We start from the raw sequence: 109,827 nt of genomic DNA on the forward strand, positions 1-109,827 counted from the left end.
CGTCTCGTTGAACCACTTGACCTGGCCGGTGGGCATCTCGAACAGTCCTCGAATGGGTGTGAGGGATCCCGGACCTGGCCGGGGATCACTGGATGGGGTGGAAGAAGGACGGCCGACCTCGACTCGGCGCCCGCGGGCGCTCACGGTCGGCGCGTTGCCAGAAGCAGACTAACGGCCCGTCACTGCCTCATCCGCGTTCCGCGATGAGGGTTCCGCGTTCCGAGGCCCGCCAGGGGTGACGGGAGCGCGGGGATCTCGCCGCCGCGGGCGACCCGGCACTGGCACGGCCGGGGCGCGGTTCTGCGCTGTCCATCGGCTCACACCCCCGGGTCTGAGGACACGGGACGCACCTGTAGCGCCCCTCGGCACCCCGTGCATACCCCCGCCCAGCAGGGATCAAAACGCATCGCTGCCGGGAAACTGCGCAACGTGACCGAGCCGCTCCGGTGGGCCGCCGCGCCGGGCGTTCTGCCAGACTGGACGGCGCAGACCGGGGCCCGCGGCGGGCGGCCCGGCGCAGCCCGAGGGAGTGAGCGGACGTGAGCAGCCAGAGCGCCGATCCCGGCGACGTGTACGTCAAGGCCGGAGCGGTCGTCTTCGCCCTGGGCGCGCTCGCCACCCTGGTCACCTTCGTCCCGCTGTTCCTGCACCTGACACCGCTGCCGACGGCCATGTACTGGCTGAGCATGCTGATGCCGGCCGGTTTCCTGGCCGCGCTGACCGGGTTGTTCCTGAACGCCCGGGCGCAGCGCCGCCGGCTGGAGCCCCAGCAGCCCGCCCGGGCCTAACCGGCGAGGTGCCGGTCGAGCCACTCGGGGAAACGGGTGAGGTCGGCCAGCACCACGTCCGCCCCGGCCGCGCGCAGTTCGTCCGCGCCGTACGGGCCGGTGGCCACGGCGACCGCGACGGCCTCCGCGTGCCGGGCGCCCACGATGTCGCCGAGGTGATCGCCGACGTAGATGCTCGCGCCGTTCGCCCGCAGCGCCTCGCCCTTGGTCTCCGCCCACAGGTCGCCGATCACGGTGTCGGCCTCCAGCCCGGCGTGCTCCAGGTGGAGGCGGGCGTTCGGCTCGTACTTGCCGGTGATCACCGCGACCCGGCCGCCGTGGGCGCGGACCGCCTCGACGGCGGCGCGGGCGCCGGGCAGCGGCACGGTCGGGGCGAAGGCGTGGTCCCGGTAGAGCTCGCGGTAGCGGTTCACGGCCCGCTCCACCTCGGCCTCCGGGAACCAGTTGCGGATCTCGTCCAGCAGCGGCGGGCCGAGCCGGGTGACCACCAGGTCCGCGTCGATGTGGGTGCCGGTCTCGGCGGAGAGCGCCCGGTAGGTGGCGTGGATGCCCGGCCGGGTGTCCAGCAGCGTCATGTCGAGGTCGAAGCCGACGGTGAGCGGGGCGGGCGAGGTCGCAGGCATGCCGTCAGGCTACCGAAGGGTCACCGGCCACGACGAGGCGATTTGCCCCGCCTCGGAGGGGGAACTTAGGTTTACCTGAGTTCCCGCGGAGAGGCCTCATGACCGACACCACCGCACCACCGGGCAAGCGGCGGACACCCCGTCACCGAATCCTGTGGCTCGCCGCCGCGCTGGCCGTCCTGGCCGTCGCGGTGCTGCTGAGCCTGGCGGTGGGCAGCCGCAACGTGCCGCTCTCCGGGACCGTCGGCGCGCTGCTGCACGGCGGGGACTCCGCCGACGCGGTGGTGATCCGCGAGCTGCGGGTGCCGCGCACGGTCGTCGGGCTGGCCGTCGGTGCGGCGCTCGGTCTGGCAGGAGCCGTGATGCAGGGCCTGACCCGCAATCCGATCGCCGACCCGGGCATCCTCGGCGTCTCGCAGGGCGCGGCGGCGGGCGTGGTGGTCGCCGTCTCCGGCTTCGGGGTCTCCACCCTCACCGGGTACGTCTGGTTCGGCTTCGCGGGCGCCGTGGTCGCCACCGTGCTGGTGTACGGCCTGGCCGGGCGCGGCCGGGGCGGGGCCACGCCGATCAAACTGGCGCTGGCCGGCTCGGCGATGTCCGCCTTCATCGCCTCGCTCAACACCCTGGTGCTCACCACCGACGCGGCCACCATGGACCAGTTCCGGTTCTGGCACGTCGGCTCGCTCTCCGGCCGGACGGCGGACGTGGCCTGGCAGCTGCTGCCCTTCCTGGCCGTCGGCACCCTGCTGGTGGTGGCGGTGGCCCGGGGGCTGGACGCGCTGGCGCTGGGCGAGGACACCGCCAGGGGCCTGGGGGCGAGGACCGGCGCGGTCCGGGCGGTCGGCGCGCTCGGCGCCACCGTGCTGACCGGATCGGCGGTCGCGGCGGCCGGCCCGATCGCCTTCATCGGCCTCGCCGTCCCGCACGCCGCCCGGGCCGTGGCCGGCGCCGACCACCGCTGGGTCCTCGCCTTCTCCGCCGTCCTCGGCCCGGCCCTGCTGCTGCTCGCCGACACCCTCGGTCGGGTGCTGTTCCCGCCCTCGGAGGTCCCGGCCGGCGTGATGACGGCCCTGGTGGGCGTGCCGGTGCTGGTCACCCTGGTCCGGCGCCGCAAGGTGGTGGCGGCATGACCACCGTCGCCCTGCGCGGGTACTCCGTCGTCCGGGCGGGGCGCGCCTCCTTCCTGCTCCACCGGCGCTCGGCGCTCGCCGCCGTCGGGCTGCTGCTCGCGCTCACCGTGACCGTGGTCGCCTCGCTGTGCCTGGGCGAGTCGACCGTCTCGCCGGGCGAGGTGGTCAAGGTGGTGCTCGGGCAGCCGAGTCCGGACGAACTGGTGGTCGGGGAGTTCCGGCTGCCGCGGGTGGTGGTCGGGCTGCTGGTCGGCGCGGCGCTCGGGCTGGCCGGGGCGCTGGTCCAGACCGTCGCCCGCAACCCGCTGGCCAGCCCCGACGTGGTGGGCGTGACCTGGGGCGCGACCGCGACGGTGGTCGGGCTGATGGCGTACGGCGTGGTCGGCTCGACCGGGCAGGCGCCGTACGCGGCGGTCGGCGGCGGGCTGGTGGCCGGGCTGCTGGTGTACGCGCTGGCCTGGCGGCGCGGGCTGCACGCGCAGCGCTTCGTGCTGATCGGGATCGGGATCAGCGTGGCGCTGTCCTCGCTGACCTCGGTGTTCCTCACCAAGGGAGACGGCTTCCAGGCGCAGGCCGCGAAGGTCTGGATGACCGGCAGCCTGAACGGCTCCGGCTACGACCAGGCGGGCCGGCTGGCCTGGGTGCTGCTGGCGGCCCTGCCGGTGGCGCTGTGGGCGGCACGCGCCCAGCGGTCGATCTCCTTCGGCGACGCGACCGCCGTCGGCCTCGGGCTGCGGCTGGACCGGATCCGCCTCGGCATGGCGCTGCTGGGCGTCGTGCTGGCCTCCTGCGCGGCGGGCGCCGCCGGTCCGGTGGACTTCGTGGCGCTGATGGCCCCGCAGATCGCCCTGCGGCTGGCCCGGTCGGCGCAGGTCCCGCTGTTCTGCTCGGCGCTGACCGGCGCGCTGGTCGTGGTCGTGGCCGACCTGATCGCCCGGCGCCTGCTCGCCCCGACCGAGCTGCCGGTGGGCGTGGTGACCGGCATGGTCGGCGCGCCGTACCTGATGTGGCTGTTGATCCGATCCCGCCGTGGAGGCTCCTGATGACCGCACACCGCCTGGAGGCCCGGGGCCTCACCCTGGCCTACGAGGCGCGCACGGTCGTCGAGGGGCTGGACGTCAGCATCCCGGACGGGCGGGTGACGGTGATCGTCGGCCCGAACGCCTGCGGCAAGTCGACGCTGCTGCGGGCCCTCGGGCGGTTGCTGAAGCCCGTACGGGGCGCGGTGCTGCTCGACGGCCAGGAGCTGGCGCGGATCCCGACCAAGCGGATCGCCCAGCGGCTGGGCCTGCTGCCGCAGTCGCCGACCGCGCCGGAGGGCATCTCGGTGGCGGACCTGGTCTCGCGCGGGCGCCAGCCGCACCAGAGCTGGTGGCAGCAGTGGTCGCCGGAGGACGAGGCGGCCGTCGCCGAGGCGCTGGAGCGCACCTCCACGGCGGAGCTGGCCGAGCGCAGCATGGACGAGCTGTCCGGCGGCCAGCGCCAGCGCGCCTGGATCGCGATGACGCTCGCCCAGGGCACCGACATCCTGCTGCTGGACGAGCCGACCACCTACCTGGACATCGCCCACCAGGTGGAGGTGCTGGACCTGGTCCGGCGGCTGAACGTGGAGCGCGGCCGGACGGTCGTGGCCGTGCTGCACGACCTCAACCAGGCCGCCCGGTACGCCGACCACCTGGTGGCGATGCGGGACGGCCGGGTGGTCGCCGAGGGCGCGCCCGGGGAGGTGGTGACGGCGGAGCTGGTGCGGGAGGTGTTCGGGCTGGACTCCGTGGTGGTCCCGGATCCGGTGACGGGCACCCCGCTGGTCGTTCCGGGCGCGCCGTGGGCGGCGCGAGCGGATGCAGCGGACGCCGTGGACGCCGTGGACGCCGCGGAGGCGTAGCGGCACTTTAGGTCTGATTTCGGACATAATCGACGCGCCCCTGTCCTGTTGCCGCGTCACCCGAGGACCCGCCGATGCCCCGGATCGCCCGCCGTACGTTCCTCGCCGGCCTCGGCGGGGCCGCGCTCACGGCGTGCACGTCCTCCTCCGGGGGTTCGCAGCCGCCCACCCCCGACGGCTTCGAGGCGAGCGGGTCCCCCTCCCCCACGCCGCTGCCGCCCGTGACGGTGAACGCCGCGAACGGGCCGGTGCTGGTGCCCGGCGAGCCGCAGCGGGTGGTCGTCCTGGACACCGACGTGCTCGACTCCGCGCTGACCCTGGGCGTCACCCCGGTCGGCGCCGCGCTCCCGGCCGCCGACACCCGCTTCCCCGACTACTGGCCGGCCTCCCGCACCGCGGGCATCCGGCTGGTCGGCCCGGCCGGCGCACCCGACCTCGACGCCGTACGGGCGCTGCGGCCGGACCTCATCCTCTCCAACCAGGGCCGCGACGGGGACCGGTACGAGCAGCTGCGCGGGATCGCGCCGACCGTGCTCACCCAGACCACCGGGGCGCCGTGGAAGGCGAACTTCCAGCTGCAGGCCCAGGCGTTGGGCCGGGTGGCCGCCGCGGGGGCCTTCGTCGCCGCGTACCAGAAGCACGCCGGTCAGGTGGTGCAGGCGCTGTCGGCGGCGAAGCTGTCGGGGCACCGGGTGAGCCTGGTGCGGTTCGTCGAGGGCGGCGGGATCCGGCTCTTCGGGCGGCAGAGCTTCCCGGGGATCGTGCTCACCGACGCCGAGGTGGGGCGGCCGGACGCGCAGAACGTCGACCAGTCGGACTTCGAGGTCCCGCTGGACCAGATCGCCAAGGCCGACGGCGACCTTCTGCTGTACGCGACGTACGGCGACCCGGCGAAGGCGGGCACCGACGCGGCGCTGGCGAGCCCGGGGTGGCAGGCGCTCGGCGCGGTCAAGGCGCACCGGGCGTTCCCGGTGGACGACCAGCTGTGGTTCCAGGGGATCGGGTACACCGCCGCCAACTTCATGCTGGACGAGCTGCAGCGCTTCCTCGGGGCGTAGTCGGCCTACTGACGACTTGTCGACTCGCCGGGAGTTGTGCAGTGGAGCGTCGATTCCGCCACAATGAGCCGCCAATCACAACAATCGTCCCGGGGGACAACACCATGTCAACTGCGGTAGCTCCGACCGCTCCCGCCCGCAAGGGGAAGGCCGCCGCGCTCGGCTGGCTGATCAGCATCGCGTTCAACGTGGTCGCGCCGATCATGATCTACAACCAGCTGCACGACCACGGCTACAGCGAGTCCACCGCCATCCTGGCCTCCGGCCTCGGGCCGCTGGTCGACACCGTGATCTATCTGGCCTGGCACCGCCGGATCGACGAGTTCGCCGTCGTCTCGCTGGTCTTCGTGGCGCTGAGTCTGGTCGTCGCGCTGGTCGGCCCGACCGACCCGAAGATGCTGCTGGCCAAGGACTCCTTCGTCTCCGGCCTGCTCGGCGTGCTCTACCTGGCCTCGCTGGCCGCGCCGAAGCCCATCATGTTCTACTTCGGCCGCAAGTTCGCCACCGACGGCACCCCGGAGATGATCTCCTGGTGGAACTCGATGTGGCAGTACGAGGGCTTCCGCAAGGTCCAGCGCAACCTGACCCTCGTGTGGGGCGTCGCGTTCGTGCTGGAGGCCGCGCTGCGGATCGTGTTCGTCTACACGCTTTCGCACGGCACGGTGGTGACGATCAACAACATCCTCCCGTACGTGGTGATCGGCGGGCTGGTGTACTGGACGATGACCTACGCCAAGCGGGCCAGTGCCCGGGGCCGGGCCGCCGCCGAAGCGGCGGCTGCGGCGGCGGCTTGATTCACGTCGAACCCGCGTAGCGGGCCGGGGATACGCCGACCGCTGCGGTGAAGTCCCGGGTGAGGTGGGCCTGGTCGGCGTAGCCGAGTTCCACGGCGAGCGCGGCCAGGTCCAGCTTTCCCTCGTTCGCGGCGCGTTCGGCGGCCTCGTGCAGCCGGGCGCGCCGCAGCACCCACTTGGGCGAGGCGCCGACGTACTCGGCGAACAGCCGCTGGAGGCTGCGGACGGACACGCCCAGCTCGCGGGCCAGCTCGTCCACCCGGCACAGGTCCGGGGAGCCGGTGATCCGCTCCACCATGGCGGCGACCTCCTCGGCCACCGGGTCGGGCGCGGGGAGACGGGGGCGGAGGAATTCGTCGACCCGTTCGGCCGTCGGCTCGTCGAGGATCCGGGCGTTGATCCGGTCCACCTCGGGCCCGAAGTAGTCGGCGGCGGGGACGGACCGGTCGGCGAGGTCGCCCACCGGGTGCCCGGCGAAGGGCCGGAAGGCGCCGGGGCGGAACTTCACCCCGAGCACGTGCCCGGTGCCCTCCAGCCGGCGGACGAACAGCGCACGGTCCACCCCGTAGACGCGCGCCCGAGGGGCCTCGAAGACGAGGTGGACGTTCGGGTGGGCCAACACCTTCTGCTCGTACGGCGGGTGGCCGGTCAGGTCCCAGCGGACGAGCCAGTAGAACTCCACGAACCGCGCGACCTCGGCTGCGGGGACGAGCCGTTCGACGCTGATCAGTTCGGCGGCGTGGGCCGGGTGGAGCACACCACGGCAGCGGTCGGGTTCGGGAGAGTCCATGGCGGCCAGGCTAATCGCGCCGGCCCGGACGGCTCCTGTCGCGTTTGTTCAAGACCTCGTGGCAGGGCCCCGGGCAGGATCCGGGCATGAACGTTCACCCGATGCACCCGTTCCTCGCCCGTGCCGCCGCCGCTGCCTCCGGTGTCGCCGCCGCAGTCCCGGCCGGGCAGCCGCTGGACGCTCCGACGCCCTGCGGGGAGTTCGACACCCGGGCGCTGATCAACCACTGGGTGCTCTACACCTCGCACGGCCTGGAGCACCGAGCCCGGCGCACCGAGCTGCCCGGGGAACTGGTCGCGAGGGACTTCACGGCGGACGCCGACTGGCGCTCCGCGTACGCGGCCCAGCTGGAGCGCGCGGTGGCGGCCTGGGGCGAGCCGGCCGCCTGGGAGGGGGACGTCGACCTCGGCGGGTCACCCGTCCCGGCGGTGGGGATCGCCCGGATGCTGATCATCGAACTGGTGCTGCACGGCTGGGACGTGGCCCGGGCGGTCGGCGCGGAGATCGAGGTCGACGACGAACTCGCCCTGCTGGTCAGGGAGATCGTCGAGGAGAACGCCGAACTGTACCGGCAGTACGCGGGGTTCGCGGAGACGGTTTCCGTGCCGGACGACGCCTCGGCGTGGGAGCGGGCGCTGGCCGCCTCCGGGCGCGACCCGCGGTGGAAGGCCTGAGAGGTGCCGCGGTCGGGGCGCCGTCGCGGGCCCGAGTAGTGCCCCACGCGCTCGACCGAGAGTTGACGTGTCGTCATTCGCTGCTACCGGGTTCTCTGGCACGTCTGGCCGAAACGGTCAAAACCCGACGGGGCGCACCTGCCTCACGCCTCCGAGTTTGCGTTAGAACGCACTTCAACTCCTAGGTTCGGAAGCATGCGATACGTCAAACTCGGAACGACCGGGCTGGAAGTCTCCGCCATCACCCTCGGCTGCATGAGCTTCGGCGAGCCGGACCGGGGCGGCGAGCCCTGGTCGCTGGGCGCGGACGCCAGCCGGGAGATCATCAAGCAGGCCCTCGAGGGCGGCGTCAACTTCCTCGACACGGCCAACGGGTACAGCGCCGGAAGCAGCGAGGAGATCGTCGGCCAGGCGGTCAAGGACTTCACCCGGCGCGAGGAGGTCGTTCTCTCCACCAAGGTCTGGATGCGGATGCGCCCCGGCCCGAACGGCGCCGGGCTGTCCCGCAAGGCGATCTTCGCCGAGCTCGACGCCTCCCTGAAGCGACTGGGGACCGACTACATCGACCTCTACCAGATCCACCGCTGGGACTACGACACCCCGATCGAGGAAACCCTCGAAGCACTGCACGACGCGGTCAGGTCCGGGAAGGTCCGCTACATCGGGGCCTCTTCCATGCACGCCTGGCAGTTCACCAAGGCCCTGTACCTGGCTGACCTGAACGGCTGGACCCGGTTCGTGTCGATGCAGGACCACTACAACCTCATCCACCGGGAAGCGGAGCGGGAGATGCTCCCGCTCTGCGCCGACCAGGGCATCGGCGTGATCCCGTGGAGCCCGCTGGCGCGGGGCAGGCTGACGCGGGCCCGGGACACCGCCACGGCCCGTGCCGAGACCGACGAGGGCGGCAGGATCCTCTACCGCGACGAGGACCAGGCAGTGGCCGATCGCGTCCACGAGATCGCGGGCAAGCGGGGTCTGTCCCCGGCCCAGGTCGCCCTGGCCTGGGTCATGCGCAACCCGACGGTGACCTCGCCCATCGTCGGGGTCACCAAGCCGGCCCAGTTGGCCGACGCGCTCGGCGCGGTGGACGTCGAACTCGACGAAGACGAGGCCGCCTACCTGGAGGAGCCCTACCAGCCGCACGAGGCCGCCTACCTGGAGGAGTCCTTCTACAAGTCGCGCCCCGGGGCGGGCTCCCGGTAGTCCGGGCTACCGCGGGGCCTTCGGCGGGTCCTCGGCCCCGGCCTTCGCTGACGTCCACCGACTGCTCCTGAGTTCGGTCAACTGGCAGAACCACCCATCGCCGCAGAGAGCTTGGCCCGTAGCAGCCGTACTGCCGGGGAGTGCTGGTCGCGCCGGGCAACCAGGCCGAGTTTGGCGTAGGTCGCCGCATCGGCGATCGGAACGGCTCGCAGGCCGGCGCCGTCCACGGAGGATTCGCTGAGCACGGCGACCCCGGCGCCGCGCTCCGCGAGGCGGAGCAGGGCGAGCGGGGAGCTGGCGTCGATGTCCACGCGCGGTTCGAGGCCGAGCCGGCGGCAGGAGTCCTCGTAGGCGGCCCTGAGGCCGGTGCCCGGGGAGAGGCAGAGGACCTTCTCGGAACGGAGGTCGGCGAGCTTCAGCTCCGCGCGGTCGAGCGGGTGCCCGACCGGGACGGCCGCGACGATCCGCTCGTCCACGACGAGGTCGACGTCCAGGCCCGGGTCGGCCTCGCCCGCGAAGCCGATCAGGGCCAGGTCGAGGGAACCGGAGAGAACCTGTGCCTGGAGGAGGTCGGAATGCCCCTCGTGCAGGCTCAGGTCGATCCCGGGGTGGGTACGGCCGAGGTCCGCCACGGTGTCCAGGAACGGCGGGATCGAGCAGCCCATGATCATGCCGAGCCGGACACGCCCGCGCACCGCGTCGGCGAACTCGGCGGCGGTGTGCTCGATGGCGTCCAGCGTGGCCAGGGCGCTCTTCGCCAGCGGGAGGACGGCCTCGCCGGCCGGGGTCAGCCGGACGCGGCGGCCGGAGCGCTCCAGCAGCATCTGGCCCAACTCCCGCTCCAACTTGGCCACCTGGGTGCTGATGCCGGACTGGCTGACGTGCAGCCGGGCCGCGGCGGCGGTAAAGGAACCCTCGTCGACCACGGCGGCGAAGTAGCGCAGCTGGTGCATCTCCATGACTCGTGACGATATGCGACGGCCGCGGATCAGCCCGTCGGACGCGGCGGACGGCTCCGAGAGGCCGGGCCGTCGCCGCCGCGGGCGGTGACGGCCCGGCAGGGCACGGTCACCGACGACGGTCCTCGCCCCGGATGCCCTTGCCCCTCATCTGCTGTTCCGTCTCGGAGGGCAGGTTGGCCTCGATGCGCTCCTTGCACACCCGGCCCGAGACGGTCTCCTGCTCGACCTGCTCCTCGGTCACCAGCCGCACCCGTTCCACCGGGACGGCTTCGGTGTGCACGACCGGCCGTTCGACGTGCAGTGTGACCTCGTATTCGGCCTCCGAGATCGTTTCGCCGGACATCGCGGCACCCCGGTTGGCCTCGGTGATCGGCTCGCGCTCGATGCGCGCCTCCTCGTGCCGCATGGGCACGGTCTGCTGTTCCTCCTCCGTGACGCGGTTCGGCGATAGCCGCCACACTGCGCCACTTCCATCATTGGTGGTGATATCAAGCATCAGATCTATGTGTTGGACGGATGGATTGGTCGAGGCGGAGGATTGAGGCATGACGACGACGAAGACTGCGCGTGAGCTTGCCGAGACCTACTTCTCCGCCTGGGAGGCGGGCGACTTCGACACCCTCCGGGGCCTGCTGGCCGAGGACGTCGACTTCGTCGGGACCCTGGGAACGGCGTCCGGGATCGAGGAGGCGCTCGGCGGGCTGAAGGGGCTCGGCCAGGTGCTGGAGAAGATCGACGTGAAGGTGCGGGTCGCGGAGGGGGACGAGGTGATCACCTGGTTCGAGCTGTGCACCACGGTTGCGCCGCCGGCACCAACGGCGAACTGGATGCACGTGGAGAACGGGAAGATCGCCCGGATCCGGGTGACCTTCGACCCGCGCGGACTGCTGGCGGGATTCGAGAAGAAGAGCTGAGCGGGGCGGGCAGAACAGCGGGGAGCGGGGAGCGGGGAGCGGGGGCCGTGATCGCCGGGGGCGGTGACGGCCCTCTTCGGCTGTTCGCGCTCAGGCGTCCTCGTCGGGCGGGGTGGCCCTGAGGGCGGTGACGACGCCCAGCGCGACCGTGGCGAACGCGAGGGCGAGGAGGAAGGCGAAGGCCGCCCCGATCAGGAATCGCACGGGCGCTCGCGGTCGGCGTCGAGGAGGAGGGTGAGGAGGTTGAGGAGGGTCGAGGCCGGGGCGGTGTTGAAGCGGACGAGGACGCGGCCGTCGAGGGTGTGGTCGATGTCCGCGGAGGGGAAGAGGAGACCGAACTTTCGTCCGCGCTCGTGGAGTTCGGCGAGGAGCGTGCGGATGTGGTCGTCGGTGTAGGCGCGGATGCGGGGGTCGGTGGGCTTCATGGGGTACCGGTTCACGCGGCACCGTCCAGCTCGCACTCGAACCAGATGGTCTTGCCGCGCTCCTGGGGGTCGACACCCCAGCGACTGGTGAGGGCCGCGACGAGCTGGAGGCCCCGGCCGGACTCTGCGAGGAGGTTCAGGGGCTGCATCTCGGGCAGCACCGGGCTCTCGTCGGAGACGCCCACCCGGACGGTACGGGCGGTGACGGCGAGGATCTGGACGACCGGCGCGGGGGTGTTCGCGTGGCGCCAGGCGTTCACGATCAGTTCGCCGAGGGCGAGTTCGGCGTCGAAGGTGGAGGAGGACGGCCAGCCGAGGCGGGTCATGGCGTCCTGGAGGGACTGGCGAGCGAGGGTGAGGGTGGGCGTGTTGCACTGACGCATGGGAAATCTCCCGGCGTGAGGTGGGGTGGAACGCCTGACAGCAGGCGTTGCTGACGATCCGTCGGATCGATGCGACACTGAACGTAGCGCATTGCGCCTGCGTTTTGAGGGGCACACCTAAAAATTAGCTCTATCGTGGGACGATCCAGATGGACCTGCGCACCGCCAGCGCGGCAGACTGGCCCCAGCCCCGGCAGAGAGGACGCCATGCCCCTTCGCTCGAACCCGACTCTCCGTCAGCGTCGGCTCGGCACCGAGCTACGGAGGATGCGGGAGCAGGCTGGCCTCGGCGGCAGCGAGCTGGCCCGCACTCTCGGAATCAGTCCTGGCCAGATGACGCAGATGGAGAAAGCGAAGATCGGGGTCAGCCCCGAGCGCCTGCGGACCGTGGCTTCTGCATGCAACTGCGCCAATCAGCCACTGATCAACGCCCTTGTCGACATGGCCTCGGAGCGCGAGAAAGGGTGGTGGGAGAAATATCGCGGCACCCTGACCACCGACTTCCTGGAGGTCGCAGAGCTCGAAAGCCGCGCAACCCGGCTGACGATCTGCACAACCACCTTCGTGCCGGGACTGCTTCAGACCAGCGACTACGCGTCGGCCGTGTTCGACCGGATCTTTCCTCCGCTGCCGCCGCAGGACATCGCCACCAGGACAGCCTTTCGGATCAAGCGCCAGGAGACCGTCCGCTCCAGCGCGATTCCCTCCCAAGCGTTCATCCACGAGGCTGCGTTGCGGATGCAGTTCGGCGGCCCCAAGGTCCTCGCCGGTCAGCTCGGCTCACTCCTCGATGCCTCTCAACAACCTGGCATCTCAATCCGCGTCGTACCCTTCGCCGTCGACACCTTTCCCGGGTCCGGTGAGAACCTCACCTTCGCCGAAGGGCCCGTCCCCGAGCTGGACACCATCCAGATGGACGTAACCCAAGGCGCACTCTTCTTCGACGCTCCAGCGGACTTGGCCAAGCACCGTGTGATCTTCTCTCGTCTGGACTCCAAGGCGCTCTCCGAAGAAGGATCACGTGAGTTCATTCGATCGGTCATGGGAGATGTGAAGAAGACGTATGAGTAGGTCACAGTGGCAGAAGTCCAGCTTCAGCGCCGCGAACAATGAGTGCGTGGAAGTTCGTACCGTGGACGGCGCGATCGAGCTCCGCGAGTCCGACGAAGGCCACACCATCCTCCGCACCATCCCCGCCGCCCTCGCCGACCTCCTCCACGGCATCAAGGCCGGCGAATTCGACCACCACGCTTGAGACACCCCGGAGTGGGAAGTCGGCCCCGCCGACTTCCCACTCCCACCCATGCCATCCTGGCCGCCATGAAGATCGCTGCCGCTCAGCTCTCCTGCGTCCCCGCCGACATCCCCGCCAACGTCCGGCAACTCGTGGCCCTCGCCGACCAGGCCCGCTCGCAGGGTGCCGAGCTGATCGTCTTCCCCGAACTCGCTCTCACCGGGTACGAACTCGACGCCCTGGCCGCCGCCCCCACCCTCTGGACCACCCCGGACGACCCCCGCCTGGACGCCCTCCGCTCCACCGGCATCGCCACCGTCGTCAACTGCGCCGTCCCCACCGACGGCCCCCTGCCCGCCATCGGCACGTACGTCTACGACGCCAACGGCGACCTCCTCACCACCTACCTCAAGCAGCACCTCTACGAGAACGAGCAGGGCATCTTCACCCCCGGCGACCAGGACGGCCGCTTCGAGTTCAACGGCCTCCGCTTCGCCCTCGCCACCTGCTTCGACAACCACTTCCCTGACCTCACCGCCCGCGGCGCCGCCGACGGCTGCGACGTCCACCTCGCCAGCTCCCTCTACGGCACCGGCAACGGGATCCAGGAACGCGCCGCGCTCTACCCGTCCATCGCCAAGGACACGAACCTGCACGTCGTCCTCGCCAACCACGTCGGCCCCTCCGGCCCCTGGACCGGCTGCGGCGGCGGCGCCCTCTGGGCCCCCGACGGCACCCTCCTCACCGAGGCCGACGACCACTCCACCACGGTCGCCATCGCCGACATCCCCTAGCCATCCATCCCTCTGAGTAGGAAGTCGGCCCCGCCGACTTCCTACTCAGCTGCGACCTGCGGCCTCCTCCGACACCCGTGCCCTGAACTCCGAGTAGCGGGTCGCGTAGTGCCACGTGGCGTCACGGGCCTGGCAAGCCCGGAGAACCTCTACCGGCTCGGTGATCAGCTCCATGCCAACCGTGCGCTCCCCGTCGAAGTGGAATCGCGCGACCGTGCGGGAGTCGAAGAGCCAGAAGTCCGACAGCCCACCCAAACCGACTGCTTCGGCTTCCGAACGCCACATGTACCTGATGTCCTCGCCAGCCGCCATGTTGGTGCGGGCACACGCCAGCAGGTACTGCTGCCCCTCCGTCGGCGGGCTGTCGACCAACCGCACCCGCTCGAACCTCTTTCCCTTGCCGACCATGCGGCGCACGGTCTCGAACCACGGGTGCCCGACCTCGCCTGCTGTGTCCCCCGTCCGCAGGAACTCGGCGTAGGAGGGCATCTGCTTGTCGGAGAGGTAACCGGTCCTGGTCTCCAAGCGCCAAGCGGTGTGCTCGAAGCCATCGTTGACGAACTCGGTGATCTTCTGCTGCGGCACGAACTCCGGCACTGATGTGACTCCTTCGGCGCGAACCGGCACGACCTCGGAGCCCCATCCAAGTACGTCCGCGCCCACCAGGCCACACAACTAAAGCCTCATGGGCGAATATTCGAGAATCATGGCCCGCTCCGAAGGAGTTCGAGGGCATCCTGACTCCGCCTGACCGACAGCGAAGGGAGCGGCCATGAGCCGACGACTGCGGTACATCGGAAGCAACTCGGGGCACAACGGGTGCCCGACCCTCTACGAAGACGTGGAAACCGGGCAGGTTCTCGTACAGGGGGAAGTCGCAACCGACCCCGACGACCTCGCCCAGCTCCGCAACGTCAAGCCCGGCGAGGGGGCAGTCATCGTGCCCCGTGTGCTGCTCGCCGAATTCGTTCCGCGTGACGTAGACCGAGAGCCCGTGCTGATCGGCCTCGACGAGTTCGACGACATGTTCACGAGCTTTCAGCACACCGCCTTCCGCTTGGAGACCCGCCGCCGGTACCGCTCCGACGAGCAGAGCGAGACCTACCGCCGGTTCGCCGCCGGACTGGACCCCGAATGGGACCTGGACCACCCCTGGTGCCGATCGCGTCGCGAACAGTCCGCCCTGGGCAAGCGGTTCGAGCGCGTGCGGATCATGGACAACCCGCCCACGCCGGGGCAGCGCTACCTGCTCAACAACTCCGAGCGGAACGGCAAGGTCGGTGAGGACATCCGCTACCTCTGGCGCGCCGACGCCGAGCGGCTGGGTCTCGCGGAGGAGGACGCCTGGCTGTTCGACTCGCGCGTCATCGCCTTGCTGCACTTCGACTCCGACGACGACCTGACCCACGTCGAGCTGATCACCGATCCGGTGCGGGTGGCCCGCGCCTGCCAGGAGCGGGACGCCGCCTGGCACTACGCCGTCCCGCACCGCGAGTTCGGGGCTCAGGTACCGTCCGACATGTGAGCACCGACTTCCAGCAGGCCAGAATCGCCCTCGGCCAGCGGCTCCGTGAGCTGCGCGCCGAGGGTGGTCTCACTGGTCGGCAACTGGCCGACCGGCTCGACTGGACGCAGTCCAAGGTCAGCAAACTGGAAACCGGCCGACAGACTGCCACCCATGACGACCTCAAGGCCTGGGCCACTGGCGTCGGACAACCCGAGGCGGCAGCCGAGCTGTCTGCCAGGCTTCGATCGTTCGAATCGGGAACCCGTTCCTGGCGGCGGCAGTTGGCTGCCGGGCACCGGCCCGTGCAGGACACGCTGACCGCCGAGCACGACCGTTCGACGATCATGCGCGCCTGGGAAAGCGCGATGGTCGTCGGCATACTTCAGACGGCTGACTACGCCCGGCATGTTTTCAATGCCTACGTCGATCTCCATCAGTCTCCTCGCGATGTCGAGGACGCCGTGCGAGCACGCATCCAGCGTCAGGAGAGCCTGTACCGCCCCGGCAGGAAGTACCACGTCATCATGGGGGAAGCCGCACTGCGCGCGCTGATCTGCCCGCCCGCCGTGATGGCCGCGCAGCTCGATCGGCTCAGTGGCGTGATCGGCTTGGACACCGTCTCCCTCGGTATCGTCCCGTTCGAGGCGCCCCTCAAGCTTCCGCCCGCCAACGGCTTCTGGATCCATGACGAACGACTCGTCGTCGTCGAGGACTGGCACGCCGAACTGTGGCTCGACCAACCCGAAAACGTCGCCCTGTACCTGCGCGTGTGGGAGACCCTCGCCGGCGCGGCCGTCTACGGTGCGGACGCCCACAGGGTCATCACGCGGTGCCGAAGAGCGCTCGGGACTATCTGAAGAATCCCTGCGAACCGCCCACGCCGCCTGCCGGAATATTCGAGAATCAGCCGCCCCTCCGCCCCGCCCGCCCCCCCCTACCGTGCTGGTCGAGGGCGGCGGTCGGCGCCGCCTCCGAAAGGGGAAACACATGCCCGCGTTCAGCGACGGCAAGCACGGTGGCGGATCCGGCTCCGGCAGCGGCGGCGGCCAGCAGGACGACTCCAGCAGCGGCAACAAGCACGGTGGCGGCGGCAGCGACGAGGGCGGCAACACCTCGGACGGCAGCGGCCCGGCGTCGGGTCGCTGACAGGTGATCGAGCAGCACGAAGCGGAGGCCGGTCGGGCCCGGCTGGCCTCCGCGCTCATCGCGAACGGGTCCCTCACCCCGGACTGGCTGACCGCCTACCACGCCGTTCCCCGACACTGGTTCGTCCCGGCCCTCGTCTGGCCCGGCCAGGCGGACGGCGTGCGCCAGGGCGAGGCCGTGAACCGGCACGCCGACCCGGCCGCCTGGTGGAAGGCCGTCTACTCCGACGTCCCCCTCACCACCCAGTGGGACGACGGCGACCACACCGGCTTCGGCCGGGGCACGATGCCCACCTCCTCCAACTCCATGCCCACCATGGTGTTCTCGATGCTCGCCGCCCTGGACGTCGGCGACGGCCACCGAGTGCTGGAGATCGGCACCGGCACGGGCTGGAACGCCGCCCTGCTCTCCCGGCGCGTGGGCTCCGACGAGGTCTTCACCATCGAGGTGGACGAGGACACCGCCGCCGAAGCCCGGCACCGGCTCGCACGCGCCGGGTACTCGCCGACGCTCGTGGTCGGCGAGGGCGCGGACGGCCACCCCGACGGCGCGCCCTTCGACCGGGTGATCGCGACCTGTTCGGTGCAACGGATCCCGTACGCCTGGGTGGCGCAGTCCCGGCCCGGCGCCGTGATCGTCGCCCCGTGGGGGCCCGAGTACGGCGGGGAGGCCGTGGCCCGTCTCGTCGTCGGCGACGACGGCACGGCCGGCGGCCGGTTCGTCGGATCCTCCGCCTTCATGCGGCTGCGCCAACAGCGCACCGCCCGCCCCGGCAGCCTGGAGTACCTGTCCGGGCCCTGGCCGGCCGACGGGACGAAGTCGTCGACTCCCCTCTCCCCCGAGTCCCTGGCCGACTGGTTGGCCATGTTCGCCGTCGGGGTGCAGGTGCCCGAGGCCTTCCCGTTGACCGAGCGCTACGCCGACGGCGCGTACACCCTGTGGCTGCACGACACGGCCGTCACCTCCTGGGCCACCGCCGACTGGGAGCCCGGCCGCACCGCCTACGAGGTCGTCCAGTCCGGCCCCCGCAGCCTCTGGAACGAAGTCAAATCCGCCTGGAACTGGTGGGACGACCGGGGCCGCCCCGGCTTCGACCGCTTCGGCCTCACCGTCACGCCCGACGGCCACACCGTGTGGCTGGACGGCCCCGACAACCCGGTGCCGGTCCGGACCGGCACCGTTGCCCCGAACTGACCGACCCCGAGCAGTCCCGCCCGTCGGGGCGGGACTGCTCGGGGTGCGGGGAACGGCGGTGCGGGTCAGGCCGGGCGGGCGGCCGGGCCGGCGTGCAGTTCTGGCCCTGGCCACACAGCCCACCTTCGGCCCAGCGGGCAGAGGCGAGTCGGCGGGGAGCGCCCCTCAGCCCCCGGAGCGGATCGGCTCGCCCGTCCGGTGCAGGTGGGTGAGGATCTCCCGGTACGAGCGGAGCAGGCCGGTCTCGTAGTACGGGATGCCCTTCTCGGCGCAGAACTCCCGGGTGATCCGGGCGGCCCGCCCGAGTGCGGGGGTCGGCATGCTGGGGAAGAGGTGGTGCTCCACCTGGTAGTTGAGGCCGCCCATCACCGAGTCCAGCACCGCGTTGCCGCGCACGTTGCGCGAGGTGAGCACCTGGCGGCGCAGGAAGTCGAGCCGCATCTCCGGCGTCACCATCAGCATGCCCTTGTGGTTCGGGGCGAAGACGCAGCCCAGGTAGACCCCGAGCAGGGCCTGGTGCACGGCGAGGAAGGCGACCGCCTTGCCGAGCGGCAGCGCGGCGAGGACCAGGCCGAAGTAGGCCGCGAAGTGGACCACCAGCAGGGCGCCCTCCAGCAGCGGGCGCTTCACCGCCGGGCCGCGCAGCGCACGGAAGCTGTTGAAGCTGAGGTTCAGGCCCTCCAGCAGGAGCAACGGGAAGAACAGGTAGGCCTGGCGGCGGCCGATGAACCGGGCCAGGCCGCTCGCCTGCCGGGCCTGCCGCTGCGACCACACGACGAGGTCCGGGGCGACGTCCGGGTCCCGCTCCTCGTGGTTGGGGTTGGCGTGGTGGCGGGTGTGCTTGTTCATCCACCAGCCGTAGCTCATGCCCATCATCAGGTTGGCGGCGATCCGGCCGCCGATCTCGCTCGGCAGCCGTCTGCTGAACACCTGGCGGTGCGCCAGGTCGTGTGACAGCAGGCCGACCTGGGCGAAGACGGCGGACATCGCGGCCGCCAGGCCGAGCTGCCACCAGGTGTCGCCCAGCGCGAACAGGGCGTAGAAGCCGCCGAGGAACGCGGCGAGCACCAGGCCCGCGCGGACGGTGTAGTAGCCGGGGCGCCGGTCGAGCAGACCCTCAGCGGCTATCCGGCGGCTCAGCTGGGCGAAGTCGCTGCCGCCGGCCCCCGGCTGCGGGGCGGTGGCCCGCAGGACCTCGGGAGCGGCCTTGGTCATCGTCACGGACTGTGTGGGCATGCCCCGAGTCTGGTCCGCCGGGAGGGCCCGAAGAACGGGGAAAGCACCCGTCCCGTAGGGGTGTTAGCCCCCTGGTGGCGACGGGGGCCGCCCCCCGGCCCCGTCGCCAGCAGGGGGACGAGCGGCCGGGAGCAGGAAGTCGGCGGGTCCGACTTCCCGGTCCCGGCGCCGACGGGAAGACATCACGGGCGGAACAGTTCGTCGAGGTGGTGGCTGAGGACCGCCAATGCCTGCTCGCCGGTGCGCTGGCCGCCGAGGACGCTGGAGCCGAGCCCGTTGACCATCGCCAGCAGCCCGGCGGCCGCCATCTCGACGTCCCGCTCCGGCGCGATCCCGCCGGCCTCCTGGGCGGCGCGCAACTGCTTGACCAGGAAGCCCTCCAGCACGACCGGAGGCTGCGCGGCCTGCTTCTCCAGCACTTCGGGGTCGCTGAGCACCAGCGCGTAGTACGCCGCGTAGGTGCGCGTGATCCGGCGGCTCTCGGCATCGGTCGGCAGGATGCAGGACAGGACCGCCGTCACCACCTCCCGGGGGGCGCGCGCCTCGCCGATCCAGCGTTCCATCCGGGCCTGGAGCTGGGCACCGAGCCGGGCCAGGGCGTCCAGCAGCAGGCCCTGCTTGGTCGTGAAGTAGTACTGCACGAGGCGCAGCGAGACGCCCGCCTCGGTCGCGACCGCCCGCATGCTGGCCGACTGCAGGCCCTCGGTGTCCGCGATGCGCAGCAGGGCCTCGGCGATCTGCCGCCGGCGCTCCTCATGGTCGACCTTCTCGGCCACGGCCCGTCCTCTCCCTCTCCCGAGGTCCCAGTCTCTTGGTACACACGTATCATGCATGTGATACATCTGTACCATGCGAATCAGCGAGTTCAGGAACGGCAAGGCCGAAGCCCGCTTCCGCGCCGCGTACGAGCACGCCTTCACCCAGCTCTGGCCCGGGCAGCGCACCCCGCTCGACGTGCCGACCCGCTTCGGCACCACCCGCGTCCACCGCACCGGCCCCGCGCACGGGCAGCCGATCGTGCTGCTCCCCGGCTCCGGCGGCAACGCCCTGATGTGGCACGCGTACGTCGAGCCCCTGGCCGAGCACCACCCCGTCCTCGCCGTGGACACCCTCGGCGAACCCGGCGCCAGCGTGCAGAGCGCCCCCATCGAGGGCGGCCACGACGCCGCCGACTGGCTGGAGGACCTGCTCGCCGCCCTCGACGTCCCGGCCGCCCACGTGGTCGGCTGCTCCTACGGCGGCTGGATCGCCCTCCACCACCAGATCCGCCACCCCGGACGGACCGCCGCCCTCACCCTGGTCGACCCGGCGGGCCTCGCCGACGCCGGACGGCGCTTCTACACCTGGCTCGTCCTCGGCGGCCTCGCCGCCCTCGCCCCGCGCCCGCTCCGGCCCCGACTGGCCAGGGCGGTCGGCAACAGCGCCGTCCTGGAGACCGAGCTGATGACCCTGATGCGCGCATCCATGGGCTTCCGCCGCCGCCTGCCCCTGGCCGACACCCTCGGCGACGAACAACTGAGCCGCCTGAGCGCCCCCGCGCTCTTCCTGCTCGGCGAGCGCAGCGCCCTGAACGACCCCCGGACCGTCTCCGAGCGGCTGCACCGGCTCGCCCCGGCCGCCCGGGTCGAGGTCGTCCCCGGCGCCGGGCACGCGCTGCCCACCGACGACCCGGCCGCCGTCCTCGCCGGCATCCTCAGCATGTCGGCGACACACGGACGTTGAGCGTCGGAAGCCTCAGCCCTGCTGCGGCGGGCGGCGGCGCAGGCCGAGCAGCAGCAGGACCACCGCCGTCGCCACGGCGGCCGTACGCAGCACGCCCGGCGCCATCGACCAGCTGAACTGACCCAGCGGGGAGCCGGGTTGGACGGCGCCCCCGCCCGCGCCGCCGGCCTGCTTGGCGTGGTTCATCGCGAACAGGGTGGTCGCGCTCATCGTGATCAGCGGGATTCCCAGGATCACGAACTTGCGCATCAGGTCCGAGAGCTGCCGGGTCAGGTAGCCGAGGCCCCAGCCCGCCAGCATGGCCGGGAAGAACCCGGACACCGCGCCGCCGACCAGCAGACCGCAGGACAGCAGGATCAGCGGGGACGGCTTGCGCGCGCCCTTGGCCGAACCCGTTCCGGCGGCGGGCGCGGCCTTGGCACCGGCCCTGGCCTTCGCCTTCGCCTTCCGCTGCCGCTTCGGGCTCGACGGCTGTGCACCGGCCGGCGCGGCCGCCTGCTGCTGCGCCGCCTCCTCGGCCGCGCGCTGGTCCGGAATCGGCCCGGGCGCGGGCTGCGGCGCGTCAGAGAAGTCGAGCATCGTCATCGTCCACGGGCTCGAACTCTGCACCGTCGGCGGCGGGATCACCTCCGAGCCGCCCCCGGGACCGGCGACGCCCGGCAGGTCCAGCGACACGTTCGGGATGCCGCCCGTCGCGCCGGACGCGGCCGGGGGGCCGTACACGCTGTCCTCGGCCGGTCCGCCCGCTGACGCCTCAGCCGAAGAAGCGGGAGAAGAAGCGGACTCGCCGGGCGACCCCGACGCCCCCGCCCGCTCGCTCCACGGCCCGCTCTTGCGCCACCACTCGCCGTCCGTCATCACCGACACCCCGCCTCGCCCGGCCCGCCCATGGAGAGCGCGGCCGCCCACCGAACCGCCCTCGGCCGTGACGGTACCCACCGTGCCCCGCCCGCGCGAGTCCATCGCGGCCACCGTGACCGCCACCGTCGTCCGCGGGTGCGGCCCCGCGTACGAGCGCACCCCCTCGTCCGCGCTCCCGACTAACCTAGGTCGAATGACCACACAGCAGGGCCCCCAACGCCAAGGCAGGACGTCCGCCGGCCCGCGCACCCTCGCCGAGGAGCTGCGCGCCCGCCCCGACGACGCGATCACCGCCCTGCTCCGGTCCCGCCCCGACCTGCTGAACCCCGTCCCCGGCGACCTCACCCAGCTGTCCGCCCGGCTCTCCTCCCGCGCCTCCGCGCTGCGCGCCCTGGAACGGCTCGACCGGTTCACCCTCCAGGTCGCCGAGGCACTGGCGACCTGCCCCGACGGCACCGGCCTGGCCACCGTACGCACCCTGCTGACCGGCCCGTCCAAGGTCAAGCCGCACCCCGGCGCCACCCCGCTCACCCCGGCCGACCGGTCCGCCGTCGCCGCCGCCCTGCCCCGCGCCGTCGCCACCCTGCGCGACCGGGCACTGCTCTGGGGCCCGGACAACGGCCTGCGGCTGGTCCTCGCCGTCCGCGAGGCGCTCGCCCCGACCGCCGCCAACCCCGGCCGCACCGGCCTCGGCCCCACCCTCGCCGAGGCCACCACCGGCATGTCCCCGGCCCGGCTGCAGCAGCTACTCGCCTCCGCCGGACAGCCCGCCACCCCGGACCCGGTCACCGCCGTCGCCGCCCTGACCGCCCTGCTCAGCGACCGCGCCCGCTGCGCCGCGCTGCTCGACACCGCCCCCGAGCCCGCGCTGCGACTGCTGGACCGGCTGGTCTGGGGCCCGCCCACCGGCACCGTCCCGGACGCCACCCGCCCGGTCACCGCCGAGGACGCGCAGAGCCCGGTCGAATGGCTGCTCGCCCGCGGGCTGCTGCTGCCGACCAGCCCGGGCAGCGTCGTGCTGCCGCGCGAACTGGCCCTCCACCTGCGCGGCGGCCGCACCCACCGCACCGTCGAACCGCTCCAGCCCGAGCCCGCACCCGCCGCTCCCCCGCGCGATCCACAGGCTGTGGACAGCGCCGCGGCCGGGCAGGCGCACACCGCCGTCAAGACCGTCGAAGAACTGCTGGAGGCCTGGGGCCTCACCCCGCCGCCCACCCTGCGGGCCGGCGGCCTCGGCGTACGGGACCTCAAGCGCGCCGCCCAGACCCTGGAGACCACCGAGCAGCAGGCCGCCTTCTGGCTCGAACTCGCCTACACCGCGGGCCTGCTGGCCCCCGACGGCGAAGCCGACGAGTGCTGGGCGCCGACCCCGGGGTACGACAGCTGGCTGCAGCTGGACACCGCCGAGCGCTGGTCCGTCCTGGCCCGCGCCTGGCTCGCCGCCACCCGCGTCCCCGCCCTCACCGGCACCCCGGACGGCAAGGGCAAGCCGCGCGCCGCGCTCGGCCCCGAACTGGACCGCACCCTCGCCCCGTCCGTGCGCCGCGCCGCCCTCGCCCTGCTCGCCGAACTCCCGCCCGGCACCCCGGCCACCGCCGAGGAACTGCTGCCCACCCTGCGCTGGCAGCGCCCGCTGCGCGGCGGCCCCACCGGCCCGGACGGCCGCGAACTGCGCGACGACCTCACCACCTGGACCCTCGCCGAGGCCGAACTCCTCGGCATCACCGGCCGCGGCGCCCTCGCCGCCCCCGCCCGAGCCATGCTCACCGCCGAGTCCGACCCGGCCGAGGTACTCGCCCCGCTGCTGCCGCAGCCGCTGGACCACGTGATCCTCCAGCCGGACCTCACCGCGATCGCCCCCGGCCCGCTGCTCACCCCGCTCGCCCAGGCGCTCGCCCTGTGCGCCGACATCGAGTCCAAGGGCGGCGCCACCGTCTACCGGTTCACCCCCACCTCCGTCCGCCGCGCCCTGGACGCCGGGCGCACCGCCGCCGACCTGCAGACCTTCCTGGACCGGCACAGCCGCACGCCCGTGCCCCAGCCACTCTCCTACCTGATCGACGACGTCGCCCGCCGGCACGGCATCCTGCGGGTCGGCGCCGCCTCCTCCTACCTGCGCTGCGACGACCCCGCACTGCTCAACGAGGTGCTCGCCGACCGCCGCGCCGCCGACCTGCGGCTGCGGCTGCTCGCCCCCACCGTCCTCGCCTCCCAGGCCGCGCCGGACGTCCTGCTCGCCGCGCTGCGCACCATGGGCTACGCCCCGGCCGCCGAATCCGCCGAGGGCGACGTCCTGATCACCCGGCCGGACAGCCACCGCACCCCGCCCCGCACCGCCCCCACGCCCGTCCCCGACGGCCCGCCCGTCCCCGACGACACCCTCCTCGCCGCCGCCGTCAAAGCCATCCGAGCCGGCGACCGCGCCGCCACCGCCTCCCGCCGCGAGCCCACCCCGGACCCGCGCCAGCTCCCCCGCACGGCCGCCGCCGAGACCCTCGCCGCCCTCCAGACGGCCGTCCTCCTCGGCGAGCGGATGTGGATCGGCTACCTCAACGCCGAGGGCATCGCCAGCCAGCGCATCATCGACCCGGTCAAGGTCGAAGGCGGCTTCGTCACCGCCTTCGACCACCACGCCGACGAACTCCGCACGTTCGCCCTCCACCGCATCACCGGCGTCGCGGAACTCGACGAATAACGGCAGGGCGACCGGGCGTCAGTGGCCCTTGGCCTCCTTCATCCTGTCCTTGACCGCCTGGTCCGCCAGGCTGCCGATCTGGCTCTGCCCGACCGGCAGCGAACCCCCGGTGACGGTGTCCGCGAACAGGAATCCGGGCGCCGCCAGCAGACCGCCCGGCCCCTCCCCGATGCCCGCGAGGGCGTAGGCAGAACCGGCCGAGGAGGCGGTGGCGGCGAAGGCCGTGCCCATCAGAGCGAGGGCGGTGAGAACGCGCTTCGAGGTCTTCATGACCAGCTCAACGAGCGAGCACGCACCGTGGTCACTTCGGGCGATCCCTCGTTCGGCCCCTGCGGGGGCGCGCCGCACTGACGAACCGTCAATGACACGTATCCATCGTTTGTTCCTGTTTTTCACAGTTCACGGTCCTGCCGAGCCCACGCCATCGCAGTTCGCGGGGGGACGCGGGGCCGTGGCGCCGGGTGTGAGGAGAGAGCGATGCGTCTGGCCCGTCGTCCACACGATTCCGCGGGTGAGCCCGCACGTTCCGGCCCGGAGGCCGAAAGCAGTGGGCCACGGCCCAGGCGGTGGGCGCGGATGCGGGCCACGGTGGCAGGGCTGGCCCTGACGGCCGGGCTGGCCCTGCCGGTGCTGGACTCACCGCCACCAGCATCACCGGCAGGGGATGGCGCTGCGTCCAGAGGACCCTGACCTGCACCCGCAGCAACGTCCTCAACCCCGGGAACACCTACCCGCCCATCACACTGCGGGTCCGCGTCGCCCGCACCGCCACCGGCACCCTCACCAACACCGCCACCGTCAGCGGAGGCGGCGACGGCACCGCCACCGCCACCGACCCCACCGTCATCGACCCCCGCGACGACCACCACCAGTGGTGACCGCAACGCTCCGACCACCCGGCCCACGGGACCGGCACATCTGAACAGTCGAACGCTTCGCCGACATCCACGCTCGACCCGACGAGCGTGGATGTCGGCGTACCGGGGCCGCTCGCCGCGGCCGGTTGACCAACGGCAGTCCGAAGGAGCCCGCCCACGTTGCACGCGGAATGCGCGACACTGGAGGGTCTGCGTCAATCCAGCCTGTCAGCCAGTGGAGGGCTCCCCCGCGTGAACGACGGACCGCTCATCGTCCAGAGCGACAAAACTCTTCTCCTGGAGATCGACCACCCCAAGGCCGCCGACTGCCGTCGCGCCATCGCGCCGTTCGCCGAGTTGGAGCGGGCACCCGAGCACGTGCACACGTACCGGGTGACGCCGCTCGGGCTGTGGAACGCTCGGGCCGCCGGGCACGACGCCGAGCAGGTGGTGGACGCCCTGGTGACGTACTCGCGCTACCCGGTGCCGCACGCACTGCTGGTGGACGTGGCGGACACCATGGGCCGGTACGGGCGGCTCCAGCTGTCCAAGCACCCCACCCACGGGCTGGTGCTGACCACCACCGACCGCCCGGTGCTGGAGGAGGTGCTGCGCTCCAAGAAGATCGTCCCGCTGGTCGGCGCCCGGGTGGACCCGGACACCGTGGTGGTGCACCCCTCCGAGCGCGGGCAGATCAAGCAGGTGCTGCTCAAACTCGGCTGGCCCGCCGAGGACTTCGCCGGCTACGTGGACGGCGAGGCGCACCCGATCGACCTGGACGAGAACGGCTGGCAGCTGCGCCCCTACCAGGCGCAGGCCGTCGAGGGCTTCTGGCACGGCGGCTCGGGCGTGGTCGTGCTGCCCTGCGGCGCCGGCAAGACGCTGGTCGGCGCCGCCGCGATGGCGCACGCCAAGTCGACCACGCTGATCCTGGTCACCAACACCGTCTCGGCCCGCCAGTGGAAGCACGAACTGGTCAAGCGCACCTCGCTCACCGAGGACGAGATCGGCGAGTACAGCGGGACGAAGAAGGAGATCCGCCCGGTCACCATCGCCACCTACCAGGTGATGACCACCAAGCGGAAGGGCGTGTACGCGCACCTGGAGCTGTTCGACGCCCGCAACTGGGGCCTGGTGGTCTACGACGAGGTGCACCTGCTGCCCGCGCCGGTGTTCAAGTTCACCGCCGACCTCCAGGCCCGCCGCCGGCTCGGCCTGACCGCCACGCTGGTGCGCGAGGACGGCCGCGAGGGCGACGTGTTCAGCCTGATCGGCCCCAAGCGCTTCGACGCCCCGTGGAAGGAGATCGAGGCACAGGGCTACATCGCGCCCGCCGACTGCTGCGAGGTGCGGGTCACCCTGACCGACTCCGAGCGGCTCGCCTACGCCACCGCCGAGCCCGAGGAGCGCTACCGCTTCTGCGCCACCACGGCGACCAAGCGGCGGGTGGTGGAGGCGCTGGTCAGGAAGCACGAGAAGGACCAGACGCTGATCATCGGCCAGTACATCGACCAGCTCGACGAGCTCGGCGAGGTCCTGGACGCCCCGGTGATCAAGGGCGAGACCAGCAATGCCCAGCGCGAGAAGCTCTTCGACGCGTTCCGGAACAAGGAGATCAGCGTCCTGGTGGTCTCCAAGGTCGCGAACTTCTCCATCGACCTGCCCGAGGCGACGGTGGCCATCCAGGTCTCCGGGACCTTCGGCTCCCGCCAGGAGGAGGCCCAGCGCCTCGGCCGCGTCCTGCGCCCCAAGGCGGACGGGCACGCGGCGCACTTCTACTCGGTCGTCGCCCGGGACACCGTGGACCAGGACTTCGCCGCCCACCGGCAGCGCTTCCTGGCCGAACAGGGCTACGCGTACCGCATCATCGACGCGGACGACGTGCTGTAACGGGACTCAGAGCCAAACACCGTCGCGCCCGAGGAAGATCACGCGCGCGGCGGTGTCCAGGGCGATGCCGACATTGCGGACGGCACTCCTCAGCGGGTTGCGGTGACGGCCCTGGGCGGCGGTCGCGCCGGCCGGGGCGGTGCGGGATTCGTTTCGACTGCTCATGTTTCAACGGTAGGCACCCGACCGGCCCACGGCATCACTCCAAAGGCCGCATCCGGCGAGACGGCCATCCGCCTCCGGGGGTACGCGAGCCCCGAGACCTGCGGGGCTGGAACCCTGAGACGGACGGGTCTAAGATCGTCCGCCTGCCCCCTCCCGAACCGTGGTACCTGGCGGTGTCCCGCAGGCAGCCGGGGGAGGCGCCGACCGCACGGCAACCGGTCGGCCCGTACACCACCGTGAGCTCCATCGATCCGCTGCGCCCGTCACCGGGGCAGCCGGGAAGGTTCGCTGTGCCCGCCACCCCCACCACCGACCCCCTCCAGCGCGAACGCGACCACCTGGCCGCGTCCCGGTCCGCGCTGCGGGCGATGCGCGAGGACGTCGAGTCGCTCGACCTGCGCGACGTGACCGGCACCTGGGTGTCCGCCGTCATCCTCCAGAACCAGATCGAGGCCAGGATCGCCGCCCTGGCCGACCTCTCCGACACCCCGCTGTTCTTCGGCCGCCTCGACTACCTGCACGCGGTCAGCGATGAGCTGAGCGAGGGCGGCGGCGGGGAGAGCTTCTACATCGGCCGCCGCCACGTCCACGACGCCGACGGCGACCCGATGGTGATCGACTGGCGTGCGCCGGTCTCCCAGCCGTTCTACCGGGCCAGCCGCGCCGAGCCGATGGACGTCGAGCGCCGCCGCCGCTTCGGCTACACAGGCGGCGAGCTCACCGCCTACGAGGACGAGCACCTCACCGACCCGTCCGAGGCTGACACCGCCTCCGCCCTGCTCGCCGCCGAGATCGAGAAGCCGCGCGTCGGCCCGATGCGCGACATCGTCGCCACCATCCAGCCCGAACAGGACGAGATCGTCCGCTCCGACATCACGGGCACCATCTGCGTCCAGGGGGCGCCCGGCACCGGGAAGACCGCCGTCGGCCTGCACCGCGTCGCCTACCTGCTGTACGCGCACCGCGAGCGCCTGGCCCGGACCGGCACCCTGGTGATCGGGCCGAACAACGCCTTCCTCTCGTACATCGAGCAGGTACTGCCCGCCCTCGGCGAGCTGGAGGTCGCCCAGGCCACCGTGCAGCAGCTGGTCGCCCACGTCGAGGTGAGGGGCGAGGACGACCCGGAGGCGGCCCGGCTGAAGGGTGACGCCCGGATGGCCGAGGTGCTGCGCCGCGCGGTACGGGCGGGCATCACGCTGCCCACCGAGCCGTGCGTGGTGGTCCGCGGCTCCCGCCGCTGGCGCGTCCCGGCGTACGAACTGGCCGAGATCATCGAGGAGTTGAAGGGCCGCGACATCCGCTACGGCGCCGCCCGGGACGCCCTGCCGCAGCGCATCGCGCACGCCGTGCTGCTGAAGATGGAGCAGGGCGGCGAGGCCCCGGACGACCGGGTGCAGGACGCGGTGGCCCGCAACAGCGCGGTCAAGGCCGTGGTCAAGGAGTGCTGGCCGGCCGTCGACCCGGCCAAGCTGGTGCTGCGGCTGCTCTCCGAGCCGGAGTTCCTGGCCGAGTGCGCCGAGGGCGTGCTGACCGCCGAGGAGCAGCAGGCGGTGCTGTGGCCCAAGCCCGGCCGCTCGGTGAAGACCGCCCGCTGGACCCCGGCCGACGCCGTCCTGGTGGACGAGGCGACGGACCTGGTGCAGCGCACCCCCTCGCTCGGACACGTGGTGCTGGACGAGGCCCAGGACCTCTCCCCGATGCAGTACCGCGCCGTCGGCCGCCGCTGCACCACCGGCTCGGCGACCGTCCTCGGCGACCTCGCCCAGGGCACCACCCCCTGGGCGACGGCGAGTTGGCCGGACGCCCTGCACCACCTGGGCAAGCCGGACGCGCACGTGGAGGAGCTGACCAAGGGCTTCCGGGTGCCCGAGGAGGTCATCGCGTACGCCTCCCGGCTGCTGCCCGCGATCGCCCCCGGCCTGGCCCCGGCGACCTCGGTCCGCGACGCCCCCGGCTCGCTGGTGATCCGCCCGGTCACCGCGTGGGAGGACGCCGTCCTGGACGCCTGCCGGGAGGCCCTGAAAAACGAGGGCTCGACCGGCCTGATCGCCGCCGACGCCCGGATCCCCCAGCTCGCCGAGCTGCTCAGGGCGGCCGGGCTGCCGTTCCTCTCCCCCGGCACCGAGACCAGCACCGAGGCCCGGCTGACGCTCGTCCCGGCCTCGCTGGCCAAGGGCCTTGAGTACGACTACGTGGTGCTGGACGAGCCGGCCGCGGTGATCGCCGGCGAACCGGACGAGCGAACCGGCCTGCGCCGGCTCTACGTGGCGCTCACCCGCGCCGTCTCCGGCCTGACGGTGCTGCACGGCGAGCCGCTGCCCGAGCAGCTCCGGTAGCGCGGAAAGGGGCCGGCGGGAACCGGCCCCTCTTCCGTGGCTTCAGGCGTCGATCAGTGCCCGCCACTCGGCGACCCTGGCCGCGTCGACCGGCGTGTGCCAGCCGTCGACCCGCACCGCGCCGCCGACGTGGAAGGCGTCGAAGCCGTCCGCCCGCAGTTCCTTGAGGTGCTCGGCCCGCAGGCCGCCGCCGATGAGGATCCGCTGGGTGTAGCCGGGCTCGCCCGTACGGGCCAGTTCGGCGGCCAGCACCTCGCGCCCGGCGTCCACCCCGGCGGCCGCGCCGGAGGTGAGGAAGGTGTCCAGTCCGGGCAGCGCGCCGACGGCGGCGCGCAGGGCGGCGCGGTCGGCGCCGTGGTCGATCGCCCGGTGGAAGGTCCAGCAGCAACCGGCGATCGCCTCGGCCACGGTCGTGGTCGCGGCCAGGTCGACGGCGCCCTCGGCGTCGAGGAAGCCGAGGACGAACTCCTCGGCCCCTTCGGCCCGCAGCGCGGCGGCCCGGGCGCACAGTTCGTCCAGGTCGCCGGGGGCGAAGCCGTCCCGGATCCGGAGCATGACGCGCAGCGGGATGCCGACGGCGGCCCGGATCCGGGCGAAGTCCTCGACGGACGGGGTGAGCCCGTCGGCGGCCATGTCGGTGACCAGTTCGAGCCGGTCGGCGCCGCCCGACTCGGCAGCCTGGGCGTCCTGGGGCGTCAGCGCGATGACTTCGAAAATTGGTCTAGACATATGAGACAGCCTGCCACATGCGACCGGCCCCGGCGAGACCACACCCCGGCTTTCGGCCCCCTCAGGCCAGCTGCCGCCCACCCGGCCCGGCCGCACCCCGCCGGCGCCCCACCAGCACCAGCGCCACCGCCGCCACGACCGTCAGCCCGGCCATCGGCAGCAGCTTCCAGGCCCCGCCCTCCTGCTGCCAGAGCGCGTGCAGGTTGACGCTGAACGTCCACGGCAGCGCCGCGAGCCCCGGAACCGCCACCAGGTACCAGCCGCGCACCACTGCCAGGGCCATCAGCAGCGGGACGACGATCATCAGCGCCCGCCACTGCCGGTCCAGGTGGTACCAGCTCGTGTAGACGTTGTCCGCGAACGCCACCACCGGGGTCAGCGCCGCCGCAGCCAGCAGCAGGCCGCGCTCCCGCCAGCTCGGCACCGGCAGCCCCTCCTTGGGCGCGGCCAGCAGCACCAGGGCCCAGAGCACGAACGGCCCGTCCCACTGGAAGGATTCCAGGAACACCCACAGCGGCTGGGTGACCTCCGGACGGGTCGCCACCCAAACGAGTTCCACCACCGCGGCCAGCGCCGACACCCCGGCCAGCACCTTCGCCACCGTCCACCGTCCGAGCAGCGCCGCGACGGCGGAGAGCATCGCCGCCCCCAGCAGCGCCCAGTAGGGCAGGAAGTGCAGCAGCCCCCACCCCCCGTGCGGCACGCCGGACTCCAGGTAGCCCAGCAGCGCCTGGCCCGCCGCCAGACCTCCGGCAGCCCCGGCCACCAGCGGAGCGGCCAGCGCCGCCAGCCGCCCGCCCGCGGAGGTGGAGGTCAGCCCGGTCCGCATCCGCAGGCCGTACGCGCCCAGGTCGAAGAGCTCCTGGATCTTGGCCATCGGCCCGGCCCCGGCGGTCGTGTCGGCGAAGACCACGGCCAGCTCGTCCCCACGTTCGCGGCGGTAGCGCCCCGGGTAGAGCGCCAGCGCCGTCCGAACGGCGAAAACGGTCGCATCACTCATGCGAAGGCCCCCCTGACCCTCGGACTGACAACGGCGACGGACAGCCGCCGCTCGGCCTCGGTGGCCACGGCCCGCAGCCGCTCGGCCTCGGTGGCCAGCGCGCCCCGACCGGCGTCGGTCAGCGCGTAGGTGCGCCGGGCGCGGCCGTCCACCACCTCCTCGGCGGCGACCTCGATCAGGCCCTGGCCCAGCAGCCGGTCGAGCGCGCCGTACAGCGTGCCGGTACGCATCTTGACCCGGCCGTCCGAGATCGCGGCGATCTCCTGGATGAGCGCGTAGCCGTGTCTCGGGGCATCGGCCAGCGCGGTGAGCAGAAGCAGCGTCGGCTCCTGCATGGAGCGTTCTGTCATACGACTACATATATCGCCGACCGGCACATCCCGTCCACCCGAACCAGCCGACAGAATGTGCCCATGCCGACCGAGGACCTGCTCACCGCCTGGACCGCCCTGCTCAACCGCTGCGGCGCCGCCGACGACCCCGAACCGTACGGACGGGAGCTGCTGCGCCGCTGGTCCGAGCCGCAGCGCCGCTACCACACCCCCGAGCACCTGCGCGCGGTCCTGCGCCACGTCGACGACCTCGCCGGGCACGCCGTCGACCCGGACGCCGTCCGGCTCGCCGCCTGGTTCCACGACGCCGTCTACCGCCCCGACCGCACCGAGAACGAGGAGCGCAGCGCCGCCCTGGCCGTACGCACGCTCACCGCCGCCGGACTGCCCGCCGAGCGCGTCGCCGAGGCCGAACGGCTCGTCCTGCTCACCGTCACCCACGACCCGGCCCCGGGCGACCGCGACGGCGAGGTGCTCTGCGACGCGGACCTCGCCGTCCTCGGCGGCACCCCGGAGGCGTACGCGGCCTACGCGGCCGCCGTCCGCGAGGAGTACGCCTTCGTCCCGGAGCCGGACTTCCGCGCGGGCCGCGCGGCCGTCCTGCGTCAACTCCTGGCGCTCCCGGCCCTCTACCGCACCCCCGCCGCCCGCGAGCGCTTCACGGCGGCCGCCCGCGCCAACCTGGCCGCCGAACTCGAAACCCTCTAACCGAGCTCCCCCACCGGCGCCACCACGACACCCTGCTTGCCGCACACCCAGTGCGGCTCCGGCCCCAACTCGGGCTCCACGCCCAGCGCGTGCGGGTCCCCGTCGGCCGCGCAGGCGGTGCACAGCGGCCACCGGCCGTACGCCTCCAGCAGCGCGTCCTGGACGTCCTGGGCGACCAGCCCGAGGACGTACTCGGTGCCGTCCGGCCACTGCTCCAGCCACCAGCGGCGGTGGGTGACGGCGTCCTCGACCAGCGAGACGACGGCGGCGTCCGCCACGTCCCGCGCGGTGAGGTCGGCCAGGATCAGTGCCCGCGCGTTGTGCAGGGCGGTCTCGATGTCGTCGGAAGCCATCCGCCCATCCTCTCGCGAAACGCCCGCGGCCCGGAAACGCCGCGTGGGCGGCCCCCGAAGGGGACCGCCCACGCGGACGAGGAGTCAACCGACCCGATCGGAGCGATCAGGATCAGAAGTCCATGTCACCGCCCGGCATGCCGCCACCGGCGGCCGCGGCGGCCTTCTCCGGCTTGTCGGCGATGACGGCCTCGGTGGTGAGGAACAGCGCCGCGATGGAGGCGGCGTTCTGCAGCGCCGAACGGGTGACCTTGGCCGGGTCGATGATGCCCTCGGCGACCAGGTCGACGTACTCGTTGGTGGCGGCGTTCAGGCCGTGACCGGCGGGGAGGTTGCGCACCTTCTCCACCACGACGCCACCCTCCAGGCCGGCGTTGGTCGCGATCTGCTTGATCGGGGCCTCGAGCGCGACCTTGACGATGTTGGCACCGGTGGCCTCGTCGCCGTCCAGCTCCAGCTTGTCGAAGGCGACACCGGCCTGCAGCAGGGCGACGCCACCACCGGCGACGATGCCCTCCTCGACGGCGGCCTTCGCGTTGCGGACGGCGTCCTCGATGCGGTGCTTGCGCTCCTTGAGCTCCACCTCGGTGGCCGCGCCGGCCTTGATGACGGCCACGCCGCCGGCCAGCTTGGCGAGGCGCTCCTGGAGCTTCTCGCGGTCGTAGTCCGAGTCGCTGTTCTCGATCTCGGCGCGGATCTGGTTCACGCGGCCGGCGACCTGCTCGCTGTCGCCGCCACCGTCGACGATGGTGGTCTCGTCCTTGGTGATGACCACCTTGCGGGCGGTGCCCAGCAGGTCGATGCCGGCGTTCTCCAGCTTGAGGCCGACCTCCTCGGAGATCACGGTGCCACCGGTGAGGATGGCGATGTCGCCGAGCATGGCCTTGCGGCGGTCGCCGAAGCCCGGGGCCTTGACGGCGACGGACTTGAAGGTGCCGCGGATCTTGTTCACGACCAGGGTCGACAGGGCCTCGCCCTCGACGTCCTCGGCGATGATGACGAGCGGCTTGCCGCTCTGCATGACCTTCTCCAGCAGCGGGAGCAGGTCCTTGACCGCGCCGATCTTGGAGTTGGCGATGAGGATGTACGGGTCCTCGAAGGTCGCCTCCATGCGCTCCAGGTCGGTGGCGAAGTAGGCGGAGATGTAGCCCTTGTCGAAGCGCATGCCCTCGGTGAGCTCGAGCTCCAGGCCGAAGGTGTTGCTCTCCTCGACGGTGATGACGCCTTCCTTGCCGACCTTGTCCATGGCCTCGGCGATCAGCTCGCCGATCTGGGTGTCGGCGGCGGAGATGGAGGCGGTGGAGGCGATCTGCTCCTTGGTCTCCACGTCCTTGGCCTGGGCCAGCAGCTGGTCCGAGACGGCGGCGACGGCCTTCTCGATGCCGCGCTTCAGGGCCATCGGGTTGGCGCCGGCGGCGACGTTGCGCAGACCCTCGCGAACCAGGGCCTGGGCGAGCACGGTGGCGGTGGTGGTGCCGTCACCCGCGACGTCGTCGGTCTTCTTGGCGACCTCCTTGACGAGCTCCGCGCCGATCTTCTCGTACGGGTCCTCGAGCTCGATCTCCTTGGCGATGGAGACACCGTCGTTGGTGATCGTGGGGGCGCCCCACTTCTTCTCCAGCACGACGTTGCGACCCTTGGGGCCGAGCGTGACCTTCACTGCGTCGGCGAGCTGGTTCATGCCACGCTCAAGGCCGCGGCGAGCTTCCTCATCAAAGGCGATGATCTTGGCCATCAGAAGTGGTCCTCCGGGACACGGTCGACTGCTCGGACCAAGGGGTGCCCGCGACGGACGGCCCTGGTGTGCGGAGGTCCATTCCCCTGCCGCTCCCGGGGGCCTCACCGACCCGGTCCGCTGTCACTCTCACACTGTGAGTGCTAACGCAATGATTAGCACTCCGGGTGGTCGAGTGCAAGCCCAATCGACGACCCGCGAGCCGTCGTCCGGGCCCGCACCGACTCCCGCCCGAGGCCGTGCGGGAACGCGAACGGGCCCGTACGACGCGTGTCGTACGGGCCCGTCGAGAAGCGAGTGGTCACCAGCCGTGGGCCGCGCCGAGCTCCTGGATTCGAAAGGGGTCAGACCGCCGCGCGGACCATGTCCGCCTGCGGGCCCTTCTGTCCCTGGGAGATCTCGAACTCGACCCGCTGGCCCTCCTCGAGGGTGCGGTAGCCGTCCATCTGGATCGCGCTGTAGTGGACGAAGACGTCCGCACCACCGTCGACCGCGATGAAGCCGTAGCCCTTCTCCGCGTTGAACCACTTGACGGTGCCCTGAGCCATTCCGAACTCCCCTAGTGCTGTGCTGGCCCTTCACGGTCCCGCAGGTCGCGGGCCCGGGTCTGGTTTCTAGGCCGGCCCGGGGAACCCCCCCTGGGCGCAGCCGTGCACGCCGCAATCCTCCGCACGGGAACACCGGACGGCTTCCGTGAGCGGTTGATTACGTCGACCGCCGCTGAATGTATCCGGATCGACGCCCTCTGCAACAGGGTCAACCGCTGGGAATTCCGCAGCCCGTCAAGAGACAACACCGAACAAATCGGGAGGAACTCGGCATTCCGCGCCGGACATAGCGGACGAATTACTCAAATGCCTGCAGGAATTCTGACATCTGCCTGACATGTTTCCCGGGCCGGTCCCACTCCACGGACACCCTCGGGCGAAGCGCCCCACGGCGGGAGGACGCACCCTGTTCCCAGCCGAGCCACACTCTACTCCGACTCGACCCGGAATATTCCCGCCGAAATGCAAGCGGCCGCCCGCGCGCACGGAGAGTGGAATTCCGTACGCGCGGGCGGCCGCGCAGCGGGCCCGGAGGCGGTGCGAGCGGCTCAGCAGCCGCCGGCCACCGCCGGAATGATCGAGACGCTCGCGCCGTCCTTGATCTCGGTCGCCAGACCGTCGGCGAACCGCACGTCGTCGTCGTTCACGTACACGTTCACGAAGCGGCGCAGCTTGCCGGTGTCGTCCAGGATGCGGGCGGAGATGCCCGCGTGGTTCTTCTCCAGGTCGGCGATGACCTCGGCCAGGGTGGCGCCCCCGGCGGGCACCTCGGCGGCGCCCCCGGTGTAGGTGCGCAGGATGGTGGGGATGCGGACGTTGGCGCTCATGGCTCTCCTAGCGGGGGTGGGGCGGTTCAGGCGGACGCGAGGCCGGCGGCGCGGAAGGAGTCCAGCGTCGGGCGGATGACGGTGGTCATCCCGGCCTCGGAGACGGCGTCCAGCGTCTTCAGGCCGTCGCCGGTGTTGATCGCGACGGTCTCCTTGGCCGGGTCCAGCTGACCGGTCTCGACCAGCTTCTTCAGCACGCCGACGGTCACCCCGCCCGCGGTCTCGGCGAAGATGCCCTCGGTCCGGGCCAGCAGCCGGATCGCCGCCACGACCTCCGCGTCCGTCACGTCCTCGACCGCGCCGCCCGTCCGGCGGGCGATGTCCAGCACGTACGGGCCGTCCGCCGGGTTGCCGATCGCCAGGGACTTGGCGATGGTGTCCGGCTTCACCGGCCTGATCACGTCCCGGCCGGCCTTGAACGCGGCCGACACCGGCGAGCAGCCCTCCGCCTGGGCGCCGAAGATCCGGTACGGCCGGTCCTCCACCAGACCCAGCTCGATCAGCTCCCGCAGCCCCTTGTCGATCTTCGTCAGTTGCGAGCCCGAGGCGATCGGGATGACGATCTGCTCCGGCAGCCGCCAGCCCAGCTGCTCGCAGATCTCGTACGCCAGCGTCTTGGAACCCTCGCCGTAGTACGGCCGCAGGTTGACGTTGACGAAGCCCCAGCCCTCGCCGGCCGGGTCCCCGATCAGCTCCGAGCAGAACCGGTTCACGTCGTCGTAGTTGCCTTCGATGCCCACCAGCTCGCCGCCGTACACCCCGGCCATCACGACCTTGCCCTGCTCCAGGTCGTGCGGGATGAAGACGCACGAACGGAACCCGGCCCGGGCCGCCGCCGCACCCACCGCACCGGCCAGGTTGCCGGTCGAGGAGCAGGACAGCGTGGTGTAGCCGAACGCCCGGGCCGCCTCGATCGCACAGGCCACCACCCGGTCCTTGAACGAGTGGGTCGGGTTGCCGGAGTCGTCCTTCACGTGCAGCTGCGCGGTGAACCCCAGCTCCCGGCCCAGGTTGTCCGCCTTTACCAGCGGGGTCCAGCCGGGGTTCAGGTTGGGCTTCGAAGCCACGTCGGCCGGCACCGGCAGCAGCGGCGCGTAGCGCCAGATGGACGCGGGGCCGGACTCGATCCGCTTGCGCAGCTCCTCGGCGCCCTCGCTGCCGAACTCGTACGCGATCTCCAGCGGCCCGAAGCACTCCAGGCAGGCGAAGCTGGGGCCGAGCGGGAAGCGGGTGCCGCACTCCCGACAGGACAGCGCGGCGGCGGGGCCGAGGTCGACGGGCGGGAGTCCCCCCGGCCGAAGGCCGGCGGAGGGTGCGGCGCCAGAAGCAGTCGACACAGTGATAGCCATGATGGCGAGGCCTCTCTCCTCATCTTCCCCGTGGCGCGGTCGCGCCACGGGCCGGAATTGGCACCTGTCCCGCCGGGGCCTGTCGACGACAGCCGGGCGAGAAGGTTGCCGGGACGTCAACGGGCCGTTCCCTCAGTCCCTCTGGATGAGCATGTGAAGTTGTGGTTCAGCGGCGACCCCGGCGTGCAAAGGTCCAACCGCTGTACGAAGACTGTATCCGAAGGCGTCCGTCCCGAAAGGGTCCGTCCGCCAAGCGAGATGGCCCGTTCCACCCAGCCCGCCGAGGAGAGTCACCGTGCCCGCCGAACCGACCCCCGCACTCCTCCCGCAGGCGGCGTCCTGGCTCCGCCGCCGTTCGTGGAGCGCGGCCGACCGGCCGGTGCACACCCTGCTGGAGGCCAAACGGCGCACCGGCCGCACCATCAGCGTCGTCCTCCCCGCGCTCGACGAGGAGGCCACCGTCGGCGACATCGTCCGCACCGTCCGCCGCGAGTTGATCGAGCGGATCCCCCTCGTCGACGAACTCGTCGTGGTCGACTCCGGCTCCACCGACGACACCGCCGCCGTCGCCGCCGCCGCCGGCGCCCGGGTGGAGCACCGCGACGCGATCCTCCCCCGGCTGCCCGCCGTCCCCGGCAAGGGCGAGGTGCTCTGGCGCTCCCTGCTGGTCACCCACGGCGACATCGTCTGCTTCGTCGACGCCGACCTGCGCGAGTTCGACCCGGCCTTCGTGACCGGCATCATCGGCCCGCTGCTGACCGACGAGGAGCTCCAGCTGGTCAAGGCCATGTACGACCGCCCCCTGGAAGTGACGACGATCGGCTCCGCCACGGGGGAATCCGCCGCGATCGTCCCCACCGGCGGCGGCCGGGTCACCGAACTCGTCGCGCGCCCGCTGCTCAACCTCCACTGGCCGGAACTCGCCGGTTTCGTCCAGCCACTCGGCGGCGAGTACGCGGCCCGCCGCTCACTGCTCGAACGACTGCCCTTCCCCACCGGCTACGGCGTCGAACTCGGCCTCCTGGTCGACGCACTGGAACTGGCCGGACTGGACGCCCTCGCCCAGGTCGACGTCGGCGTCCGCCACCACCGCCACCAGGACGGCCAGGCCCTCGGCCGGATGGCCGCCACCATCTACCGCACCGCCCTGGAACGCCTCGACCGCACCCACCGCCTCAAGGCCTCCGCCGACCTGGTCCACCCCCACCTCACCCAGTTCACCCGCGACCCGGAGACCCGCTCCTTCACCGCCCACACCCACCCGGTGACGGCCCTGGAGCGCCCCCCGATGCACACCGTCCCCGAATACGCCGCCCGACACTGAGGGGCCCACGGGGTTTGCCACCCCGAACCCGAGGCAACATCCCAACCATGGGCGATCTCACGACCGAACGTTCGAGTGCCACCGGCACCGCCCCCGTCCTGGTGGCCTCCAACCGGGGACCGGTGTCGTTCAGCACCGCCGACGACGGCACGCTGACCCTTCGCCGAGGCGGCGGAGGCCTGGTCTCCGGCCTCTCCGCGATCGACGACCCCCACGCCGTCTGGGTCTGCGCCGCCCTCGGCGACGCCGACCGCCGAGCCGCGAGAGAAGCCCCCGACGGCCGCCTCGACCTCGCCGGGCACGAGGTCGGCGGCCAGGCCGTACGGATGCTGGACATCGACCCGCAGACCTTCGCCCACGCCTACAACGGCGTCGCCAACTCCACCCTGTGGTTCGTCCACCACCTGCTCTACGCGACCCCCACCTCGCCGTCCTTCGACGGCGACTTCCGCACCGAATGGGCCGCCTACCAGGCGTACAACGGCGCCTTCGCGGACGCCCTCGCCGCCGAAGCCGCCCCGAACGCCGCGGTCCTGGTCCAGGACTACCACCTCTCCCTCGTCCCGGCCCTGCTCCGCGAGGCCCGCCCCGACCTGCGGATCGGCCACTTCTCCCACACCCCGTGGGCCCCGCCCGAGTACTACCGACTGCTCCCCGACGACGTCGCCCGCGCCGTGCTCACCGGCATCCTCGGCGCCGACCGGGCCGGCTTCCTCACCGAACGCTGGGCCCGCGCCTTCGCCGCCTGCTGCGAGGACCTCCTCGGCGCGGCCGTCGACCACGAGCAGCTCACCGTCACCCACGACGGCCGCACCACCCGCCTGGGCGTCCACGCCCTCGGCGCCGACGCCGACTTCCTCCGCGAACGCGCCCACCGCCCCGACGTCGACGAACGCCTCGCCGCCCTCCGCACCGCCGTCGGCGACCGCCGCACCGTCGTCCGGGTCGACCGCACCGAGCTGAGCAAGAACATCGTCCGCGGCCTCCAGGCCTACCGGCACCTGCTCCGCACCCGCCCCGAGTGGCACGACCGGGTGGTGCACATCGCCTTCGCCTACCCCTCCCGCACCGACCTCGCCGAGTACCGCGACTACACCGCCGCGGTCCGACGCCTGGCCGAGGAGATCAACGCCGAGTTCGCCACCGCCACCTGGCAACCCCTGATCCTGCACGTCAACGACGACTTCCCACGCTCCCTGGCCGCCTACCGCATGGCCGACGTGGCACTCGTCAACCCGATCCGGGACGGCATGAACCTGGTCGCCAAGGAGGTCCCCGTGGTCTCCGACCACGGCTGCGCCCTCGTCCTCTCCCGCGAGGCCGGCGCCCACGCCGAACTGGGGGACGACGCCCTCACCGTCAACCCCTACGACGTCATCGCCACCGCCGAAGCCCTGCACACCGGCCTCGCCATGAGCCCGGAGGAACGCGCCGACCGCACCAAGCGCCTCGCCGCCGCGGCCACCGCGCTCCCCCCGCAGCAGTGGTTCCTCGACCAGCTCAACGCCCTCTGACCGCCTCCCCCAGGGCGCCCAACAGCTCCACCACACCCTCGGGCCCGCCGACCACCAGATCCGCCCGGTCGGCCAGCTCGCGCACCGGCGCGTCCCCCACCGCCCCGGCACACACCAGCAGCCCGGCCAGCCCCTGCCCGCGCAGCTTCTCCACCGCGGCGAAGGCCGCCACGTCCCCCAGGTCGTCCCCCGCGTACAGCACCGACCGCGCCCCACGCTCCCGCAGGAACCCGGTCAGCGCCGCCCCCTTGTCCACCCCCGGCGGCCGCAGCTCCAGCACCAGCCGCCCGGGCTCCACCACCAACCCGTACTCGGCGGCCAGTTCCTCCACCGGCGCCCGCAAGAGCTCCAACGCCTCCTCCGGCGCCTCCGTCCGCCGGGTGTGCACCGCCACCGAGCGCCCCTTGTCCTCCACCCACGTCCCCTCGGGCGCCCCCACCCGCTCCAACACCTCCGGCAACGCCACCCGCACCCCCGCCACCCCCGGATGCACCTCCGGCGCCGTCACCACACCCCCCTCCCACCGCTCGGCCCCGTAGTGCCCCAGCACCACCAGCCCCGGGACCCCCTCGAACCCCCCGAACTCCGCCGCCACCCCCGCCGGCCGCCCCGTCACCACCACCACGGCCCCCACCACCGAGGCCAGTCCCCGCAACACCCCCACCACTCCCGGATGCGCCCGCGCCGCCCCCGGGTCCGCCACGATCGGCGCCAACGTCCCATCGAAGTCGAGCGCGACCACCGCCTCCCCCGGCCCCGCCAGAATCGCCCTCAACCCATCCCGCCCGGCAGCAGTGGCCGGCACGTACATCTCCTCAAAATCCATACCCACCCCCTTACCCCCATCCCCCGGCACTCCCACGTGGACGGCAGCCCTTCGCTCAGGACGCACCCCCGCCCGACCCCCACCCCCCGGACAACGACCCAGACCCCCGTCAACGAGCCGCCCGCCGCCCCTCCCGAACCCGCCTCAACCGGTTCACCAGCACCGGGGCAAAAGCCAAAGCCTCCTCCCGGTCCAACAACCCGTTCAGCACCTGGTAGTACCGAGTGGAGGAGAGCCCCAACTCCTCCCGGATGGCCCGCTCCTTGGCCCCCGCCGTCCGCCACTGCCGCCCCTCCAGCGCCAGCACCGCCCGGTCCCGCTCACTCAGCTCGCCCACCGAAAACACCTCCGCGCATCCCCCACGGACCTACGGAGTGTCATTCTCCCGCCGAACCCCGACACACCCTGCGCCCCGCACACCCGCCCCCGCCGCACTACGGTCGGCCCCATGACGAGCTTCACCACCCACATCCCCACCGCCGACCTCACCCCCGAGCCCCTCGACCCGTCACAGATCGTCTCCGGCACCCCCGAGGTCACCGGGAAGGTCCTCACCGAGTCTCCGGACGGCCGCCAGCTGCGCGGCATCTGGCAGATCACCCCGGGCGTGGTCACCGACGTGGAGGCCGACGAGATGTTCGTGGTGCTGAGCGGCCGGGCCACCATCGAGATCGAAGGCGGCCCGACCCTGATCGTCGGCCCCGGCGACTGCGCCGTGCTGCGCGAGGGCGACCGCACCACCTGGACGGTCCACGAGACCCTCCGCAAGGCCTACGCGATCACCCTCCCCTGACCGAGGCCGGTCCGGGTCCCTACTGCTTCCGGACCCGGGCCGCTTCCTTCATCGCCGCGTCCTGCAGCCCCCCGAGCACCTGCTTCGGGTCCCCGGTCACCGCCTGCCCGATCCCCGCCTTGATCCGGTTGCTGACCTCGCCCCAGACGGGATCCCCGAACGGGTAGAAGCTCGCGTTGGTCAGCCCGACCGCGAACTGCTTGAGGTCCGCGTGCTTGGGGTCCGAGGACATCTGGTTGAAGGCGTCCTGGGTGACCGGCAGCAGGTTGTACTGCTCGTCGAACTTCAGCTGGTAGTCCTTGGTGTAGACGAAGGACAGGAACTTCTTGATCTCGTTCTTGTGCCCGTTGGCCTTGAACGCCATCATCCAGTCGGCGACCCCGAGGCTCCCGGTCCGCCCGACGCCGTCCTTCTTCGGGATCGCCGCCGTCCCGAACTCGATGTTCGCGGCGGACGCCATCCGCAGCAGCGTCGGGTGCCCGTTGAGCATCGCGACCTTCCCGGCCGTGAAGTCCTGGAACGCCGGCGTGCGGTTCATCTTGCCGGGGTCCGGGTAAGTCAGCCCGGTGCTCACCAGGTTGTTCTTCAGCCAGCTGAACGTCGCCTGGTTCTGGTCGCTGTCGATGGTGTAGTTGCCGACGTCGTCGGAGAGGCTCCCGCCGCCGCTCAGCGTCCACAGCATCGACTCGGCCGGCGCCTCCTCGGGCCCCAGCGGCAGCCCGTACGGGGTCACTCCCGGCACCTTGGCCTTGATCTTCTCGGCCGTCGCGCGCAGCTCGTTCCAGGTGGTCGGCGGCTGGGTGATCCCCGCCTGCCGGAAGATCGCCTTGTTGTAGAAGAGGACCCGCGAGGACGACACGAACGGGATCCCGTACTGGGTGCCCAACACCTGCCCGGCGTGCGAGAAGTTGTCCATGAACTTGGCCTGGGTGTCCATGGAGAGCACGTCGGCGGCCGGGTACAGCCGGTCCGCGGCGACCTGGTCCGCGAACCCGCCGGTCTGCAGCAGGTCCGGCGTCTTCCCGGCCGCGATCATGTCGTCGACCTTCTTGCCGATGTCGGTCCAGCTGTCCACCTCGACCTGGACCTTGATGCCGGGGTTGGCCGCTTCGAAGGCCTTGGAGACCTCGTCCCAGTAGTGCTTGGAGCTGGTCTCGGCGTTCTCCCCGTAGTCCGCGGCGACCAGTTTGAGCGTGACCGGCCCGCCGCCCTGTCCGCCGCACGCGCTGACCGTGGTGAGCACCAGTGCTCCGGCCAGTGCCGTTCCGAGCACACGGATGGAAACGTGGGCGCGCCTGTCCAACGCGGGTACCGCCTTCGGGGGAAATACGGCCGGATGAGGGAATCCGGCAGGGGGGAGCGCAAGACTGCCAAACCGTTCGTCCACTGGTCCACACCAATCGGACCCACCCGCCGAGTAGTTACCGAAGTGCCCCGTTTCGTTGCACGATGCGCAACACAGGGTGAACGGAAGCCCCTGCCCGCCCCCTCGACACAAAGCCCCGCACACCCCCGCAGCCGAGACAAAGCTCACCCAACATGGACCAGACCAATCCGACCACTGGACTAGACCTCTTCGCCCGGACCAAGGGAAACTGTCCTCCGTGAAGCACGTCATCGCACTCGATGTAGGCGGCACCGGCATGAAGGCCGCGCTGCTCGCCCAGGACGGCTCCGTGCTGTTCGAAGCACGCCGACCGACCGGGCGGGAGCACGGCCCTGACGCCGTCGTCGCCGCCATCCTCGACTTCGCCGCCGACCTGGCCGACGAGGGCCGCGCCCGCTTCGGCGTCGCCCCGGCGGCGGCCGGCGTGGCCGTGCCCGGCACGATCGACGAGAAGAACGGGATCGCGGTCTTCTCCGCCAACCTCGGCTGGCGCGACCTCCCGATGCGCAAGCTGCTCGGCGAGCGACTGGCCGCCCCCGGCGGTCCCGCGATGCCGGTGGCCCTCGGCCACGACGTGCGTTCCGGCGGCCTGGCCGAGGGCCGGCTCGGAGCCGGCCGGGGCGTCGGCCGCTTCCTGTTCATCGCCCTGGGCACCGGCATCGCCGGCGCCATCGGCATCGACGGCCGGATCGAGGCCGGCGCGCACGGCTACGGCGGCGAGATCGGCCACGTCGTGGTCCGCCCGGGCGGCCCGCGGTGCGGCTGCGGCGCCCGCGGCTGCCTGGAGACGCTCGCCTCGGCCTCCGCGGTCTCCCGCGCCTGGGCCGTGGCCAGCGGCGATCCCGACGCCGACGCGGCATCCTGCGCCGCCGCCGTGGACGCCGGGGACGACCGCGCCCGGACGGTCTGGCAGGAGGCGATCGACGCCCTGGCGGACGGCATCGTGCTCGCCCAGAGCCTGCTCGACCCGTCCACGGTGATCGTCGGCGGCGGGCTGGCCGAGGCCGGCGACACGCTCTTCACCCCGCTGCGCACGGCGGTCACCGAGCGCCTGACCTTCCAGATGCCCCCGAAGGTCGTACCCGCCATGCTCAAAGACACCGCCGCGTCCCTGGGAGCGGGTCTGCTCGCCTGGGACCTGCTCTCGATGGAGGTGACCGCGTGACCACCGCGGACCGTGACCGTACTGCCCTGGCCGGCGCCAGACTGGTCCTGCCCGGCGGCGTCGTCGAGGGGGACCGCCTCGCCGTCGAGGGATCCCGCATCGCAGCCATCACGAGCGGTGGGACCGAGCCGGGCGACCTCGACCTGACCGGCCACACCGTCGTACCCGGCTTCGTCGACCTGCACGTCCACGGCGGCGGCGGCGCCTCCTACGCCTCCGGCATCGCCGAGGAGGCCCTCCTCGCCGCCCGCACCCACCTCGAACACGGCACCACCACCACGATGGCCTCCACCGTCACCGGCGAGATCGACGACGTCGCCCGCCAGGCCGCCGTACTCTCCGAACTCGTCGAGGACGGCATCCTCGCCGGCGTCCACTTCGAGGGCCCCTTCATCTCCCACAACCGCTGCGGCGCCCACCGCCCCGACCTGCTGCGCGACCCCGACCCCGCCCTCGTCCGCAAGCTCGTCGACGCCGCCCGCGGCCACGCCAGGATGGTCACCCTCGCCCCCGAACTCCCCGGCGGCCTCGACTCCGTACGCATGCTCGCCGACCTCGGCGTCATCGCCGCCGTCGGCCACACCGACTCCGACTACCCCACCACCCTCGAAGCCATCGACGCCGGCGCCACCGTCGCCACCCACCTCTTCAACGCCATGCCCGGCATCGCCCACCGCGCCCCCGGCCCCATCGTCGCCCTGCTCGAGGACGAGCGCGTCACCGTCGAACTCATCAACGACGGCGTCCACCTCCACCCCTCCGTCCTCGACCTCGCCTACGGCACCGCCGGCCCCGGCCGCGTCGCCCTGATCACCGACGCCATGGGCGCCGCCGGCATGGGCGACGGCCTCTACCCCCTCGGCCCCCTCCAGGTCCGGGTCGAGAACGGCGTGGCCCGGCTGGTCGAGGGCGGCGCGATCGCCGGCTCCACCCTCACCCTGGACGTGGCCTTCAAGCGCTCGGTCACCGTCAACGGCCTGACCCTCGACCAGACCGTCGAGTCGCTCTGCACCACCCCGGCCCGGCTGCTCGGCCTCACCGACTCGGTCGGCTCCCTGGAGACCGGCAAGCTCGCCGACCTGGTCGTGGTCGACTCCACGAGTTACGACCTGGTCGCCGTCATGCACCGGGGCCGCTGGGTCCTCGGCGGCGACAGGTTCCCCATCGTCAAGTCCGCCTGAGCCGCGGGGACCGACCGAACGAAAGGCAACGGCCGCCCTCCCCCGAAGGGGCGGGCGGCCGTTCGCGTCCGCGGGACGGATCGTCAGCTGCTCGGCTCGACCGTGACCTGGTCGATCAGGACCGGGCCGGACGGCACCGTGAAGGTGACCGAGTTCGCCCCGGCCTGGAACTGCGGGAGTATCCAGGTGGTGTACCAGGACGACGCCGGGTCCTTGCCGGGGACGTAGTTCCTGAACGACAGCCCGCTCGGCCAGTCCTTGCCGTTGACCGAGGCCGCGCCCTTCACGTCCGCCCCGGCGTTGTTGTAGTGCACGGTGAGTTTGTACGTCCCTGCCGTGGCGATCTGGCCGTTCCAGGTCACCGAGCCGCCCTGCTGGAGCGTCAGGTAGCTCCCGTCGGCGGACTTGGCGCCCTTGACGCTGTTGCCCGACGGCGCGTTCTGGCCCTGCAACTGGCCGGCGTCCACGGTCGACGGCCCGTCGGTGGCGGTGGCACTCGCCGAAGGGGAGGGCGTCCCGCCGGCGGTGCTGCTCGCCGCGGTGGCGGTGGGGGACGGCGGGGCGGCGGTCGTGGTGCCGCCCTTGGCGCTCTTGTCGCCGCCGTCCGGGTCCCCGGTGGAGAGCGCGATCCCAGCACCGATCGCTATCGCCGCGACCACGGCGACCGCGCCGATCACCGCGCCCTTGCTCCGGCCGCTGCTCGGCCGCTCGTCCCCCGGCTGCGGCCGGGAGTGCTCGGCGTAGCGGGACTGCTGGGTTGGCGCGCCGTACTCGCCGTGCTGCGGCGGAACGCCCGGCTGGCCGTACGGGCCCTGCGGCGGGATTCCCTGCTGGCCGTACGGCGGCTGCACCGGACCGGGCTGGCCGTACGGCTGCTGGGCGCGCGGCGGACCGTACTGCGCCCGGCCGACCTCCATCGGCCGGCTGTACGGCGTCCGGGGAACTCCCTGCTGCGGCTCGGCCGGCTGTCCGGTGGAGCCGTCGGCCGGGCGGTAGAGGTAGCCGAACGGGTCGTCGTCCTGTGGGGCACCGCCCCCCTGGCCCTCGGGCACTCCGTTGTCGCCGGCGGTCGTCACGGTGGTCTGTTCCCCCATCCGGTGCGCGCCGCCGCGCTGCGGGCGGCGCAGATCATGGACGCTGTCGTACCGCGCACCCTACCTGCCGTACGTGACAGCGGGAAAAGAACCCTTGACAACCCGTGGGTAACCTGCGCGTCCCCGGTGTGGTCGGCACCCGACCGACCGGCCTGTGCCCGGCGGCCGCCGTCAGCCCGCGCGCCGGTGCGAGCGCTCGCCCCGCGCGCCCCGCACCGCGCCGCCCCGGGCCCGCTTCTCGTCGTACATCCGCTCGTCCGCGGTGTTCAGCACCTCCTCGATGCTCATCCCGCAGCCTGCCCAGCCGATGCCGAGGCTCACCCCGACCCGCATCGCCCGGCCGTCGATCCGCATCGGCGGGATGATCGCGTTGCGCAGCCGGTGGGCGAGGTCCTTGGCCTCCTCGCGGCCGATCCCGTCGGCCAGCACCACGAACTCGTCGCCGCCCAGCCGGGCCACCGTGTCGCCGTCCCGGACCGCCCCGCTCAGCCGCCGGGCGACCTCGACCAGCACCGAGTCGCCCGCGTTGTGCCCGAACCGGTCGTTGATCGACTTGAAGCCGTCCAGGTCGCAGAAGAGCACCGCGAGGCCCTTCTCCGCGGGCGCCGCCGGGCCGGAGCGGAACGGCCCGGACCAGGCCTCGCCGCCCTGCCCGTACTCGGCCGGGACCACGGCGTGCACGTGCTCCCCGTAGCCGGCGCCGAGCCCGGGCAGCGGGCCGCCCTCGACCGGCCCGTACCCGTGCACCTGCCCGGCGTACGGGTCCAGGCCCTCCAGCCCCTCGTACGCGGTGTGCGCGCTGTACGAGTCGGCCGGGTAGCCGTACGCCTGCGGGTAGGCCTCGCCGGACTTGGCGGCGGCGCCGACCGGCTGGGGCTCGGCGCAGAGCCGGCGGGCCAGCCGGGCCTTGAGCTCGGCGCCGTTGGGCAGGCCGGTGAGCGCGTCGTGGCTGGCCCGGTGGGCGAGCTGGAGTTCGTGGCGCTTGCGGTCCTCGATGTCCTCGACGTGGGTGAGCAGGAAGCTGGGGCCCTCGGCCGCGTCCGCCACGATGGAGTTGCGCAGGCAGACCCACTGGTAGCCGCCGTCCCGCCGGGACAGCCGCAGTTCGGCCCGGCCGCTCTCGGCGCTGGTGCGTTCCAACAGGGCGCGGTCCTCGGGGTGGACCAGGTCGGCGAAGCTCTGCTGGCGCAGCACCGCGCGGGGGCGGCCGAGCAATCGACACAGCGCGTCGTTGACCCTGGTCAGCTGGCCGCGCCCGGCGCCGTGCAGTTCGGTGATGGCCATCCCGCTGGGGGCGTACTCGAAGGCCTGCCGGAAGCTCTCCTCGCTGGCGCGCAGCGCCTGCTGCTCCTTCTCCAGCCGGGCCAGCGCGCGCTGCATCTCGGCCCGCAGCCGGGCGTTGCCGATCGCGATGGAGGCTTGCAGCGAGAACATCTCCAGTGCCTCGCGGGTCCACGCCCCGGGCCGTTTGCCGCTGCGCGGGCGGTCCACCGAGAGGACGCCGAGCAGGTCGCCGCCTGCGCTGTACATCGGGGCGAGCAGCCCGTCGGCGGGGTGCCAGTCGTTGGCGTAGACGGGCAGCGGGCCGTCCCCGATCCAGCGCGGGATGTCGCTGGCGACGGCCCAGCCGCGGTCGTACGGCAGGAAGCGCAGGGTGCCCCAGTGGTCGCTGACGCCGAGCAGCCGGTCCCAGGACTCCCGCGAGCCGACCTGGCCGAGGAGCACCGAGGGCCCGCCCATCGGGCTCTCCTCCAGCTCCCAGACGGCCGCCACCACGAGGTCGCCGTCCGGCCGCACCAGGCTGACCGCGGCGGCGTCGAAGCCGAGTCCGTGCACCGCGCCCTCGACGACGGCCTGCAGCGTGCCCGCCAGGCTGCGGGCAGCGTTGAGGTCCGCCACGACCCGGTGCAAGGTGCGGAGGGTCGCGAGACGGACGTACGGCTCCGACTCGGCTTCCATGCGGGGGCTCCCCGGCTGCTTCGGATAGTTCTTGATTGGTTATCGTCCGATTGCCAGAAGAACTGAATCACAGGGAGCACAGCGTTCGGCACGCTCGGTCAGCAATAGGGCGCCACTTGTGACTTAAATCACACGACACTAATGCACCCTTAATCAGTTCATCCGTCCCACAGCAGGACATAAAGCGCGACTCGGGACATTTCTCGTGCTCGACCGCATGGGCCGCGCGCTGAAGCCCACTGCACCCGCCGGTCCCTCCGCTTCACTCCTGGGGGTGAGCGCAGCACGACCGGAAAGGGACCACCCCGGTGGTCCTACGACCACGGCCCGATGCCGTTTCCGGCGAGCGACGACTACCGTGCGGTACGTGTACCCGTCCCCGCAGCCCGAAGCTGCCCCCCGCGCCACGCCCGACGAGTTCCGGGCAGCACTCTCCCAGCTCGCCGCCGGTGTGAGCCTGGTGACCGTCCACGACGAGGAGGACGGCGAGGACGTCGGCATGACCGCCACGTCCTTCCTCTCGGTGTCGCTGGACCCGCCACTGGTGCTGATCTCGGTCCGCGAGGACTCCCGGATGGACGAGGTGCTCTCCCGCAACGACACCTGGGCGGTCTCGGTGCTCGCCGAGGGGCAGAAGACGCTCGGCTCGCGCTTCGCCATGAAGGGGCGGCTCAGCGACCGGCTGCTGTTCGCGGAGACCCCGCACCGCCGCGGCGCCCACACCGGGGCCCCGCTGGTCGAGGGCGCGCTGGCCACCGTCGAGTGCCGCACCGAACAGCGGATACCCGCGGGCGACCACCTCCTGCTGGTCGGCCGCGTCCTGGAGGCCACCGTCCCCGCCCCCGGCGGCCGCCCGCTGCTCTACTTCCGCGGCGGCTACCGCACCCTGGGCTGAACCGGACCGGGGTGCCGGGCCCGGTCGCGGGCCTTCGGCTACTCGCCGCGCGGCGACCGCCGCCCCTGCTTCAACTCGGAGCGGTGCCGCTTGTTGTTCAGCCGCCGCTCGACCGTCCCCCGACTCGGCCTGGTCGCCCGGCGGGCCTTCGGCGGCGGCGCGCACGCCTCGCTCAGCACCGCCGCCAGCCGGGCCGCGGCCGCCTCCCGGTTGCGCCACTGCGAGCGGAACTCCGACGCCTGGACCACCAGCACCCGGCCGTCCACCAGCCGGTTCGCCAGCCGCTCCAGGGCACGCGTGCGCCACACCTCGGGCAGCGCCTTCGAGGCGGCCACGTCGTAACGCAGCTCGACCTTGGAGTCGGAGGTGTTGACGTGCTGGCCGCCGGGGCCGGAGGAACGCGAGAAGCGCCAGACGAGCTCGGCGTCGGGGACGACCACCGACCCCCGTACGCGGATGGGCTCGGACATGGGCCCATCATCCCGCGCGGCCCCCGCCCGGTCACCCGGTTATCGCCGCTCCGCCCGCCCGCCCCCGGCCCCGGTTACCCGCCCCCGCCCCGAGCCCCGACAATGGCCTACGTGATCGAGCTCGGCTACTCCCTCTCCAACCGCTTCCCCGACCCCCCGCAGACCGACTACCGCACCGCCCCCGTGCGCGCGCTGCGGTACGACCTGTTCTGCGGCGACGTCTACCTGGACGCCGAGGGCGCCGAGCTCTCCACCCGCTGGGGCTGGGTGCCCGTGCTGGACTTCGCCTGGGCGCTGTGCGACATCGTCGAGCAGCTCGACCGCGACCCGGACGGCTCCCGGGCCGCCCGGGTGCAGACCGCCGACCTCGACTTCACCCAGAACACCGAGCTGCTGCGCTTCGCCCGCCGCTTCAACTGGGTCGAGATCACCGCGACCTGGCTGCGGGACGAGCCGCCCGCCGTGGTCCGGCACAGCGAGCTGCGGCGCGAGGCCCGGGACTTCCTCCAGGACACCCTCGCCGACCTGTTCGACATGCACCCCGACCTGGCGGACAACCCGAACATCTGGACGCTGCAGGGCCGCTTCCCCCGGGTCTGACATCCGGAAACGAGCGCCCCGACCCCCACTTTGCCCGCTCTTTGCCCGGGTTTGACACCTCACGAAGAATTCACGGGATCCACGGAACCAAGCTGCCGGAGTATCGCGTTGTCCCGGAAAAAGCGAACGAAGGGACTGCAATCGCCATGCCAGTGAGCCTCTCCAAGGGTGGCAACGTCTCGCTGACCAAGGAGGCCCCCGGCCTGTCCGCGGTGAGCATCGGTCTGGGCTGGGACGTCCGCACCACGACCGGCGCCGAATTCGACCTCGACGCCAGCGCGATCGTCCTGAACGCGGACGGCAAGGTGCTGTCCAACGCGCACTTCGTGTTCTTCAACAACACCAGCACCCCGGACAACACCGTCGTGCACACCGGTGACAACCGCACCGGCGAAGGCGCGGGCGACGACGAGTCGATCAACGTCAACCTGGCCGGCCTGCCCGCCGAGGCCGCCAAGATCAGCTTCCCGGTCACCATCTACGACGGCGTCGCCCGCGGCCAGAACTTCGGCCAGGTCCGCAACGCCTACATCCGCGTGGTGAACGCGGCCGGCGGCGCCGAGATCGCCCGCTACGACCTCTCCGAGGACGCCGCCACCGAGACGGCGATGATCTTCGGCGAGCTCTACCGCAACAACGGCGAGTGGAAGTTCCGCGCCGTCGGCCAGGGCTACGCCTCCGGCCTGGCCGGCATCGCCCAGGACTTCGGCGTGCAGATCTGACGCGGCACGGCCGGGAAACGCCGCGGCGCGGGAAGTCGATCCGTCCGACTTCCCGCGCCGCGGCGTTCCGCTGCGGTGCTCAACGGTGCTCAGCGCGAGGCGCGCAGCTCCGGCAGCTCGATCAGCTCGGTCTCGTCCTCGGGCGTCAGGTCCACCACCGTCGGCCCGTCCTGCTCCGCGTCCCCGGAGCCGACCGGCTGCGCGGGCCGCACGTCCGACGTGCTCTCCCGAACGTCCAGATCCTCCCGGGCCTCCTGGGCCTCGGCCTTCGCCTTGGCGGCGAGCGCCTCGTCGCCCACCACGTCCGCCAGGTCCGCGCGCTCCCCCAGCTCGGCGATGCTGCCCACCGCCGGCGCCGGAGCGGCCGCCCGGACCGCCGAACCCGTGCCACGACCGAAGAAGCTGAAGCCCGGACCGCGGACCTGCCCGGACTGCGCCGGACGCGGCCGCTGCCGCTCCACCGGAGGAGCCGGCACGGCGGCCGGAGCGACCGGTGCCCCGCCGAGCTGGCCGACCGTCGCGGTCAGCGCCGGGCGCAGCGGCGTGGGCTGCACCGGCGTCCGGCGCGCCGGGGCACCGGCGGCCCCGGCCGGGGAGACCTCAGCGGTCGGCGCCTGCGCCGGGGTGGGTACCGAGGGCGCCACCGGAGCCGGCACGGCGACCGACTTGGGCGCCGGCACCACCGACGGAACGGGCACGGCAGTCGCAGCCGGAGCGGCTGTGACGATCCGCGACTCCCCCGCGGGCGCCCGCAGCGCGACCTCCGCACCAGCCGTACGCTCCCGCAGCGCCTCCTGCTCGGCGGCCCGCCGCTCCAGCAGCCGCAGCACGGACGCGGCGCGGACGAACGCGGCCGGGCTGGCCGGGTACTTGGGGCGGCTCGCGGCGAGCGCCCGCTGGGCCGCCTCGGCCTCCTTGAGCGCCTGCTCGGCGACGGCGACGGCCCGCTCCCGCAGTAGCCGGGCGATCTCGGTCTCGGCCTTGGCCAGCCGCGACTTCTCCGCCGTCAGCCGCCGCCCGAACCGGGTCGCCCGCTCCTCGGCGACCTCGGCCGCGTACTCGGCCTCGGCCAGCTGCTCCTCGAACCGCTCCTCGGCCCGCATCCGCTGTGCGGCGGACACCTCGGCGGCCGCCCGGGCCGCCTTGTCGCGCTGGCGCAGCAGCACCGCGAAGCCGAGGGTGGCGATCAGCGCGGCGATGCCCACCGAGCGCACCAGGATGGTGTCCTGACTGAAAAGCAGAGCGGCCAGTGCGGCGACCAGCAGTACGCCGGCGGCGGTGGGGGGAAAGACCCGGCCCAGGACGGAGGAATGACGGTGGCGTCCGCGAGACATGCCAAGAAACTAGCGTGCGAATTGGGGGCGTGTCAGCCCAGGGTCTCCTTCCGCCCTTGACAGGGCGCAGTTTTTACCGCATGTGCCCGGCTTTTCACTCAAGATCACGAAAAAAGCCCTGCTCAGCGACGTACGACGCGATCCGGAGCGATCCCGACGCGATCGGAGGTGATCCGGGGTGGTCGAGCCGGTCCGTCAGTGGTGCGAGGCGGCCGGGCCGCTCGGGTCGTCGTGGTTCTCCGGCAGCTTGCACACGTGCTGCACCCAGAGCGCCGCCGCGATCACCGCCGCCCCCGCCAGCACCGAGAGCCCCGCGGTGACCGCCTGGTCCTTGCGGGCCGGCACGTCCAGCTCGCCGAGCAGGTAGATCCCGGCCCCGGCGTAGATGCCGGTGACCACCGAGGAGACCAGCGCGCTGGCCTGTCCGAGCACCACCGCCCGGGCCGCCAGCAGCGGGTCGACCCGCTTCGCGCCGGGCTGCCGCTCGCGCACCGCCTTCAGCCGGGACCGCAGCGAGATCGCGGTCGCCAGCAGGATCACCGCCACCGCCGCCAGCACCACCGGCGCCGCGGCGGGCACGGCCGGCAGCGTGTCCAGGGAGGCCCAGAGCTTGGAGCCGGCCCAGGACAGCGCCGTCGTCGCGGCGGTGATGCCGATCAGCAGGCGGAGGCGAAGCAGCTTCACGCGGAGGGGGTCCTTCCCGAGGTCCAGAGCCGACCGCCCGCCCGGTGGCCCGGAACGGCGGCGTCAGGCCACCGTACCGGGACCGGACGGGCGGGCATCTACTCGTACGGCCGGGGCCCCCGGCCGAGTTCCCCGACCGGTCGGCCGGCCCGGCCGCGCGCCGACCTTCCGGCGCCGCTCCGGCGCTACTCCGGCAGCGTCAGCCGGATGTCGTCGCGCCGCTTCACGCCCTGCGCGTCCGGGCCACCGAGCGCCGCCAGCAGCGCGGCGACCTGCCCGTGCCCGGGCACCTCGGCCTCGGGCTGGGCGTCCAGCCACGGGGCCAGCACGAAGGCCCGCTCGTGCGAACGCGGGTGCGGCAGCAGCAGCTGCGGGTCCTCGCTGAGCACGCCCTCGTAGGTCAGGATGTCGACGTCCAGGGTGCGCGCACCCCAGCGGACCTCCCGGACCCGCCCGAAGGCGTCCTCGATCGCGTTGCCGCGCTCCAGCAGGTCCCGCGGGGGCAGCGAGGTGCGCAGCACCACGACCGCGTTGTAGTAGTTGGGCTGTTCCTCCGGGCCGCCGACGGCCTCGGTCTCGTAGACCGCCGAGACGGCCTTGATCTTCAGCCCGGGGGTGTCGGCGAGCGCGTCGACGGCACCCTGCAGGGTGTCCAGCCGGTTACCCAGGTTGCTCCCGAGCGCGATCACCGCACACCGCTGGCTGTGCAGCGTGGTGTCGGCGGAATCCACCCGGCTCTCCAGGTCGAACGCGTTCGGCTCGGCGATCGGGTCACTGCTGTTCATCGAAGAAGTCCCTCTGCATCGGAAACCAGGCGCGCGGTGGGGGTCATGCGCGGCCCCGGTGGATGGTCACGGTCACGTCATCGAACGGCACGGTGATCGGGGCGTCCGGCTTGTGCACGGTGACCTCGACCTCCTCGACCGCGTCGTGCTTGAGGCACTGGTCGGCGATCCGCTGCGCCAGGGTCTCGATCAGGTCGACCGGTTCCCCGGCGATGATCGCGGTGACCTCCTCGGCCACGATGCCGTAGTGCGCCGTGCGGGTGAGGTCGTCTCCGGACGCGGCGGGGCGGGTGTCCAGGTACAGCACGAGATCGACCACGAAGGTCTGGCCCTCGACGCGCTCGCGCTCGAAGACGCCGTGGTGACCCCGGGCTCGCAGCCCCCGCAGGGTGACGCGGTCCAGCAAACGAATCACTGCTCCCAGTCGGACGGGCCCCGCCCGGAGGAAGAACACGGACGGACAGGGCGAAGGCGGGCAGCACGCCCGCCACTCCGTTTCGAATCTACCTGTGAGCGCGGACAACGCCTGACCGTCCTACCCGGCACGAACCGTCGCCACGCGCGCCGGAATGGCGATTGACGTGAACGTTCGGTGACCACTCGGAAATTCCCCGGCGACCCTCCGGCAGACATTTCCCGCAGCCCCCGGAATCAGTCCTCGTCGTCCTCGTCGCCGCTGGTCAGAACAGGTGAACCGTGGTGCGACCAGAGCTTCCACCCGGCCGGGGTACGACGGAACAGATTGCTCGACACGACCTTTCCGCCGACCAGCGGTCCGAGTTCCCCCTCCTCCTCCGCCTCTCCGCCGGAGAGGATGTTCTCGGTGCACGTGACAAGGGCCACATCGCCGTGGACCTCGGCCTCGACATCGGTCAGGAAGAACTGGATGTACTCCGTGTTCATCATGATCAGCATGTACGAGCGGGTCACCTGTGCCCGCCCGCGCAGCACCGGCCAGCCGGGGTGCACACAGACCACGCCGCCCTTGTCGTCGGCGTGGTCGGGCCCCAGCCAGGCCTCCTCGACGGCCTCGACGTCCCCCCGCTCCAGCGCTTCGTAGAACGCCCGGTTCGCCGCGAGCACCGCCTCCAGGTCCGCCTCCCGGGCCCTTCCGGCCGTCCCGCCGCTCAACCTGCCGTCACCCGTCACAGACCCTCCCTCATCCCAGCCGCGCCGCGCGCTGCCAGGCCGCGACCACTCGGACGGCGTCCGCCGTACCGGACACGTCGTGCACCCGTACCGCCCAGGCTCCGGCCTGGGCCGAGAGCACCGAGACCGCGGCGGTCGCGTCGTCCCGCCGGCGGGCCGGGCGCAGTTCCCCGGTTTCCGGGTCGGCGAGCAGCGTACCCAGGAACCGCTTGCGCGAAGCCGCGACGAGGACGGGACGGCCGAGCGCGGTGAGCGCGTCCAGCCGGCCGAGCAGCGCCCAGTTGTGCTCGGCGGTCTTGGCGAAGCCGAGCCCCGGGTCGAGGACCAGCTGGTCCTCCTTGACCCCGGCGGCGAGCAGCGCCTCCATCCGCCCGGTCAGCTCGGCGACCACGTCCCGTACGACGTCCTGGTAGACGGCCAGCCTGTCCATGTCGGCGGACTGCCCGCGCCAGTGCATGACCACGAACGGCGCACCGGTCTCGGCGACCACCCGGGCCATCGCCGGGTCGGCGAGGCCGCCGGAGACGTCGTTGACGATCGCGGCGCCGGCCTCGACGGCCCGCTCGGCTACCGAGGCCCGCATGGTGTCGACGGACACCACCACCCCGGCGGCGGCCAGCTCGCGGACCACCGGCAGCACCCGGCGCAGCTCCTCCTCCTCGGGCACCCGCTGGGTCCCGGGCCGGGTGGACTCGCCGCCGACGTCCACCAGGTCCGCGCCGCGCGCCCGCAGGGCCAGCCCGTGGGCGATCGCCTTGGCGGGGTCGAACCACAGCCCGCCGTCCGAGAAGGAGTCGGGCGTGACGTTGACCACGCCCATCACGGCGCAGCGGTCGAGCCGCGGCAGTCCGGCCGGCGGATCGAAGGACGGCGAATCGCTCATGTGCCCATTATCGAACGGGGCCCCCGCCGAGGATTCTCGGCGGGGGCCCCGGACGGTGTCGAGGTGCCTCAGGCGGCCTCGCCGACCTCGCGGGTCGACGGGACGGGCATCAGCCCCTCGCGCTGGCGCTTGCGGCCGAAGCGCGGCATGCCGAGGGTGATGAAGGCCTCCGCCTGCATCGCGGCGAAGCCGATCCGGGGCAGGTCCCGGGTGCTCGGGAAGATCAGGAAGCGCGGCTCCCACTCCGGCTGGAACTTGGCGTTGAACTTGTACAGCGACTCGATCTGGAACCAGCGCGACAGGAACACCAGCAGTCCGCGCCAGGCGCGCAGCACCGGGCCGGCGCCGATCCGCTCGCCGCGGGCCAGCGCCGAGCGGAACATCGCGAAGTTGAGCGACACCCGGCGGATGCCCATGGCGCCCACCTCCTGCAGCGCGGCGACGATCAGCAGCTCGTTCAGGCCCGGGTCGGCGGCGCGGTCGCGGCGCATCAGCTCCAGCGAGATGCCGTCCGGCCCCCAGGGCACGAAGTGCAGCACGGCCTTCAGGTCGTCCCCGCTCTCGCCCTCCTCCGGGTCCTTGTGGGCGGTGACCACCACGCAGTCGTCGTCCAGCGGGTCGCCGAAGCGGCCCAGGGCCATCGAGAAGCCGCGCTCGGTGTCGGTGCCGCGCCAGCGGGCGGCGGCGTCGGCGATCCGGAGCTTCTCCTCGACGCTGAGCTCGGAGACCCGGCGCACCTTGCAGGAGTAGCCGTTGCGCTCGATCCGCTTGACCATCTGGCGGACGTTGCGCATGGCCCGGCCGGAGAGCGAGAAGGTGCCGGTGTCGACGATCGCCTCGTCGCCCAGCTCCAGCGCGTCCAGGCCCGCCTCACGGGTCCAGACCTCGCCGCCGACCTCACTGCAGCCCATCACGGCGGGCACCCAGGCGTGCTCGCGGGCCTCGGCCATGAACACCTTGATCGCGCCGGGCCAGGCCTCGACGTCGCCGACCGGGTCGCCGGAGGCGAGCATCACGCCGGAGACCACCCGGTAGGAGATCGCGGCCTTGCCGGTGGGCGAGAACAGCACGCTCTTGTCGCGGCGCAGCGCGAAGTAGCCGAGCGAGTCGCGCTCGCCGTGGCGCTTGAGCAGCTCGCGGACCTTCTCCTCGTCCTCGGCGGTGAGCTCCGGCTTGGGCTTGCCCGGGCGCAGCGCGAGGTAGGCGGTGGTGAAGGCGGTCAGCAGGCCGAGGCCGCCGAGCAGGTAGGCGACCAGGTCGGACATCCGCTCGTTGCTGTAGCGGACGGGCCCCTCGAAGCCGAACAGTCCGTACCCGACGTGCTGCAGCCGCTCCAGCAGGGCCGGGTGTCCGACCTCGTACCGGGTGCGGGTGCTCACGATCAGCAGGCCGAGGAGCACGCTGAGGGTGCCCATGACGACCAGGTTGACCACCGCGCCCCAGCGGGTGCGCGGATCGGCCTTGGCGTAGAACTCGCGCTGGTGCACCAGCATCACGCCGAGGACCAGCAGCGAGACGACCGTCGGGCCGATCTGGTGCCAGCGCACGAGGTGCAGCGCGGCGCTGACCGGCAGCAGCACGCAGACCGCCCGCCAGGCCCGCCGCTTGCGCCGGCGCAGCGCGTGCGCCAGCGGCACCAGCAGGATGCCGACCATCAGCGTGCCGACCGCGGCCAGGCTGGTGGTGCCGCCGGGCAGCTGCCCGGCGAAGGTGTGCATCTTGGTGTGCCGGAGCTTGGGGAACACCGCGCTCGCGATGTCCACCAGTCCGATCAGCAGACAGGCGTAGCCGACCGCGCCGGGGAGCCAGGCCCTCGGGACGGCGGCCGCCTGGTTGCGCAGCGTCTGCAGGCCGCGCCGACGGCGCGGCGGCTGCTCGGGGCTCGGCTCAACGGACACGGGAACGCTCATGGAAGCTCAGCGTAGAGGCTGCGGTGCGGTGTCCGTTCACTCCGGGGGAGCACGTGTGATGGACCTTCATGCCTATTCCTTCATCAGGCAATGCGCATACCAAGGACCCGGAAAAGGACGGTAATCCGGGGCCGTGGGCGCGCTGCGGGTTGAGCCGGGGGTGGGAGCCGTGAGCCGCCGCCGCGTGGCGGGACAGGACCCTCCGGTACGCGTTACGTACGGTGGACGCCGCATTCTAGGGCGCCGGTTGCCCCCGGCCTCCCCCCGCCCTCCCGTGCCGGCCCGGGCGCCCGGACAGCCTAGCTGCGGTGGCCCTACCTGACGGACCGCCAGACGATGAAACCTGCATCGACAGTGTCCCACCGGAAGGCCGACGGCATGGAACTGACCAGCGAAGCGCTGGTGAACTCGCTGCTCGCACTGGGTGTGGTGGCCCTGGTCTCCACTCTGTGGGTCTGGCCACGGCTGGCCAGCCAGCGCCCGCTCCCGGTGCTCGGCCGAATCGGCCTGCTGACAGTCGTTCAAGTCTCGATCCTCGCTGTGCTGGCGCTGTCGGTGAACAACTCCTTCGGGTTCTACACCTCCTGGGACGACCTGCTCAACCCCGGCGGCGCGAAACGTGTACTGACCAGCAACGAGAACCACAAGGGCGGCACACCGGTCTCCGACCAGTTGGTCCAGCCGACCGACGAGGGCGGTCTGGAGGGTGTCGGCAACCTGCCCAAGGGGGCGCCGGAGGAGGTCGGGAAGATCGAGTCGGTCCGGGTCAACGGCAAGGAGACGGGTTTCTCCGACCAGATGTTCGTCTACCTGCCGCCCGAGTACTTCGACCCGAAGTTCGCCCTGGTCCGCTTCCCCGTCGTGCTGGCCCTGGCCGGCTTCCCGGGCACCACGCTGAACCTGCTCAAGGAACTGCCCCTGCTGCAGACCGCGGTCGAGCTGCAGCACTCCGGCAAGATGCCGCCGACCGTCCTGGTCCTGGCCCGCCCGGCGGTGGTCCCCGCCCGGGACACCGAGTGCGTGGACGTCCCCGGGGGGCCGCGCACCGAGACCTGGTTCGTCAAGGACGTGCCCGCGGCGCTGCACAGCGCGTACCGGCTCGGCCGCTCGGCCGGCTCCTGGGGCCTGTTCGGCTACTCCACCGGCGGCAGCTGCGCGATGCGCCTGTCGATGCGCTTCCCGAACGTCTACGGGAACGCCGCGGGCCTGCACGGCGACTTCGCGGTGCGCCAGGACCAGTACACCGGCGGCGACCTCTTCAACGGCGACAAGACACTGACGCAGCAGCACGACCTCGACTGGCGGCTGCAGAACCTCCCGGCGCCGCCGCTCAACCTGCTGGTGGTCTCCACCCGCAAGGAGGCGGACTACCCGCAGACCGTCCAGTTCGTCGAGCAGGCCGCCCAGGTCTCGGCGGCCAACCCCCAGTTCAAGGTGGAGTCGCTGTACCTGGACGACGGCGGGCACAACTTCGACAGCTGGACCAGGGAGCTGCCCGCCTCACTGGAGTGGCTGGGCTCCCACCTGGGGTGACGGACGACGAGCCGGCGCGTCCGAGTGATTACCCGCCGGTCGGTCCCGACCGGCCGGCGGTTCGGGGGGACGTATCGCGACCGCCCGTCCGCCCCCCCCGGCGGGCGCCGCCCCGGATCCGCGCAGGAGGCGCCGTGCTGAGCACCCGATCGCTCTTCGACGAGATCTACCGGAACGACCAGGCGTACCAGCTGTTCTGCAGCATCGCGGCCGGTGGTGAGGACCAGGGCGGCTGGGAGAACGAGCGGATCAGCGCCCTCACCCGGGACCCGGTGCTCGCGCCGAAGATCGCCCGGCACGGCGCGGACGAGCGCAAGCACGGCCGGATCTTCACCCAGCTGCTGAACAAGCGCGGCCTGCCCAAGGTGCCCGTCCCGGACGAGGCCGACTACTGCATGCTGCTGGAGCGCAAGGGCATCGGCCTCTCCCACGAGCGGCTGAACGGCGACGCCCCGCTGAGCGTCCGGGAGATCATCACCTACCTCGCGCACAGCCGGGTCACCGAACAGCGCGCCGCCGAGCAGATGCGCCAGCTGGTCAAGGTGTACGGGGACACCCCGGAACTCGGCCGGGCGATGCGGATGATCTCCGCCGACGAGGACAACCACCTCGCGTACTGCCACGAGGAGCTGCTGCGGCTGACCGCCGAGGGCCACGGCCCGTACATCCGGCACGCCCTGGAGACCAGCGCCCGCGGCGAGATCCGCACCCACCGGGACGTCGGGCTCGCGGTCGCCGCCCGGATGGCGCGGATCCTGGGCTGGTCGCGCCGGCAGCTGGCCCTGGTCACCCTCGGGGTGCACGCCCTCTACCTGTACGACCGGGCCTTCGGCTGGCGCCGGATGGTCACGCTCCGGATGCCGGAGCGCCGCAACGCACTGGGCACCCCGGCTCCGCCGCACGCGGAGCACGAGGTGCCCTGAGTCCTGCCGTCCGGCCCCGCTCCGGCTAGCGGCCGATGATGAGGCTCATCGCCTCGGCCCGGGTGGCCGGGTCGCGCAGCTGGCCGCGCACGCAGGAGGTGATGGTCTTGGCGCCGGGCTTGCGGATGCCGCGCATCGACATGCACATGTGCTCGCACTCGACCACGACGATCGCCCCGCGCGGCTCCAGGATCCGCATCAGCGCGTCGGCCACCTGACTGGTCAGCCGCTCCTGGACCTGCGGGCGGCGGGCGTAGACGTCGACCAGCCGGGCGAGCTTGGACAGTCCGGTGATCTTGCCGCTGGTGGACGGGATGTACCCGACGTGCGCCACACCGCGGAACGGCACCAGGTGGTGCTCGCAGACCGAGGTCAGCTCGATGTCCTTGACCAGCACCATCTCGTCGTGGCCGAGGTCGAAGGTCGTGGTCAGGACGTCCTCGGGCACCTGCCACAGGCCCGCGAATATCTCCTTGTACGCCCGCGCGACCCGGGCCGGGGTCTCCAGCAGTCCCTCGCGGTCCGGGTCCTCCCCGACGGCGAGCAGCAGCTCGCGGATGGCGTTCTCGGCCCGCTTCTGGTCGAAGGTCCCGACGGCGGGCGGACCGTCGAGCGTCACCGGGTCGATCATGCGGGCCTCGCTTACTTGGGGGAAGACTCTGGCTGAACAGCACGGATGCCGCGCCTCCAGGGTACAAACCCTGGTGACGCGGCAACCATTCCCTCCTGGGTCCCCTGCGGGAGCCCGGATCAGCCCTCGGTCGGCGGCTCGGCGGCCGGCAGCGGCGGGAGCTTCACGATGTCCACCGGAGCGGTGTCGGAGGCGGCGGCGCCGTTGGTGAGCGCCAGCTCCTTCGGCGACTGCACCGGCGGCCGGGTGGACGGCGTGCGACGGGCGGAGCCCGTCCAGGCCGGCCGGGCCGGGCGCTTGACGACCGGGGCGAAGATCTCGGCGATCTGCTCCTTGTTCAGGGTCTCCTTCTCCAGGAGCTCCAGGACCAGGTTGTCGAGCACGTCGCGGTTCTCGACCAGGATCTCCCAGGCCTCGTTGTGCGCGCTCTCGATGAGCTTCTTGACCTCTTCGTCGACCAGCCCGGCGACCTCTTCCGAGTAGTCGCGCTGGTGGCCCATCTCACGGCCCAGGAACGGCTCGGAGTTGTCGGAGCCGAACTTGATCGCACCGAGGCGCTCGGTCATGCCGTACTGGGTGACCATGGCCCGCGCCGTGGCGGTGGCCTTCTCGATGTCGTTCGAGGCGCCGGTGGTCGGGTCGTGGAAGACCAGCTCCTCCGCCGCGCGGCCGCCCAGCATGTAGGCCAGCTGGTCGAGCATCTCGTTGCGGGTGGTGGAGTACTTGTCCTCGTCCGGCAGCACCATGGTGTAGCCGAGGGCCCGACCGCGGGACAGGATCGTGATCTTGTGCACCGGGTCGCTGTACTGGCAGGCCGCCGCGACCAGGGCGTGACCGCCCTCGTGGTACGCGGTGATCTTCTTCTCCTTGTCGGACATGATCCGCGTGCGCTTCTGCGGACCGGCCACGACGCGGTCGATCGCCTCGTCCAGGATGCCGTTGTCGATCAGCTTCTTGTCCGAGCGGGCGGTCAGCAGCGCGGCCTCGTTGAGCACGTTCGACAGGTCGGCGCCGGTGAAGCCGGGGGTGCGCTTGGCGACGGCCGACATGTCGACGTCGGGCGCGATCGGCTTGCCCTTCTGGTGCACCTTGAGGATGTCCAGACGGCCCTGGAGGTCGGGGCGCTCCACCGCGATCTGGCGGTCGAAGCGGCCCGGGCGCAGCAGCGCCGGGTCCAGGATGTCGGGGCGGTTGGTCGCGGCGATCAGGATCACGCCGCCCTTGACGTCGAAGCCGTCCATCTCGACCAGCAGCTGGTTGAGGGTCTGCTCGCGCTCGTCGTGGCCGCCGCCGAGGCCCGCACCGCGGTGCCGGCCGACGGCATCGATCTCGTCGACGAAGACGATCGCCGGGGCGTTGGCCTTGGCCTGCTCGAACAGGTCGCGGACGCGGCTGGCACCGACACCGACGAACATCTCGACGAAGTCGGACCCGGAGATGGAGTAGAACGGCACCCCGGCCTCGCCCGCGACGGCACGCGCCAGCAGGGTCTTGCCGGTACCGGGCGGGCCGTAGAGCAGCACGCCCTTGGGGATCTTGGCGCCGACGGCCTGGAACTTGGCCGGCTCCTGCAGGAACTCCTTGATCTCGTGGAGCTCCTCGACCGCCTCGTCGGCGCCCGCGACGTCGGCGAAGGTGGTCTTCGGGGTGTCCTTGGTGAGCAGCTTGGCCTTCGACTTGCCGAACTGCATGACCCGCGAGCCGCCGCCCTGCATCTGGTTCATCAGGAACAGGAAGACCAGCACGATGATGACGATCGGCAGCATCGACAGCAGCAGGCTGACGAAGGTGCTCTGCTTCTCGGGGCTGACGGTGTAGCCCTCGGTGAGGGCGCTGCTCCGGTCGTTCATCTGTGACTGCAGCTTGTCGGCGATCGCGACGCCCTGGTCACCGATGTACGAGGCCTGGAACTTGGTGCCGGACGGGGCCTTGCCCGTGCCGGCGGGGGACAGCGTGGCGCCGTCCTTCAGCTGGATCTTGATCGTGTTCGAGTCACCGGTGGTGATCTGCGCCGACTTGACGTTGTGCGCGTCGATCGCTGCGACGACCTGACCGGTGTCCACCGTCTTGTAGCCGTTCGAGTCCGAAACGACCTGCATCAGTACGATGACGGCGAGGACGGCCAGCACGATCCACATGATCGGCGCACGGAAGTATCGCTTGACGTCCATCCATGCGGGGCGTTGCCGCCCCGTCCCTCCTGCCACTCAACGGCGCCGGCTGGCTTGTGGGCCGCGGCGCATCCGATTGGTGCTCATGTGAAGAGCGGTTTATTGGACCGTACCGCAGTCGCACCCACCCACGGCGGGAGCGCGGCGACACGGCTGTGGTTCTTTGTCCCCCGGTGCAACGGGCGGGAACAACCTACTGTTCCCGCCCATCGCCCGAACGGGGCCCTCAGCCGCCGTAGACGTGCGGGGCGAGGGTGCCGATGAAGGGGAGGTTACGCAGCTTCTCCGCATAGTCCAGCCCGTAGCCCACCACGAACTCGTTCGGAATGTCGAAGCCGACGTACTTCACGTCGATCTCGACCTTGGCCGCGTCCGGCTTGCGGAGCAGGGTGCAGACCTCGAGCGAGGCCGGGCCGCGCGAGCCCAGGTTGCCCAGCAGCCAGGACAGCGTCAGACCCGAGTCGATGATGTCCTCGACGATCAGGACGTCCCGGCCGGCGATGTCGGTGTCCAGGTCCTTCAGGATCCGCACCACACCGGAGGACTTGGTGCCCATGCCGTACGAGGAGACGGCCATCCAGTCCATGGTGACCTGCGAGTGCAGGGCCCGGGCGAGGTCGGCCATGACCATCACGGCCCCCTTGAGGACGCCGACGATCAGCAGGTCCTTGCCTGCGTAGTCCCGGTCGATGCGCTCGGCCAGCTCCAGGAGCTTGGCGTCGATCTCGTCCTTGCTGATGAGCACCTTCGCGAGGTCAGCGCCCATGTCGTTCTGGTCCACCGGGGATACGTCCTCAAACGTTCGGGGTCTGTGTGGCCGGCGGCCGGCTCCCCCGGGACGTGCCTCGCCCTCAGTCGCCCTGCCGCCGAAAGACCAGCGTGCCACACCTACGGGTGGCCTCGACGCCCCCGGGTAGGTGCAGCGGCCCCTGGCCGCGCCATCCGGTGACCAGCAGGTCCACCGTCTCCAGGTGACGGGCGAACAGGTCGCCGGCCGGACAGCCCGCGCGCAGCGCGGCCCGGCGCAGCACCCGGCGCCGTACGGCGGGCGGCAGTTCGGCCAGCTTCACGGCGTCCAGGGTGCCCTCGCCGGTACGGAGGTCGCGTTCGGCCAGGGACGCCCACTGGTCCAGGGCGTCGGCGTCGTCGCGGAACAGCCGGGCGGTACGGGCCAGCGCCTCCACCACACCGCCGCCCAGGTGCTTCTCCAGCACCGGCAGCACCTCGTGGCGGACCCGGGAGCGGGTGTAGGCGGGATCACAGTTGTGGGGGTCGTCCCAGACCGGGATCGCCTGGGCGGAACAGGCCTGCCGGGTGGCCGCCCGGTCCAGCTCCAGCAGCGGGCGCCGGTAGCGCCCCTTCTGGGCCGGCATCCCGGCCAGCGAACGCGAGCCGGAGCCGCGGGCCAGGCCCAGCAGCACGGTCTCGGCCTGGTCGTCCCGGGTGTGACCGAGCAGGACCGCGATCGCGCCATGGCGCTCGGCGGCCTCGTCCAGCGCGGCGTAGCGGGCGTCCCGGGCGGCGGCCTCCGGGCCGCCGGCGCGGCCGACCAGCACCGGGACGGCCTCGACCGGGTCCAGGCCCAGCGAGCGCAGCCGCTCGGCCACCTGCGCCGCGCGGTCGGCGGAACCGGGCTGCAGGCCGTGGTCGACGGTGACGGCGCCGACCCGCAGGCCGATCTTGGGGGCCTCGAAGGCGGCGGCGACGGCCAGCGCCATCGAGTCCGCGCCGCCGCTGACGGCGACCAGGACGAGCGGCGAGCCGGGGGCGGCCGGGGTGCGGGGAAGCCCGGAGGGGTGGCGGGCGGCGTTGCCGATCAGGGTGGTGCCGACGGCGGCAGCCACCAGCGGCGCTTCGGCCGGGCGCTGGCGGGGCTCGCGCACGGGCGCGGTGAAGGTGGTACCGGCCTCGGCGGCGAGGTCGGTGAGCGTACGGCGAACGGCCAGGCGTATCGCGGCGACAGCGGGGTGAGGGCCCACGGCGGACGACTCCTCGACGGAGGGGACAGGACTGCGGCGGGCGGCCGGAACCGCGCACCTGCATGAGCGCCGCGTTACCGGGCGCTCACAGATGGTGGCAGAAAGTGGCGACCCGCTACGCCACCCGCGCCACCGGTACGACCACCGTCCCACGTTCGGGTGAATGGAGAAACGTATCTTCATCCACCAACTGCCTGATTGGACCACTCGTACGAGCGGGTTTGCCCGCCCCCGACCGGCGACGGCCCCCGCTGTGCGCCGGGATCGCCCGGCCGCGGCCGCCCCGGAGCGGCCCGCGCCCCGGGGCTGCGTCAGCGCCCGACCCGGGCGACCCAGGCGGCCGGGTCGTGGATCTCGTCCTTGGTCGGCAGGGTGTTGGGGGACGTCCACACCCGGTTGAACCCCTCCATGCCGACCTGCTCCACCACGGCCCGCACGAACACCGCGCCGTCCTGGTACTGCCGCAGCTTGGCGTCCATGCCCAGCAGCCGGCGCAGCACCAGGTCAAGCCGGTTCGCCCCGCGGTCGCGGCGCTGCTGGAACTTCTCCCGGATCTCCGCGACCGTCGGCACCACGGCCGGGCCGACGCCGTCCATCACCACGTCCGCGTGACCCTCCAGCAGCGACATCACCGCCGTCAGCCGACCGAGGATCTCGCGCTGCGCGGGCGACTGGACGAGCTCCAGCAGGTTCCCCGGCGACGGGCTCTCCCGGCCCTCCCGGTTGCCCGCCCCCGGCAGCCCCGCCCCCAGCGAACCCGCCGCGTCGCGCAGCCGCTCCAGCAGCGCGCCCGGGTCGACGTCCGTCTCGGCCAGGAAGGACTGCACCTCGGACTGGATGTGGTCGCGCAGCCACGGCACCGCGGTGAACTGCGTCCGGTGGGTCTCCTCGTGCAGGCAGACCCAGAGCCGGAAGTCCGACGGGTCGACGTCCAGCTCGCGCTCGACGTGCACGATGTTCGGCGCCACCAGCAGCAGCCGGCCCGGCCCCGGGCCCTCCGGGCCCAGCCGCGGCTTGTCGAACAGCGCCGCCGGGCTGTCCGGCGCCTCCAGCGAGGGCTCGGCCGGGGCGAAGGTCTCGTACTGGCCCAGCACCTTGGTCGCCAGGAACGCCAGCAGCGCCCCGACCTCGATCCCGGTCGCCTTCTCCCCCACGGCGCCGAACACACCCGCGGCCGCGCTGTTCGCCCGTCGCGCCTGCAGCTTCTCCACCAGCGGCTGGACGACCGTACGGAAGCCGGCCACGTTCGCCCGCACCCACCCCGGACGGTCCACCACCAGTACCGGCGTCGCGGTGGCCGCGGCCAGACTGCTCGACCGCATCCCGGTGAACGCCCGCACGTGCTCCTCGGCCTCCAGCGCGTGCCGGCGCAGCTCGGCGACCACCGCCGCCGCCTCCGCCCGGCTCACCTCCGGCCCCGGCCGCACCAGCCTGGTCGCCGTTGCGACCGCGAGATTCCAGTCGACCATGTCAGCCCCGCCACTCGCGCTCGTCATGCCCTCACCGTACGTGCTCCCCACCGTCAACGGCAGCCACCCGCCACGAACACCCCTGCCCGCCCCGGGGCCCCTCGAACCCGCCGCCGACGGCGGCGTCGAAAGCGCGCCGGACACCGCCTGCGCGGGCCCGGAACACCCACCCCGCCCGGCAGAGGCCACCGGGTGCGCAACGGATCACGCGGGCCCCGCCGCCCCGGGGAGTCCATGCGGGTGGCGGCATCTCCCGGCCGAAGGCCGGGGAGCGTCTCGCGCCCGGCGGGAATGGTCGGACACGCCTTGGGGCGTCGGGGGTCACCGGTCCCGTGGCCGCCGGGCCTCCGGGAGGGCCCCGCAGCGCGCCGGGGACGAGGGCGCCTCAGTCGGCCCGCGCACCCGGACCCGGGGCAACTGGCTTGCCGGGCAGGGCGGCTGGCGACGGTGCGGCGGCTCAGTGGCAGCCGCAGGAGGCGAGGTGGGCGGCGATGCGGTCCAGGGCGGCGCGGACGGTGTCGGCGGGGACGGTGTCGGCGGTGCGGGACATGACGGCGAAGGTGAGCAGCCGGCCGTCGGCGTCGACGACGGTGCCGGCGAGGGTGTTGACGCCGCTGAGGGTGCCGGTCTTGGCGCGGACCAGGCCGGCCGCGTCGGCGGCGCCGGATCCGGAGCCGTAGCGCTTGCCGAGGGTGCCGGTGAAGCCGGCCACCGGAAGGCCGGTGAGGACCGGACGCAGGGCGGGGTGCTGGTCGGAGGCGGCCAGGGCGAGGATCCGGACCAGGGCGGCGGGCGGGATCTGGTTGCCCTTGTGCAGGCCGCTGCCGTCGTTGAGGACCACCCCGGTCATCGGCACACCGAGCCGGGTCAGCTGCTGGGTGACGGCGGCCGCCGCGCCCTCGAAGCCGGCCGGCTGGTGGGCGGCGATGGCGACCTGACGGGCGATCGCCTCGGCGAGCTGGTTGTCGGAGTCGGTCAGCAGGCGCTCGACCAGTCGGGCGACCGTCGGCGAGTCGACCTTGCCGAGGACGGGGGCGTCGGCGGCGGCCGGGGCGGCGGCCGGTCCGGCCTTGCCGTCGACGGTGACGCCCTGGGCGGCGAGCATCGTGGCGAAGGTCGTGGCGGCCGCGTCGGCCGGGTCGGCGAACCGTTCCGGCGCCTCCTCACGGCTCTTGGGGTCGACCTTGGCCTCGTCCACCATCAGCGGGACGACCAGGGCGATGTTGTAGTTGTCGGGGTTCGTCCTGTGCTGCGGGCTGCCCGTGTACAGCGACAGGTCGTAGTCCAGCTTGACCCTGGTGGTGCCGGCCGCCTTGAGCGCGGCCGCGGTCTGCCGGGCGAGCGCCTCCAGCGAGGCCGGGGCGGTGTCGGCGTCGGCGGGCCGGCCGCCGATCTGCACCTGGTCGGCAGGCAGCGCGGTGAGCGTCGGGTCGCCGCCGCCGACCAGGGTGACGGTGCCCGGGTCCGCGCCGCGGACCACCCTGGTGGTGAGCCGGGTGTCGCCGGGGATCAGCGACAGGGCCGCGACCGAGGTGGCCAGCTTGGTGGTGGAGGCGGGGGTGCCGGGGACGTTCTCCCCCGAGCCGTAGAGGACCTGGCCGTCGGCGGCGTCCGCGACGGCGACGCTCACGGTGCCCAGGTTCCTGTCGGAGACGTAGGGGCCGAGTGCCTGCTGGAGGCCCTTCGCGGTCGGGACGGCGGCCTCCGGGCCCGTCCCGGCGGCCGCCAGCACGGCGCCCGTCGCGGGCCCCGAGGGCGCGGCGGGCGACCCGCTCCCGCCCGGGGTCGGGATCGGCTGCGCGTACGCGCCGCCCGCTCCCAGTGCCGTTCCGGCGGCCAGCAGGGCCGCCCCGATCAGTCCGGCGGCCGTCCCCCTGCGACGGCGCACCGCCCCTCCCCCTGCTCCCACCGACCGGCCCCTTTCCCGAGCACTCACTCCCGTAGGAGACACTTGGATTCTGTCAGTCCCTACCTTGGAGGAACCGTTGGAGTTCGACGTCCTTATCGAAATCCCGAAGGGCTCTCGTAACAAGTACGAGGTCGACCACGAGACCGGCCGTCTGCGGCTCGACCGGATGCTCTTCACCTCGACCCGCTACCCGGCCGACTACGGCTACGTCGAGGGCACGCTCGGCGAGGACGGCGACCCGCTGGACGCCCTGGTCATCCTGGACGAGCCGACCTTCCCGGGCTGCCTCATCAAGTGCCGCGCCATCGGCATGTTCCACATGACCGACGAGGCCGGCGGCGACGACAAGCTGCTGTGCGTCCCGGCGACCGACCCGCGCTGGGAGCACCTGCGCGACATCCACCACGTGTCGGAGTTCGACCGCCTGGAGATCCAGCACTTCTTCGAGGTCTACAAGGACCTGGAGCCGGGCAAGTCCGTCGAGGGCGCCAACTGGGTCGGCCGCGCCGAGGCCGAGGCCGAGGTCACCGCTTCGATCAAGCGCCTCGCGGAGCAGGGCGGCCACTGAGCCGTCGTTCCGATCTCGTTCGCTCCTGGTCCGTTCGGAGCAGTTCGAGGTAGGTCGGGACAGATTCTCCTGGGGCCGGGGTCCGCGGATTCGTCCGTGGACCCCGGCCTCTGCCGTCTCCGGGAGCCGGTCAGTCCTCCAGCCGGAAGCCGACCTTGATGCACACCTGGTAGTGCTTGATCCGGCCGTCCTCCAGGTGGCCCCGGACCTGCGAGACCTCGAACCAGTCGAGGTTGCGCAGCGTCCGGGAGGCCCGTTCCACCCCGTTGCGGATCGCGGCGTCGACGCTCTCGGTCGAGGACCCGACGATCTCGGTCACCCGGTACACGTGGTCGGTCATGGCGGACTCCCTCAGCTGTGCGACGGCCCCCGGTCCACCGTGCACCGCCCCGGGGCCGCCCGCACCCCGGACGGGGTCCGCAGGGGCCCCGGCGCTGTCGGGGCGCGCTAGAAGGCCGCCCGGACCTCGCCGACCGGGGCGCCGCCGCCGAGCAGCGGGGCCGCGCCGATCCGCTCGACGGTGTCGTCCGCGCCGGTCACGCCGAGCCGGCGCAGCGCGGCCGCCAGCACCGGGCCGCGGGCCCGCTCCGCGCCGTCGTCGATCTTGAAGGCGAGCGCCCGCCCGTCCGGCAGCGCGACCACCTGGACGGCCTCGGCGCCCATCTTGGACAGCGCGCCCGGGACGGCCCGCATCAGCCAGGTGTCGGCCCGGCGGGTGCCGGCCACGTACTCGGGGTGGGCGCGCATGGCGTCGGCGATCCGGCGCTGCGCGGTGCCCTCGGCGGCCAGCACAAGGCTGCGGTAGCCGCGGGCCAGGCCGGTCAGGGTGACGGCCAGCAGCGGGGCGCCGCAGCCGTCCACACCGGTGTGCACGGGGGTCTCGCCGGTCCCCTCCGCGAGGGCCTCGCGAGCCAGCTCCTGGATCGGGTGAGCCGGGTCGAGGTAGCTGCCGGTGTCCCACCCGTTGGCGACGCAGGCAGCCAGCCAGCCGGCGTGCTTGCCGGAGCAGTCCATCAGGATCGGGGCGCGCCGTCCGCCGGCGGCGAGCAGGAGCTCCGCCTCGGTCTCGTCCAGCGGCAGGTCGGCCGGGGTGCGCAGGGCCGACTCGTCGAGGCCGGCGGAGCCGAGGATGGCCCGGACGCCGTCGAGGTGAAACGATTCGGCAGAGTGGCTGGAGGCCGCCAGCGCCAGCAGCTCGCCCTCGATGGCCAGCCCGGCCCGCAGCGTGGCCACCGCCTGGAACGGCTTGGCCGTCGAGCGGGGGAAGACCGGCGCGTCGGGGTCGCCGAGCACGAACTCCACCGAGCCGTCGGCGGCGAGCAGGACCAGGGAGCCGTGGTGACGGCCCTCGGTGAAGCCCGAGCGTATGACCTCGGCGAGCACGGGCGGGGTGGCGGGCTGGGACATCGGGGTGCCTTCCGGGGGCGGGGGTGGGCCGGGAGGAAGCCGGACCCGACCGCCCCCGACGACTCACCCGGTCAGAGCGGCCTCTCCGAGAGCAGGTCCTCGACCCGTGCTTCCCCATCACGGTACCTGCGGGTGATCTCGGCATTGCAACTGTCGGCCGTGCGCAGCAGCCGCTGGCGCCGTCCGGACACCTCCCGCTCATGGGCGCGCAGCCGCTCCAGGGCGGCCAGCAGCTCCTCGGCGGGGTGGGCGGCGAGGTCGGCGAGCTGGACGTCGCCCATCAGCGCGTCCGCCTCCAGCTGGGACTCCTGAGTGCGCGGCGGGCCGAGGGTGACGTGCCGGGCCGAGCGCCGCACGGTGGAGGGCGCGTCGGTCAGGATGGCCGGCAGCAGGTCCAGCAGGTCGCCGCCGGGCTCCCCGCCGACCGCCGGGGCGCCGCTGCCGTAGCCGCCCGACCGGGCGCGGTGGGCGGTGCCGCCGCCGGGACGCCGGTCGAGCTCGGCCCGCAGGATGTCCATCCGCCCGTGCAGCAGCCGCCGCAGGTAGGACAGGTCGGCCTCCTGCTCCATGGTCTCCCGGCGCAGGATCCGCAGCTGCTCCAGGTCCAGCCGCTCCAGGTCGGGCTCGCCGTCCGGGCCGGCCGCCCAGGACGGGGCCCCGGGGGCCTGCGCCACCTGCCCGGATCGGTTCCACGCCGCGCCGCTCGCGTCCATCATCCAGCCCACCTGCCGTCGTCCGATCCCGCCCGCTCGCGGCAGCCCGTCCCTGCCGCCGGCCCGGCCCGTCCCCCGACGGGCTCGCGCGTCCCGTCCGTTGGCACGCCCGGGGCCCCCGAAGGGTTCCGCTCCCCGGCCGGGACCACCCACCAGGGCGACCCCCGACAGAACGCCTGACCTACCGGCTCGACCGCCCGGCCGAACCCCGGCCCGGTGCGGCGGACCTTCAGGCGCGCCGAGCCCTTCGTACGGTTCCCCAGCGTGCCACCCCACCCGGCGCGCGCGCACCGCCCGTGCACCCGAACGGCCCCCTGGCGAACGGGGGTGGCTGATATGACCGGGACTTTCCGCAGGAAGAGCAGCGCTCGAACCTGCGCAGGCGCGCGCCGCACGGCGTGCACCACCAGTTTGCGCGCCCATCGTGTGCGCCCCCGTACGCGTCCCTCGCCCGCGCTCCTCATTACGCGCCCTCCTCACGCGTCCTCGTTGGGCGCCCCGAGCCCGGGCCGTCCCGTGCCGATCACCCGGAGCCCTCTCCGGGCCGTACGGCGCTCCGGCACAATGGCGGCATGCGAGCAGTGGTGCAGCGAGTGACCGAGGCCCGGGTGACCGTGGCCGGAGAGACCGTCGGCGCGATCGAGGGGCCCGGGCTGTGCGTCCTGGTCGGTGTGACCCATGAGGACACCCCGGCCAAGGCGGCCCAACTGGCCCGCAAGCTCTGGACGCTGCGGATCCTGCCGGTCAACGACGAGGGCGTGGAGCAGAGTTGCTCCGACATCGGCGGGCCGCTGCTGGTGATCAGCCAGTTCACCCTCTACGGCGACGCCCGCAAGGGCCGCCGCCCCACCTGGACCGCGGCCGCCCCCGGGCCGGTCGCCGAGCCGCTGGTGGACGAGGTGGTCGCCCAACTGCGGGCGCTCGGCGCCAAGGTGGAGACGGGCCGGTTCGGCGCCGACATGCAGGTGGCACTGGTGAACGACGGCCCGTTCACCGTCCTCGTCGAGGTCTGAGGCCCGGGGCCCGGGGCCCGGGACCGGGGCCCCGGTCCCGGGGCCCGCAGGCGCTACTGCGGGACGATCACGTCCTGGGTGCCCGGAACCGTGCCGGCCAGCAGCACCGCGTCGACCGGGACGTTCCGCTTGACGATCGCCAGCGCGATCGGCCCCAGCTCGTGGTGCCGGGCCGAGGAGGTCACGAAGCCCAGCGAGCGCCCGTCCGGGTCGGAGGCCAGCCGCACCTCGGTGCCGTGCGGGGGCAGCGTCTCCTCGGTGCCGTCCAGGTGGAGGAAGACCAGCCGGCGCGGTGGGCGGCCCAGGTTGTGCACCCGGGCGACGGTCTCCTGGCCCCGGTAGCAGCCCTTCTGCAGGTGGACGGCGGTGCTCAGCCAGTCCACCTCGTGTGGGATGGTCCGGTGGTCGGTCTCGAAGCCGAGCCGGGGGCGGTGGCCCTCGATCCGCAGCGCCTCGTACGCCCAGACCCCGGCCGCCGGGCCGAACCCGGCGGTGACCCCCTCCAGACCGGCGCGCGGCACGAACAGGTCGCGCCCGTAAGGGAGTTCGCGGACGGCGGCGGCACCGTCGACCGAGCCGGTGGAGCCGGCCGGCAGGTGGACCACGGCGTAGTCGGCGGTCGCGTCGGCGACCTCCACCCGGTAGAAGAACTTCATGCTCTCCAGGTAGGCCACCAGCGCGCCCTGGGTGCCCGGCTCGACGTGGGCCCAGGTGGTGGTCCCGTCGTCGACCAGGTAGAGGGCGTGCTCGACGTGCCCGTTCGGGGAGAGCACCAGCGCCTCGGTGGCGTGCTGCGGCTCCAGCTGGCTCACGTGCTGGGTGAGCAGCAGGTGCAGCCAGGAGAGGCGGTCCGCGCCGGTGACGGTGACCACGCCGCGGTGCGAGAGGTCGACGAAGCCGGTGCCCTGCGACAGGTTCCGTTGCTCGCGGAAGATGTCGCCGTAGTGGGCGGCGACGCCCTCGTCGGCCCCCTCGGCGGGGACGGCTCCGGGCAGGGCAAGCAGCGGACTCTTCACACCGGTCATACCGGCCAGCTTACGACCGGCCGTCCTCCTGCTTCGCCGTGCAGTCGGCGCAGCGGCCGAAGATGGCGAAGTGCTTGAGGTCGGTGTCGAAACCGTGCTCCTCGCGCAGCCGGTCGATCAGCGGCTGGGCGATCTCGGTGCCGGTCTCGGTGACCTTCTCGCAGTCCCGGCAGACCAGGTGCAGGTGGTGGTGCCGGCCGGCCAGGTGGTACGTCGGGGCGCCGTGGCCGAGGTGGGCGTGCGAAACCAGGCCCAGTTCCTCCAGCAGCTCCAGGGTCCGGTAGACCGTGGAGATGTTGATGCCGCTGGCGGTCTTGCGGACGTGGCAGAGGATGTCGTCGGGGGTGGCGTGGTCGAGCACGTCCACGGCCTCCAGCACGAGCTGCCGCTGCGGCGTGAGACGGTAGCCGCGCTCGCGCAGGTCGGCCTTCCAGTCGCCGGAGAGTTGCCAGTCGGTGGTGCCGGTGTCCGCCACGGGTTCTGTCCCTGCCAAGGTCGGGGGTCCTGAAGCAAGTGTAGGGACCGGCCGGGGGCCGGTCCCTACCTCGTGCACGGACCTTGCTCGAGCTGTGCCTGCTTGAGCCGAGCCCTACTTGAAGAAGGCGATGCCGTCGTCCGGCAGGTCGTTGATGTCCTTGATCAGCTGCGCCGGGCTGAGCACCTTCTTCAGCTGGGCGGACATGTACGGGCGCAGCGGCACGTTCGGGGCGGCCTTCTCGCCGACCCAGAGCAGTTCGCCGTTGACGAAGCCGTACAGCCGCTTGCCGCCGGAGTACTCCGGGGAGCCCTCGATCCGGGCCACCGCGTCGGTGGACACGTCGACCTGCGGCTTGCCGTCGGCCAGCTCGCCGTACCAGATCTCGACCGTGCCGTCGTCACGGACGGAGGAGATCTCGATCCCGCGCGCGCCCGTGGTGCCGTCGTGGTTGCTGGTGATGCGCCAGAACGCGTGCTCGTTCTCCAGCGGACGGACCTTCTCGCCCTCCTCGTTCAGCACCCAGGTGCGGGAGCGGAACTCGAGGAAGGGGCGGCCGTCGTGCCGGATCACGATCTCCTGGCCGAAGTTGCACTTCTCCGTGCCCGGGAAGTCGTAGACGCCCGCGCCCTCCCAGGTGCCGAGGAGGAAGGCGAGCGGGACGACGTCCTTGTGGAGGTCAGAAGGGATCTCGATCATGTTCCTGGTCGCTGTCGTGGTCGGTGCGGTCTGCCTCAACCGTACGGCAGGGTCAGCGCTGGCCCTGGTACAGCTTCATCACCGAGAAGATGGCGAACCAGGTGATCAGCACGGCCATGAGGGCCAGCAGACCGTCGAAGAACATTTCCAGACCGGACACGGGGGGCTCCCAGGCGGCGACAGTTGTGGTGGATTTTGCGGGCTCACTCTATCCGCCGTGGTCCGGCCGGTCGCGGTGAGCCCCACCACGTCGGCTCTCGTGCCCCCGCCCCCGGCTGCCGCCCAAGGTTTCCCCAAGGGATTCCGGGATGACCTCGGCCGGGGGTCGCGCGCCCTCTAAGGTGGCGCCATGTCGAAGAAGCTCGTCATCAAGGTCACCGCCGGGGCGGACGCGCCGGAGCGGTGCTCGCAGGCCTTCACGGTGGCGGCCGTGGCCGTCGCCAGCGGGATCGAGGTCTCGCTCTGGCTGACCGGGGAGTCCTCCTGGTTCGCCCTGCCGGGGAGGGCGGCGGAGTTCGAGCTGCCGCACGCCGCACCGCTGCCCGACCTGCTGGAGTCGATCCTGGCGGCCGGCTCGGTGACGCTGTGCACCCAGTGCGCGGCCCGGCGCGGGATCGAGCAGAAGGACACCGTCGAGGGCGTCCGGATCGCGGGCGCGCAGGTCTTCGTCAGCGAGATCACGGCGGACGGCGTCCAGGCGCTCGTCTACTAGGACCGGTCCCGGCTCCGTTCAGCCCCGGTCCCGAACCGGTCCGGCCCGGCTACCGGGGCTTGTCGCGCGGCTCGTGGTCGGGGCGGTCCCGGTCGTGACCGGGGTCGTCCCACTTCGGGTCGTCCCAGCGCGGATCGTTCCACCAGTCGTCCTCCGGGTCCCGCTTGTTGGCGAACACCGCCGCGGCGGGCGGGATCACCATCGCGACCACGCACATCCCGATCGCCGCGCCGACCGAGAAGAACCGCACCACGCCCCAGGCCAGGACGAACAGGCCCAGGCACACGCCCATCATGGCGTAGTAGTAGCGCCGCCGGCGCCTCGTCTGCACGTCTTCCACGGTACGGCCGAGGGCCCCTGCGCGGCAGGGGCCCTCGGTGTGATCGTCCGTTCCGGTCAGACCGCGATCGCGACCTCGACGGCGGTGCCCTGGGAGGCCACCACCTGACGGTCCACGGTCTGGCCCGGCACGAGCGCCCGCAGGGTCCACTTGCCCGGGCGGGCGAAGAACCGGAACTGGCCGGTCGCCGAGGTGGGCACCTCGGCCGTGAACTCGTTGTTCTCGTCCAGCAGCCGGACGTAGCCGTTGACCGGCTCACCGTCGCGGGTCACCGAACCCTGGATGATCGTCTCGTTCGCCACGTCAACTCCTGCCAGGTCCGGGCCGCCGGCCTTCGCACCGCACATGTCTGGTATTCCCTTCTGACTTACGGGTCGAGCCGGGGGCTCAGTTGCCGAGCTCGATCGGCACGCCGACCAGGCTGCCGTACTCGGTCCACGAACCGTCGTAGTTCTTGACGTTCTGCTGGCCGAGCAGCTCGTGCAGCACGAACCAGGTGAGCGCGGAGCGCTCGCCGATGCGGCAGTAGGCGATGGTGTCCTTCGCCAGGTCGATGCCCTCGGCCTCGTACAGCGCCTTGAGCTCCTCGTCGCTCTTGAAGGTGCCGTCGTCGTTGGCGTTCTTGGCCCACGGGATGTTGCGGGCGCTCGGCACGTGGCCGGGGCGCTGCGACTGCTCCTGCGGGAGGTGCGCCGGGGCGAGCAGCTTGCCGGAGAACTCGTCGGGCGAGCGGACGTCGACCAGGTTGAGGTTGCCGATGGCGGCGACCACGTCGTCGCGGAAGGCGCGGATCGAGGAGTCGGCGGCCTGCGCCTTGTACTCGGTGGCCGGGCGGGCCGGGACCTCGGCGACCAGGTCGCGGGAGTCCAGCTCCCACTTCTTGCGGCCGCCGTCCAGCAGGCGGACGTCGCCGTGGCCGTACAGCTTGAAGTACCAGTAGGCGTAGGAGGCGAACCAGTTGTTGTTGCCGCCGTAGAGGACGACGGTGTCGTCGTTGGCGATGCCCTTGGCGCTGAGCAGCGCCTCGAAGCCGGCCTGGTCGATGAAGTCGCGGCGGACCGGGTCCTGGAGGTCCTGCTTCCAGTCGATCCGGACGGCGTTGCGGATGTGGTTCTTGTCGTACGCGGAGGTGTCCTCGTCGACCTCGACGATGACGACCTTCGGGTCGTCCAGGTGGGCCTGGACCCAGTCGGCGTCGACCAGGACGTCGCTGCGGCTCATGGTGGTTCTCCATCCGAGGGCGGTTGGCGGAAGGTGCTGCTCAGCAGGTGCTGCAGGGGTGCCCGAACGGGTGCGGCCCGAATTCCCGTCCGAAATCCTGTCCGAATGACGGGATGGAGGAGCGAGCCGGGGCGACCGGGCGGGGAAGTGCGGGGTACGGCGGCGGCCATCGGCCCGAAGGGCCGGGCGAGGTCACCGGAGAGATCGGCGGCGGGCGTCAACTGCCCTGCCAGGATGCCGACTTAGCGCATTCGACACAGACAGGCGGCCACGCGGCACAGGTCGACCGCCCGCCGCTTCGTGAGATCCGTCTGTCGCTTCATGCCGACGATGCTAGGGACACCGAAGGCCTGCTGTCATCAGCGTATCGAATGCCGAGATCGAAACAGCCGAATGCTGGGATTCAGCCTTGGTGCGTTCCGGCGGGCGCGGGCCGGATGCCCGGCAGAGGGGCACAACGGGCGGAAACGACACCGCTCCGCGTGCCGCACTGGACAGCGCGTCTCGCGGAGCGGAACGGAGGAAGAGGAGCGGGGGGAGGGGAGGGGAGGAAGGCAGGCCGACGGCGGGCGGGCCCGGGTCAGCCCAGCAGCTTGACGTCCTTGCCCTCGAAGGACAGCTGCAGGCCCTCCGGCAGCGGCGTCACGCCGTCCTTCGCGGCCAGCTTCAGCCCGGCCGGCATCGAGTCCAGGGTGAAGGCGGCCGGCTCGACCTTCCGGTTGGCGAGCCCGGCGAACATCTCGGCCAGCGAACTCAGTTTGAGGCCGTCCACGGTGACGGTGTTGCCCTGGTTGTGCACGGTGGCCTCACCGACCGAGACCGGTCCCAGCGAGGCCTTGACCTTGCCCGGACCGCCGTACGACAGGCTCAGCCGGGAGTTGGCGCCGCCCGGCAGCGGGGCTCCGCCCAGCAGCTGGGAGGCCGGGGGCAGCAGCTGGGCGAGGTCCTGGTAGGTGATCACACCGCTGCCGGTGCTGCTGTCCACCGTGGCGCTGTTCAGGCTGTCGCTCACATCGACGCCCGAGAGCTTCGCCTTGAAGGAGTGCAGCGCCACCTGCTGGCCGTTGTTCCGGACGGTCAGGCCGTCCGAGGAGATCCGGACGTCGTCCAGCTTCTTCGAGACCGCCTGCGTCAGGAACGGGAAGCCCTCGATCGTGACGTCCGGCCGCTGGCTCATCTGGCCGCTCTTCACCAGCCGGTCCGCGGCCTCGTCCTCGGCCACACCGACCGCGATCCGGTCCGCGCCCACCAGCAGGCCGGCGAGCACCGCCAGGCCGATCGTCGCCTTCAGCCATCCGCGCATCGTGTCCCCCGTCGTCGCCGGTCGCCGTCGTCGTCAACTCCCGGAGCCGTCCGGACGCGGCTCCTCCCGCACGACCGTACGACGTCCCGCCCCGGAAGGTGGTTCCGGGGCGGGACGCGGTCGTGACGAAACCGGCTCAGCCGGCCAGCAGGTCGGTGGCCATCCAGATCAGCGGCGCGGCCACCGCCAGCGGCAGCGCCACGCCCGCCGTCATGTGCACGAAGCGGGACGGGAAGTCGTACGCCGCGACCCGGCGGCCGATCAGCGCACCCAGCCCGGCGAGCGCCCCCAGAGCCACCGGCGCGCCCGCCAGGAATCCCAGCAGCACCGCCGCCACCAGGCCCAGCACCGGGCCCAGCTGCTTCGGGCCGGGCAGCGGAGCCGCCGCCAGCAGGGTGGCCAGCGCCACCGCGCCGACCCCGGCCGGCACCCAGTCCGCCAACAGCAGCGCGGTGCACAGCGCTGTCACCACGGTGGCCGAGCCCAGCACGGTCAGCGCGTAGAACCGCTCCTTCGGGTCCGACGGGCGGAACGTCTGCAGCACCAGGACCAGCAGGAAGAACCCGCCCAGGGTGCCCACCACGGCCGCCGCGTCGCCGCTGGAGTCCGCCAGCAGCACGGCCACGTCCGCGGTGAGCCCGGCCAGCGCGGCGAGCAGGATGCCCTGACGGGCCGGCCACATGCCGTTCAGCCGGAACCAGCCGGCCGCCGTCAGCAGCTGCAGCAGCGCAACCACCAGGGCCAGCGCCACCTGCCCCAGCGCGGCGCCGCCCGCCAGCAGCGCGGCCACCCCGGCGGTGATCAGGGCGGGCTGCAGGCCCGGGTCGATGATCGGGGAACCGGTCCGGCCGGGCGGCGTGCCGACCGGTGCGGCGAGCGGAGTCGGCTGCGCCGGGAGGGAGCCGTACGGCGGGGCAGCGGGGGCGCCCGGGCGCTTGAGCGTCATGGTCGGCGGGTCGAAGCCCGCTCCGGCGTCGGGCAACCCCGCCAGGGGCGTGCCGGGCATCCCGGCGACGGGCGGTGCGGCGGGGGCGGCCTGCTGCGCGGCGGGCTGCGGCGCCGGGGCCGCGTGCCGCGCCCTGGAGGGCTGCTGCGGCTGAACCGGACGCTGCTGCACCGGCGGCTGCCCGAGGTGCTGCGGCGGGGCGACCGGCATCGCGCCGGAGACCCGCACCGGCGGCAGCAGAGTGGTGGCCGCCGCGTCGTCCAGCGGCGGGACGGGCGGGAGCAGCGTGGTCGCGGCCGCGTCGTCGAACGCGGGCACCGGCGGCAGCAGGGTGGTCGCGGCCGCGTCGTCGAAGGCCGGGACCGGCGGCAGCAGCGTGGTCGCCGCCTCGTCGTCCACCGGATAGCCGTACGGGTGCTGCGGCGCGTGTTGCTGGGGCTGCTGCGAATGCGAATGCGGATGCGGATAGGGCTGCTGGGGCTGCTGCGGCCAGTTGCCGTAGCCGCCGCCGTGATTCGGGTCGTTCATGTCCGTCACGCCGCTCAGCCTCCCGCGAACGGCGGGAGAACCTCGACCGTCCCGCCCTCGGTCAGGGCCACGGCCGCGTGGTCCCGGCCGCCCACCTGCGCGCCGTCGACCAGGTACGAGCAGTGCCCGAGCAGCTGGACGAGCTTCGGCCGGTCGGCGTGCCGCTCCTTGGCCGCGGCCAGCGCCTCCGCCAGGGTCGCCGCCTCGTACGGCTCCTCGGCCAGCCCGGCCTCGGACTTCGCCGCCGCCCAGTAGCGGATCGTCCCGCGCGCCCGGGCGCCGCTCGCGGGCTCGGTGGTCGCGCCCATCGGGCACCCCTTCCGTTCGTCCTCGCCCGGCCCCGGTGGCCCGGTCCGGCTCGCCACCGGAGTTTCCGCCCGACCACCCGAACGATGGACCCGGGCGGCGCCGCCGATGTGCGTCCATGATGGCGTGTCCGCCGGTCCGAGCGGCAATCGCCCTGGCCGGACGAGCCCGGGGCGGCGCCCGAAGCTGTGTCCAGGCTCACCCGGCGCACGCCCGGATTGGGCGAACCGCCGGATTCGCGCACTCCCGGCGCGGAGGACGGTCGGCTATTCTCGTGCACCAAGAGGGATCCGGGCAGAGTCGCCCCCGGGTCCTTTTGTGCTTTCAGGACGCCAGTACGGACGTTCGTGCGATTCGTCGGCCCACCCCCGGCGCACCGCAGGAACCGCCCCGCCTCTCGCGGCACAAGGACGTGCCGGCCCGGCGGGGTGTCGCCACCCGGCGCCGGGCCGCCACCCGGGACCGGACCAGACCGGAGGGTTCGCGGGATGACCAGGGCAGGAACGGTGCGCCAGGGGTTGCGGGACCCCCGGTGCGCCGCGCGCTCCCCCGAAGCCGCCCGGGCGTCCTCCCCCTCCCCTCAGCACCTGCGTCCCCCGGCTGCGGCGGCAGCCGGAACGCGACCGCGACGACCCGGAAAGGGGACCACCGGGTATGAGTTCTCTCCTCCTCCTCACCAACGCGCTCCAGCCGTCCGCCGAAGTACTGCCGGCCCTCGGCCTGCTGCTGCACAACGTCCGGGTCGCACCCGCCGAGGGATCGGCCCTGATGGACACCCCCAGTGCGGACGTCATCCTGGTCGACGGGCGGCGCGACCTGCCGCAGATCCGCAGCCTGTGCCAGCTGCTCCGCTCCACCGGCATCGGCTGCCCGCTGATCCTGGTGGTCACCGAGGGCGGCCTGGCCGCCGTGACCGCCGAGTGGGGCATCGACGACGTCCTGCTGGACACCGCCGGGCCGGCCGAGGTCGAGGCCCGGCTGCGGCTCGCGCTCGGCCGCCTCCAGGTCGCCGTCGACGACAGCCCCATGGAGATCCGCAACGGCGACCTCTCGGTCGACGAGGCCACCTACTCCGCGAAGCTCAAGGGCCGGGCGCTCGACCTCACCTTCAAGGAGTTCGAGCTGCTCAAGTACCTCGCGCAGCACCCCGGCCGGGTCTTCACCCGGGCCCAGCTGCTGCAGGAGGTCTGGGGCTACGACTACTTCGGCGGCACCCGGACGGTGGACGTCCACGTCCGGCGGCTGCGCGCCAAGCTCGGTGTCGAGAACGAGCAGCTGATCGGCACCGTGCGCAACGTCGGCTACCGCTTCGTCGTCCCGGAGAAGGCCGAGAAGAGCGAGCGCCCGGACCTCTCCCAGCGCCCCTCCGCCCCGCTGGAGGCCTGAGACCGGGCGGGTCGGGAGGGCCGTCCTCCGCCCGACCCGTCCGGTTTCCTCCCGGTACGCCCCCCGAAGCGGCCCCAGGTCCCACTGCCGCCTCGGGGGCCACACGCGTAGACTCCCCCCGTGGCCAAGGTGACGCGCGACGATGTAGCCCGACTGGCTGGGACCTCCACCGCGGTCGTCAGCTACGTGATCAACAACGGGCCGCGCCCGGTCGCGCCCGCGACCCGGGAGAAGGTCCTCGCGGCGATCGAGCAGCTCGGCTACCGGCCGAACAGCGTCGCCCAGGCGATGGCCTCCCGGCGGACCAACCTGATCGGCATGGTCGTCCCGGACGCCCGCCAGCCCTTCTTCGCCGAGATGGCCCACGCCGTCGAACGGGCCGCCTCCGAGCGCGGCAAGCTCGTGCTGATCGGCAACTCCGACTACGTCGACGACCGCGAGGTCCACTACGTCCGCGCCTTCCTCGGCATGCGGGTCTCCGGCCTGATCCTGGTCAGCCAGGGCCCCTCGCAGCGCGCCGCCGAGGAGTTCGCCGCGATGGAGGGGGCGAAGGTGGTGCTGCTGCACCGCCGCCCCGAGGCGATCGACGACGTCGCGGTGGTCACCGACGACGTCGGCGGAGCCGAGGCCGTCGTCCGCCATCTGCTGGAGGTGCACGGGCACCCGTACGTGGCCTGCTTCGGCGGCCCGGTGGAGTCCCCCGCCCCCGGCGACCCCGTCATCGACCACGTCGAGGGCTGGCAGCGCGCCATGGACGCCCACGGCGTCCCCACCGCACCGCACCTGATCGACGCACCCTTCCACCGCTACGGCGCGTACGACGTCGCGCTCGACCTGCTGCGCAGGCCGGACCGGCCGCGGGCGGTCTTCTGCTCCACCGACGACCAGGCCATCGGCGTGCTGCGGGCCGCCCGTGAGGTCGGCCTGCGCGTACCCGAGGACCTCGCGGTGGCCGGCTTCGACGACGTGCCCGAGGCCGCGCTCGCCGACCCGCCGCTGACCACCGTCGCCTCCGACCGCGACGCGATGGCTAGGGCCGCCGTGGACCTGGTGCTGGACGACTCGCTGATGGTGCCCGGCTCGGACACCGAACGGGTCCGCAAGTTCCCGTCCCGCCTGGTCATCCGCCGTTCCTGCGGCTGCGACGGCGCCGCACCCGGGCGGACCCTGCCGGAGTAACCGAACGGAGCAGCGGACGGAGCGGCCGGACCGGAACCGCCGATTCCGCTCCGCAGGCGGTCTGACCAGGCTTTATGAGAAGCCAACGCGCTTCTCGGGGCGTTCTGAGCCGCTTCTCATCCGGTCCTCATCCACCGGGCGGAGCTTGGTCGGCATGAGCGAACACCAGCAGCACCCCGACGAGCAGTACGGCCCGTACGAGCAGCCCCGCGTCATCGAGGGCACCGTGCTCGGCCACGGCGCCGGCAACCCCGACCCACGCACCGCCTACGGGTACCGCGAGGACCACTCCGGCGGCAGCTTCGACGGACCACCCCCTCCCCCGCCCATGCCGCCCGAGCCCCCCACCCTGCTCGGCCACCCTTCCGGGTCCGAGGGCCCCGGCGGCCACGGCAACCGCGCCCGGCGCGGCCTGCTGCGCGGACGGCTCGCCCTGGTCACCGCCGTCGCCGCGATCGCCGCCGTCATCGGCGGGGTCACCGGCGGGGTCGTCGCCGCCGACCGGCAGTCCTCCGACAGCCGCGTCGGCACCATCGCCAGCCCGGTCTCCGCCCGCACCGACGGCACCGCCAACGTGCCCGCCATCGCCTCCGCCGTCTCCCCCAGCGTCGTCCAGATCACCGTCAAGAGCGGCAACGGCACCGCCACCGGCACCGGCGTCGTCCTCAACCACAACGGCCAGATCCTCACCAACTTCCACGTGATCGACACCGCGGCCGACGGCAACGGCCGGATCACCGTCACCTTCAAGGACGGCTCCACCGCCCCCGCCACCGTCACCGGCACCGACAAGAAGCTCGACGTCGCCGTGATCACCGCGACCGGCGCCAAGAACCTCTCCCCCGCCGTCCTCGGCGACTCCTCCACCGTGGCCGTCGGCGACCCAGTCGTCGCCATCGGCAACCCCGACGGCCTCACCGGCACCGTCACCTCCGGCATCATCAGCGCCGAGAACCGCGACGTCACCGTCCAGCTCGACGAGGGCAGCACCAGCGGCAACGGCGGCTTCGGCTTCCCCAACCTGCCCGGTCTGCGCGGCAGCATCCCGCAGCAGCAGAGCGGTGCCGACACCACCACCTACAAGGCCTTCCAGACCGACGCCGCCCTCAACCCGGGCAACTCCGGCGGCCCGCTGATCAACGCCAACGGCCAGGTCATCGCCATCAACTCGGCCATGTACGCCCCGAACGGCGCCAGCTCCACCGCCGGCGGCGGCAGCAGCACGGCCGGCAGCGTCGGCCTCGGCTTCGCCATCCCGATCAACGACATCAAGCAGGCCCTGCCGAAACTCGAAGCCGGCCAGAGCCTGTGAGCCACAATCCCTGAGAGCCGGTAAGCGTCCGCGAGACGGACAATTGCTCCCAGCAGGTCCTCCACCCGACGAGAAAGGGCACCAGCCCATGACCCCGTCCGCCGACGACCGCACCACCGCCGAGGCCGGCCACCCCTCCGCCCGGCTCCTCGTGGTCGACGACGAACCCGCCCTCCGGGACGCCCTGGAGAGCAGCCTCGCCTTCGAGGGCTACGAGGTCGCCACCGCCACCGACGGCTACGAGGCCCTGGAGTCCGTCGAACGCGACAAGCCCGACCTCGTCCTGCTGGACATCATGATGCCCCGGATGGACGGCCTCACCGCCGTCCGCCGGATGCGCTCCCGCGGCGACACCGTCCCCGTCCTGATGCTCACCGCCCGCGACGCCGTCGGCGACCGCGTCACCGGCCTCGACGTCGGCGCCGACGACTACCTCGCCAAGCCCTTCGAACTCGACGAACTCCTCGCCCGCGTCCGCGCCCTGCTGCGCCGCAACGCCCTCGCCGCCGAGGCCGCCGCCCGCGCCGCCGCCGAGGACGACAGCGAGGTGCTCGCCTTCGGCGACCTGCGGATGAACACCGCCACCCGCGAGGTCACCCGCGGCGGCAAGCCGGTCGAACTCACCCGCACCGAGTTCATGCTGCTGGAGATGTTCCTCTCCCACCCCCGGCAGGTCCTCACCCGGGAGCAGATCCTCAAGGCGGTCTGGGGCTTCGACTTCGAGCCCTCCTCCAACTCCCTGGACGTGTACGTGATGTACCTGCGCCGTAAGACCGAGCAGGGCGGCATGCCGCGCCTCATCCAGACCGTACGCGGCGTCGGCTACGCCCTGCGCCCGGCCGCCGGCGCCGGCGCGTGAGTACTGTTCCGCCCCCGCCGCTGGCGCCGCCCCGCACCCCGGGCCGGCGCGAGCGAATCGTCCACTGGTACCGCTCCCGCTCGCTGCGCGGCCGCCTCACCTTCCTGAGCGCGGCGGCGGTGGCGGTGGCGATCGCGATGTCGGCGCTGGCGTGCTGGTTCATCGTGGAGAGGCAGCTGTACGGCCAGGTCCGAACGGATCTGCTCAACGCTCCCCCGCAGCCGCGGATCCCACCCACGTTGTACTGCGCCTCATCGCCTGCTGCAGCCCCGACGGCACAGGGGTCCTCCCCGACCGAGAGCAACGGCCCCGTGCTCAGGGACGTCCAGTTCGTCCTGGCGAACACCGGCCAGGTCTGCTTCGCGGAGCGCACGCCCCGAGCCATCACGCTCAAGCCGAGCGACACCGACGCGTACCGCCTCAAGCTCGGTCAGTCGATCATCCGTGATGGCACCTACACCAATGGTGATCCTGCTGTCGTCCGCGTCTCCGCGGCCCAGAGCCACTCTCTCGGGCCGGTGCTGGTCATGGTCGCGACCCCCACCCAGTCCGTCGAGGACTCGCTCCAGGGCCTCGCCATCCTCCTCGGCGCCGTCTCCCTCGGCGGCATCCTGCTCGCCGCCGTCGCCGGCCGCCTGGTCGCCCACTCCTCCCTCAAGCCCGTCGACCGGCTCACCGACGCCGTCGAGCACATCGCCCGGACCGAAGAGGTCGGCACCACCATCCCGGTGCGCGGCGACGACGAGATCGCCCGCCTGTCCACCTCCTTCAACTCGATGAGCACCGCCCTCGCCAACTCCCGCGAGCGCCAGACCCGGCTGATCGCGGACGCCGGCCACGAGCTGCGGACGCCCCTCACCTCCCTGCGCACCAACGTCGACCTGCTGATCCGCAGTGACGACACCGGCCGCCCGCTGCCCCCGGCGACCAAGACCAAGCTGCTCGGCAACATGAAGGCGCAGATGCAGGAACTCACCGTCCTGATCGGCGACCTGCTCCAGCTCTCCCGCCCCGACACCCCGAAGGCCGGTCCCAACCTCACCGTGGTCGCCCTGCACGAGATCGCCGGCCGGGCCGTCGAGCGCGCCAAGCTCCGTGGTCCCGGGCTGGTCTTCGAGGTGAGCACCGAGCCCTGGTACACCCACGGCGACGCGGCCGGCCTGGAGCGCGCCGTGATCAACCTGCTGGACAACGCGGTCAAGTACAGCCCGCCCGGCGGCACCATCGAGGTCCGGTTGCAGCAGGGCGTGTTGACCGTCCGCGACCACGGCCCCGGCATCCCGCCGGACGAGCTGCAGTACGTCTTCGACCGGTTCTGGCGCTCCCCCTCCTCGCGCCAACTGCCCGGCTCAGGCCTGGGGTTGTCGATCGTCGCACAGAGCGTGCGGGAGGCGGGCGGCGAGGTCACCCTCGGCCCGGCCGAGGACGGCGGCCCCGGCGCGCTGGCCACCGTACGACTGCCGGGCGGCCCCGGCCCCGAGTAGCCCCCGAGTGACGGTCGGGGGAGAACGGAACGGGCGGGGCGCCCCGACAGCGCCCCGCCCGTCCTCATCGTCGGCTCACGGTCAGTCGATGTCGCTGCCCGGGCCGAGGACCTTGATCCGGTCCTGCGCCGGCGGCTTCAGCGGCGAGGCCGCCGAGCTGTGGGCCGCCAGGTAGGCCGTGAAGACGTCCAGGTCGGAGGCGCCGACGAGCTTGTCGGTGCCCGCCGCGAAGGCCGGGAAGCCGTCGCCGCCGCCGGCCAGGAACTCGTTGGCCGCGACCCGGTACCTGGCGGCCGGGTCGACCGGCGCGCCGTTCAGCCGGATCGAGTCGAGCACCACCCGGTCCGCGCCGGTCTTGCGCATGTCCAGGGTGTAGTGGAGGTTCGAGGACACCTGGAGGACCTTCGGCGCCGCGTCGTTGAGCCCGCTCACCTGCTGCTGGAGCAGCTGGACCAGCTGTGCGCCGGTCAGCGTCTTGACCTGCATCATGTTGGTGAACGGCTGGGCGGTGAACGCCTCGCCGTAGGTCACCACGCCGTCGCCCTCACTGCCGGAGGCCTTGTACACCAGGTCGGAGCGCAGTCCCCCGGGGTTCATGAAGGCGACCTGCGCCCCGCCCTTGCCGGCCGGGGCGAGCCCCTCCAGCTGGGCGTCGGCGATCACGTCGCCGAGCGGCTTCTCCAGGTCGCTGCTGCCGCGGCCGTTGATGTCCGCGGAGATGTAGCCGATCGGGCGGTTGGCGATCGGGGCGGCCAGCTTGGAGTAGTGGTCGATCAGCGCCGTCATGTCCGGGGCCTTGGGGACCGTGCGGCGCACCACGTGGTTCTCGGCCTTGACCGACGGGCGGACGATCTCGCCGGTGGTCTTGTCCAGCTTCATGTCGATCTCGGTGAACAGCCGGCCGAAGGAGGCGGCACTGGTGACCGAGCGCGGCACGCCGTTGGGGTCGGGGATCTCGCAGGCGTACGCGTTGTGGGTGTGGCCGGTGACGATGGCGCCGACGGCCGGGTCGATGTTCCTGGCGATGTCGACGATCGGGCCGGAGATGCCCTGGCCCGCCGGGCCGCAGTCGTAGTTGTAGACGCTGCTGGCCGGGTAGCCGCCCTCGTGGACCAGCGCGACGATCGAGTTGACGCCCTTGGCCTTCAGCTCGGCGGCGTACTTGTTGATCGTGGTGACCTCGTTGGCGAACTTCAGGCCCTTGATGCCCTCGGCGGTCACGATGTTCGGCGTGCCCTCCAGGGTGACGCCGATGAAGCCGATCTTCACGCCCTGGGACTTGGTCACCCAGTACGGCGGCAGCAGGGTCCTGCCGGTCTTCTCGTCGGTGACGTTGGCCGACAGGTAGTTGAAGTTGGCGCCCTTGAAGGTGCGGCCCGGCTCGTAGCAGCCGTCGGTCGGGTGGCAGCCGCCCTCCTGCTTGCGCAGCAGCTCCGCAGCGCCCTGGTCGAACTCGTGGTTGCCGACCGAGGTGACGTCCAGGCCGAGCTTGTCCATCGCCTCGATGGTCGGTTCGTCGTGGAACAGCGCCGAGGTGAGGGGGCTGGCGCCGACGATGTCGCCGGCCGCGACGGTGATCGAGTCGTCGGCCGGGATCCGCGCCTTGCGCAGTTCGGTGGCCAGGTACTCGATGCCGCCGGCCGGGGTCGAGACCACCCGACCGGTGGCCGGGTCGACCTCCTTGATCGTGCCGGAGGAGCCGGCCGGGGGCTCCAGGTTGCCGTGGAAGTCGTTGATCGCCAGCAGCTGGAGGTTGACGGTCTTGTGACGCTTGGCGTTGGCGTCGGCGGCCTGAGCGGCCGTCGGCACGACCACCGTGCCGAACAGACCTGCGGCGGCGACGACGGCGAACGCCGCCCGTCGGGATCTGACGGTGAGCATGAGGGAACCCCTGCACCTTGGAGGACCACGCGGCGGCGGAGGAACCGGGCGTGGGCGATGAGTTGCGCGAGTGCAGCCTAGGGTCAACGCGCGTAGCTGTCAGGACGTCGAACGTAACGAGAGGATTACCTGCTGACGAACCATCGCGGCAGAGCCGGGACGGGCAGCCTGCGTACGACCGGCCGGCCAGGCTGACGACGGACGGTCAGACCCCCGGCTCCGCCGCCAACTGCCGCTCTGCCCGCGTCCGTTCGGCCACCGCGTCCTCGGTCATCGCGCGGTCGGTGTAGACCAGCGGCCGTTCGGTGTCGGTGATGATGTGCTTCACCACCTGGACGTTGCCGTTGACGTCCCACACCGCGATGCCCGGCGACAGGGTCGGAATGATCTCCACCGCCCAGCGCGGCAGGCCCAGCACCCGGCCGGTGGCCCGCGCCTCCTCGGCCTTCTGCATGTAGATCGTCCGGGTGGAGGCCATCTTCAGGATCGCCGAGGCCTCCTTGGCGGCCGCACCGTCCACCACGTCCGACAGGTGGTGCACCACCGCCACGAACGAGAGCCCGAGCCGTCGGCCGAACTTCAGCAGCCGCTGGAACAGCTGTGCCACGAACGGGCTGTTGATGATGTGCCAGGCCTCCTCGACCAGGAAGATGCGCTTCTTCCGGTCCGGCCGGATCCAGGTGTGCTCCAGCCACACCCCGACGATCGCCATCAGGATCGGCATCGCGATCGAGTTGCGGTCGATGTGCGAGAGGTCGAAGACGATCAGCGGCGCGTCCAGGTCGATCCCGTCGGTGGTCGGGCCGTCGAACATGCCGCGCAGGTCACCGTCGACCAGTCGGTCCAGCACCAGCGCCACGTCCAGGCCCCAGGACTGCACCTCGTCCACCGCCACGCCCAGCGACTCCACCGAGGACAGCTCGGGATTGCGCAGGGTGTCGATGATGTCGTCCAGCACCGGCTGACGGTCTTTCACCGAGGCCACCACGTGGGCGTGCGCCGCCTTCAGCGCGAAGCCCGCCCGCTCCTCCAGGCCCCGCCCCATCGCCACCTCGATGATGGTGCGCAGCAGCGACAGCTGACCGGTCTGGGTGATCGCCGGGTCCAGCGGGTTGAGCTTCACCCCGCCGTCCCGGGCCGCCATCGGGTCCAGCCGGATCGGCTTTATGCCCAGCGCGTCGGCGATCAGGTTCCACTCGCCGACGCCGTCCTCGCCCTGCGCGTCGAGCACCACGACCTGCCGGTCGCGGAACCTCAACTGCCGCAGCACGTACGTCTTCTCCAGCGCCGACTTGCCGTTGCCGGACTCCCCCAGCACCAGCCAGTGCGGGGCGGGCAGCTGCTGCCCGTACAGCTGGAAGGGGTCGTAGACATAGCCCTTGCCGCTGTACACCTCCCGCCCGATGATCACGCCCGAGTCGCCCAGCCCCGGTGCGGCCGTCGGCAGGTAGACCGCCTGCGCCTGGCCGGTCGAGGTGCGCACCGGCAGCCGGGTGGTCTCCACCTTGCCGAACAACAGGCTGGTGAACGCGTCGGTGAGGTTGCCGAGCGCCATGGGCGGCCTCCTGGTGCCAGCGGTGGGGGGTGGACGGGTGCGGTGGGTGGACGGGCGCGGCGGTCAGCGGCGGATGCCGGTGGCGAACGGCAGGGTGTTGACGAAGGCCCGGTGGTGCTCGCGGTCGCACCACTCCAGCTTCAGGTAGCTCTTGCCGGCCGACGCCCGGATGGTCCGCTTGTCGCGGGCCAGCGCCTCGGGGTTGCGCGAGGAGACCGTGATGTAGCCGACCAGGTTCACCCCGGCCGCGCCGGAGGCCAGGTCGTCACCGCGCTGGTCCACCCGCCCGGTGTGGGCCAGGTCGCGCGGGTCGACCGTGCGGTTCATCTTGGCCGCGCGGCTGGCCTCCGCCTCGTCGTTGGTCTTCTCGGTCAGCATCCGCTCGATCGCGACGTCGGTGGGCTCCAGGTCCATCGTCACCGCGACCGTCCGGATCACGTCCGGGGTGTGCACCAGCAGCGGCGCCAGGAAGTTGACGCCCACCGGGGTCAGCGGCCACTCCTTGATCCACGCGGTCGCGTGGCACCACGGCTCCCGGGTCGCCGACTCGCGGGTCTTCGCCGTCAGGTACTGCGGGTGGGTCGCGTCCAGCTCGGCCGGCCAGGCGTTGCGCCGGGACATCGCCTGGATGTGGTCGATCGGGTGGTCCGGGTCGTACATCGAGTGCAGCAGCGAGGACAGCCGGGCCTGGCCCAGCGGCTGGCGCACCCGGATGTCCGCCTCGGCCAGCCGGGCGCAGATGTCGGTCAGCTCGCGTGCCATCACGGCCGCCAGCCCGTCGTCGTCCCGGGACGGACCGCCGGCGGCACGCTTCTCGTAGGCGCTGCGGCCCATCGCGTGCGCCTCGGCGGCCAGGTCGCGGGTGTAGTGCATGCAGGCCACCAGGTACGCCCGGTGCTGCTCCGAGGAGGTCGACACCATCGACTGCAGCTGGTCGTACGACTCCTGCAGCCAGCGCGGCGCGTCGCGGTCGCCGCGCCGCTCCACGTCCTTGGCGTGCGCGTCCGGGTCGGCCGGCAGCGTGCGGGCCAGGATCTGCAGCCGGGTCACGAACCCGTCCCCGTTGGCGACGTGCTTCAGCAGCGTGCCGAAGCGGTCGACCAGCGCCTCCTGGTCCTCCGAGTCGCGCAGCCCGACGCCCGGGCCCTCGATCTCGATCGCGGCCGTCACCGTCCGCCGCTCCAGGTGCATCAGCACCCCGACCTCGTCCGGCCCGAACGGCGCGGTCAGCCAGCGCAGCCGCCCCACCCCGGGCGGCGGGCCGATCTCCACCTCGCGGCCGTCCATCCGGGTGCCCGCGTCCATCGCGTCCGAGCGCCACACCCCGCGCCCGCTGCGGACCGTCCGGCGGTAGGTGCGGTTGATCTCCACCCACTTGTAGAACGTCCGCTTGCGGTACGGCACGTAGACCGCCGCGATGGCCAGCAGGGGCAGGCCGAGCAGACCGGCGATCCGCAGCGGCAGGACCGGCATCAGCAGGCCCCAGAGCATCCCGACGAACGCCCCGAAGATGATCAGCAGGATCTCGCCGGACTCCCGGTTCCGGCCGATCGGCGCGTTCGGGCGGGCCTTGCCGATCAGGTAGGTGCGGCGCTGGTGCACGTACGGCTGGGCGTACTGGGCCCCGTACTGGCCGAGCGGTTCACTGCTCACTTACCCGTCACCCTCCCTTCGCTGGATTGCTGTCGCGGATCGGAACCGGGGCCTGCGGCGGTCCGGCCTGCGGCGGTGGAGCCGGCGTCCGGCCGGCGTGCGCGGCGATGCCGGGCGCGACCGAGCCCCCACCCGCCCCGCCACCCCCGCCGGCCGCCTGCGGACCGCGGTCGCCGTGGGTGCTGATGCCCTGCTTCATCAGGTTCGCGGTGCCGTTGATCATCGCCGAACCGGCCTGCACCGCGCTGGCCCGGGCCCGGCGCATGTTCAGCATCTCGTCACCGAAGGTCGGCACGAAGCGGTACACCGCGGCGCTCGCGAAGATCGACAGGAACAGGATCGCCAGCCCGGACAGCACCCGGGCGAAGTCGTCGTTGGCCCCGGCCCCGGTCGCCACCGCGCCCGCCAGACCCAGGATGATCACGATGATCGGCTTCGCCAGGTCCACCGCCAGCATCATCCCGGCCCACCGGCGCACGTGCTTCCACAACTGCCGGTCCACCAGCCCCGCGTACACCGCCGTCCCCAGCAGCGCCCCCACGTACAGCATCGCCGCCCGGATCACCAGCTCGATCCAGAGCACCGCCGCCGCCAGCACCGCCACCAGCGACACGATCACCAGTATCAGTGGGCCGCCGCCGACGTCCCCCTTCTCCAGGGTGTCCGCGAAGCCGCTCAGGTACGTCCCGGTGTCCGACTTCGTCCCGACCGCGATCGCCTTCGTCAGCCCGTCCGTCACGCTCACCACGGTGAACAGGATCAGCGGCGTGAACGCGGAGGCCACCACGGTCAGCCACAGGAAGCCCACCGCCTCCGAGATCGCCGTCGTCAACGGCGCCCCCCGCACCGCCCGCTTGGTCACCGCCAGCAGCCACAGCACCAGCGTGATCACCGTCGACACCGCGAACACGACGGCGTACTGCTGCAGGAACGACTGGTTGGTGAAGTCCACCGCCGTCGTCCCGTCGATCGCCCCGGACAGCTTCCGCACCACCCAGGCCGCCGCCTGGGCACAGCCCTTGGCGAGCGACCCGAGCGGGTCGGTCACGGTGCCGACGGTGCCGCCGCCGGGGAGCCCTCCGCCGGGCGGAGCGCAGTACACGTCGTTCCCGGGAAGCGGAACTCCTGGACACGCCGTGTTAGTGACCCCGGCGCTGGGGGTCGGCGACGGTTCCGCCATCGCGCGATTGGCCGCCAACACGACCGAGAGGACGCCGAACAGCGCCGTCCCGGTCACACGGCCGATGACCCTGCGGACCAGGCCAGTGTTGCCGTCAGCGGGCATAGCGGAAGCCTCCGAACTGCTCGACGGCACCAGTGATCTCCTCCGCGGTCGCGGCTTGCTGGTCCGGCGGGACAGGAGCCGGGCCCGCCACTCGGCTGAAGTCGGTGAGCTTCCAATCCGTTCCGGTCCACCGCAGACTGAGGCTGAGCGTGAACCACTCCTCGGAGACCGGCTTGGTCGACCGCTCGCCAGCCAGTCCGAACAGGCCGTTGCACCAGACGTCGACCTTGACGCTCTCCGCGGTGTAACCGTTGCTCCTGGTGCCGACCGGAATGGTCCGGCTGACGAAGGTCAACCCCTTGGGGGCCCGCCCCTGTGCGTCCACACCGAACCGGGCCGCTGTCTCCGGCGAGAAGCCCTGGTCCAGCCGGCTCTGCAGCGCCCCCGCCGCTCCCGGGTCGGCGATGGTGGCGATGATGGTGTGGCGGCTGTCGGTGCGGAACATGTCCGCGGAGCCGATGGCCACAGAGTAGTTGGCGGCGGCGGACTGGGCGCCCTGGTCGCTGTGCGGGAAGCCGGAGGCGATGCCGTTGACGGTGGTGCCGACGGGCTGGTCGCCGCTGGGGGCCGGGCCGGCGCCGGAGGCGGCGCCGGGGGCGGCGTGGTCGGAGGAGCTGCCGCCGCCGGCGGCGGGCTTGCCGCGGTTGGCGATGGAGATGGCGACGACGAGCAGGGTGACGACCACGAGGACGGTCAGCAGGGTTCGCAGCGGCCGGGACTGACGGAGGGTCGCCGGCGTGGAGGGCTGTTCGTCGACCGGCAGCCGCGTACGGGTGTGCGGCTGGTCGTCGGACAACGGCACGGCGGCCCTCCTGGTGCGGGGAGCCGGGGCGGCTCCGGGGGCCCTCCGCCCCGGGGCGGGCGCGGACGGAGGGTGGGAACGGGGGTGGGGTCCTGGCTGGTCGGCCACTGGTGGGGTCCGGGCGGGGAACCTGCCCTCAGTCGGGCCGGATCACTGCTGTCCTATCGTCAGATCGCCATGCCGTAGACAATGGTGAACAGAGTGCCGAGTGATCCGATGATGAACACGCCGGTCAGCCCGGCGATGATCAGTCCCTTGCCCTGTTCGGCGCCGAAGCTGTCGCGCATCGCGGTCGCGCCGATCCGCTGTTTGGCCGCGCCCCAGGCCGCGATGCCGAGGCAGAGGATGATGGCGAGGGCCATGATGACCTCGACCATCACCCGGGCCTCCGACCCGAGGGTCGCGAACGGGCCCCAGTCGGGGGCGATCCCGCCGATGATCGTGTCGATGCTCGGCTTCTTGGGGGGGTCCTCGGCCAGGTGGCCGACCGCATAGGTGTGCACGCTGCTCAGGTTCATTTCCATCTCACCGCCCGATCAGGCAAATTCAAGGGCCCTGACCCCGCCCGCGCGAAGGGTCGGTGCCTATTCTTGGCCAGATCTGATGTCGACTTGGCTACTTCTCGCGGATTGGTCGTGAGGCATCGGACACGTACGCGAGGATGTCCACCGTACGAAGGATAGCGCTCACTCTTTGTATCTCTGATGATTGCGGTGAGCAACGCCTTCCGGGACACTTCGACTGACGATTCGTCGGGATGGTGCTGATGGTACTCCGGAAGGCCGGTACGGCCGCCGCTGCGGCGGGAGTTGTCGCGTTCGGATTCCTCGGCCTGGTGACGATGGGGACATATGCGGCAAGTGGGACGCCGCAGCAGTCGGCCAATCGCTCCGCGCTCTCTCCCGGAACGGTCCCGGCGGCCTATCAGGACACCTTCCAGAAGTGGGGATCGCTCTGCCCGGAGATCTCCCCGCCGATGCTCGCCGCGCAGCTGTACCAGGAAAGCGGTTTCGATCCGAGGGCCCAATCCCCGGTCGGAGCGCAGGGAATGGCGCAGTTCATGCCGGGGACCTGGCCGGTGTACGCCACGGACGGGGACGGGGACGGCAAGAAGGACGTCTGGAACCCGTACGACGCGATCGCCACGGCGGCGGTGTACGACTGCGCGCTGGCCAAGGACGTCTCGGGGGTGCCGGGTGACCCGCAGGCGAACCTGCTGGCCGCCTACAACGCCGGCCCGTACGCGGTGACGAAGAACGGGGGCATCCCGCCGTACAAGGAAACCCAGGGCTACGTGCGGAACATCCAGGCGATGGCCCGCAGTTTCACCGCGCCGACCGCGCCGGTGGAGGTGTCCGCGCAGTCGGCCGGCGCGATCTACTTCGCCCAGACCAAGCTCGGCACGCCGTACCTGTGGGGCGGTGAGGGCCTGTCCTCGCAGAACGGGCAGTTCGACTGCTCCGGGCTCACCAAGGCGGCGTTCGCCACCGTGGGCATCGAGCTGCCGCGGGTGGCCAACGACCAGTGGTACGCCGGGCCGCACCCGTCGCGCGATCAGCTGCGGCCGGGGGACCTGGTGTTCTTCGCGACGGACCTGAGCGATCCGCGGAGCATCCACCACGTGGGGATCTACGTCGGCGGCGGCTACATGATCAACGCACCCCACACCGGGGCGGTGATCCGCTACGACAAGATCGACACCAGGGAGTACATCGGGGCGACCCGGGTGACCTCGGACGGTGCCCAGGCGCTGCCCACCCGCGACAACAACGGCAACGGCGCGGTCCAGCCCCCGAGCCGCCCCGGCACCACGGCACCGACCACCCCGGCCGCCACCGGCCGCCCCGCGGCCGCCGCCCCGCCCGCGCCGACGGCGGTGGGCCGGCCGTGAAGGCCCTGCCGGCCGTCACCGCACGGATGGAACCGGTGGGACCGGCCGAGTCGTCCGTCGATCTGTGTGCGGGCTGTGGACGCTGAGTCAAGTTTCCATAACCCCGCGTTTCCGTGGAACGCTGTGTCCCGGCGATGACGTTGGGTCCGGTGGCCCCTCGTCAGCGTTCCGCGCGGGGCGGGCCCCGGCGGGAACGCACAGGTGCAGCGGACCAGAAGGAGGTACGGCGTGTCGACGCCGCTTGCCGACACGACCAACCCCGACCTCGGCCTGCTCTACGCCGTGAACGGCCTGGCCAAGAGCTCCCCGCAGTGGCTGGACCACCTGGTCTCGTGGATCGGCGAGTACGGCATCCTGATCGGCCTGGCGATGCTCGGGCTGGTGGGCTGGCTGCAGGCCAGGCGCCGCCCGGACGCTCCGGTGGCGATCGCCGGGCTGCTCTGGGTGCCGCTCTCGGTGGCCGTCGCCGAGCTGGCCAACCTGCCGATCGCCGCGATCGTGGACCGTCCCCGGCCCTTCGTCGACCACCCGGGACTGCTGGTGCTGGTGGACGGCAAGGCCGGCACCCACTCCTTCGTCAGCGACCACTCGACCATGACGATGGCCGTCGCGGTCTCACTGTTCCTGGTGAACCGGAAGTTGGGCTGGATCGCCGGCGGCCTGGCGCTGCTGCAGGGCTTCTGCCGGATGTTCATGGGCGTCCACTACCCGACCGACGTGATCGGCGGCTACGCCCTCGCCGTCGCCGTGGTGCTGCTGCTGGCGCCGATCGCGATGGCGGTGCTGGTCCCGTTCTGCCACGCGTTGGGCCGGACGGCGGTCGCGCCGCTGATCCGGGCGCCGGAGCGCGGCGGTACGGCCCGGGGCTCGGCCCAGCGCGGCCGTCGGCGCGGGCGCGGGGCGGTGCGCTCCGAGGAGCAGCCGCCGGAGTCCGACCTCGCGGCCTGACCCCGGCGTGATCCGGAAGGTACGGCCCGACTAGTCCGCGGGCTCGCTGCCGTACCCGGCGGTGTGGTCGGCCGCCTCTCGGCGGGCCAGGTCGCGGGAGCGGCGGGCGGCGGAGTACCAGCCGCAGCTGCAGGCCGCGAAGGCGAAGGAACCGCGTTCGCTGACCGCGACGCGGTGCTCGGGCATCGGGGTGGTGCCGGGGACGGCCGGCAGCTCACTGTGCACGTGGTTCACCGTAACGCGTCGGACGGCCGGGGCGCGACGCCCGGGTCCGCCCGCTTCCCGTAACCCTTCGCGGCCCAACTCGTTTGCCCGGAAAGAGCTCTGCCCACCCGGGGGTGTCCGGCGGGGCAGTCGGGCCCGAGGGGGTTGTCGCGAGGATGAAGATGACCGACCAGCAGCGAACCGGGCGGCCAGCGCGCCGTCCGCGGCCGCACCTGCGCTCGGCGGCCGGGGCCGCCCTGCTCGCCGCCGCCCTGGCCGCGGGAGCCGCCGGCTGCTCGGGCCGCTCCGGCGGCGGCTCGTCCGACCAGCAGTCGGCCGCCGCCGACCACCTGGCCGCGGACCCGGTGACGGCGGTGCGCAACGCCGCCGACATCACCGGCCGCACCGGCTCCGCGCACGCCGCCACCGAGCTGGTCACCGAGTCCGCCGACAAGAAGGCCTCGTTCAGCGGGAGCGGCGGCTACGACTACGTGAAGCGGATCGGCCGGCTGGAGGTCCAGGTGCCTCCGGGCGCGGCCACCACCGGGAAGATCGTCGAGGTGGTCCTGCCGGGCACGGTCTACCTGCAGAACAGCGGGGCCAAGGTGCCCGAGGGCAAGTGGGTCAAGCTGGACGTGCGCCAGCTGCCGGACGGCAACCTGGTCAGCAGCGGCGCCACCGACCCGGCCTCGGCGGCGGGTGCGCTGCGCGGGGTGCAGAAGGCCGACCTGGTGGGCACGGAGACCGTGGACGGCGTGCCGCTGCACCACTACCGGGGCACCCTGGACCTGGCCAAGGCCGCCGACGCCACCGGCGGCCGGGGCGGGGACGGCCTGCGGACGGGCGGGCAGACCTTCACCGTCAAGGAGGTCCCGTACGACGCCTGGCTGGACGACCATGGCCGGCTGCACAAGGTGGTCGAGGTGTTCACCTTCGCCGGGGTGGCCGGGTCGAAGGAGGCCAAGGACCAGGTGAAGGTCACCTCCACCACCTCGCTCTCGGACTTCGGCAAGCCGGTCGAGGCGGCCGAGCCGCCGGCCTCGGACATCTACCAGATGAAGCCCTCGGAGAGCCCGAAGTAGGCCGCCGGGGCGGGTGGCCGCGCGGGGAGCGACGGCCACCCGTTTCGGCGGCGCCGAGATGGCCCGTCCGTGCCATGTGGACGGGCCCCGGAGTGCCTAGGCTGGACGCCGGGTGGCTGCCGCCCGGGCTGGCGAGGCACTGAAGGGGTGGTGCAGGTGGTGTCGTCCACGGGCGGCCGCAGTGGCGGTCACGACGACGCGGCCCTCGACGAGATCGAGCTGGCCGGCGAGCTGATGATCGCCGCGACGGCCAGCACCGGTGAGCGGCTGCCGACCGAGCGGATCGACGAGGTGCTGCTGGACCGGGTGGACCCGGCCCGGACCGAGCGGGAGGGCGACGGCTGACGGCCGCTGCCCGGGCCGGCCGTGCGGGGCCGGGCTCAGCTGCGCAGCAGCCGGCCGATCGCGGCCGAGGCCTCCGCCACCTTGGCGTCCAGTTCGACGCCGCCCTGTTCGGCGGCCGCGGCGACGCAGTGCCGCAGGTGCTCCTCCAACAGGGAGAGCGCGAAGGACTGCAGCGCCTTGGTGCTGGCCGAGACCTGGGTGAGCACGTCGATGCAGTAGACGTCCTCGTCGACCATCCGCTGGAGACCGCGGATCTGGCCCTCGATCCGGCGCAGCCGCTTGAGGTGGGCGTCCTTCTGCGCGCTGTAGCCGTGCGGGCCGTGCCCGTTCCCGTGCGCCGCGGCGGTGGTGGGGGTGCCGGCGTGCGGGTCGGTGCCGGACGCGTGGTCCGGCTCGGTGCGCGCTTGCGTCGTGGTCATCGGCCCGCCTTCGTCTGAGTGCCTGGTGGCTGCGTCGGCCACCAGTGTCCAACACCGGGGCCCTCCGTGGTGTTCCGACGGCCCACCCGGCATGTGCCGAACGGCCTGGTGGGGGGTCGGCGCGGGGTTCACCCGTCTGAGCGGCGCCCCGGTCCCGCACACGCAGGCCGGGGGCAATCGGGGCGGGGTTCCGTCAGACTGGGGAATCACGTCCGCCCATGGCCGTGCGGTCCGGGTCGGCCGGTTCGGCAGCCGAACGGAAGGGGAGGTTCCGCCTCCCTGGTCACCACCCCGTTTGCGCGATCGCGCTCGGTTGCACCTAGCATCGTTCAGTCCCTACCCCGCACATCGGAGATTTCCGTGCGTTTTAGCCTGACCCCGAAGGAGACGAGTTTCTACGACATGTTCGCCGCCGCCGCGGAGAACCTCGTCGTCGGATCGAAGCTCCTGCTGGAACTGCTGGGATCAGACGTCTCGGCCCGCGCGGAGATCGTCGAGCGCATGCGCGCCGCCGAGCACGCCGGGGACGACACCACCCATGCCGTCTTCCACCAGCTGAACTCCTCCTTCATCACGCCCTTCGACCGCGAGGACATCTACAGCCTCGCCTCGTCGCTGGACGACATCATGGACTTCATGGAGGAGGCCGTCGACCTGGTCGTCCTCTACGACATCCAGACCCTGCCGAAGGGCATCGAGCAGCAGATCGAGGTGCTGGCGCGCGCCGCGGAGCTCACCGCCGAAGCGATGCCGAACCTGCGCAGCATGTCCAACCTCACCGAGTACTGGATCGAGGTCAACCGGCTGGAGAACCAGGCCGACCAGATCCACCGCAAGCTGCTCGCCCACCTGTTCTCCGGCCAGTACGACGCCATCGAGGTGCTCAAGCTCAAGCAGGTCGTGGACGTCCTTGAGGAGGCGGCGGACGCGTTCGAGCACGTCGCCAACACGGTGGAGACCATCGCCGTCAAGGAGTCCTGACCCTCGTGGACATGGCAGCACTCATCGCCGTCATCGGTGTTGCGTTCTTCTTCACGTACACCAACGGCTTCCACGACTCGGCGAACGCGATCGCCACGTCGGTCTCCACCCGGGCGCTGACGCCGAGGGCCGCGCTCGCGATGGCCGCCGTGATGAACCTGGCCGGCGCCTTCCTGGGCAGCGGGGTGGCGCACACCGTCTCCCAGGGGATCATCGAGACCCCCAAGGGCAACCAGGGGATGGCGATCCTGTTCGCCGCCCTGGTCGGCGCGATCGCCTGGAACCTGGTCACCTGGTACTTCGGCCTGCCGTCCTCCTCCTCGCACGCGCTGTTCGGCGGCATGGTGGGCGCGGCGCTGGCCGGCGGGATCGGGGTGATCTGGAACGGGGTCATCGACAAGATCGTCATCCCGATGATCCTCTCGCCGGTGGTCGGCCTGATCGGCGGCTTCATCGTGATGCTGGCGATCCTGTGGATCTTCCGCCGGGCCAACCCGCACCGCGCCAAGCGCAACTTCCGGGTGGCCCAGACCGCCTCCGCCGCCGCGATGGCGCTGGCGCACGGCCTCCAGGACGCCCAGAAGACCATGGGCATCGTGGTGATGGCGCTCACCATCTCCGGCCACCAGACCGCCGGGGACATCCCGGTCTGGGTGAAGATCTCCTGCGCGACGATGCTCTCGCTGGGCACCTACGCGGGCGGCTGGCGGATCATGCGGACGCTCGGCCGCAAGATCATCGAGCTGGACCCGCCGCAGGGCTTCGCGGCCGAGGCCACCTCCTCGGTCGTCATGTACATCACGTCGTTCGTCTTCAAGGCGCCGATCTCCACCACTCACGTGATCACCGCGGCGATCATGGGCGCGGGCGCCACCAAGCGGCTCCGCGCGGTGCGCTGGGGCGTCGCGAAGAACATCGTGCTCGGCTGGTTCATCACGATGCCGGCGGCCGCCGTCGTCGCCGCGCTGGTGTACTGGTTCGTCCACCTGTTCTGGGGCTGAGCCCCGCCGGAACGGTCGGACGCGATGGGCGGTCCGCCGCCCCGAGCCGCACCGGCTCCGAGCGCCCCGGAGCCGAGCGGGCGAGCAACTGACAGGGCCCGCCCCCACATCTCGGGGGCGGGCCCTTCCTCATGCCCCGCGGCGGCACCGCCATGCAGCACCGCGGGACAGCTGGGGTCCGGTCTAGCCGAAGCGGCCGGAGATGTAGTCCTCGGTCGCCTGCACCGACGGGTTGGAGAAGATCCGCTGGGTGTCGTCCAACTCGATCAGCTTGCCCGGCTGGCCGACGCCGGCCAGGTTGAAGAAGGCGGTGCGGTCGCTGACGCGGGCCGCCTGCTGCATGTTGTGGGTGACGATGACGATGGTGAACTGCGACTTCAGCTCGCCGATCAGGTCCTCGATGGCGAGGGTGGAGATCGGGTCGAGCGCGGAGCAGGGCTCGTCCATCAGCAGCACCTGGGGCTCGACCGCGATGGCGCGGGCGATGCACAGTCGCTGCTGCTGACCGCCGGAGAGGCCGGCCCCCGGCTTGTTCAGCCGGTTGTGGACCTCCTTCCAGAGGTTGGCGCCCTTCAGCGAGCGCTCCACCACGTCGTCCAGGACGGACTTCTTCTTCACACCGGCGAGCCTGAGCCCGGCGACCACGTTGTCGTAGATCGACATGGTCGGGAACGGGTTCGGGCGCTGGAAGACCATGCCGATGGAACGGCGCACGGCGACCGGGTCGACGTTGGAGGCGTACAGGTTCTCGTCGTCGAGGAGGACCTTGCCCTCGACCCGGGCGCCGGGGATCACCTCGTGCATCCGGTTGAGGGTGCGCAGGAAGGTGGACTTGCCGCAGCCGGAGGGGCCGATGAAGGCGGTCACCGAGCGGGGTTCGATGCTCATCGAGATGTCCTCGATGGCCTTGGTGGTGCCGTAGTAGGCCGACAGTCCGCTGACGTCGATGCGCTTGGCCATGATCGTTGCTTCTCTCGTCTGTCTTCGTGCGTCAGTCGGTCGCTCAGTGTCCGCCCTTGGGCGAGCGCCAGCGTGCGATGCCCCGGGCGATGAGGTTGAGCCCCATCACGAAGGCGATCAGCACCAGCGCGGCGCCCCAGGCGCGGGCGTAGCCGAAGTCGTTGTTGACCACCGAGTACTGCTGCCAGATGTACATCGGCAGGGACTGCTGCGGTCCGTCGAACGGGTTGCTGTTGATGTAGTCGGCGCCGAACACCAGCATCATCACCGGGGCGGTCTCGCCCGTGATGCGGGCGACCGCGAGCATCACGCCGGTGGTGATGCCGCCGATCGCGGTGGGGAGGACGATCCTCAGGATGGTCTTCCACTTCGGCACGCCGAGGGCGTACGAGGCCTCGCGCAGCTCGTTCGGGACGAGCTTGAGCATCTCCTCGGTGGACCGGACCACGACCGGGATCATCAGGATCGCCAGCGCGAGGCTGCCCGAGAAGCCGGAGTAGCTGAAGCCCAGGGCGAGGTTCCACAGCGAGAGGATGAACAGGCCGGCGACGATGGACGGCACGCCCGTCATGACGTCGACGAAGAAGGTGACGGCCTTGGCGAGCCGGCCGCGGCCGTACTCGACCAGGTAGACGGCGGTCAGCAGGCCTAGCGGGGCGGCAATCAGGGTGGCCAGGCCGACCTGCTGGAGGGTGCCGAGCAGCGCGTGGTAGATGCCGCCGCCGGGGCCGGACTGGATCACGCCCTTCATCGAGTGGCTCAGGAAGTTCCCGTTCACCACGCCGATGCCCTGCTGGACCGTGTAGACGGTCAGCGAGACCAGCGGGACGACGGCCAGGATGAAGGCGACCCAGACCACCGAGGTGGCGAACCGGTCCTTGGCCTGGCGGCGGCCCTCGACCTGGGCCGAGATCAGGTAGCCGCCGACCAGGAACAGCAGGGCCGAGATCAGGCCCCACTGGAGGTGGCTCTGCAGCCCGGCGGCCGCGCCGATCCCGCAGCCGACCGCGATCGAGCCGGCCGCGACGGCGGGCGGGGTCCACCTGGGCAGCCGGTTGGCGGTCAGCCTGGGGCCGACCTGCGGCCGGGCGTCCTCGGGGACGGTCGTCATGGTGGTCATGCGTTGGCCCCCGAGTACTCCTTGCGGCGGGCGATGATCAGTCGCGCGGCGCCGTTCACCAGCAGGGTGATCACGAACAGGACGAGGCCGGAGGCCATCAGCGCGTCCCGGCCGTTGTTGCCGGCCTCGGCGAACTTCAGCGCGATGTTCTGCGCGAAGGTGCCGCCGCCCGCGTCGAGGATGTGCAGCGACAGGACGCTGTTGGCGGAGAGCACCACCGCGACCGCGATGGTCTCGCCGAGCGCCCGGCCGAGGCCGAGCATGGAGGCCGAGATGATGCCGGGGCGGCCGAACGGCAGCACCGCGGTGCGGATCATCTCCCAGCGGGTCGCGCCGAGGGCGAGCGCCGCCTCCTCGTGCATCCGCGGCACCTGGCGGAACACCTCGCGGGAGACCGCGGTGATGATCGGCAGGATCATGATCGCCAGCAGGATGCCGACGGTGAACAGGTTGCGCGGGGTGCCGGTCCTGGTCTGGTCGAAGAGGTACGTCCAGCCCAGGTACTGGTTGAGCCAGCTGGTCAGCCCGTCCATGTGCGGGACCAGGAACAGCGCGCCCCAGAGGCCGTAGACGATGCTGGGGACGGCGGCGAGCAGGTCGACCAGGTAGGCGAACGGCTGGGCGATCCGGCGCGGGGCGTAGTGCGAGATGAACAGCGCGATCCCGATGGCCACCGGGACGGCGATCACCATCGCGATGAGGGCGCTGACGATGGTGCCGAAGGCCAGGACGGCGATGCCGAAGACCGGCTTCGGGGCGTCCGGCGTCCACTCGAAGGTGGTGAGGAAGTTGCCGTTGTTGTTGCTGAGGGCCATGCCCGAGCGCCAGGCCAGGAAGCCGGCGATCGCGGCCATGATGACCAGCAGCAGGATGCCCGCGCCGCGGGCGAGGTTCATGAAGATCTTGTCGCCGACGCGGCTGTCGCGCGGTCGGCGTTCCCTGCCTCGCGGGGCGGCAGGGGAGGATGAGGTCATTGGTCTACTCCGGTCTGGTGGTGCCGCCCCGGAAGGGGGTCGGCACCATGGCGGCGGTGCCCCGGACGTTGGTGCTGGATGGTGGCGCTCCGGTGGGACGGCCCCCGCCCCCCTCGCTCACGGGGCCGTCCCACCGGGGGTCCTGTCGGGTCAGGCCAGGGTGCCGACGGCGGCCTTGACCTTGTCGCCGATCGCGGCCGGCATCGGGACGTAGCCCTTGTCGCCGATCGACTTCTGGGCGCCGTCGCTGATGGTGTAGGTCAGGAAGGACTTCAGGGTGTCCAGGGTCTCGGCCTTGTTGCCCTTGTCGCAGGCGATCTCGTAGGTCACCAGGACGATCGGGTAGGCGTTGTCGGCCTTGGTGCCGTAGTCCAGGGAGAGGGCGAGGTCGCCGTCGGTGCCCGACACGGTGGAGGAGGCGATGGTGTTCGCCGCGTTGGCGGCGGTCGCCTCGACCGGCTGAGCGGCGCCGGTGGCGATCTTGGCGCTCTTCAGGTTGTTGGTCTGGGCGTAGGACAGCTCGGCGTAGCCGATCGAGTTCTTGACCTGCTTGATCTGGGCGGAGACGCCGGCGCTGCCGTTCGCGGACTGGCCGCCCTTGCCCTTCCACGCCTTGCTCGGCTCGGCGCTCCAGGCGCCGCCGGAGGTCTTGGCGAAGTAGGAGGTCAGGTTGAAGGTGGTGCCGGAGTCGTCCGACCGGTGGAAGGTCTGGATCTCGGCGTCCGGCAGCTTGGCACCCGGGTTCAGGGCGGCGATGGCCGGGTCGTTCCACTTGGTGATCTGCGAGTCGAAGACCTTGGCGGCGGTCGGGCCGTCCAGGACCAGGTTGTCGACGCCCTCGACGTTGTAGACCAGCGAGACCAGACCGGCCACCATCGGCAGGTCGATCGCCTTGCCGCCGGTGCAGACGGCCTTGGAGGCGTCGACGTCGGCGGGCTTGAGGGCGAAGTCGGAGCCGGCGAAGGCGACCTTGCCCTGGTTGAACTGCTGGACGCCGGCACCGGAGCCGCCGCCGCTGTAGTTGACGGTGGTGCCGGAGCAGGAGGAGCCGAAGTTGGTCTTCCACACGTCGATCGCGGGGGCCTGGGCGGTCGAACCCGCGCCGAGCAGCGTGCCGGCCTTGCCACAGTTGATCGCGGCCGCGGCAGCGGAGGAGCCGTTGGATCCGCCGGACGCCGTGTTGGTGTTGTTGTCCGAGCCGCAGGCGGCGAGCGACAGCGAGCTGACGAGCGCCATGGCACCGATGGCGAGGGCCTTGGAGCGGCCGTTCCGCTGGAGCTTCACAGGGGTGTCCCTTTCTGTGGCATTGCCCGTCGCGCAGGCCGTGCGGACATGGCCGAGCGCGGGTTTTGCTGTGGTCCGGGGCCCGTTCGGCCCTCCGGTGGTCCCGAAGTTAGGCCGGGGAAGTGACACGTCAGCCGGTCACAAGTGAACGGGGAGTGAACCTCGAACGGATGACAGGAAACTACGTCACGTAGTAACGGTTGCGTCACGGGGAGGGCGCAGGGAGATCACTTCCACCGCTCCCGCACCCGCGGCTCCTCACCCGTCCGTACGGGCTTCGCTCCCAGGACCGCCAGCAGGGCGTCCACCAGCAACCGGTCCCGGTCGTGGGTCAGCCGGGCCCTGGCCTTGCCCGCCGGCAGCCACTCCAGGCGGTCGACCTCGCGGTTCGGCCGGAAGGCCCCGCCGGTCGGCACCGCCGCCCAGTACCGGACCTCCTTCGGACGGCCCTGCGCCAGGTAGTGCTGGGCGGGCAGCTCCGGGCCGAGCAGGCAGCGGAAACCGGTCTCCTCCGCCACCTCGCGCAGCGCCGCCTCGACCACGCCCTCGCCCGGGTCGAGCTTGCCCTTCGGCAGGCTCCAGTCGTCGTACTTCGGCCGGTGGATCACCGCGATCCGTGGCCGGCCCAGCCGTCCGCTGGGCTTGGGCTTCCCGGGCAGCCAGAGCACCGCGCCCGCCGCCAGGACCACCGGGGCACGGCCCGTACCGGTCGCGGGCGCGTCCACCCGCTGCTCGGGGTACGGGCGGCTCCGCCCGGTGCTCGGGCGCCTCTGCCCGACGTTCAGGCGATCGTGCAATTCAGGCCGTCCGTGATGCGGGGGAATCCCCCCGGCCCTCGGCAGGGGGGATCTCCAGCCAGCCGTCCAGGCCGGGCGGGAGGTCGGTCCACCGGCGGCCGAAGGCGTACCGCGCCGCCTCCACCTCCAGTCGCTGATCAGCATGCACCACGCCCAGCACGTAGGCGGTCGCGGGGGTGATCCTCGGCGTGCGTGCCGCGGTGGCGGCGGTGACCGCGGCGTCCGCCGCCTCCTGGTGCCGGTCCAGCACCGCGTCCAGCTCGTCCAGTTCGGAGGACGGGCGGCCGCAGACCTCCAGCGCGTACCGGGCCCGCTTCACCAGGATCCGCAGCCGGGACCAGGGCGCGTCGTCGGCCGCCAGCGCGGCGTCGGCGCCCGCCGGAGCGACCCGCGCCGAGGGCACCGCCTGCCCGAAGGCGGGCGAGGAGGGAGGCAACGGGCCCAGCCGGCGCAGCCCGTCCCCGCCGTACGGCGTCGCGGCCCGCTGCAGCGGCAGCTGCTGGGCGCTCGCCGACAGCGCGGTGAACGCGGCCGCCGCCTGCGGCAGCAGCACCGCCGAAGCCCGGCCGCCGGCCGTCTCCAGCAGCGGCGCCTCGCCGACCAGCAGGGTCATCCGGTCCGCCAGCGCGTGCAACCGGGCCGAACGCAGTTCCTGGAGCACGGTGGAGTGCGCCCTGGTCCGGGCCAGGGTCAGCTGCCGGTCCAGCAGCGCCCGCGCCTTGGGGGCGCCCGCGTGCCCGGCCAGCATGCCGGTGCCCTCCGGGTCCGTGCCGCTCAGCGAGTCCACCGCGCCCAGCAGCCGCACCGAGCGGCGGACGTAACCGGGCTCCAGCGCCAACAGGTTGAGCAGCCAGCGCAGTTCGGTGCGCGACTCCTGCGCCCAGCCCGGCTCGAAGACGGCCCCGAAGGTGTGCAGCAGTCCGCCGATCCGACGCACCGCCCGCAGCAGGTCCGCGGTGCCGCTCGACGGCACGGCCGCGGCCGAGCCCGGTCTGGCGCCGACCTCGCCCACCGCGAGCGGCAGGGCGCGCAGGAACGCGCCCGCCTGGGCGGTGAGTTGGCGGGAAAGGATGTCCCCGGCGGTCGCTGTGGAGGCCGCCTGGGCCGTCATCGGCGCATCGGTCATGGCGTGGTTGATCCCCGTTCCCCCGGGCCCTTCCCCGAGGCTGGTGGCCGACCGCCGGAGCAGGTCCCCTCGGGGCCTTCGGGGGCCCCGACCGCTCCGGCGGCTCGCATCAGTGGACGCGTCAGCGCGGGGTGGCGGCCCGGCGGCGCTGGCGTGAGTCGATGAGCAGGTCCTGGACGTGCCGCAGCGGCCGGCCCTCCGCGTCCTGCGAGTGGCGGGCCCAGGCGCCGTCCGGCCCGAGGTGCCAGGACTCGGTCTCGTCCGACACCCCGAGGTCGATCAGCCCGGACAGCTCGGCGCGGTGCGCGGGGTCGGTGATCCGCATCAGGGCCTCGATCCGGCGGTCGAGGTTGCGGTGCATCATGTCGGCGCTGCCGATCCACACTTCGGGATCGCCGTTGTTGCCGAAGACGAAGATCCGGGAGTGCTCCAGGAAGCGCCCGAGGATGCTGCGCACCCGGATGTTCTCGCTCAGCCCCGGCACCCCCGGGCGGATCGCGCAGATCCCGCGCACCCAGACGTCCACCGGCACCCCGGCCTGCGAGGCCCGGTAGAGCGCGTCGATCACGGCCTCGTCGACGATCGCGTTGACCTTGATCTTCACGTACGCGGGCCGGCCCGCCCGGTGGTGGGCGATCTCGTTGTGGATCCGCGAGACCAGGCCGTCGCGCAGGCCGCGCGGCGCGGTCAGCAGCCGGCGGTAGGACTCGCGGCGCGAGTAACCGGACAGCCGGTTGAACAGGTCCGAGAGGTCCGCCCCGACCTGCGGGTCGGAGGTGAGCAGGCCGAGGTCCTCGTACAGCCGGGCCGTCTTCGGGTGGTAGTTGCCGGTGCCGACGTGCGAGTAGCGCCGCAGGGTGTCGCCCTCCTGGCGGACCACCAGCGACAGCTTGCAGTGGGTCTTCAGCCCGACCAGGCCGTAGACCACGTGGCAGCCCGACTCCTCCAGCTTGCGGGCCCACTTGATGTTGGCCTGCTCGTCGAAGCGCGCCTTGATCTCGACCAGGACCAGCACCTGCTTGCCGGACTCGGCCGCGTCGATCAGCGCGTCCACGATCGGCGAGTCGCCAGAGGTGCGGTACAGGGTCTGCTTGATCGCCAGCACGTCCGGGTCGGCGGCGGCCTGCTCCAGGAAGGCCTGCACCGAGGTGGAGAAGCTGTCGTACGGGTGGTGCAGCAGGACGTCGCGCTCGCGCATCGCGGCGAAGATGTCCGGCTGGGAGGCGGACTCGACGTCGGTCAGCCCGCGGGCCGTGCCGGCCACGAACTTCGGGTACCTGAGCTCCGGGCGGTCCAGGTCGGCGATCCCGAACAGCCCGGTCAGGTCCAGCGGCCCGGGCAGCGGGAAGACCTCCGCCTCGGTGATGTTCAGCTCCCGCACCAGCAGGTCCAGGATGTAGGGGTCTATCGACTCCTCGACCTCCAGCCGGACCGGCGGGCCGAAGCGCCGCCGCATCAGCTCCTTCTCCAGGGCCTTGAGGATGTTCTCGGTGTCGTCCTCCTCCACCTCCAGGTCCTCGTTGCGGGTGACGCGGAAGGCGTGGTGGGCCAGCACCTCCATCCCCGGGAAGAGCTCCTCCAGGTGCGCGCCCATGACGTCCTCCAGCGGGACGTACCGCTGGGGCGAGGCCTCGAGGAAGCGGGCCAGCGACTGCGGCACCTTCACGCGCGCGAAGTGCTTGTGGCCGGACACCGGGTTGCGGACCACCACGGCCAGGTTGAGCGAGAGCCCCGATATGTACGGGAAGGGGTGCGCCGGGTCGACCGCCAGGGGGGTCAGCACCGGGAAGATCTGCTGCCGGAACAGTGTGTGCAGCCGGGCCTGCTCCTTCTCGGCCAGCTCCGGCCAGCGGACCACCTCGATGCCCTCGGCGGCGAGGTCCGGCAGCACCTCCTGCTGGAACGCGGCGGCATGGCGGGCCATCAGCTCGCGCGAGCGGGTCCAGATCAGGTCCAGCACCTCGCGCGGCTGAAGCCCCGACGCGCTGCGCTGGGCGACGCCGGTGGCGATCCGGCGCTTGAGGCCGGCCACCCGGACCATGAAGAACTCGTCCAGGTTGCTGGCGAAGATCGCCAGGAACTTCGCCCGCTCCAGCAGCGGGATCCCCGGGTCCTCGGCCAGCTCCAGGACGCGCTCGTTGAACGCGAGCCAGCTCCGCTCCCGGTCGAGGAAGCGGCCCTGCGGCAGTGCTTCGAACTCCTGCTCGTCCGTGGCCGGCAGCTCCGGCGGGATGCCCAGCGCACTGGACATCCTGGCCGTGGGCGCCGACGGGGCAGGGACGGGGCGGGGGATGCTCATGGGTTCCAGCTCCTCCAGCAGGACGGCGTCCGGACGCGAACGGCTCTGCGGGCCGTCGTCCTCGCCCCGGGTTGCCCCCGGGGACAGCGCCCACCCACCGGGCGCGGTCCGTACAGGACCGGCCGACGAATGGCGGTCGACTCTGCACGAGCGAGACACTACGGACTTCATCCTGTGATCTTCGCGGCAGCAATTGAATCCACGGTAAACACCGCATGGCCAAGAGGAAAGCTGAGTCGGTCGGGGCAAGGGGCGGCGCCGCTCTCCGCCCCTCGCCCGCGACCGTTCCGTTACGGCTCGGCCGTTCCCGGCGTGGGTGGGGGTCTGGGTGTAGGTGGCGTGGCGTGGGGGTTGGGGTTGGGGGTGGGGTTGGGGGTGGGTGCGGGTCTAGGCGGGGGTCCGGGTCCACCGGTCAGCCTGGTACCGGGCCCGGTACATGAGATCCACCTCGTGAATGGTGAATCCCAGTCGCTCGTATACCCGCACGGCGGCCGGATTGTCGGCGTCCACGTAGAGGAGGACGGTCGCCAGTCCGCGCTCGCCGCTGCCCGACCCGGTCAAGTGACGCAGACCCGCCGCGGTCAGCGCCCGGCCGAGGCCGCTGCCCTGCTCGGCCGGATCGACCCCGACCACGTACACCTCGCCGAGCTCCGGCTCGGCGGCGGTGGCCGGGTGCACCTTGGTCCAGTGGAAACCGACCACCTTGCCGTCCCGGGTGGCGAGGAAGAAGCCGGCCGGATCGAACCACGGTTCCGCGATCCGCTCGGCCAGGTCCTGCTCCGTCCAGGAGCCCTGCTCGGGATGGTGGGCGAAGGCCAGGGCGTTCAGCCGCAGCCACTCGGCGTCGTCCTCCCCCGGGCGGAAGGTCCGGAGCTCGATGCCCGCCGGGAGGGGAACGGCCTCGGTCTGCGCACCGGTGCGGCGCATCTGCCGCAGCTCGCGGACCAGCTCGGCCCCGTACGCGCCTGCCAGGTGCCGGGCCGCCGGGTGACCGCCGTGCAACCAGAAGTCCACCGCGTCCCGGCCGACCAGGTGGGCCTGCGCCAGTACGGCGTCGACCAGCGGACGGGCCAGACCGCGGCCACGGGCGGCCGGGTCGACCACCAGCTCGGCGGCGGGCTCGGCGGTCGGCGCCTCCGGAACCTCGAGCTGGCCGTAGCCCACGACGGAGCCGCTCTCGCTGCCGACCACGTGGGTGACGCCCGAGCGGGGCGTCCCGGCGCTCCGCAGCCGGAGCCGGCCCTGCTCGGAGACGGCGGCCCGGCCGTCGACCGCCTGGGCCTCCGCCAGAACACGCAGGGCGCCGTCGCGCTGCTCGGGGCTGAGCACGTTGCTCGCAATGACCGCTGTCTGATCGTCCATGCACCGACGATACGTCAACGGAAATGCGAAAAGCCCCTGATCCAAAGGATCAGGGGCTTTTCTGAATGATTGTTCGGCGGCGTCCTACTCTCCCACAGGGTCCCCCCTGCAGTACCATCGGCGCTGTGAGGCTTAGCTTCCGGGTTCGGAATGTAACCGGGCGTTTCCCTCACGCTATGACCACCGAAACACTATGAAACTGTCAACCGCACCAACCCATGCCTTACGGGGTCGGGGTCGTT

Annotated in this window: 115 protein-coding genes, 1 rRNA gene and 1 riboswitch (1 of these 117 cut by a window edge); of the genes, 46 read left to right on the forward strand and 70 right to left on the reverse strand. The window is 72.2% G+C overall.

Going from position 1 to position 109,827, the window contains the following annotated elements; translation table 11 throughout:
* Positions 1-36 carry the 5' end (the start) of a cold-shock protein gene (locus BOQ63_RS21320; protein ID WP_030289703.1) on the reverse strand. 348 nt of this gene lie to the left of the window's left edge, so the window shows 36 of its 384 coding nt (coding positions 1-36); it begins with the start codon at positions 34-36; its stop codon lies off the left edge, out of view.
* A 503-nt stretch (positions 37-539) separates the two neighbouring features.
* Here BOQ63_RS21320 and BOQ63_RS21325 point away from each other — a divergent pair.
* Positions 540-788 carry a hypothetical protein gene (locus BOQ63_RS21325; RefSeq protein WP_030289702.1) on the forward strand — a complete coding sequence of 83 codons (249 nt, stop codon included), beginning with the start codon at positions 540-542 and terminating at the stop codon, positions 786-788.
* On the opposite strand, the gene BOQ63_RS21330 is transcribed toward BOQ63_RS21325, so the two are convergent.
* Positions 785-1,411 (reverse strand): HAD family hydrolase, encoded by a 627-nt coding sequence (locus BOQ63_RS21330; RefSeq protein WP_030289701.1) that lies wholly within the window; start codon positions 1,409-1,411, stop codon positions 785-787. The genes BOQ63_RS21325 and BOQ63_RS21330 overlap by 4 nt on opposite strands.
* Before the next feature lie 98 nt (positions 1,412-1,509).
* Here BOQ63_RS21330 and BOQ63_RS21335 point away from each other — a divergent pair, with 98 nt between their 5' ends.
* From BOQ63_RS21335 to BOQ63_RS21355, 5 genes are all read left to right on the forward strand, one after another.
* The gene (locus tag BOQ63_RS21335; RefSeq protein WP_030289700.1) at positions 1,510-2,541 is read left to right on the forward strand and encodes a FecCD family ABC transporter permease; all 1,032 of its coding nucleotides are present in this window, start codon (positions 1,510-1,512) and stop codon (positions 2,539-2,541) included.
* Positions 2,538-3,584: a FecCD family ABC transporter permease gene (locus BOQ63_RS21340; RefSeq protein WP_072654796.1), complete on the forward strand. Its 1,047-nt coding sequence runs from the start codon at positions 2,538-2,540 to the stop codon at positions 3,582-3,584. Before BOQ63_RS21335 ends, BOQ63_RS21340 begins: the two co-directional genes overlap by 4 nt.
* Positions 3,584-4,426, forward strand: coding sequence for an ABC transporter ATP-binding protein (locus tag BOQ63_RS21345; protein ID WP_072654797.1), 843 nt, complete (start codon positions 3,584-3,586; stop codon positions 4,424-4,426). Before BOQ63_RS21340 ends, BOQ63_RS21345 begins: the two co-directional genes overlap by 1 nt.
* Before the next feature lie 74 nt (positions 4,427-4,500).
* Entirely contained in the window at positions 4,501-5,484 is a 984-nt protein-coding gene (locus BOQ63_RS21350; protein ID WP_072654798.1) for an ABC transporter substrate-binding protein, read from the forward strand.
* A gap of 104 nt (positions 5,485-5,588) precedes the next feature.
* Positions 5,589-6,278 (forward strand): VC0807 family protein, encoded by a 690-nt coding sequence (locus tag BOQ63_RS21355; protein ID WP_030289696.1) that lies wholly within the window; start codon positions 5,589-5,591, stop codon positions 6,276-6,278.
* Between the two features lies 1 nt (position 6,279).
* On the opposite strand, the gene BOQ63_RS21360 is transcribed toward BOQ63_RS21355, so the two are convergent.
* Positions 6,280-7,068 carry an AraC family transcriptional regulator gene (locus tag BOQ63_RS21360; protein WP_030289695.1) on the reverse strand — a complete coding sequence of 263 codons (789 nt, stop codon included), beginning with the start codon at positions 7,066-7,068 and terminating at the stop codon, positions 6,280-6,282.
* An 86-nt stretch (positions 7,069-7,154) separates the two neighbouring features.
* Between BOQ63_RS21360 and BOQ63_RS21365 the strand changes: the two genes are divergently transcribed.
* Both BOQ63_RS21365 and BOQ63_RS21370 read left to right on the forward strand, forming a co-directional pair.
* Positions 7,155-7,742, forward strand: a complete 588-nt coding sequence (locus BOQ63_RS21365) for a TIGR03086 family metal-binding protein (protein WP_030289694.1) — start codon at positions 7,155-7,157, stop codon at positions 7,740-7,742.
* 195 nt (positions 7,743-7,937) lie between these two features.
* Entirely contained in the window at positions 7,938-8,948 is a 1,011-nt protein-coding gene (locus tag BOQ63_RS21370; protein ID WP_030289693.1) for an aldo/keto reductase, read from the forward strand.
* Positions 8,949-9,025: 77 nt separating this feature from the next.
* On the opposite strand, the gene BOQ63_RS21375 is transcribed toward BOQ63_RS21370, so the two are convergent.
* A complete protein-coding gene (locus BOQ63_RS21375; RefSeq protein ID WP_072654799.1) occupies positions 9,026-9,907 on the reverse strand; it encodes a LysR family transcriptional regulator in 882 nt (293 codons plus the stop codon).
* 109 nt (positions 9,908-10,016) lie between these two features.
* Positions 10,017-10,406 (reverse strand): YsnF/AvaK domain-containing protein, encoded by a 390-nt coding sequence (locus BOQ63_RS21380; protein WP_072654800.1) that lies wholly within the window; start codon positions 10,404-10,406, stop codon positions 10,017-10,019.
* A 49-nt stretch (positions 10,407-10,455) separates the two neighbouring features.
* Here BOQ63_RS21380 and BOQ63_RS21385 point away from each other — a divergent pair, with 49 nt between their 5' ends.
* Positions 10,456-10,824, forward strand: coding sequence for a nuclear transport factor 2 family protein (locus BOQ63_RS21385; RefSeq protein ID WP_030289690.1), 369 nt, complete (start codon positions 10,456-10,458; stop codon positions 10,822-10,824).
* A 191-nt stretch (positions 10,825-11,015) separates the two neighbouring features.
* Here BOQ63_RS21385 and BOQ63_RS21390 read toward each other — a convergent pair whose 3' ends face one another.
* Both BOQ63_RS21390 and BOQ63_RS21395 read right to left on the reverse strand, forming a co-directional pair.
* Positions 11,016-11,249 carry a hypothetical protein gene (locus BOQ63_RS21390; protein WP_141763750.1) on the reverse strand — a complete coding sequence of 78 codons (234 nt, stop codon included), beginning with the start codon at positions 11,247-11,249 and terminating at the stop codon, positions 11,016-11,018.
* 11 nt (positions 11,250-11,260) lie between these two features.
* On the reverse strand, positions 11,261-11,632 hold the full coding sequence (locus BOQ63_RS21395) for an ATP-binding protein (RefSeq protein ID WP_072654801.1): 372 nt from the start codon (positions 11,630-11,632) through the stop codon (positions 11,261-11,263).
* A gap of 207 nt (positions 11,633-11,839) precedes the next feature.
* Between BOQ63_RS21395 and BOQ63_RS21400 the strand changes: the two genes are divergently transcribed.
* The 3 genes from BOQ63_RS21400 to BOQ63_RS21410 all read left to right on the forward strand — a co-directional run bounded on the left by BOQ63_RS21400 (position 11,840) and on the right by BOQ63_RS21410 (position 13,660).
* Positions 11,840-12,703 carry a helix-turn-helix domain-containing protein gene (locus BOQ63_RS21400; protein WP_072654802.1) on the forward strand — a complete coding sequence of 288 codons (864 nt, stop codon included), beginning with the start codon at positions 11,840-11,842 and terminating at the stop codon, positions 12,701-12,703.
* Positions 12,696-12,887: a DUF397 domain-containing protein gene (locus tag BOQ63_RS21405; RefSeq protein WP_072654803.1), complete on the forward strand. Its 192-nt coding sequence runs from the start codon at positions 12,696-12,698 to the stop codon at positions 12,885-12,887. The genes BOQ63_RS21400 and BOQ63_RS21405 overlap by 8 nt, the downstream gene beginning before the upstream one ends.
* 65 nt (positions 12,888-12,952) lie before the next feature.
* On the forward strand, positions 12,953-13,660 hold the full coding sequence (locus tag BOQ63_RS21410; RefSeq protein ID WP_072654804.1) for a carbon-nitrogen hydrolase family protein: 708 nt from the start codon (positions 12,953-12,955) through the stop codon (positions 13,658-13,660).
* A 45-nt stretch (positions 13,661-13,705) separates the two neighbouring features.
* On the opposite strand, the gene BOQ63_RS21415 is transcribed toward BOQ63_RS21410, so the two are convergent.
* Complete coding sequence (locus tag BOQ63_RS21415; RefSeq protein WP_072654805.1) at positions 13,706-14,257, reverse strand: DUF6879 family protein; 552 nt, start codon at positions 14,255-14,257, stop codon at positions 13,706-13,708.
* A 175-nt stretch (positions 14,258-14,432) separates the two neighbouring features.
* On the opposite strand from BOQ63_RS21415, the gene BOQ63_RS21420 reads away from it, so the two are divergent.
* From BOQ63_RS21420 to BOQ63_RS21435, 4 genes are all read left to right on the forward strand, one after another.
* Positions 14,433-15,185, forward strand: coding sequence for a DUF6879 family protein (locus tag BOQ63_RS21420; protein WP_072654806.1), 753 nt, complete (start codon positions 14,433-14,435; stop codon positions 15,183-15,185).
* Positions 15,182-16,024, forward strand: coding sequence for a helix-turn-helix domain-containing protein (locus BOQ63_RS21425; protein WP_030289682.1), 843 nt, complete (start codon positions 15,182-15,184; stop codon positions 16,022-16,024). Before BOQ63_RS21420 ends, BOQ63_RS21425 begins: the two co-directional genes overlap by 4 nt.
* Before the next feature lie 130 nt (positions 16,025-16,154).
* The gene (locus BOQ63_RS21430; protein ID WP_167395769.1) at positions 16,155-16,313 is read left to right on the forward strand and encodes a hypothetical protein; all 159 of its coding nucleotides are present in this window, start codon (positions 16,155-16,157) and stop codon (positions 16,311-16,313) included.
* A gap of 3 nt (positions 16,314-16,316) precedes the next feature.
* On the forward strand, positions 16,317-17,507 hold the full coding sequence (locus tag BOQ63_RS21435; protein WP_167395770.1) for a methyltransferase domain-containing protein: 1,191 nt from the start codon (positions 16,317-16,319) through the stop codon (positions 17,505-17,507).
* Between the two features lie 165 nt (positions 17,508-17,672).
* Here BOQ63_RS21435 and BOQ63_RS21440 read toward each other — a convergent pair whose 3' ends face one another.
* Together BOQ63_RS21440 and BOQ63_RS21445 are read right to left on the reverse strand one after the other, a co-directional pair.
* Positions 17,673-18,722 (reverse strand): fatty acid desaturase family protein, encoded by a 1,050-nt coding sequence (locus BOQ63_RS21440; RefSeq protein ID WP_072654807.1) that lies wholly within the window; start codon positions 18,720-18,722, stop codon positions 17,673-17,675.
* A gap of 203 nt (positions 18,723-18,925) precedes the next feature.
* A complete protein-coding gene (locus tag BOQ63_RS21445) occupies positions 18,926-19,519 on the reverse strand; it encodes a TetR/AcrR family transcriptional regulator (protein WP_030552620.1) in 594 nt (197 codons plus the stop codon).
* Between the two features lie 73 nt (positions 19,520-19,592).
* On the opposite strand from BOQ63_RS21445, the gene BOQ63_RS21450 reads away from it, so the two are divergent.
* Positions 19,593-20,465 carry an alpha/beta fold hydrolase gene (locus BOQ63_RS21450; RefSeq protein ID WP_072654808.1) on the forward strand — a complete coding sequence of 291 codons (873 nt, stop codon included), beginning with the start codon at positions 19,593-19,595 and terminating at the stop codon, positions 20,463-20,465.
* Between the two features lie 12 nt (positions 20,466-20,477).
* Here BOQ63_RS21450 and BOQ63_RS21455 read toward each other — a convergent pair whose 3' ends face one another.
* Positions 20,478-21,428, reverse strand: coding sequence for a hypothetical protein (locus BOQ63_RS21455; RefSeq protein WP_143174756.1), 951 nt, complete (start codon positions 21,426-21,428; stop codon positions 20,478-20,480).
* 91 nt (positions 21,429-21,519) lie between these two features.
* Between BOQ63_RS21455 and BOQ63_RS21460 the strand changes: the two genes are divergently transcribed.
* Positions 21,520-24,021 carry a helicase C-terminal domain-containing protein gene (locus tag BOQ63_RS21460; RefSeq protein WP_150476035.1) on the forward strand — a complete coding sequence of 834 codons (2,502 nt, stop codon included), beginning with the start codon at positions 21,520-21,522 and terminating at the stop codon, positions 24,019-24,021.
* A gap of 18 nt (positions 24,022-24,039) precedes the next feature.
* Here BOQ63_RS21460 and BOQ63_RS21465 read toward each other — a convergent pair whose 3' ends face one another.
* Complete coding sequence (locus tag BOQ63_RS21465; protein ID WP_030289675.1) at positions 24,040-24,291, reverse strand: hypothetical protein; 252 nt, start codon at positions 24,289-24,291, stop codon at positions 24,040-24,042.
* 296 nt (positions 24,292-24,587) lie between these two features.
* Here BOQ63_RS21465 and BOQ63_RS21470 point away from each other — a divergent pair, with 296 nt between their 5' ends.
* Both BOQ63_RS21470 and BOQ63_RS21475 read left to right on the forward strand, forming a co-directional pair.
* Positions 24,588-24,899 (forward strand): hypothetical protein, encoded by a 312-nt coding sequence (locus BOQ63_RS21470; RefSeq protein WP_030289674.1) that lies wholly within the window; start codon positions 24,588-24,590, stop codon positions 24,897-24,899.
* A 231-nt stretch (positions 24,900-25,130) separates the two neighbouring features.
* The gene (locus BOQ63_RS21475; protein WP_030289673.1) at positions 25,131-26,768 is read left to right on the forward strand and encodes a DNA repair helicase XPB; all 1,638 of its coding nucleotides are present in this window, start codon (positions 25,131-25,133) and stop codon (positions 26,766-26,768) included.
* A gap of 6 nt (positions 26,769-26,774) precedes the next feature.
* Here the strand turns inward: BOQ63_RS21475 and BOQ63_RS21480 are convergent, their stop codons facing one another.
* The gene (locus tag BOQ63_RS21480) at positions 26,775-26,933 is read right to left on the reverse strand and encodes a hypothetical protein (protein WP_157846555.1); all 159 of its coding nucleotides are present in this window, start codon (positions 26,931-26,933) and stop codon (positions 26,775-26,777) included.
* A gap of 290 nt (positions 26,934-27,223) precedes the next feature.
* Here BOQ63_RS21480 and BOQ63_RS21485 point away from each other — a divergent pair, with 290 nt between their 5' ends.
* Complete coding sequence (locus tag BOQ63_RS21485; RefSeq protein ID WP_223885998.1) at positions 27,224-29,269, forward strand: HelD family protein; 2,046 nt, start codon at positions 27,224-27,226, stop codon at positions 29,267-29,269.
* Between the two features lie 42 nt (positions 29,270-29,311).
* Here BOQ63_RS21485 and BOQ63_RS21490 read toward each other — a convergent pair whose 3' ends face one another.
* From BOQ63_RS21490 to BOQ63_RS21500, 3 genes are all read right to left on the reverse strand, one after another.
* Positions 29,312-29,998: a copper homeostasis protein CutC gene (locus tag BOQ63_RS21490; RefSeq protein WP_030289671.1), complete on the reverse strand. Its 687-nt coding sequence runs from the start codon at positions 29,996-29,998 to the stop codon at positions 29,312-29,314.
* A 61-nt stretch (positions 29,999-30,059) separates the two neighbouring features.
* Positions 30,060-30,998, reverse strand: a complete 939-nt coding sequence (locus tag BOQ63_RS21495) for a hypothetical protein (RefSeq protein ID WP_143174757.1) — start codon at positions 30,996-30,998, stop codon at positions 30,060-30,062.
* Positions 30,995-31,348: a PadR family transcriptional regulator gene (locus BOQ63_RS21500; protein WP_046386326.1), complete on the reverse strand. Its 354-nt coding sequence runs from the start codon at positions 31,346-31,348 to the stop codon at positions 30,995-30,997. Before BOQ63_RS21500 ends, BOQ63_RS21495 begins: the two co-directional genes overlap by 4 nt.
* 63 nt (positions 31,349-31,411) lie before the next feature.
* On the opposite strand from BOQ63_RS21500, the gene BOQ63_RS21505 reads away from it, so the two are divergent.
* On the forward strand, positions 31,412-32,038 hold the full coding sequence (locus tag BOQ63_RS21505; protein WP_072654812.1) for an HD domain-containing protein: 627 nt from the start codon (positions 31,412-31,414) through the stop codon (positions 32,036-32,038).
* Here the strand turns inward: BOQ63_RS21505 and BOQ63_RS21510 are convergent.
* The 5 genes from BOQ63_RS21510 to thrC all read right to left on the reverse strand — a co-directional run bounded on the left by BOQ63_RS21510 (position 32,035) and on the right by thrC (position 36,850).
* Positions 32,035-32,391 (reverse strand): DUF8819 family protein, encoded by a 357-nt coding sequence (locus tag BOQ63_RS21510; RefSeq protein WP_030289667.1) that lies wholly within the window; start codon positions 32,389-32,391, stop codon positions 32,035-32,037. The genes BOQ63_RS21505 and BOQ63_RS21510 overlap by 4 nt on opposite strands.
* Positions 32,392-32,503: 112 nt before the next feature.
* Positions 32,504-34,126 carry a chaperonin GroEL gene (gene groL / locus BOQ63_RS21515; RefSeq protein ID WP_030289666.1) on the reverse strand — a complete coding sequence of 541 codons (1,623 nt, stop codon included), beginning with the start codon at positions 34,124-34,126 and terminating at the stop codon, positions 32,504-32,506.
* Between the two features lie 344 nt (positions 34,127-34,470).
* On the reverse strand, positions 34,471-34,674 hold the full coding sequence (locus BOQ63_RS21520) for a cold-shock protein (protein ID WP_030289665.1): 204 nt from the start codon (positions 34,672-34,674) through the stop codon (positions 34,471-34,473).
* Between the two features lie 548 nt (positions 34,675-35,222).
* The gene (locus BOQ63_RS21525; RefSeq protein ID WP_030289664.1) at positions 35,223-35,501 is read right to left on the reverse strand and encodes a MoaD/ThiS family protein; all 279 of its coding nucleotides are present in this window, start codon (positions 35,499-35,501) and stop codon (positions 35,223-35,225) included.
* 26 nt (positions 35,502-35,527) lie between these two features.
* Complete coding sequence (gene thrC / locus BOQ63_RS21530) at positions 35,528-36,850, reverse strand: threonine synthase (RefSeq protein ID WP_030552601.1); 1,323 nt, start codon at positions 36,848-36,850, stop codon at positions 35,528-35,530.
* A 16-nt stretch (positions 36,851-36,866) separates the two neighbouring features.
* Positions 36,867-37,002, reverse strand: a riboswitch (SAM riboswitch).
* A gap of 143 nt (positions 37,003-37,145) precedes the next feature.
* On the opposite strand from thrC, the gene BOQ63_RS21535 reads away from it, so the two are divergent.
* Both BOQ63_RS21535 and BOQ63_RS21540 read left to right on the forward strand, forming a co-directional pair.
* Positions 37,146-38,174, forward strand: coding sequence for a glucosyl-3-phosphoglycerate synthase (locus BOQ63_RS21535; protein WP_030289662.1), 1,029 nt, complete (start codon positions 37,146-37,148; stop codon positions 38,172-38,174).
* Positions 38,175-38,221: 47 nt separating this feature from the next.
* A complete protein-coding gene (locus tag BOQ63_RS21540; protein ID WP_030289661.1) occupies positions 38,222-39,688 on the forward strand; it encodes an alpha,alpha-trehalose-phosphate synthase (UDP-forming) in 1,467 nt (488 codons plus the stop codon).
* On the opposite strand, the gene otsB is transcribed toward BOQ63_RS21540, so the two are convergent.
* Positions 39,675-40,514, reverse strand: a complete 840-nt coding sequence (gene otsB, locus BOQ63_RS21545; protein ID WP_030597698.1) for a trehalose-phosphatase — start codon at positions 40,512-40,514, stop codon at positions 39,675-39,677. The genes BOQ63_RS21540 and otsB overlap by 14 nt on opposite strands.
* 109 nt (positions 40,515-40,623) lie before the next feature.
* Entirely contained in the window at positions 40,624-40,851 is a 228-nt protein-coding gene (locus tag BOQ63_RS21550; RefSeq protein ID WP_030291202.1) for a DUF3263 domain-containing protein, read from the reverse strand.
* A 111-nt stretch (positions 40,852-40,962) separates the two neighbouring features.
* Between BOQ63_RS21550 and BOQ63_RS21555 the strand changes: the two genes are divergently transcribed.
* Positions 40,963-41,307: a cupin domain-containing protein gene (locus BOQ63_RS21555; RefSeq protein ID WP_030291200.1), complete on the forward strand. Its 345-nt coding sequence runs from the start codon at positions 40,963-40,965 to the stop codon at positions 41,305-41,307.
* Between the two features lie 19 nt (positions 41,308-41,326).
* On the opposite strand, the gene BOQ63_RS21560 is transcribed toward BOQ63_RS21555, so the two are convergent.
* Positions 41,327-42,580, reverse strand: coding sequence for an extracellular solute-binding protein (locus tag BOQ63_RS21560; protein WP_223885999.1), 1,254 nt, complete (start codon positions 42,578-42,580; stop codon positions 41,327-41,329).
* A 331-nt stretch (positions 42,581-42,911) separates the two neighbouring features.
* Between BOQ63_RS21560 and BOQ63_RS21565 the strand changes: the two genes are divergently transcribed.
* Both BOQ63_RS21565 and nagA read left to right on the forward strand, forming a co-directional pair.
* A complete protein-coding gene (locus BOQ63_RS21565) occupies positions 42,912-43,859 on the forward strand; it encodes an ROK family protein (protein ID WP_150476037.1) in 948 nt (315 codons plus the stop codon).
* Positions 43,856-45,040, forward strand: coding sequence for an N-acetylglucosamine-6-phosphate deacetylase (gene nagA / locus BOQ63_RS21570; RefSeq protein WP_072654813.1), 1,185 nt, complete (start codon positions 43,856-43,858; stop codon positions 45,038-45,040). The genes BOQ63_RS21565 and nagA overlap by 4 nt, the downstream gene beginning before the upstream one ends.
* 83 nt (positions 45,041-45,123) lie before the next feature.
* On the opposite strand, the gene BOQ63_RS21575 is transcribed toward nagA, so the two are convergent.
* Positions 45,124-46,116, reverse strand: coding sequence for a hypothetical protein (locus BOQ63_RS21575; RefSeq protein ID WP_141763747.1), 993 nt, complete (start codon positions 46,114-46,116; stop codon positions 45,124-45,126).
* 189 nt (positions 46,117-46,305) lie between these two features.
* Entirely contained in the window at positions 46,306-48,093 is a 1,788-nt protein-coding gene (locus tag BOQ63_RS21580; protein WP_030291194.1) for a GGDEF domain-containing protein, read from the reverse strand.
* A gap of 367 nt (positions 48,094-48,460) precedes the next feature.
* Between BOQ63_RS21580 and BOQ63_RS21585 the strand changes: the two genes are divergently transcribed.
* Entirely contained in the window at positions 48,461-48,988 is a 528-nt protein-coding gene (locus BOQ63_RS21585) for a flavin reductase family protein (protein ID WP_223886000.1), read from the forward strand.
* Between the two features lie 38 nt (positions 48,989-49,026).
* Here the strand turns inward: BOQ63_RS21585 and arfB are convergent, their stop codons facing one another.
* On the reverse strand, positions 49,027-49,458 hold the full coding sequence (gene arfB / locus BOQ63_RS21590) for an alternative ribosome rescue aminoacyl-tRNA hydrolase ArfB (protein WP_030291192.1): 432 nt from the start codon (positions 49,456-49,458) through the stop codon (positions 49,027-49,029).
* 102 nt (positions 49,459-49,560) lie between these two features.
* Between arfB and BOQ63_RS21595 the strand changes: the two genes are divergently transcribed.
* Positions 49,561-50,058: a hypothetical protein gene (locus BOQ63_RS21595; RefSeq protein WP_370863268.1), complete on the forward strand. Its 498-nt coding sequence runs from the start codon at positions 49,561-49,563 to the stop codon at positions 50,056-50,058.
* 146 nt (positions 50,059-50,204) lie between these two features.
* Positions 50,205-50,780 (forward strand): TerD family protein, encoded by a 576-nt coding sequence (locus BOQ63_RS21600; RefSeq protein ID WP_030288937.1) that lies wholly within the window; start codon positions 50,205-50,207, stop codon positions 50,778-50,780.
* Positions 50,781-50,869: 89 nt separating this feature from the next.
* On the opposite strand, the gene BOQ63_RS21605 is transcribed toward BOQ63_RS21600, so the two are convergent.
* The 7 genes from BOQ63_RS21605 to BOQ63_RS21635 all read right to left on the reverse strand — a co-directional run bounded on the left by BOQ63_RS21605 (position 50,870) and on the right by BOQ63_RS21635 (position 57,525).
* On the reverse strand, positions 50,870-52,114 hold the full coding sequence (locus BOQ63_RS21605; protein WP_030288938.1) for a hypothetical protein: 1,245 nt from the start codon (positions 52,112-52,114) through the stop codon (positions 50,870-50,872).
* A gap of 195 nt (positions 52,115-52,309) precedes the next feature.
* Positions 52,310-52,798, reverse strand: a complete 489-nt coding sequence (locus tag BOQ63_RS21610; RefSeq protein WP_030288939.1) for a DUF3180 domain-containing protein — start codon at positions 52,796-52,798, stop codon at positions 52,310-52,312.
* 185 nt (positions 52,799-52,983) lie between these two features.
* Positions 52,984-53,583 (reverse strand): 2-amino-4-hydroxy-6-hydroxymethyldihydropteridine diphosphokinase, encoded by a 600-nt coding sequence (folK, locus tag BOQ63_RS21615; protein WP_030555374.1) that lies wholly within the window; start codon positions 53,581-53,583, stop codon positions 52,984-52,986.
* Between the two features lie 43 nt (positions 53,584-53,626).
* Positions 53,627-53,986 (reverse strand): dihydroneopterin aldolase, encoded by a 360-nt coding sequence (folB, locus tag BOQ63_RS21620; RefSeq protein WP_030288941.1) that lies wholly within the window; start codon positions 53,984-53,986, stop codon positions 53,627-53,629.
* 248 nt (positions 53,987-54,234) lie between these two features.
* Positions 54,235-54,732, reverse strand: coding sequence for a nuclear transport factor 2 family protein (locus tag BOQ63_RS21625; protein WP_223886001.1), 498 nt, complete (start codon positions 54,730-54,732; stop codon positions 54,235-54,237).
* 10 nt (positions 54,733-54,742) lie between these two features.
* A complete protein-coding gene (folP, locus tag BOQ63_RS21630; RefSeq protein ID WP_030288945.1) occupies positions 54,743-55,615 on the reverse strand; it encodes a dihydropteroate synthase in 873 nt (290 codons plus the stop codon).
* A gap of 68 nt (positions 55,616-55,683) precedes the next feature.
* Positions 55,684-57,525, reverse strand: coding sequence for a phosphatidylglycerol lysyltransferase domain-containing protein (locus BOQ63_RS21635; protein ID WP_072654814.1), 1,842 nt, complete (start codon positions 57,523-57,525; stop codon positions 55,684-55,686).
* A 378-nt stretch (positions 57,526-57,903) separates the two neighbouring features.
* On the opposite strand from BOQ63_RS21635, the gene BOQ63_RS21640 reads away from it, so the two are divergent.
* A complete protein-coding gene (locus BOQ63_RS21640; RefSeq protein WP_030288948.1) occupies positions 57,904-59,058 on the forward strand; it encodes an alpha/beta hydrolase in 1,155 nt (384 codons plus the stop codon).
* 134 nt (positions 59,059-59,192) lie between these two features.
* Entirely contained in the window at positions 59,193-59,981 is a 789-nt protein-coding gene (locus tag BOQ63_RS21645; RefSeq protein WP_030288951.1) for a ferritin-like domain-containing protein, read from the forward strand.
* Positions 59,982-60,006: 25 nt separating this feature from the next.
* Here the strand turns inward: BOQ63_RS21645 and folE are convergent, their stop codons facing one another.
* The 6 genes from folE to dacB form a co-directional block, all read right to left on the reverse strand.
* Positions 60,007-60,612 carry a GTP cyclohydrolase I FolE gene (gene folE, locus BOQ63_RS21650; protein ID WP_030288954.1) on the reverse strand — a complete coding sequence of 202 codons (606 nt, stop codon included), beginning with the start codon at positions 60,610-60,612 and terminating at the stop codon, positions 60,007-60,009.
* 119 nt (positions 60,613-60,731) lie between these two features.
* Positions 60,732-62,783, reverse strand: a complete 2,052-nt coding sequence (gene ftsH / locus BOQ63_RS21655) for an ATP-dependent zinc metalloprotease FtsH (protein WP_030288956.1) — start codon at positions 62,781-62,783, stop codon at positions 60,732-60,734.
* 226 nt (positions 62,784-63,009) lie between these two features.
* Complete coding sequence (gene hpt / locus BOQ63_RS21660) at positions 63,010-63,564, reverse strand: hypoxanthine phosphoribosyltransferase (RefSeq protein ID WP_030059589.1); 555 nt, start codon at positions 63,562-63,564, stop codon at positions 63,010-63,012.
* A gap of 70 nt (positions 63,565-63,634) precedes the next feature.
* Positions 63,635-64,762 carry a tRNA lysidine(34) synthetase TilS gene (gene tilS, locus BOQ63_RS21665; RefSeq protein ID WP_030288958.1) on the reverse strand — a complete coding sequence of 376 codons (1,128 nt, stop codon included), beginning with the start codon at positions 64,760-64,762 and terminating at the stop codon, positions 63,635-63,637.
* A gap of 311 nt (positions 64,763-65,073) precedes the next feature.
* Positions 65,074-66,258: a zinc-dependent metalloprotease gene (locus tag BOQ63_RS21670; RefSeq protein WP_030288960.1), complete on the reverse strand. Its 1,185-nt coding sequence runs from the start codon at positions 66,256-66,258 to the stop codon at positions 65,074-65,076.
* 430 nt (positions 66,259-66,688) lie between these two features.
* Positions 66,689-68,119, reverse strand: a complete 1,431-nt coding sequence (dacB, locus tag BOQ63_RS21675) for a D-alanyl-D-alanine carboxypeptidase/D-alanyl-D-alanine endopeptidase (protein ID WP_030598468.1) — start codon at positions 68,117-68,119, stop codon at positions 66,689-66,691.
* A 97-nt stretch (positions 68,120-68,216) separates the two neighbouring features.
* Between dacB and BOQ63_RS21680 the strand changes: the two genes are divergently transcribed.
* On the forward strand, positions 68,217-68,708 hold the full coding sequence (locus BOQ63_RS21680; protein ID WP_030059594.1) for an inorganic diphosphatase: 492 nt from the start codon (positions 68,217-68,219) through the stop codon (positions 68,706-68,708).
* A 130-nt stretch (positions 68,709-68,838) separates the two neighbouring features.
* Here the strand turns inward: BOQ63_RS21680 and BOQ63_RS21685 are convergent, their stop codons facing one another.
* The 3 genes from BOQ63_RS21685 to BOQ63_RS21695 form a co-directional block, all read right to left on the reverse strand.
* Positions 68,839-69,048, reverse strand: coding sequence for a dodecin (locus tag BOQ63_RS21685; protein ID WP_030288965.1), 210 nt, complete (start codon positions 69,046-69,048; stop codon positions 68,839-68,841).
* A 107-nt stretch (positions 69,049-69,155) separates the two neighbouring features.
* Positions 69,156-70,115 carry an asparaginase gene (locus BOQ63_RS21690; protein ID WP_030555379.1) on the reverse strand — a complete coding sequence of 320 codons (960 nt, stop codon included), beginning with the start codon at positions 70,113-70,115 and terminating at the stop codon, positions 69,156-69,158.
* A 71-nt stretch (positions 70,116-70,186) separates the two neighbouring features.
* Positions 70,187-70,831, reverse strand: a complete 645-nt coding sequence (locus BOQ63_RS21695; protein ID WP_223886002.1) for an RsiG family protein — start codon at positions 70,829-70,831, stop codon at positions 70,187-70,189.
* 569 nt (positions 70,832-71,400) lie between these two features.
* Here BOQ63_RS21695 and dtd point away from each other — a divergent pair.
* Positions 71,401-71,841: a D-aminoacyl-tRNA deacylase gene (gene dtd / locus BOQ63_RS21700; protein WP_030288976.1), complete on the forward strand. Its 441-nt coding sequence runs from the start codon at positions 71,401-71,403 to the stop codon at positions 71,839-71,841.
* Positions 71,842-71,894: 53 nt separating this feature from the next.
* On the opposite strand, the gene ygfZ is transcribed toward dtd, so the two are convergent.
* The 3 genes from ygfZ to BOQ63_RS21715 all read right to left on the reverse strand — a co-directional run bounded on the left by ygfZ (position 71,895) and on the right by BOQ63_RS21715 (position 74,040).
* Positions 71,895-72,857, reverse strand: a complete 963-nt coding sequence (ygfZ, locus tag BOQ63_RS21705; protein ID WP_030288979.1) for a CAF17-like 4Fe-4S cluster assembly/insertion protein YgfZ — start codon at positions 72,855-72,857, stop codon at positions 71,895-71,897.
* A 19-nt stretch (positions 72,858-72,876) separates the two neighbouring features.
* Positions 72,877-73,341 carry a Fur family transcriptional regulator gene (locus tag BOQ63_RS21710; protein WP_030288982.1) on the reverse strand — a complete coding sequence of 155 codons (465 nt, stop codon included), beginning with the start codon at positions 73,339-73,341 and terminating at the stop codon, positions 72,877-72,879.
* A gap of 114 nt (positions 73,342-73,455) precedes the next feature.
* Complete coding sequence (locus BOQ63_RS21715; protein ID WP_030288985.1) at positions 73,456-74,040, reverse strand: heme-binding beta-barrel domain-containing protein; 585 nt, start codon at positions 74,038-74,040, stop codon at positions 73,456-73,458.
* A gap of 349 nt (positions 74,041-74,389) precedes the next feature.
* Between BOQ63_RS21715 and BOQ63_RS21720 the strand changes: the two genes are divergently transcribed.
* Complete coding sequence (locus tag BOQ63_RS21720) at positions 74,390-74,752, forward strand: DsrE family protein (RefSeq protein WP_030288986.1); 363 nt, start codon at positions 74,390-74,392, stop codon at positions 74,750-74,752.
* 49 nt (positions 74,753-74,801) lie between these two features.
* On the opposite strand, the gene BOQ63_RS21725 is transcribed toward BOQ63_RS21720, so the two are convergent.
* From BOQ63_RS21725 to BOQ63_RS21755, 7 genes are all read right to left on the reverse strand, one after another.
* A complete protein-coding gene (locus BOQ63_RS21725) occupies positions 74,802-75,083 on the reverse strand; it encodes a DUF3099 domain-containing protein (protein WP_072654816.1) in 282 nt (93 codons plus the stop codon).
* Positions 75,084-75,148: 65 nt separating this feature from the next.
* Positions 75,149-75,439: a DUF1416 domain-containing protein gene (locus tag BOQ63_RS21730; protein ID WP_030288989.1), complete on the reverse strand. Its 291-nt coding sequence runs from the start codon at positions 75,437-75,439 to the stop codon at positions 75,149-75,151.
* A gap of 40 nt (positions 75,440-75,479) precedes the next feature.
* The gene (locus tag BOQ63_RS21735) at positions 75,480-76,313 is read right to left on the reverse strand and encodes a sulfurtransferase (RefSeq protein ID WP_030288992.1); all 834 of its coding nucleotides are present in this window, start codon (positions 76,311-76,313) and stop codon (positions 75,480-75,482) included.
* Positions 76,314-76,555: 242 nt separating this feature from the next.
* Positions 76,556-76,636, reverse strand: a complete 81-nt coding sequence (locus tag BOQ63_RS21740; RefSeq protein WP_350517234.1) for an Ms5788A family Cys-rich leader peptide — start codon at positions 76,634-76,636, stop codon at positions 76,556-76,558.
* Positions 76,637-76,893: 257 nt separating this feature from the next.
* Positions 76,894-77,616, reverse strand: coding sequence for an LmeA family phospholipid-binding protein (locus BOQ63_RS21745; protein ID WP_030555384.1), 723 nt, complete (start codon positions 77,614-77,616; stop codon positions 76,894-76,896).
* Between the two features lie 136 nt (positions 77,617-77,752).
* Positions 77,753-79,099, reverse strand: a complete 1,347-nt coding sequence (locus BOQ63_RS21750; RefSeq protein ID WP_454130275.1) for a hypothetical protein — start codon at positions 79,097-79,099, stop codon at positions 77,753-77,755.
* A 5-nt stretch (positions 79,100-79,104) separates the two neighbouring features.
* The gene (locus BOQ63_RS21755) at positions 79,105-79,398 is read right to left on the reverse strand and encodes a MoaD/ThiS family protein (RefSeq protein WP_046387136.1); all 294 of its coding nucleotides are present in this window, start codon (positions 79,396-79,398) and stop codon (positions 79,105-79,107) included.
* Positions 79,399-80,050: 652 nt separating this feature from the next.
* Between BOQ63_RS21755 and BOQ63_RS21760 the strand changes: the two genes are divergently transcribed.
* From BOQ63_RS21760 to BOQ63_RS21780, 5 genes are all read left to right on the forward strand, one after another.
* On the forward strand, positions 80,051-80,782 hold the full coding sequence (locus BOQ63_RS21760) for a response regulator transcription factor (RefSeq protein WP_030288998.1): 732 nt from the start codon (positions 80,051-80,053) through the stop codon (positions 80,780-80,782).
* Positions 80,783-80,902: 120 nt separating this feature from the next.
* A complete protein-coding gene (locus tag BOQ63_RS21765) occupies positions 80,903-81,961 on the forward strand; it encodes a LacI family DNA-binding transcriptional regulator (protein ID WP_030289000.1) in 1,059 nt (352 codons plus the stop codon).
* Positions 81,962-82,115: 154 nt separating this feature from the next.
* Positions 82,116-83,273, forward strand: a complete 1,158-nt coding sequence (locus BOQ63_RS21770; RefSeq protein WP_051747184.1) for a S1C family serine protease — start codon at positions 82,116-82,118, stop codon at positions 83,271-83,273.
* An 88-nt stretch (positions 83,274-83,361) separates the two neighbouring features.
* On the forward strand, positions 83,362-84,132 hold the full coding sequence (locus BOQ63_RS21775) for a response regulator transcription factor (protein ID WP_030289005.1): 771 nt from the start codon (positions 83,362-83,364) through the stop codon (positions 84,130-84,132).
* On the forward strand, positions 84,129-85,616 hold the full coding sequence (locus BOQ63_RS21780; RefSeq protein WP_223886003.1) for a HAMP domain-containing sensor histidine kinase: 1,488 nt from the start codon (positions 84,129-84,131) through the stop codon (positions 85,614-85,616). Before BOQ63_RS21775 ends, BOQ63_RS21780 begins: the two co-directional genes overlap by 4 nt.
* Positions 85,617-85,697: 81 nt before the next feature.
* Here BOQ63_RS21780 and BOQ63_RS21785 read toward each other — a convergent pair whose 3' ends face one another.
* The 6 genes from BOQ63_RS21785 to BOQ63_RS21810 form a co-directional block, all read right to left on the reverse strand.
* Positions 85,698-87,497, reverse strand: a complete 1,800-nt coding sequence (locus BOQ63_RS21785) for a bifunctional metallophosphatase/5'-nucleotidase (RefSeq protein WP_051747185.1) — start codon at positions 87,495-87,497, stop codon at positions 85,698-85,700.
* A 205-nt stretch (positions 87,498-87,702) separates the two neighbouring features.
* Positions 87,703-89,052, reverse strand: a complete 1,350-nt coding sequence (locus BOQ63_RS21790) for an ATP-binding protein (protein ID WP_072654819.1) — start codon at positions 89,050-89,052, stop codon at positions 87,703-87,705.
* A gap of 63 nt (positions 89,053-89,115) precedes the next feature.
* Positions 89,116-90,705 (reverse strand): SCO6880 family protein, encoded by a 1,590-nt coding sequence (locus BOQ63_RS21795; RefSeq protein WP_046386508.1) that lies wholly within the window; start codon positions 90,703-90,705, stop codon positions 89,116-89,118.
* Between the two features lie 7 nt (positions 90,706-90,712).
* Positions 90,713-91,753 (reverse strand): hypothetical protein, encoded by a 1,041-nt coding sequence (locus BOQ63_RS21800; RefSeq protein ID WP_223886004.1) that lies wholly within the window; start codon positions 91,751-91,753, stop codon positions 90,713-90,715.
* A 226-nt stretch (positions 91,754-91,979) separates the two neighbouring features.
* Positions 91,980-92,792, reverse strand: coding sequence for a hypothetical protein (locus BOQ63_RS21805; RefSeq protein ID WP_072654820.1), 813 nt, complete (start codon positions 92,790-92,792; stop codon positions 91,980-91,982).
* A gap of 167 nt (positions 92,793-92,959) precedes the next feature.
* Complete coding sequence (locus tag BOQ63_RS21810; RefSeq protein WP_046386924.1) at positions 92,960-93,310, reverse strand: DUF8827 family protein; 351 nt, start codon at positions 93,308-93,310, stop codon at positions 92,960-92,962.
* Positions 93,311-93,558: 248 nt separating this feature from the next.
* Between BOQ63_RS21810 and BOQ63_RS21815 the strand changes: the two genes are divergently transcribed.
* Positions 93,559-94,683: a C40 family peptidase gene (locus BOQ63_RS21815; protein WP_078657072.1), complete on the forward strand. Its 1,125-nt coding sequence runs from the start codon at positions 93,559-93,561 to the stop codon at positions 94,681-94,683.
* 228 nt (positions 94,684-94,911) lie between these two features.
* The gene (locus BOQ63_RS21820) at positions 94,912-95,631 is read left to right on the forward strand and encodes a phosphatase PAP2 family protein (protein ID WP_030289022.1); all 720 of its coding nucleotides are present in this window, start codon (positions 94,912-94,914) and stop codon (positions 95,629-95,631) included.
* Between the two features lie 30 nt (positions 95,632-95,661).
* Here BOQ63_RS21820 and BOQ63_RS21825 read toward each other — a convergent pair whose 3' ends face one another.
* Positions 95,662-95,856: a hypothetical protein gene (locus BOQ63_RS21825; protein WP_079183698.1), complete on the reverse strand. Its 195-nt coding sequence runs from the start codon at positions 95,854-95,856 to the stop codon at positions 95,662-95,664.
* A 161-nt stretch (positions 95,857-96,017) separates the two neighbouring features.
* On the opposite strand from BOQ63_RS21825, the gene BOQ63_RS21830 reads away from it, so the two are divergent.
* Both BOQ63_RS21830 and BOQ63_RS21835 read left to right on the forward strand, forming a co-directional pair.
* Positions 96,018-96,917 carry an SCO4651 family lipoprotein gene (locus BOQ63_RS21830; RefSeq protein ID WP_046386925.1) on the forward strand — a complete coding sequence of 300 codons (900 nt, stop codon included), beginning with the start codon at positions 96,018-96,020 and terminating at the stop codon, positions 96,915-96,917.
* Between the two features lie 156 nt (positions 96,918-97,073).
* Positions 97,074-97,262, forward strand: a complete 189-nt coding sequence (locus BOQ63_RS21835; RefSeq protein WP_106973824.1) for a hypothetical protein — start codon at positions 97,074-97,076, stop codon at positions 97,260-97,262.
* Positions 97,263-97,297: 35 nt separating this feature from the next.
* Here the strand turns inward: BOQ63_RS21835 and BOQ63_RS21840 are convergent, their stop codons facing one another.
* On the reverse strand, positions 97,298-97,681 hold the full coding sequence (locus BOQ63_RS21840) for a metal-sensitive transcriptional regulator (protein ID WP_030289033.1): 384 nt from the start codon (positions 97,679-97,681) through the stop codon (positions 97,298-97,300).
* A gap of 360 nt (positions 97,682-98,041) precedes the next feature.
* Here BOQ63_RS21840 and BOQ63_RS21845 point away from each other — a divergent pair, with 360 nt between their 5' ends.
* Positions 98,042-98,662, forward strand: a complete 621-nt coding sequence (locus tag BOQ63_RS21845) for a DUF47 domain-containing protein (RefSeq protein ID WP_030059626.1) — start codon at positions 98,042-98,044, stop codon at positions 98,660-98,662.
* A 5-nt stretch (positions 98,663-98,667) separates the two neighbouring features.
* Entirely contained in the window at positions 98,668-99,663 is a 996-nt protein-coding gene (locus tag BOQ63_RS21850) for an inorganic phosphate transporter (protein ID WP_030289034.1), read from the forward strand.
* Positions 99,664-99,846: 183 nt separating this feature from the next.
* On the opposite strand, the gene pstB is transcribed toward BOQ63_RS21850, so the two are convergent.
* From pstB to rrf, 9 genes are all read right to left on the reverse strand, one after another.
* Positions 99,847-100,623, reverse strand: coding sequence for a phosphate ABC transporter ATP-binding protein PstB (gene pstB / locus BOQ63_RS21855; protein WP_030289035.1), 777 nt, complete (start codon positions 100,621-100,623; stop codon positions 99,847-99,849).
* Between the two features lie 43 nt (positions 100,624-100,666).
* Entirely contained in the window at positions 100,667-101,734 is a 1,068-nt protein-coding gene (pstA, locus tag BOQ63_RS21860; protein WP_043389102.1) for a phosphate ABC transporter permease PstA, read from the reverse strand.
* 5 nt (positions 101,735-101,739) lie between these two features.
* Positions 101,740-102,717, reverse strand: a complete 978-nt coding sequence (gene pstC / locus BOQ63_RS21865; protein WP_030289039.1) for a phosphate ABC transporter permease subunit PstC — start codon at positions 102,715-102,717, stop codon at positions 101,740-101,742.
* Between the two features lie 150 nt (positions 102,718-102,867).
* A complete protein-coding gene (pstS, locus tag BOQ63_RS21870; RefSeq protein ID WP_030289041.1) occupies positions 102,868-104,001 on the reverse strand; it encodes a phosphate ABC transporter substrate-binding protein PstS in 1,134 nt (377 codons plus the stop codon).
* 227 nt (positions 104,002-104,228) lie between these two features.
* Positions 104,229-104,726, reverse strand: coding sequence for an NUDIX hydrolase (locus tag BOQ63_RS21875; protein WP_046386929.1), 498 nt, complete (start codon positions 104,724-104,726; stop codon positions 104,229-104,231).
* 73 nt (positions 104,727-104,799) lie between these two features.
* Complete coding sequence (locus BOQ63_RS21880; protein WP_050366643.1) at positions 104,800-105,924, reverse strand: CHAD domain-containing protein; 1,125 nt, start codon at positions 105,922-105,924, stop codon at positions 104,800-104,802.
* 121 nt (positions 105,925-106,045) lie between these two features.
* Entirely contained in the window at positions 106,046-108,223 is a 2,178-nt protein-coding gene (locus tag BOQ63_RS21885; protein ID WP_046386926.1) for an RNA degradosome polyphosphate kinase, read from the reverse strand.
* Between the two features lie 387 nt (positions 108,224-108,610).
* Positions 108,611-109,585 (reverse strand): mycothiol synthase, encoded by a 975-nt coding sequence (gene mshD / locus BOQ63_RS21890; RefSeq protein WP_150476039.1) that lies wholly within the window; start codon positions 109,583-109,585, stop codon positions 108,611-108,613.
* 71 nt (positions 109,586-109,656) lie between these two features.
* Positions 109,657-109,773 (reverse strand): 5S ribosomal RNA (gene rrf, locus BOQ63_RS21895).
* Positions 109,774-109,827: the final 54 nt, after the last annotated feature.

Origin of the sequence: Streptomyces viridifaciens (assembly GCF_001888885.2) — a bacterium.
In the GTDB taxonomy this organism is placed as follows: Bacteria; Actinomycetota; Actinomycetes; order Streptomycetales; family Streptomycetaceae; genus Kitasatospora; species Kitasatospora aureofaciens.

What these genes read in the sequence shown, in the direction of transcription:
- BOQ63_RS21330 (WP_030289701.1), bottom strand. Translation starts at nt 1,411, where the DNA reads ATGCCTGCGACCTCGCCCGCCCCGCTCACCGTCGGCTTCGACCTCGAC.
- BOQ63_RS21335 (WP_030289700.1), top strand. Translation starts at nt 1,510, where the DNA reads ATGACCGACACCACCGCACCACCGGGCAAGCGGCGGACACCCCGTCAC.
- BOQ63_RS21340 (WP_072654796.1), top strand. Translation starts at nt 2,538, where the DNA reads ATGACCACCGTCGCCCTGCGCGGGTACTCCGTCGTCCGGGCGGGGCGC.
- BOQ63_RS21345 (WP_072654797.1), top strand. Translation starts at nt 3,584, where the DNA reads ATGACCGCACACCGCCTGGAGGCCCGGGGCCTCACCCTGGCCTACGAG.
- BOQ63_RS21350 (WP_072654798.1), top strand. Translation starts at nt 4,501, where the DNA reads ATGCCCCGGATCGCCCGCCGTACGTTCCTCGCCGGCCTCGGCGGGGCC.
- BOQ63_RS21355 (WP_030289696.1), top strand. Translation starts at nt 5,589, where the DNA reads ATGTCAACTGCGGTAGCTCCGACCGCTCCCGCCCGCAAGGGGAAGGCC.
- BOQ63_RS21360 (WP_030289695.1), bottom strand. Translation starts at nt 7,068, where the DNA reads ATGGACTCTCCCGAACCCGACCGCTGCCGTGGTGTGCTCCACCCGGCC.
- BOQ63_RS21365 (WP_030289694.1), top strand. Translation starts at nt 7,155, where the DNA reads ATGAACGTTCACCCGATGCACCCGTTCCTCGCCCGTGCCGCCGCCGCT.
- BOQ63_RS21370 (WP_030289693.1), top strand. Translation starts at nt 7,938, where the DNA reads ATGCGATACGTCAAACTCGGAACGACCGGGCTGGAAGTCTCCGCCATC.
- BOQ63_RS21375 (WP_072654799.1), bottom strand. Translation starts at nt 9,907, where the DNA reads ATGGAGATGCACCAGCTGCGCTACTTCGCCGCCGTGGTCGACGAGGGT.
- BOQ63_RS21380 (WP_072654800.1), bottom strand. Translation starts at nt 10,406, where the DNA reads ATGCTTGATATCACCACCAATGATGGAAGTGGCGCAGTGTGGCGGCTA.
- BOQ63_RS21385 (WP_030289690.1), top strand. Translation starts at nt 10,456, where the DNA reads ATGACGACGACGAAGACTGCGCGTGAGCTTGCCGAGACCTACTTCTCC.
- BOQ63_RS21390 (WP_141763750.1), bottom strand. Translation starts at nt 11,249, where the DNA reads ATGAAGCCCACCGACCCCCGCATCCGCGCCTACACCGACGACCACATC.
- BOQ63_RS21395 (WP_072654801.1), bottom strand. Translation starts at nt 11,632, where the DNA reads ATGCGTCAGTGCAACACGCCCACCCTCACCCTCGCTCGCCAGTCCCTC.
- BOQ63_RS21400 (WP_072654802.1), top strand. Translation starts at nt 11,840, where the DNA reads ATGCCCCTTCGCTCGAACCCGACTCTCCGTCAGCGTCGGCTCGGCACC.
- BOQ63_RS21405 (WP_072654803.1), top strand. Translation starts at nt 12,696, where the DNA reads ATGAGTAGGTCACAGTGGCAGAAGTCCAGCTTCAGCGCCGCGAACAAT.
- BOQ63_RS21410 (WP_072654804.1), top strand. Translation starts at nt 12,953, where the DNA reads ATGAAGATCGCTGCCGCTCAGCTCTCCTGCGTCCCCGCCGACATCCCC.
- BOQ63_RS21420 (WP_072654806.1), top strand. Translation starts at nt 14,433, where the DNA reads ATGAGCCGACGACTGCGGTACATCGGAAGCAACTCGGGGCACAACGGG.
- BOQ63_RS21430 (WP_167395769.1), top strand. Translation starts at nt 16,155, where the DNA reads ATGCCCGCGTTCAGCGACGGCAAGCACGGTGGCGGATCCGGCTCCGGC.
- BOQ63_RS21440 (WP_072654807.1), bottom strand. Translation starts at nt 18,722, where the DNA reads ATGACCAAGGCCGCTCCCGAGGTCCTGCGGGCCACCGCCCCGCAGCCG.
- BOQ63_RS21450 (WP_072654808.1), top strand. Translation starts at nt 19,593, where the DNA reads ATGCGAATCAGCGAGTTCAGGAACGGCAAGGCCGAAGCCCGCTTCCGC.
- BOQ63_RS21455 (WP_143174756.1), bottom strand. Translation starts at nt 21,428, where the DNA reads ATGGACTCGCGCGGGCGGGGCACGGTGGGTACCGTCACGGCCGAGGGC.
- BOQ63_RS21460 (WP_150476035.1), top strand. Translation starts at nt 21,520, where the DNA reads ATGACCACACAGCAGGGCCCCCAACGCCAAGGCAGGACGTCCGCCGGC.
- BOQ63_RS21465 (WP_030289675.1), bottom strand. Translation starts at nt 24,291, where the DNA reads ATGAAGACCTCGAAGCGCGTTCTCACCGCCCTCGCTCTGATGGGCACG.
- BOQ63_RS21480 (WP_157846555.1), bottom strand. Translation starts at nt 26,933, where the DNA reads ATGAGCAGTCGAAACGAATCCCGCACCGCCCCGGCCGGCGCGACCGCC.
- BOQ63_RS21490 (WP_030289671.1), bottom strand. Translation starts at nt 29,998, where the DNA reads ATGTCTAGACCAATTTTCGAAGTCATCGCGCTGACGCCCCAGGACGCC.
- BOQ63_RS21495 (WP_143174757.1), bottom strand. Translation starts at nt 30,998, where the DNA reads ATGAGTGATGCGACCGTTTTCGCCGTTCGGACGGCGCTGGCGCTCTAC.
- BOQ63_RS21500 (WP_046386326.1), bottom strand. Translation starts at nt 31,348, where the DNA reads ATGACAGAACGCTCCATGCAGGAGCCGACGCTGCTTCTGCTCACCGCG.
- BOQ63_RS21505 (WP_072654812.1), top strand. Translation starts at nt 31,412, where the DNA reads ATGCCGACCGAGGACCTGCTCACCGCCTGGACCGCCCTGCTCAACCGC.
- BOQ63_RS21510 (WP_030289667.1), bottom strand. Translation starts at nt 32,391, where the DNA reads ATGGCTTCCGACGACATCGAGACCGCCCTGCACAACGCGCGGGCACTG.
- groL (WP_030289666.1), bottom strand. Translation starts at nt 34,126, where the DNA reads ATGGCCAAGATCATCGCCTTTGATGAGGAAGCTCGCCGCGGCCTTGAG.
- BOQ63_RS21520 (WP_030289665.1), bottom strand. Translation starts at nt 34,674, where the DNA reads ATGGCTCAGGGCACCGTCAAGTGGTTCAACGCGGAGAAGGGCTACGGC.
- BOQ63_RS21525 (WP_030289664.1), bottom strand. Translation starts at nt 35,501, where the DNA reads ATGAGCGCCAACGTCCGCATCCCCACCATCCTGCGCACCTACACCGGG.
- thrC (WP_030552601.1), bottom strand. Translation starts at nt 36,850, where the DNA reads ATGGCTATCACTGTGTCGACTGCTTCTGGCGCCGCACCCTCCGCCGGC.
- BOQ63_RS21540 (WP_030289661.1), top strand. Translation starts at nt 38,222, where the DNA reads ATGGGCGATCTCACGACCGAACGTTCGAGTGCCACCGGCACCGCCCCC.
- otsB (WP_030597698.1), bottom strand. Translation starts at nt 40,514, where the DNA reads ATGGATTTTGAGGAGATGTACGTGCCGGCCACTGCTGCCGGGCGGGAT.
- BOQ63_RS21555 (WP_030291200.1), top strand. Translation starts at nt 40,963, where the DNA reads ATGACGAGCTTCACCACCCACATCCCCACCGCCGACCTCACCCCCGAG.
- BOQ63_RS21580 (WP_030291194.1), bottom strand. Translation starts at nt 48,093, where the DNA reads ATGGAAGCCGAGTCGGAGCCGTACGTCCGTCTCGCGACCCTCCGCACC.
- arfB (WP_030291192.1), bottom strand. Translation starts at nt 49,458, where the DNA reads ATGTCCGAGCCCATCCGCGTACGGGGGTCGGTGGTCGTCCCCGACGCC.
- BOQ63_RS21595 (WP_370863268.1), top strand. Translation starts at nt 49,561, where the DNA reads ATGGCCTACGTGATCGAGCTCGGCTACTCCCTCTCCAACCGCTTCCCC.
- BOQ63_RS21600 (WP_030288937.1), top strand. Translation starts at nt 50,205, where the DNA reads ATGCCAGTGAGCCTCTCCAAGGGTGGCAACGTCTCGCTGACCAAGGAG.
- BOQ63_RS21605 (WP_030288938.1), bottom strand. Translation starts at nt 52,114, where the DNA reads ATGTCTCGCGGACGCCACCGTCATTCCTCCGTCCTGGGCCGGGTCTTT.
- folK (WP_030555374.1), bottom strand. Translation starts at nt 53,583, where the DNA reads ATGAACAGCAGTGACCCGATCGCCGAGCCGAACGCGTTCGACCTGGAG.
- folP (WP_030288945.1), bottom strand. Translation starts at nt 55,615, where the DNA reads ATGAGCGATTCGCCGTCCTTCGATCCGCCGGCCGGACTGCCGCGGCTC.
- BOQ63_RS21635 (WP_072654814.1), bottom strand. Translation starts at nt 57,525, where the DNA reads ATGAGCGTTCCCGTGTCCGTTGAGCCGAGCCCCGAGCAGCCGCCGCGC.
- BOQ63_RS21640 (WP_030288948.1), top strand. Translation starts at nt 57,904, where the DNA reads ATGGAACTGACCAGCGAAGCGCTGGTGAACTCGCTGCTCGCACTGGGT.
- folE (WP_030288954.1), bottom strand. Translation starts at nt 60,612, where the DNA reads ATGATCGACCCGGTGACGCTCGACGGTCCGCCCGCCGTCGGGACCTTC.
- ftsH (WP_030288956.1), bottom strand. Translation starts at nt 62,783, where the DNA reads ATGGACGTCAAGCGATACTTCCGTGCGCCGATCATGTGGATCGTGCTG.
- BOQ63_RS21670 (WP_030288960.1), bottom strand. Translation starts at nt 66,258, where the DNA reads ATGACGAGCGCGAGTGGCGGGGCTGACATGGTCGACTGGAATCTCGCG.
- BOQ63_RS21685 (WP_030288965.1), bottom strand. Translation starts at nt 69,048, where the DNA reads ATGACCGACCACGTGTACCGGGTGACCGAGATCGTCGGGTCCTCGACC.
- BOQ63_RS21690 (WP_030555379.1), bottom strand. Translation starts at nt 70,115, where the DNA reads ATGTCCCAGCCCGCCACCCCGCCCGTGCTCGCCGAGGTCATACGCTCG.
- BOQ63_RS21695 (WP_223886002.1), bottom strand. Translation starts at nt 70,831, where the DNA reads ATGATGGACGCGAGCGGCGCGGCGTGGAACCGATCCGGGCAGGTGGCG.
- dtd (WP_030288976.1), top strand. Translation starts at nt 71,401, where the DNA reads ATGCGAGCAGTGGTGCAGCGAGTGACCGAGGCCCGGGTGACCGTGGCC.
- BOQ63_RS21715 (WP_030288985.1), bottom strand. Translation starts at nt 74,040, where the DNA reads ATGATCGAGATCCCTTCTGACCTCCACAAGGACGTCGTCCCGCTCGCC.
- BOQ63_RS21720 (WP_030288986.1), top strand. Translation starts at nt 74,390, where the DNA reads ATGTCGAAGAAGCTCGTCATCAAGGTCACCGCCGGGGCGGACGCGCCG.
- BOQ63_RS21730 (WP_030288989.1), bottom strand. Translation starts at nt 75,439, where the DNA reads ATGTGCGGTGCGAAGGCCGGCGGCCCGGACCTGGCAGGAGTTGACGTG.
- BOQ63_RS21735 (WP_030288992.1), bottom strand. Translation starts at nt 76,313, where the DNA reads ATGAGCCGCAGCGACGTCCTGGTCGACGCCGACTGGGTCCAGGCCCAC.
- BOQ63_RS21740 (WP_350517234.1), bottom strand. Translation starts at nt 76,636, where the DNA reads ATGAAGCGACAGACGGATCTCACGAAGCGGCGGGCGGTCGACCTGTGC.
- BOQ63_RS21745 (WP_030555384.1), bottom strand. Translation starts at nt 77,616, where the DNA reads ATGCGCGGATGGCTGAAGGCGACGATCGGCCTGGCGGTGCTCGCCGGC.
- BOQ63_RS21755 (WP_046387136.1), bottom strand. Translation starts at nt 79,398, where the DNA reads ATGGGCGCGACCACCGAGCCCGCGAGCGGCGCCCGGGCGCGCGGGACG.
- BOQ63_RS21760 (WP_030288998.1), top strand. Translation starts at nt 80,051, where the DNA reads ATGAGTTCTCTCCTCCTCCTCACCAACGCGCTCCAGCCGTCCGCCGAA.
- BOQ63_RS21770 (WP_051747184.1), top strand. Translation starts at nt 82,116, where the DNA reads ATGAGCGAACACCAGCAGCACCCCGACGAGCAGTACGGCCCGTACGAG.
- BOQ63_RS21775 (WP_030289005.1), top strand. Translation starts at nt 83,362, where the DNA reads ATGACCCCGTCCGCCGACGACCGCACCACCGCCGAGGCCGGCCACCCC.
- BOQ63_RS21785 (WP_051747185.1), bottom strand. Translation starts at nt 87,497, where the DNA reads ATGCTCACCGTCAGATCCCGACGGGCGGCGTTCGCCGTCGTCGCCGCC.
- BOQ63_RS21790 (WP_072654819.1), bottom strand. Translation starts at nt 89,052, where the DNA reads ATGGCGCTCGGCAACCTCACCGACGCGTTCACCAGCCTGTTGTTCGGC.
- BOQ63_RS21810 (WP_046386924.1), bottom strand. Translation starts at nt 93,310, where the DNA reads ATGAACCTGAGCAGCGTGCACACCTATGCGGTCGGCCACCTGGCCGAG.
- BOQ63_RS21815 (WP_078657072.1), top strand. Translation starts at nt 93,559, where the DNA reads ATGGTACTCCGGAAGGCCGGTACGGCCGCCGCTGCGGCGGGAGTTGTC.
- BOQ63_RS21830 (WP_046386925.1), top strand. Translation starts at nt 96,018, where the DNA reads ATGACCGACCAGCAGCGAACCGGGCGGCCAGCGCGCCGTCCGCGGCCG.
- BOQ63_RS21840 (WP_030289033.1), bottom strand. Translation starts at nt 97,681, where the DNA reads ATGACCACGACGCAAGCGCGCACCGAGCCGGACCACGCGTCCGGCACC.
- pstB (WP_030289035.1), bottom strand. Translation starts at nt 100,623, where the DNA reads ATGGCCAAGCGCATCGACGTCAGCGGACTGTCGGCCTACTACGGCACC.
- pstA (WP_043389102.1), bottom strand. Translation starts at nt 101,734, where the DNA reads ATGACGACCGTCCCCGAGGACGCCCGGCCGCAGGTCGGCCCCAGGCTG.
- pstC (WP_030289039.1), bottom strand. Translation starts at nt 102,717, where the DNA reads ATGACCTCATCCTCCCCTGCCGCCCCGCGAGGCAGGGAACGCCGACCG.
- BOQ63_RS21880 (WP_050366643.1), bottom strand. Translation starts at nt 105,924, where the DNA reads ATGACCGATGCGCCGATGACGGCCCAGGCGGCCTCCACAGCGACCGCC.
- BOQ63_RS21885 (WP_046386926.1), bottom strand. Translation starts at nt 108,223, where the DNA reads ATGAGCATCCCCCGCCCCGTCCCTGCCCCGTCGGCGCCCACGGCCAGG.
- mshD (WP_150476039.1), bottom strand. Translation starts at nt 109,585, where the DNA reads ATGGACGATCAGACAGCGGTCATTGCGAGCAACGTGCTCAGCCCCGAG.